At 71.1% G+C, this 92,203-nt stretch carries 81 protein-coding genes and 1 tRNA gene (1 of these 82 running past the window's edge); 59 read left to right on the top strand and 23 right to left on the bottom strand.

Translation table 11 applies throughout. The annotated features are described in order from the left end of the window. The 3 genes from VFZ70_05640 to VFZ70_05630 form a co-directional block, all read left to right on the top strand. Window positions 1–564 (top strand): ATP-binding cassette domain-containing protein (locus VFZ70_05640; GenBank protein HEX6255276.1); only part of this gene is annotated, 564 nt, incomplete at its 5' end. Continuing rightward, the gene (locus VFZ70_05635) at window positions 561–752 is read left to right on the top strand and encodes a hypothetical protein (protein HEX6255275.1); all 192 of its coding nucleotides are present in this window, start codon (window positions 561–563) and stop codon (window positions 750–752) included. The genes VFZ70_05640 and VFZ70_05635, both read left to right, overlap by 4 nt. Window positions 753–944: 192 nt before the next feature. Continuing rightward, window positions 945–1,697: a GAF and ANTAR domain-containing protein gene (locus VFZ70_05630; GenBank protein HEX6255274.1), complete on the top strand. Its 753-nt coding sequence runs from the start codon at window positions 945–947 to the stop codon at window positions 1,695–1,697. Here the strand turns inward: VFZ70_05630 and VFZ70_05625 are convergent. The 6 genes from VFZ70_05625 to VFZ70_05600 form a co-directional block, all read right to left on the bottom strand. Beyond that, entirely contained in the window at window positions 1,672–3,138 is a 1,467-nt protein-coding gene (locus VFZ70_05625) for an aldehyde dehydrogenase family protein (protein HEX6255273.1), read from the bottom strand. The two genes, VFZ70_05630 and VFZ70_05625, sit on opposite strands and share 26 nt — an antisense overlap. Window positions 3,139–3,250: 112 nt before the next feature. Beyond that, window positions 3,251–4,267 (bottom strand): NAD-dependent epimerase/dehydratase family protein, encoded by a 1,017-nt coding sequence (locus tag VFZ70_05620; GenBank protein ID HEX6255272.1) that lies wholly within the window; start codon window positions 4,265–4,267, stop codon window positions 3,251–3,253. Window positions 4,268–4,313: 46 nt separating this feature from the next. Then, the gene (locus tag VFZ70_05615; GenBank protein ID HEX6255271.1) at window positions 4,314–6,050 is read right to left on the bottom strand and encodes a fatty acid CoA ligase family protein; all 1,737 of its coding nucleotides are present in this window, start codon (window positions 6,048–6,050) and stop codon (window positions 4,314–4,316) included. Next, complete coding sequence (locus VFZ70_05610; GenBank protein HEX6255270.1) at window positions 6,047–6,925, bottom strand: alpha/beta fold hydrolase; 879 nt, start codon at window positions 6,923–6,925, stop codon at window positions 6,047–6,049. Before VFZ70_05610 ends, VFZ70_05615 begins: the two co-directional genes overlap by 4 nt. Then, window positions 6,922–7,950, bottom strand: coding sequence for a 3-oxoacyl-ACP synthase III (locus VFZ70_05605; protein HEX6255269.1), 1,029 nt, complete (start codon window positions 7,948–7,950; stop codon window positions 6,922–6,924). Before VFZ70_05605 ends, VFZ70_05610 begins: the two co-directional genes overlap by 4 nt. A gap of 157 nt (window positions 7,951–8,107) precedes the next feature. Next, window positions 8,108–8,186 (bottom strand) — tRNA-Pro (locus VFZ70_05600). A gap of 261 nt (window positions 8,187–8,447) precedes the next feature. Between VFZ70_05600 and VFZ70_05595 the strand changes: the two genes are divergently transcribed. From VFZ70_05595 to gcvPB, 9 genes are all read left to right on the top strand, one after another. Beyond that, entirely contained in the window at window positions 8,448–9,053 is a 606-nt protein-coding gene (locus VFZ70_05595) for a CDP-alcohol phosphatidyltransferase family protein (GenBank protein ID HEX6255268.1), read from the top strand. 180 nt (window positions 9,054–9,233) lie between these two features. Beyond that, window positions 9,234–9,614: a glycine cleavage system protein GcvH gene (gene gcvH / locus VFZ70_05590; protein HEX6255267.1), complete on the top strand. Its 381-nt coding sequence runs from the start codon at window positions 9,234–9,236 to the stop codon at window positions 9,612–9,614. Continuing rightward, complete coding sequence (locus VFZ70_05585) at window positions 9,614–10,111, top strand: FHA domain-containing protein (GenBank protein ID HEX6255266.1); 498 nt, start codon at window positions 9,614–9,616, stop codon at window positions 10,109–10,111. Before gcvH ends, VFZ70_05585 begins: the two co-directional genes overlap by 1 nt. Window positions 10,112–10,132: 21 nt before the next feature. Further along, window positions 10,133–10,882, top strand: a complete 750-nt coding sequence (locus VFZ70_05580; GenBank protein ID HEX6255265.1) for a MerR family transcriptional regulator — start codon at window positions 10,133–10,135, stop codon at window positions 10,880–10,882. A gap of 5 nt (window positions 10,883–10,887) precedes the next feature. Continuing rightward, window positions 10,888–12,090 carry a hypothetical protein gene (locus VFZ70_05575; protein HEX6255264.1) on the top strand — a complete coding sequence of 401 codons (1,203 nt, stop codon included), beginning with the start codon at window positions 10,888–10,890 and terminating at the stop codon, window positions 12,088–12,090. 120 nt (window positions 12,091–12,210) lie between these two features. Further along, on the top strand, window positions 12,211–12,687 hold the full coding sequence (locus VFZ70_05570; GenBank protein HEX6255263.1) for a bifunctional nuclease family protein: 477 nt from the start codon (window positions 12,211–12,213) through the stop codon (window positions 12,685–12,687). Window positions 12,688–12,922: 235 nt separating this feature from the next. Then, window positions 12,923–13,450 carry a MerR family transcriptional regulator gene (locus tag VFZ70_05565; GenBank protein HEX6255262.1) on the top strand — a complete coding sequence of 176 codons (528 nt, stop codon included), beginning with the start codon at window positions 12,923–12,925 and terminating at the stop codon, window positions 13,448–13,450. A gap of 116 nt (window positions 13,451–13,566) precedes the next feature. After that, a complete protein-coding gene (gcvPA, locus tag VFZ70_05560; GenBank protein HEX6255261.1) occupies window positions 13,567–14,979 on the top strand; it encodes an aminomethyl-transferring glycine dehydrogenase subunit GcvPA in 1,413 nt (470 codons plus the stop codon). A 10-nt stretch (window positions 14,980–14,989) separates the two neighbouring features. Beyond that, window positions 14,990–16,483: an aminomethyl-transferring glycine dehydrogenase subunit GcvPB gene (gcvPB, locus tag VFZ70_05555; GenBank protein ID HEX6255260.1), complete on the top strand. Its 1,494-nt coding sequence runs from the start codon at window positions 14,990–14,992 to the stop codon at window positions 16,481–16,483. Window positions 16,484–16,512: 29 nt separating this feature from the next. Here gcvPB and VFZ70_05550 read toward each other — a convergent pair whose 3' ends face one another. Continuing rightward, window positions 16,513–18,015, bottom strand: coding sequence for a M17 family peptidase N-terminal domain-containing protein (locus tag VFZ70_05550; GenBank protein ID HEX6255259.1), 1,503 nt, complete (start codon window positions 18,013–18,015; stop codon window positions 16,513–16,515). Between the two features lie 92 nt (window positions 18,016–18,107). Between VFZ70_05550 and VFZ70_05545 the strand changes: the two genes are divergently transcribed. Both VFZ70_05545 and VFZ70_05540 read left to right on the top strand, forming a co-directional pair. Continuing rightward, window positions 18,108–18,359: a hypothetical protein gene (locus VFZ70_05545; protein HEX6255258.1), complete on the top strand. Its 252-nt coding sequence runs from the start codon at window positions 18,108–18,110 to the stop codon at window positions 18,357–18,359. A gap of 181 nt (window positions 18,360–18,540) precedes the next feature. Continuing rightward, complete coding sequence (locus VFZ70_05540; GenBank protein HEX6255257.1) at window positions 18,541–19,500, top strand: acyl-ACP desaturase; 960 nt, start codon at window positions 18,541–18,543, stop codon at window positions 19,498–19,500. Window positions 19,501–19,596: 96 nt separating this feature from the next. Here VFZ70_05540 and VFZ70_05535 read toward each other — a convergent pair whose 3' ends face one another. From VFZ70_05535 to VFZ70_05525, 3 genes are all read right to left on the bottom strand, one after another. Beyond that, a complete protein-coding gene (locus tag VFZ70_05535) occupies window positions 19,597–20,229 on the bottom strand; it encodes a TetR/AcrR family transcriptional regulator (protein HEX6255256.1) in 633 nt (210 codons plus the stop codon). A gap of 78 nt (window positions 20,230–20,307) precedes the next feature. Beyond that, window positions 20,308–21,108 carry a thioesterase family protein gene (locus tag VFZ70_05530; protein HEX6255255.1) on the bottom strand — a complete coding sequence of 267 codons (801 nt, stop codon included), beginning with the start codon at window positions 21,106–21,108 and terminating at the stop codon, window positions 20,308–20,310. Between the two features lie 64 nt (window positions 21,109–21,172). Next, window positions 21,173–21,904 carry an SDR family NAD(P)-dependent oxidoreductase gene (locus VFZ70_05525; protein ID HEX6255254.1) on the bottom strand — a complete coding sequence of 244 codons (732 nt, stop codon included), beginning with the start codon at window positions 21,902–21,904 and terminating at the stop codon, window positions 21,173–21,175. 76 nt (window positions 21,905–21,980) lie between these two features. On the opposite strand from VFZ70_05525, the gene VFZ70_05520 reads away from it, so the two are divergent. Both VFZ70_05520 and VFZ70_05515 read left to right on the top strand, forming a co-directional pair. Beyond that, window positions 21,981–22,850 carry a 5'-3' exonuclease gene (locus VFZ70_05520; protein ID HEX6255253.1) on the top strand — a complete coding sequence of 290 codons (870 nt, stop codon included), beginning with the start codon at window positions 21,981–21,983 and terminating at the stop codon, window positions 22,848–22,850. Next, on the top strand, window positions 22,847–23,311 hold the full coding sequence (locus tag VFZ70_05515; protein ID HEX6255252.1) for a hypothetical protein: 465 nt from the start codon (window positions 22,847–22,849) through the stop codon (window positions 23,309–23,311). Before VFZ70_05520 ends, VFZ70_05515 begins: the two co-directional genes overlap by 4 nt. A 191-nt stretch (window positions 23,312–23,502) precedes the next feature. Here VFZ70_05515 and VFZ70_05510 read toward each other — a convergent pair whose 3' ends face one another. Continuing rightward, window positions 23,503–23,862 (bottom strand): J domain-containing protein, encoded by a 360-nt coding sequence (locus tag VFZ70_05510; protein HEX6255251.1) that lies wholly within the window; start codon window positions 23,860–23,862, stop codon window positions 23,503–23,505. 69 nt (window positions 23,863–23,931) lie between these two features. On the opposite strand from VFZ70_05510, the gene VFZ70_05505 reads away from it, so the two are divergent. Then, window positions 23,932–25,509, top strand: a complete 1,578-nt coding sequence (locus VFZ70_05505) for an SDR family oxidoreductase (protein ID HEX6255250.1) — start codon at window positions 23,932–23,934, stop codon at window positions 25,507–25,509. On the opposite strand, the gene VFZ70_05500 is transcribed toward VFZ70_05505, so the two are convergent. Both VFZ70_05500 and VFZ70_05495 read right to left on the bottom strand, forming a co-directional pair. Next, window positions 25,412–26,383, bottom strand: a complete 972-nt coding sequence (locus tag VFZ70_05500; protein HEX6255249.1) for a hypothetical protein — start codon at window positions 26,381–26,383, stop codon at window positions 25,412–25,414. The genes VFZ70_05505 and VFZ70_05500 overlap by 98 nt on opposite strands. Window positions 26,384–26,470: 87 nt before the next feature. Further along, window positions 26,471–27,379 (bottom strand): sigma-70 family RNA polymerase sigma factor, encoded by a 909-nt coding sequence (locus VFZ70_05495; GenBank protein ID HEX6255248.1) that lies wholly within the window; start codon window positions 27,377–27,379, stop codon window positions 26,471–26,473. A 239-nt stretch (window positions 27,380–27,618) separates the two neighbouring features. Between VFZ70_05495 and VFZ70_05490 the strand changes: the two genes are divergently transcribed. From VFZ70_05490 to proX, 7 genes are all read left to right on the top strand, one after another. After that, a complete protein-coding gene (locus tag VFZ70_05490; protein HEX6255247.1) occupies window positions 27,619–28,797 on the top strand; it encodes an aminotransferase class I/II-fold pyridoxal phosphate-dependent enzyme in 1,179 nt (392 codons plus the stop codon). Between the two features lie 54 nt (window positions 28,798–28,851). Further along, window positions 28,852–29,691 carry a 2,3,4,5-tetrahydropyridine-2,6-dicarboxylate N-succinyltransferase gene (locus VFZ70_05485; protein ID HEX6255246.1) on the top strand — a complete coding sequence of 280 codons (840 nt, stop codon included), beginning with the start codon at window positions 28,852–28,854 and terminating at the stop codon, window positions 29,689–29,691. A 5-nt stretch (window positions 29,692–29,696) separates the two neighbouring features. Continuing rightward, window positions 29,697–30,788, top strand: coding sequence for a succinyl-diaminopimelate desuccinylase (gene dapE, locus VFZ70_05480; GenBank protein ID HEX6255245.1), 1,092 nt, complete (start codon window positions 29,697–29,699; stop codon window positions 30,786–30,788). A 3-nt stretch (window positions 30,789–30,791) separates the two neighbouring features. Then, window positions 30,792–30,977 (top strand): hypothetical protein, encoded by a 186-nt coding sequence (locus tag VFZ70_05475; GenBank protein ID HEX6255244.1) that lies wholly within the window; start codon window positions 30,792–30,794, stop codon window positions 30,975–30,977. 359 nt (window positions 30,978–31,336) lie between these two features. Further along, on the top strand, window positions 31,337–33,268 hold the full coding sequence (locus VFZ70_05470) for a DNA gyrase subunit B (GenBank protein ID HEX6255243.1): 1,932 nt from the start codon (window positions 31,337–31,339) through the stop codon (window positions 33,266–33,268). Between the two features lie 259 nt (window positions 33,269–33,527). After that, window positions 33,528–35,345: a BCCT family transporter gene (locus VFZ70_05465; protein HEX6255242.1), complete on the top strand. Its 1,818-nt coding sequence runs from the start codon at window positions 33,528–33,530 to the stop codon at window positions 35,343–35,345. Between the two features lie 21 nt (window positions 35,346–35,366). After that, entirely contained in the window at window positions 35,367–36,482 is a 1,116-nt protein-coding gene (gene proX, locus VFZ70_05460; GenBank protein ID HEX6255241.1) for a glycine betaine/L-proline ABC transporter substrate-binding protein ProX, read from the top strand. Window positions 36,483–36,599: 117 nt separating this feature from the next. On the opposite strand, the gene VFZ70_05455 is transcribed toward proX, so the two are convergent. Beyond that, a complete protein-coding gene (locus VFZ70_05455) occupies window positions 36,600–37,850 on the bottom strand; it encodes a hypothetical protein (protein HEX6255240.1) in 1,251 nt (416 codons plus the stop codon). A gap of 170 nt (window positions 37,851–38,020) precedes the next feature. On the opposite strand from VFZ70_05455, the gene VFZ70_05450 reads away from it, so the two are divergent. From VFZ70_05450 to VFZ70_05435, 4 genes are all read left to right on the top strand, one after another. After that, entirely contained in the window at window positions 38,021–40,441 is a 2,421-nt protein-coding gene (locus tag VFZ70_05450) for a DNA topoisomerase (ATP-hydrolyzing) (protein HEX6255239.1), read from the top strand. Further along, window positions 40,428–41,024 (top strand): nitroreductase family protein, encoded by a 597-nt coding sequence (locus VFZ70_05445; GenBank protein HEX6255238.1) that lies wholly within the window; start codon window positions 40,428–40,430, stop codon window positions 41,022–41,024. Before VFZ70_05450 ends, VFZ70_05445 begins: the two co-directional genes overlap by 14 nt. A gap of 199 nt (window positions 41,025–41,223) precedes the next feature. Then, window positions 41,224–42,987 carry a proline--tRNA ligase gene (locus VFZ70_05440; GenBank protein HEX6255237.1) on the top strand — a complete coding sequence of 588 codons (1,764 nt, stop codon included), beginning with the start codon at window positions 41,224–41,226 and terminating at the stop codon, window positions 42,985–42,987. Between the two features lie 21 nt (window positions 42,988–43,008). Continuing rightward, entirely contained in the window at window positions 43,009–44,607 is a 1,599-nt protein-coding gene (locus VFZ70_05435) for an ATP-binding cassette domain-containing protein (GenBank protein ID HEX6255236.1), read from the top strand. 108 nt (window positions 44,608–44,715) lie between these two features. Here the strand turns inward: VFZ70_05435 and tal are convergent, their stop codons facing one another. Both tal and VFZ70_05425 read right to left on the bottom strand, forming a co-directional pair. Further along, entirely contained in the window at window positions 44,716–45,795 is a 1,080-nt protein-coding gene (gene tal, locus VFZ70_05430; protein HEX6255235.1) for a transaldolase, read from the bottom strand. A 4-nt stretch (window positions 45,796–45,799) separates the two neighbouring features. Then, entirely contained in the window at window positions 45,800–47,638 is a 1,839-nt protein-coding gene (locus VFZ70_05425; protein ID HEX6255234.1) for a transketolase, read from the bottom strand. Between the two features lie 194 nt (window positions 47,639–47,832). On the opposite strand from VFZ70_05425, the gene VFZ70_05420 reads away from it, so the two are divergent. The 20 genes from VFZ70_05420 to paaK all read left to right on the top strand — a co-directional run bounded on the left by VFZ70_05420 (window position 47,833) and on the right by paaK (window position 70,612). Further along, a complete protein-coding gene (locus VFZ70_05420) occupies window positions 47,833–48,810 on the top strand; it encodes a heme o synthase (protein ID HEX6255233.1) in 978 nt (325 codons plus the stop codon). A 390-nt stretch (window positions 48,811–49,200) separates the two neighbouring features. Then, on the top strand, window positions 49,201–50,121 hold the full coding sequence (locus VFZ70_05415) for an ACP S-malonyltransferase (protein ID HEX6255232.1): 921 nt from the start codon (window positions 49,201–49,203) through the stop codon (window positions 50,119–50,121). After that, complete coding sequence (fabG, locus tag VFZ70_05410; GenBank protein ID HEX6255231.1) at window positions 50,118–50,834, top strand: 3-oxoacyl-ACP reductase FabG; 717 nt, start codon at window positions 50,118–50,120, stop codon at window positions 50,832–50,834. The genes VFZ70_05415 and fabG overlap by 4 nt, the downstream gene beginning before the upstream one ends. A 14-nt stretch (window positions 50,835–50,848) precedes the next feature. Further along, window positions 50,849–51,508, top strand: a complete 660-nt coding sequence (locus tag VFZ70_05405) for a lysophospholipid acyltransferase family protein (GenBank protein ID HEX6255230.1) — start codon at window positions 50,849–50,851, stop codon at window positions 51,506–51,508. 146 nt (window positions 51,509–51,654) lie between these two features. Next, entirely contained in the window at window positions 51,655–53,364 is a 1,710-nt protein-coding gene (locus VFZ70_05400) for a glycerol-3-phosphate dehydrogenase/oxidase (protein HEX6255229.1), read from the top strand. A 34-nt stretch (window positions 53,365–53,398) separates the two neighbouring features. Beyond that, a complete protein-coding gene (locus VFZ70_05395; GenBank protein ID HEX6255228.1) occupies window positions 53,399–54,004 on the top strand; it encodes an HAD family phosphatase in 606 nt (201 codons plus the stop codon). Window positions 54,005–54,082: 78 nt separating this feature from the next. Then, window positions 54,083–55,216, top strand: a complete 1,134-nt coding sequence (locus VFZ70_05390) for a hypothetical protein (protein HEX6255227.1) — start codon at window positions 54,083–54,085, stop codon at window positions 55,214–55,216. Beyond that, window positions 55,213–56,739, top strand: coding sequence for an NAD(P)/FAD-dependent oxidoreductase (locus tag VFZ70_05385; protein ID HEX6255226.1), 1,527 nt, complete (start codon window positions 55,213–55,215; stop codon window positions 56,737–56,739). Before VFZ70_05390 ends, VFZ70_05385 begins: the two co-directional genes overlap by 4 nt. 82 nt (window positions 56,740–56,821) lie before the next feature. Beyond that, window positions 56,822–57,322, top strand: coding sequence for a hydroxyphenylacetyl-CoA thioesterase PaaI (paaI, locus tag VFZ70_05380; GenBank protein HEX6255225.1), 501 nt, complete (start codon window positions 56,822–56,824; stop codon window positions 57,320–57,322). Continuing rightward, entirely contained in the window at window positions 57,319–57,984 is a 666-nt protein-coding gene (locus VFZ70_05375; protein ID HEX6255224.1) for a TetR/AcrR family transcriptional regulator, read from the top strand. The genes paaI and VFZ70_05375 overlap by 4 nt, the downstream gene beginning before the upstream one ends. Before the next feature lie 23 nt (window positions 57,985–58,007). Continuing rightward, entirely contained in the window at window positions 58,008–58,793 is a 786-nt protein-coding gene (locus tag VFZ70_05370; GenBank protein HEX6255223.1) for an enoyl-CoA hydratase-related protein, read from the top strand. Between the two features lie 121 nt (window positions 58,794–58,914). Continuing rightward, entirely contained in the window at window positions 58,915–59,883 is a 969-nt protein-coding gene (gene paaA / locus VFZ70_05365) for a 1,2-phenylacetyl-CoA epoxidase subunit PaaA (GenBank protein HEX6255222.1), read from the top strand. 122 nt (window positions 59,884–60,005) lie between these two features. Next, window positions 60,006–60,272: a 1,2-phenylacetyl-CoA epoxidase subunit PaaB gene (gene paaB / locus VFZ70_05360; protein ID HEX6255221.1), complete on the top strand. Its 267-nt coding sequence runs from the start codon at window positions 60,006–60,008 to the stop codon at window positions 60,270–60,272. A gap of 105 nt (window positions 60,273–60,377) precedes the next feature. Next, window positions 60,378–61,268, top strand: a complete 891-nt coding sequence (gene paaC, locus VFZ70_05355; GenBank protein ID HEX6255220.1) for a 1,2-phenylacetyl-CoA epoxidase subunit PaaC — start codon at window positions 60,378–60,380, stop codon at window positions 61,266–61,268. Then, complete coding sequence (gene paaD, locus VFZ70_05350) at window positions 61,268–61,855, top strand: 1,2-phenylacetyl-CoA epoxidase subunit PaaD (GenBank protein ID HEX6255219.1); 588 nt, start codon at window positions 61,268–61,270, stop codon at window positions 61,853–61,855. Before paaC ends, paaD begins: the two co-directional genes overlap by 1 nt. Further along, window positions 61,856–62,944: a 1,2-phenylacetyl-CoA epoxidase subunit PaaE gene (paaE, locus tag VFZ70_05345; GenBank protein ID HEX6255218.1), complete on the top strand. Its 1,089-nt coding sequence runs from the start codon at window positions 61,856–61,858 to the stop codon at window positions 62,942–62,944. It abuts the gene before it with no gap. A 52-nt stretch (window positions 62,945–62,996) separates the two neighbouring features. Continuing rightward, on the top strand, window positions 62,997–65,171 hold the full coding sequence (paaZ, locus tag VFZ70_05340) for a phenylacetic acid degradation bifunctional protein PaaZ (GenBank protein HEX6255217.1): 2,175 nt from the start codon (window positions 62,997–62,999) through the stop codon (window positions 65,169–65,171). Continuing rightward, window positions 65,168–68,674 (top strand): indolepyruvate ferredoxin oxidoreductase family protein, encoded by a 3,507-nt coding sequence (locus VFZ70_05335; GenBank protein ID HEX6255216.1) that lies wholly within the window; start codon window positions 65,168–65,170, stop codon window positions 68,672–68,674. Before paaZ ends, VFZ70_05335 begins: the two co-directional genes overlap by 4 nt. Before the next feature lie 280 nt (window positions 68,675–68,954). After that, window positions 68,955–69,110: a hypothetical protein gene (locus VFZ70_05330; GenBank protein HEX6255215.1), complete on the top strand. Its 156-nt coding sequence runs from the start codon at window positions 68,955–68,957 to the stop codon at window positions 69,108–69,110. Between the two features lie 194 nt (window positions 69,111–69,304). Beyond that, window positions 69,305–70,612 (top strand): phenylacetate--CoA ligase PaaK, encoded by a 1,308-nt coding sequence (paaK, locus tag VFZ70_05325; protein HEX6255214.1) that lies wholly within the window; start codon window positions 69,305–69,307, stop codon window positions 70,610–70,612. Window positions 70,613–70,685: 73 nt separating this feature from the next. Here paaK and VFZ70_05320 read toward each other — a convergent pair whose 3' ends face one another. The 7 genes from VFZ70_05320 to VFZ70_05290 all read right to left on the bottom strand — a co-directional run bounded on the left by VFZ70_05320 (window position 70,686) and on the right by VFZ70_05290 (window position 78,442). After that, window positions 70,686–72,050: an ABC transporter substrate-binding protein gene (locus VFZ70_05320; GenBank protein ID HEX6255213.1), complete on the bottom strand. Its 1,365-nt coding sequence runs from the start codon at window positions 72,048–72,050 to the stop codon at window positions 70,686–70,688. 58 nt (window positions 72,051–72,108) lie between these two features. Beyond that, window positions 72,109–73,227, bottom strand: a complete 1,119-nt coding sequence (locus VFZ70_05315; protein ID HEX6255212.1) for a branched-chain amino acid ABC transporter permease — start codon at window positions 73,225–73,227, stop codon at window positions 72,109–72,111. Between the two features lies 1 nt (window position 73,228). Further along, the gene (locus VFZ70_05310) at window positions 73,229–74,122 is read right to left on the bottom strand and encodes a branched-chain amino acid ABC transporter permease (protein HEX6255211.1); all 894 of its coding nucleotides are present in this window, start codon (window positions 74,120–74,122) and stop codon (window positions 73,229–73,231) included. Further along, entirely contained in the window at window positions 74,119–76,083 is a 1,965-nt protein-coding gene (locus VFZ70_05305; protein HEX6255210.1) for an AMP-binding protein, read from the bottom strand. The genes VFZ70_05310 and VFZ70_05305 overlap by 4 nt, the downstream gene beginning before the upstream one ends. Further along, window positions 76,080–76,988 carry an ABC transporter ATP-binding protein gene (locus VFZ70_05300; GenBank protein HEX6255209.1) on the bottom strand — a complete coding sequence of 303 codons (909 nt, stop codon included), beginning with the start codon at window positions 76,986–76,988 and terminating at the stop codon, window positions 76,080–76,082. The genes VFZ70_05305 and VFZ70_05300 overlap by 4 nt, the downstream gene beginning before the upstream one ends. A gap of 64 nt (window positions 76,989–77,052) precedes the next feature. Then, the gene (locus VFZ70_05295) at window positions 77,053–77,832 is read right to left on the bottom strand and encodes an ABC transporter ATP-binding protein (protein ID HEX6255208.1); all 780 of its coding nucleotides are present in this window, start codon (window positions 77,830–77,832) and stop codon (window positions 77,053–77,055) included. 223 nt (window positions 77,833–78,055) lie between these two features. Next, window positions 78,056–78,442: a LysR family transcriptional regulator gene (locus VFZ70_05290; GenBank protein HEX6255207.1), complete on the bottom strand. Its 387-nt coding sequence runs from the start codon at window positions 78,440–78,442 to the stop codon at window positions 78,056–78,058. 428 nt (window positions 78,443–78,870) lie between these two features. Between VFZ70_05290 and VFZ70_05285 the strand changes: the two genes are divergently transcribed. From VFZ70_05285 to cutA, 11 genes are all read left to right on the top strand, one after another. Beyond that, the gene (locus tag VFZ70_05285) at window positions 78,871–80,169 is read left to right on the top strand and encodes a Xaa-Pro peptidase family protein (GenBank protein ID HEX6255206.1); all 1,299 of its coding nucleotides are present in this window, start codon (window positions 78,871–78,873) and stop codon (window positions 80,167–80,169) included. A gap of 305 nt (window positions 80,170–80,474) precedes the next feature. Beyond that, window positions 80,475–81,569 (top strand): ring-opening amidohydrolase, encoded by a 1,095-nt coding sequence (locus VFZ70_05280; GenBank protein ID HEX6255205.1) that lies wholly within the window; start codon window positions 80,475–80,477, stop codon window positions 81,567–81,569. A 97-nt stretch (window positions 81,570–81,666) separates the two neighbouring features. Continuing rightward, entirely contained in the window at window positions 81,667–82,977 is a 1,311-nt protein-coding gene (locus tag VFZ70_05275; protein HEX6255204.1) for an amidohydrolase family protein, read from the top strand. A 23-nt stretch (window positions 82,978–83,000) separates the two neighbouring features. After that, a complete protein-coding gene (locus tag VFZ70_05270) occupies window positions 83,001–84,479 on the top strand; it encodes a solute carrier family 23 protein (protein HEX6255203.1) in 1,479 nt (492 codons plus the stop codon). Next, window positions 84,476–85,462, top strand: a complete 987-nt coding sequence (locus VFZ70_05265) for a carbamate kinase (GenBank protein HEX6255202.1) — start codon at window positions 84,476–84,478, stop codon at window positions 85,460–85,462. The genes VFZ70_05270 and VFZ70_05265 overlap by 4 nt, the downstream gene beginning before the upstream one ends. Further along, on the top strand, window positions 85,459–86,319 hold the full coding sequence (locus VFZ70_05260) for a DUF2877 domain-containing protein (protein HEX6255201.1): 861 nt from the start codon (window positions 85,459–85,461) through the stop codon (window positions 86,317–86,319). Before VFZ70_05265 ends, VFZ70_05260 begins: the two co-directional genes overlap by 4 nt. After that, window positions 86,316–87,827 carry a hypothetical protein gene (locus tag VFZ70_05255; GenBank protein ID HEX6255200.1) on the top strand — a complete coding sequence of 504 codons (1,512 nt, stop codon included), beginning with the start codon at window positions 86,316–86,318 and terminating at the stop codon, window positions 87,825–87,827. Before VFZ70_05260 ends, VFZ70_05255 begins: the two co-directional genes overlap by 4 nt. Then, window positions 87,824–89,272 carry a DUF1116 domain-containing protein gene (locus VFZ70_05250; GenBank protein HEX6255199.1) on the top strand — a complete coding sequence of 483 codons (1,449 nt, stop codon included), beginning with the start codon at window positions 87,824–87,826 and terminating at the stop codon, window positions 89,270–89,272. Before VFZ70_05255 ends, VFZ70_05250 begins: the two co-directional genes overlap by 4 nt. A 1-nt stretch (window position 89,273) precedes the next feature. Then, complete coding sequence (locus VFZ70_05245) at window positions 89,274–90,182, top strand: xanthine dehydrogenase family protein subunit M (protein HEX6255198.1); 909 nt, start codon at window positions 89,274–89,276, stop codon at window positions 90,180–90,182. Beyond that, a complete protein-coding gene (locus VFZ70_05240) occupies window positions 90,175–90,912 on the top strand; it encodes a (2Fe-2S)-binding protein (GenBank protein HEX6255197.1) in 738 nt (245 codons plus the stop codon). The genes VFZ70_05245 and VFZ70_05240 overlap by 8 nt, the downstream gene beginning before the upstream one ends. After that, a protein-coding gene (gene cutA, locus VFZ70_05235) for an aerobic carbon-monoxide dehydrogenase large subunit (protein ID HEX6255196.1) crosses the window boundary here: on the top strand, window positions 90,909–92,203 show its 5' portion. The gene runs 1,147 nt beyond the window's last position; the window shows 1,295 of its 2,442 coding nt (coding positions 1–1,295); the start codon lies at window positions 90,909–90,911; its stop codon lies beyond the right edge, outside the window. Before VFZ70_05240 ends, cutA begins: the two co-directional genes overlap by 4 nt.

Genomic DNA, 92,203 nt, shown 5'->3' with positions numbered 1-92,203 from the left:
GACACGCCGGTGCTGCGCGGCCTCGACCTCCACGTGCCGGCCGGGCAGACCCACGCGATCGTGGGAGCAACCGGCGCCGGCAAGTCCACCATCGTCAAGCTGCTGCTGCGCCTGTACGACCCCGACGCCGGCCATGTCCTGCTCGACGGGGTCGACGTCGCCACGCTCACGTTCGCGGGACTGCGCGGCGTCATGGGTGTCGTCAGCCAGGACGTCTTCCTGTTCCACGGCACGGTCGCCGAGAACGTGCTGCTGGGGCTGCGGCCCGGACTGCACGAGGACCTCACGTCCGACGAGATCGCAGAGCGGCTGCACCGCGCCACCGCACTCGCCGAGGCGGACGCGTTCGTCACCGCGCTGCCCGACGGGTACCACACCGTCGTCGGTGAGCGCGGCCAGAAGCTGTCGGGCGGGCAGCGCCAGCGCCTGTCGATCGCGCGCGCGATCCTGGCCGACCCGGCGGTCTTCGTCCTGGATGAGGCGACCACGCGGTCGACAACGAGACCGAAGCCGCGATCCAGCGATCGCTCGCGCAGATCGCGCGCGATCGCACCACGATCGTGATCGCGCACCGGCTGTCGACGATCCGCGGCGCGGACCGCATCCACGTGCTCGACGCCGGTCGCATCGCCGAGGCCGGAACGCACGATGAGCTGCTGGCCCGGGACGGGCGGTACGCCGCGCTGTGGCGGGTGCAGACCGGCGCCGCGGCGCGCGACGCCGGACGCGCCGACGCCGTGCTGCGCTTCTGACCCGCGCAGCGTCGGTCACATCCGCCGACGTGCCGCCCGACGGGGCAGATGTGACCGGCCGGATGCCGGATCCGTGGCCGAGCGGCCAACGCACCGGTGCCTGTCGACGCGTCGCCCAGTTGTGTGACGGACAGTACCGGTGGGGATGTGAGGTAGTGCGTGACACGATCGCAGACGACCGGGAGGTGACGAGTGGTCGACGACGCAGGAGCCTTCACATTGCTGCAGCGCTTCGCCCGGACGCTCGTGCGTCAGTACGATCTCGACGATGTGCTCTCCGACCTCGCCGGCGAGCTCAGGGACGTGCTCGAAGTCGCCGGTGCCGGCGTGATGCTGGTCGACGACAACGACGACCTGCGGTTCGTGTCGTCGTCGGACGAAGTGCTCAAGCACCTCGAGGATCTCCAGATCGAACTCGACGAGGGCCCGTGCCTGCGGGCGTACAAGACCGCCGAGCAGGTGTTCGCGCCCGATCTGCGCGACGACAGCCGGTTCCCGAAGTTCGGACCGCGCGCCGTCGACGCGGGCATGCTCGCCGTGTTCAGCTACCCGCTGCACTACGAGGAGCAGGTGTTCGGCGCACTCAACCTCTACCGCACCGAGCCCGGGAAGCTCGATGAGAACCAGCGCAAGCTCGGTGCCGCGTTCGCGGACATCTCGACGCTGTACCTGATGCACGGCTCCGACGACGAGCGCCGCGAGCAGGTCACCCGGCAACTGCAGGGAGCACTGGACTCGCGGGTGCTCATCGAGCAGGCCAAGGGCTTCGTCGCTGCCACCTGCGGCGTGACGGTGTCCGAGGCGTTCGAGATGCTGCGCGATCACGCCCGCGCGAACGGTCAGCGGCTGCGGACCGTCGCGACCGACGTGGTGGAGCACCGGTTGTCGACCGACGACCTGCACCGCACGCGACGGGTCGTCAGTACGGGTACCAGTAGTCTTTGACCTCGGCACTCATGTCCCAGTGGACGTGCTTGGTCTGCTGGAACGACGCCAGTCCCTCCTCACCCAGTTCGCGACCGCCGCCCGTGAGCTTCATGCCGCCGAAGGGGCCGGCGTAGTTGTCGGTCAACGGGTCGTTGATCCACACGGTCCCGACTTCGACCTCCTCGAAGAACCGCTTGACGAGCACGGGATCGCTGGACCGCAGCGTCGCGCCGAGACCCATCGGGCTGTCGTTGACGTAGGCGATCGCCTCGTCGATCGAGTCGTAGCGCATGATCGGCAGCACCGGCCCGAAGGTCTCGTCGCGCATGATGGTCATGCCGTGGTCCACATCGGCGACGACGGTGGGGGAGTAGAACCAGCCCCGGTCGAGGCCGTCCGGCACCGCGCCGCCGGTGATCACCCGCGCGCCGCGGTCCACGGCCTCGCGGATGTGACCGTCGACCGCGTCGCGGAAGCGCTGGGCCGCCATCGGCCCCATGTCGATGCCGTCGCCGGTCGGATCTCCGACGCGGATGGTCACGGCCCGTGCCGCGGCGGCCTCGACGAACTCGTCGTGCATGCCCGAGGGCACGTAGATGCGCTCGGCCGACGTGCACACCTGCCCGGCGTTGAACAACGCCGCGTACGTCAGCGCCTCGACCGATTCGGCGATCGTCGCGTCGGGCGCGACGACGAACGCATCCTTGCCTCCCAGCTCGAGATGGGTGTGTTTCATCATCGGTGCGGCCACCGTCGCGATGCGCTGTCCCGTGGCGACCGACCCGGTCATCGCCACGACGCGCACGTCCGGGTGGGCGACGAGTGCCTCACCGGCGACAGGTCCCGTGCCCGCGACCACGTTCACAACCCCGGGCGGCAGGTGGTCGAAGCACGCCGCGATCCATTCCAGCGTGACCAGCGGTGTCAGCTCACTCGGCTTGACCACGACGGTGTTTCCCGCCGCCAGCGCCGGCGCCAGCTTCCACGCGAGCAGCAGCAGCGGGAAGTTCCACGGGACGATCGCGCCGACCACGCCGTACGGCTCGTTGATCACCAGGTTCAGCTGGGTCCTTGGCTCGCCACTGGGCACCACGCGCCCGCGGCTGTTGCGCGCGAGCTCGGCGTAGTACCGCAGCGTCGTGGCGGACCATTCGACCTCCTCCTCCTGCTCGGGACGCGCCTTGCCCTGTTCGGTCAGCAGCGCGTCGACGAGCTGATCGGCCATCGCCGTGGTGCGTGCGGCGGCCTCGTGGAGCAACTCGGCCCGCTCGTTGGCGGACATCCAGCGCCACCGTCGGTACGCCGCACGCGACGAGGCGACCGCGCGGTCCACGTCGCCGGCGTCGGCGGCGGACACGTGCGCGATCGCCTCGCCCGACGAAGGGTTCTCGACGACGATGGCATCGGCGGCACCCGCCGCACTTCCGCCATCGATCCACAGACCCGGACGCGCATCCACCACCGCTGACCTCCTTCGTCGTGCAGCGAAGTGTCGCACGCGTGGGACTGCAACGACCGGTGTCCAGGGCGGCTTCAGCCGGACGCGGTCAGCGTCAGGTGGCGCAGGCCGTTCATCCAGCGTTCATCTGCAGCGCCGCCGCCAGCCGTCGGAAGCCGTCGTCGGGCGTCACGTGTGGGACGTACCCCAGGTCACGGCGCGCCGCGGTGAGATCGAACCAGTGGTCGGTCGCCTGCTGCCGCGCGAGGAACCTGGTGATCGGCGGCTCGGAGGTCCGGCGCGTCGCGCGCCACAGGGCCTCGCATGCCGCGCCGGCGGCGAACGCGACGGGGAACGGCACGCTGCGCCGCTCGGGTGGCAGACCAGCGGCGTCGAGCAGTCCGTTGATCATCGTGGCGATCGGCAGCGGATGGCCCGACCCGACGAAGAAGGCGCGCCCGGCAACCGGGCAACGACCGGGCGCCGCCGTCACGTCCAGCGCGTCGAGCGCGCACACATGCGCGGCGGCGGCGTCGTCGATGTAGGTCGCGTCGACGACCGCGGTGCCGTGGTCGATCAGGCGCAGCCGGCCGGCGCGGGCTCTGGACAGGACCCGTGCTGTCAGTTGCGTGTCGCCGGGACCCCACACCAGGTGCGGACGCAGCGCGACGGTCGCCAGCCCATCGCCGTCGGCAGCCAGCACCAGACGCTCGGCACGCGCCTTGGTCTGCGGGTACGGGGCGTCGTGGTGATCCTGGTACGGCAGCGACTCGTCGCCGCCGGCGATCGACGCACCGGCGTCGACGACGCTCGGCGTCGACGTGTGGACCAGCCGCGGCACGCCGCGCCGACGGCAGGCCGCGACCACGTTGGCGGTGCCGACGATGTTGGTGGTGACGAACGGGCGCGGATCGAGCGTCATGTCGGCCTTGGCGGCCGTGTGGATGACGGCGTCGCACCCCGCGACGGCCCGTTCCACGGTGGCGAGGTCCGCGACGTCGCCGCGCACCGTCTCGACGCCCAGCGCGCGCAGCGCCGGGTAGTCGCCACGCGCCAGCGACCGGACCCGGACGCCTCGCGCCAGCAGCGCCCTGACGACCGCGCCGCCCACGACACCACCGCCGCCGGTCACGAGAACGTGCCGGGTCACGGCTCCAGGACCCCACGGGCACGCCGGGTCACGGCCGTGGTGGCGGTCATGTCGCACCCCCGCCGAACGCCCGCCGTCCGACCCACGCCGGACGCCGGCGCTCACGTGCCACGACCCATCGCGCGAGCTGCTCGTAGCCGATCTTGGCGTTGTGGCGCGCGTCGACCGGCATCCGCGACCGCAGGAGCACGTCGCTCACCGCGGCACCGTGCGGATGCGCATCCAGTCGTGCGCGCAGATCGGCGACCAGGGCGCGGCGTCGCGCGCGACCCTCGGGCGACCACCTACGCAGCAGCGACGTCGCGTCGGCGGTGTGCTGGACCACCAGCACGGGACGCTGCACCGCACCGTCGGGCACGCCGACCAGTGCGGCGCGCCACACGTGCGGATGGTCGAGCACGAGCTGCTCGACCGGCAGCGGATCGAGCGGCCCGCGGTCGGTGCGCACACGGTGGACCGTCCGGCCGCAGAACCACAGCCGACCCTGGGCGTCGCGCCACGCCAGGTCGCCCGTGCGGTGGGCGGTGCGGCCGTCCCACGTCGTCTTCGCCCGAGCGGTGGCGTCGGGCCGGTCGACATAGGACTCCGTCACCTGCGGACCCGCCACGACGAGCTCGCCCACCTGGCCGTCCGGCAGCGCGGCCGCGTCGTCGATCGTCGCGAGCGGCGCGTCATCGACGCCGACCACCGTGACGGCGGTGCCGGGCACGGGGCGGCCGACGCACACACCGCGTGGCGGGTCGTGCAGTCCGGCGGCGGCACGCAGCTCGTCGCCGGCGATCGCGCTGACAGGCAGCGCCTCGGTCATGCCGTACGGCGTCGACACCGCCGCGCCGTCCGGCAGCAGGGCATCGATGGCGGCCACGACGTGGGTCGGCACCGGTGCGCCGGCCGACAGCACCAGGCGCAGCGACGGCAACGGGCGCCCGTGATGCGCCAGGGACGCCAGCAGCGCCGGCGACGCGAACAGCAGGTCCGCACGGTGGTCTGCAACGACGGCGCGCAGATGGGTGGGGTCCGCCGACGCCGGCCGCGTGAAGTCCATCGTGGGCAGCACGGTGGTCTGGCCGAGCGCGGGCCCGAACAGGGCGAACGGCGGGAACGTCGCGACCGTGACCTCGCCGGGGCGCAGGTCGTAGGTGGTGCGCAACGCCGCGAGTTGCGCCGCGAAGTGGGGATGACGGTACACGGCGGCCTTCGGGGCGCCCGTCGAGCCCGAGGTGAACAGCAACGCGGCGTCGTACGCATCGGCCTGCGGACGCCAGCCGGTGCCCGTGTTCCGGCCCGCGCGCTCGACGTCGTCCAACGACACGACCCCTGACCCGGTCACCGACCGCGACGGCCGGTCCCCTTCGGTCAGCACGAGGTGCCGAGCGGTCGGCGCGAGCCCCAGCAGCCGACGCGCCACATGCGCCCGCCGCGAGCCGACGAAGGCGACCGGTGCGACCGCCGGCAGTGCCGCACGCACGCGCCGGGGTCCGATGCCCGGGTCGATCAGCACCGGCACCGCGCCGCAGGCCAGCAGCGCGAACATGACCACCATGAAGTCGGGGGCCGGCGGCGTCAGCACGACGGTGCGGGCACCGCGTCCGATGCCGAGCGCGGAGAACCCGGCGGCCGCGTGCTGCACGCGCTCGAGCAGGGCGGCGTTCGTCAGTCGCCGGCCGTCGGCCATCACGAGCGCCGCGCGGTCGGCGGTCTCGTGGGCGCTGGTGACCAGGCCGGCGAGCACGGCGGGCAGGTCGGCGGTCCCCGTCAATGCGCGGGCGCCGGTGGTCGTCATGGGTGGGTCACCGCCGACGCCGTGCGTGCGAGGAACGCGGCGATCAACGGCACCGCCTCGGCGGCGTCCTCGAGCACGAGGTGGCCTGCGTCGTCGAGCGCGTGGACCTCCGCGTCCGGCAACGTCCGTCGCCATGCGTCCAGGTAGGGCGCGGTCAGCACCGGGTCGCGCAGTCCCCACACGATCTGTGCCGGCCGGTCAGCGAGCCGGTGGAGGTTCGCCGCGGTCTCGACCAGCAGCGGGTGGGTCCGCCCACCCGGTCCTTCGGGAACGTCACGGACGAACCGCAGGATCCCGATGCGGTCGTGCCACGTGCCGTAGGGCTCGCGGTAGGCGCGTCGTACCGCCGGGGGCAGGTGTCGTCGCCGCACGCCGAGGCGCAGGGTGCCGCGCACGAAGGCGTTCGCGCCGCACACGAGCGCCTCACCGAGCACGGGTACGCGGGACGGCCACAGCAGCCACGGTACCCGGTGGCCGGGCAGGAGCGGGAAGGCGGCGGTGTTGGTCACAACCAACCGACCGACCCTGTCCGGGTGGCGGGTCGCCCAGGTCAGCGCGATGGCACCGCCCCAGTCGTGGACGACCAGGGTGGCCGGTGCGTCCGTCCCGACCCGCAGGTGGTCCATCAGGGCGCCGAAGTCGTCGACCCGCGCGGCGAGATCGTAGGCGTAGTGCCGCGGTGACGGGACGTCGGAGCGTCCCATGCCCAGGTGGTCCGGCACGATGACGCGGTGGTCGTCGGCGAGCACCTGCGCGAGGTTCCGGTAGTAGTACGACCACGTCGGGTTGCCGTGGACGCAGACGACGGCCGGACCGGTGCCGCGGTCGACGTAGCGCAGCACACCTGCGGGGCGGGCGAACTCGCCCACGCTCACCACCGCACGTCGGCCATGGCGCAGTTCAGCCCGCTGCCGATGCCCAGTAGTGCCAGCCGGTCGCCGGGCGTGAGCCGGCCCGCGTCGACCTCCTTGGACCACGTGATCACCAGGCCCGCCGGTCCGATGTTGCCGTGTTCGGGGTACAGCAGTGGGATGCGGTCCTCGCGCAACCCCAGCGCGCCGATGACCGAGCGTGTGTGCGCGCGGCTGACCTGGTGGATGAAGGCGGCGTCGATGGCGTCCGCGGACCAGTCGAAGACGTCGACCGCGTCACGCCACGTCTCCCTGGCCAGCGCGAGCCCCGCAGTCAGCAGCCCGGCCGCATCGGTGCGCATGTCGTCGGGCTGACCCTGGCACAGCTCGTTGTGCTCGGTCGCCGCCCGTGAGACGACGCCGTGGAACGGATGGCCGTCGTCGGCCATCTCACGTCGCGACAGCAACATGGCGGCGGCACCCGAGCCCAGCGTCAAGGTCGCGAACGAGGAACGGAACAGGTCGCGGTCACACGCGGGGTCGGCGAGCCGCGCGATCGTGGACTCCACCACGACCCGCGCGCTCTCGCCGTCGACGACGATGCCGTGGTCGATGTCGCCACGCTCGATCATCGCGGCGGTGAGCGCCATGCCGTTGATGAAGCCCAGGCAGGCGTTGCCCACGTCGAAGTTGAGTGCGTCCGGCGCGAGGCCGAGCTTGTGGTGGACGATGCACGCCGTCGACGGCTCGAGCCAGTCACGGTCGACGCTGGTGTTGATCAGCGCGCCGACGTCACGGCGGTCCACACCGACGTCGGCCAGCAGCTTGGCGCCTGCCATCGCCGCCGCATCGCTGGGTCGCGTGCCCTCGTCCCAGAACCGTCGTTCCGTGATGCCGGCCAGGCCTCCCAGCGTTCCGGCCGGCATCCCGAGGCGCTGGAGGGTGTCGGCCAGCTGCGCTTCGATCTCACTGCTGCTGACGACGTGCGGCGCATCCACGTGCGCGAGACCCGAGACGACGACGTTGGAGAACTGCTGGGATCGAGCCACGCATCATCCTTTGAACCCGCGGACATGGCGTCCACCAGCCTCCGATGGTATGTGTCGCGTGGTATGTGTCGCGTGAACGCCGGGCGCGGGCCGGTCGATCCGCCCGGCCGCCCACCTCCCGCCGCACCGACGGGCCGAACCGTTGGACGCAGATGCGTGGTCGGGATGCCCGGATTTGAACCGGGGATCTCCGGTCCCCCAGACCGGCGCCCTAGACCAAACTGGGCCACATCCCGTCAGACCGCGCGGCGGCGGTCTGCGCTGGCAGCGTAGCGCGGCCACACGCGCCCCGCCAGCGGGCCGGGATGGGCGACCGCCGGGTTCGAGGTCGGCGGCGATGAGGGCGTGCCGGGCGCCGGCGACTGCTGTCGGCGTACCGCGGTGGTGCCGGGTCGAGCGCGGAAGAGGCCGGTCGCCCGAGCGGCCCGGCGAACGCACCGTGACAGCGGTCGAGGCAGTAGCGTTGTGGCACACGCGACGACCGAAGGATGTCGTAGGTGCCGCTGTTCGACGCGGGACGGCGATCAGACGCCGCTGAGCAGGTGCACGACCGCCTGCTCACCCTGCCGAACGCCATCACCGCCGTGCGCCTGGCCGGACTGCCCCTGTTCGCGTGGGTGGTGCTCGGTCCCCAGCGCTACCTGGCGGCGTTCTGGCTGCTCGTGGCGATCGCGGCGACCGACTGGATCGACGGGTACGTCGCGCGGCGCTTCGATCAGGTGTCACGCATCGGCAAGATGGTCGACCCGCTGGTCGACCGCCTGCTGCTGGCGACCGCGACGATCACCTTGTTGATCGCGGGCCTACTGCCCTGGCCACTGCTCGTGCTCATCCTGCTGCGCGACGTGGTCGTGCTGGCGGTGAGCCTGGTGTGGTTCGGCGGCGTCCCACCGATCCCGGTCAGCCGGGTGGGCAAGTTGGCCACGGCGCTGCTGATGATCGGCGTGCCGGCGTTCCTGTTGGCCGGCGTCGACTGGAGCGGCGCGCCGGTGATCGAGGTCGTCGCCTGGACGGCGACGCTCGCCGGCATCGTGGTCTACTACGTCGCGGCCGTCCGCTACGGACGTGTCGCGCTGGCGATCCGCCGGGCACGGGCCGACTGAACGCCGACCTGGCTGCGGCGGAGGCGTCGCACGCCGCGCCAGGCACCCCTGGCGGATCGGAGGGGAGGCTGGCGGTTGACAGCACCGGTCGCGCTGGTCGTAGGCTGCAGGTCAACCTCTACCACACCGTCATCGAACGGGTAGCATCATCGCTCTCACAGGCACACGCAGGGAGGCGGAGTGAACCCCGAGGAACTCAGGTACACCCAGGAGCACGAGTGGGCACGGGTCGACGGCCCGCGGTTCACCGTCGGCATCACCGATTACGCTCAGGACGCACTCGGGGACGTCGTCTACATCGACCTGCCGGCCAACGGCACGCGGGTCGAACAGGGCCAGCCCTTCGGCGAGGTCGAGTCGACCAAGAGCGTGTCCGATCTGTACGCCCCGGTCAGCGGCACCATCGTCGAGCGCAACGAGTCGCTGGAGTCACAGCCCGAGCTCGTCAACTCGGATCCGTATGGAGACGGGTGGATGGTCGTGATCGAGGCCGACGACGACGCGCCGACCGACGCGCTGATGTCGGCCGCCGCGTACGACAAGTTGATCGAAACGTCGTGATGGAACGGATGTACTGCACGCACTGCGGCCACCAGAACCCCGAGGGTGCCAACTACTGCGCCAACTGCGGGCGCCCACTGGCCGACGTCGGTGACCACACGACGGGCATGATGCGGCCGGAGGACCTGCCCGAGCGGGTCGATCCCGGCGACGTCGGTGAGGACGCGCAGGCACTGCTGAGCGAACTGGATCCGTCGACCGCGCTGCTGGTCGTCGTGCGCGGTCCCAACCAGGGCGCGCGTTTCCTGCTCGACCGCGAAACGGTGACGGTCGGTCGGCACCCCGAGAGCAACATCTTCCTCGACGACATCACGGTCTCGCGCCGTCACGCCGAGTTCCGGCGCGAGGAGGGGCGGTTCTGGATCCACGACGTCGGGAGCCTCAACGGGACGTACGTCGGTGGCCGACGGGCGGATGACCAGCTGATCGCGACCGGTGACGAGATCCAGATCGGGAAGTTCAAGTTGCTCGCGTTCGTCGCTGAGCGGTCTGCGTAGCTCCCGGCTGCGGAGGTGACCGTGGCGGGCGGATTCACGATCGGCGAGGTCCTCAACCAGCTGAAGGGTGACTTCGAGGACATCACCATCAGCAAGATCAGGTTCCTCGAGGGCGAGGGGCTGGTCTTCCCCGACCGTACGGACTCCGGGTACCGCAAGTTCTCCGACGACGACGTCAACCGTCTGCGGTTCATCCTGACGGCGCAGCGCGACCACTACCTGCCACTGAAGGTCATCCGTGAGCAGCTGGAGCGCCTCGACGCAGGTGAGGTGCCCACCACGCCGGTGCCCGACGCCGAGATCATGTCCCGTCCCAGCATGTCCGAGGTCGCCGAGGCGCTCGACGCCGCGATGGCGACCGGCGCCGAGCACCTGCTGGAGGCCGATGCCGGCAGCATCGCGCTGTCGGTCGACGAGCTGTCGGACGCGACCGGGTTGACGGCAGCCGAGGTCCGCAGCCTGCGCGAGTACGGGTTGATCGGGGAGGGCTCGGGGTCGACGTCCTTCGGGGCAGCCGACCTGCTGGTGTCCCGCGCGGCGCGGGAGCTGCTGCGGATGGGGCTCGAGCCGCGCCACCTGCGCATGTACCTGCAGTTCGTCGACCGCGAGGTGTCGCTGTTCGAGCAGGTCGTGACGCCGCTGCTGCGGCAGCGCAACCCGGAGGCACGGGCGCGCGCCACCGAGCAGCTCGAGCAGCTGACCGTGCTGACCGGGCGGCTCAAGCAGGCACTTCTGGCGTCCGCGCTCCGCCAGACGGTGCGCGGCTCCTAGGCGCGGTGGCGGGACGCGAACGGACCGACCTGTGGCGCCGGGCGACGGCGCTGCTCGTCGCCTGCGCGCTGGTCGTGGCGTCGGCGCCGGTCGCCGCCGCACAGACGCAGGACGCCGATGCCGTGGCCGACCGTGTGACGGCCGAGGGCGCCGTCCTGTGGGATCCGCTCGACGGCCGCGTGCTGTGGGGCCGCGCGCCCGACGCGTCGCGACGGATGGCGTCGACGACCAAGATCATGACCGCGCTGCTGGCGGTCGAGGCGGGCACCATCGGTGACACCGTCAGGGTCTCGGCGACGGCCGCCGCCGCGGACACCGAACCGGGTGCGGCGACGTTGAACCTGCGCGTCGGGCAGCGTGTCGGCATGCGCGGCCTCCTGCAGGCGCTGATGATGCGCAGCGGCAACGATGCGGCGGCGGCGGTGGCGGAACACGTCGCGGGCAGCCGGCAGGCCTTCGTGGCTGCCATGAACAGGCGCGCGCGGCGCCTCGGGCTCGACGACACCCACTTCCTCGACGCCACCGGGCTCAGCGACGATCCCCGTCACCACGCCAGCCCCTCCGACCTCGCACGGCTCGCGGAGATCGCGATGGCGCGCCCGGCGTTCGCCGACCTCGTCGGCACCTTCCGGGACGACGTGCCGGGGTTCGGGGCGTTGACCAGCCGCAACCTGCTGCTGGACACCTACGACGGTGCCACCGGCGTCAAGACCGGTTACACGGCACTGGCCGGCCTGTGCCTGGTCGCCAGCGCGACCCGGGACGGCCGCACGCTGTACACCGCCGTGCTCGACAGCGACGACAGCTTCGCCGACACGACCGTGCTGCTCGACCACGGCTTCGACGCCTACGATGTCGCGGCCGCCGACGCCGTCGACGCCGGGGTCTACCGCACGTCGCAGGGGTCCGTGGACCTGCGCGTCAGCGACAGCGCGCCGCGCACCGTGCCGGCCGACGCGACGGTGCGGGTGCGGTCGTGGCTCGACCCGCAGCCACCAGCCCGCGTCGCCGCGGGCACGCGGCTCGGCCGGGCCGAGCTGGTGGTCGATGGTCGGATCGTCGACACGGCAGGGCTCGAGGCGACATCGGATCTGGACGGTCCCCGGCGGATCCCGCCGGCCGCGGTCGTCGGCGACGCCGTGGAGGACGCGGTACGTGCGTACGTCCGCTCGACACCGCGGCGCGTGCGGGTCACCACGTCCGGCTGACGCATTGTCGGCCGCGACCGGCGCCAATACACTTCGCCTGGCCTGTCCCACGTACGATGTGCTGGGCCGGCTGCGCCGGACCAGTCCAGGCCATCACTGCCGGGGTCACCGAGGACGCACATGTTGATCGAGCTGGAGCTGGTCGGTGTACGAGTCGAGCTGCCGCACAACCAGCCGATCGTCCTGCTGAAGGAGAAGCCCGGCTACCGCTTCCTGCCGATCTGGATCGGCGCGCCCGAGGCGACGTCCATCGCGTTCGCGCTGCAGGGCGTGGCGATGCCCCGCCCGCTGACCCATGACCTGCTGCGCAACGTCCTGGCGGACCTTTCGATCGACGTCGAACGGATCGTCGTCACCGACCTGCGTGACGGCACCTTCTACGCCGAGATCGAGCTCGTGCAGGGCGGCCGCACCGTGAAGGTGTCATCGCGTCCGTCCGACGCGATCGCGCTCGCCGTCCGTGCGACGGTACCGATCTTCGCCGAGGAGGCCGTGCTGGCCGAGGCCGGCATCGAGATCGAGGATGAGGACGAGCAGGAGGTTGAGCGCTTCAAGCAGTTCATCGACTCGGTCAGCCCGGAGGACTTCCGGACCTGACGTCGTTGCCGCGAGGACGGCCCCGAGACCGGTGTGGTGCAGATCGGCCGTTGACGAACTGTCCGATCGTCCGGTACCGTGCTCTCGTTTTCGGTAACTACGTCGATGTGTTCTGTGCCGCACAGCGTCGCGGGGCGTTCGGACGGTCATCGCCGGAGCATCCCGGCGTATCGTCCGCCGATGAGGATGATTGCATGGACCACGTGCGCGCAACCGGCGCAACCGGACTGAGGACATGAGCTCGTCGCGTGCGCGAACGCCTCGTGACATCCCACTGCCGGGCTTCGACGAGGGTCGACGCGGGTACCGCGGGCCTGCGGTGTGCCGCGTCGTGGGCATCACCTACCGGCAGCTCGACTACTGGGCGACGACCGAACTGGTCGAGCCGAGCGTCCGTGACGCGGACGGATCCGGATCGCAGCGCCTGTACTCCTTCGAGGACATCGTCACGCTGAAGGTGATCAAGCGGCTGCTCGATGCCGGCGTCAGCCTCCAGCGGATCCGACGGGCCATCGAGTACGTCGCCGATCGCGGCCTGTCGCTGCGCAACCTGACGCTCGCCAGCGACGGCGAGACCGTCTACGCGGTCACCGACACGGCCGACGTCGTCGACCTGCTCGCCAGCGGTCAGGGCGTCTTCGCGATCGCGGTCGACCCCCTCTACGCCGAGATGGAGTCCGAGGTGACCAGCCTGCCGGCCGAGCCTGCCGTGCCCGCGACCGATGAGGCCGGCCGACGTCGTGTCGGGGGCGACACCGTCTGATCCGTTTGTCCTAGACTGCGGAACACCCCGAGCCCAGCCGCGCGCGGCACGCCCCGCGGGCTGCGGGGTGGTTGGTCGTGGGCCGGCAGGCCCGGCGAGCAAGGATCGGGACGAGGGTGGCCGACTACGCACCGCACACCGCTGCCGACATCACGCGCATGCTCGACGAGGTCGGCCACACGCACCTCGACGACCTGTTCGCGCACATCCCGGAACAGGTGCGCGTCGCGTCCACGCTGGATCTCCCGCCGGGTCGCAGCGAGGACGAGGTGCTCGGCACGCTGGCGAGGCTGGCGGCGCACAACCGCACGGATCTGGTCTGCTTCGCCGGCGGTGGGGCGTACGACCACTACGTGCCGGCCGTCGTCGACGCGGTGCTCCAACGGGGCGAGCTGCTGACGTCGTACACGCCGTACCAGCCCGAGGTCAGTCAGGGCATCCTGCAGATCCTGTTCGAGTTCCAGACGATGATCTGTGAGCTCACCGGGCTGCCGATCGCGAACGCCAGCCTGTACGACGGCGCGAGCGCCGTCGCGGAAGCCGCCGCCATGGCGTGCAGCGCGACCCGGCGGTCCCGGCTCGCGGTGTCGGCCGGCGTCGACGCACCAACCCGCTCGGTGGTCGGCACCTACGCGCACCCGCTGCGACGCGCGGTCGACAAGCTGGCGGTCGACGAGGTGACGGGACGGACGGCCGTCGTGGACGTCGGCGATGACGTCGCCGCGGTCATCGTGTCCCAGCCCAACAGCCTGGGCGTCGTCGAGGACCTCCGAGCCCACGCCGACGCCGCCCACGCCGCGGGCGCGCTGCTCGTCGTCAAGCTCGAACCGACGGCTGTCGGGCTGGTGGCGACGCCGGGCGCGCAGGGCGCCGACATCGTCGTCGGTGACGGCCAGCCGCTCGGTCAGGGGCTCCAGTTCGGCGGCCCGACGGTCGGCTTCCTGGCGTGCACCCGTCCGCACGTACGGCGGCTGCCGGGCCGTGTGGTCGGCCAGACCGTCGACGCGGAGGGTCGGCGCGGCTACGTGATGACCCTGCGGACGCGCGAGCAGGACATCCGACGCGAGCGCGCCACCAGCAACATCTGCACGAACCAGACCCTGAGCGCGGTGGCGGCGACCGTGTACCTGTCGTGGCTCGGACCGCAGGGGCTGGTCGAGCTCGCACGCGGGTGCCTGCGCCGCGCCCGCGTGACCGCCGACCACCTCACCGCGCTCGACGGCGTCTCGGTGGCGTTCAGCGGCCCCTACCTCAAGGAGTTCGCGCTGCGGGTTGACGGCGCCGACCTGGAGATGCTGGTCGGCGGCCTGTGCGACGACGGCTACCTGGTGGGACCGATCATCGACGACCCGACACAGCAGGGCGCGCAGCTGCTGATGATCGCCGCGACGGAACGGCGTACGACCGCCGACATCGCCGGCCTGACCGCGGCGTTCGCCAGACAGCTCGACGCGCAGCGGCCCGGTGGCGGAGGACCCACGGGTCCACGCAGCGGGGCGCAGCCGATGACGTCCGTCGCGGAACGGTGAGGGCGCACACATGACCGTCATGGGACCCCACACGGCGACCGAGCCGACGCTGTTCGAGCGCTCCCGTCCAGGCCGGCGTGCCAGCGAGCTGGCCTCGGTCGACGTCGACGACGTGGACCTCGCCGCCGCGCTCGACGGTGTCGAGCTGGCCGAGCAGCCACCGGCCCTGCCCGAGATCGCCGAACTCGACCTGCTGCGCCACTTCACCCGCATGTCGCAGCGCAACCATGGGATCGACGCCGGCTTCTACCCCCTCGGCTCGTGCTCGATGAAGTACAACCCGCGGATCGCCGAACGGGTCGCCGCGCTGCGGGGCTTCGCGGCCGCGCACCCGTGGGCGCCGGCGTCGGCAGTCCAGGGCACGCTCGGCGCGCTGTGGGAGCTCGAGCGGTGGCTCACCGAGCTGACCGGCCTGCATGCGGCGACGCTCCAGCCGGCCGCCGGCGCGCAGGGTGAGCTGGTCGGGCTCCTGCTGATCCGCGCCTACCACGAGCACCGGGACGAGGACCGGGACACCATCATCATCCCCGACTCCGCGCACGGGACCAACCCCGCCAGCGCGACGATCGCGGGGTTCGAGACCGTGACGGTGCCGTCGGGCGACGACGGGCTGGTCGACGTCGACGCGCTCGAGAAGCTCGTCGACGACCGCACCGCGGGGCTGATGCTGACGAACCCGAACACCCTCGGGCTGTTCGAGATGGAGATCGAGCGCATCGCGGCCGCGGTCCACGACGCGGGCGGGCTGCTGTACTACGACGGCGCCAACTTCAACGCCATCGCCGGTCGCGTGCGCCCCGGTGACATGGGTTTTGACGTGGTGCACCTCAACGTGCACAAGACGTTCGCCACGCCGCACGGTGGCGGCGGTCCCGGCGCCGGACCGGTCGTGGTGTCCGAGGTGCTGGCGCCGTACCTGCCGACACCCGTCGTCATCGCCGATGACGGTCCGCAGCCCGCGTACCACCTCGAGTGGGACCGGCCGCGTTCGATCGGTCGCGTCCACGGCTTCCACGGCAACACCGGTGTGCTGCTGCGCGCGCTGTCGTACCTGCAGCGTCACGGTGGCGACGGGCTGGCGTCGATGAGCGCCAAGGCGGTGCTCAACGCCAACTACCTCGCGCACCGCACCAGTGGGACGCTGCCGCTGGCCTACCCGCAGCACCCGCCGATGCACGAGTTCGTGCTGCGGGGGACCGCGGTGCGCGAGCACGGTGTGCGCGTCCTCGACGTCTGCAAGCGCCTGATCGATCTCGGGTACCACCCACCGACCAACTACTTTCCGCTGATCGTCGACGAGGCGCTCATGATCGAGCCGACCGAGACCGAGACGCCGGAGACGCTCGACGGCTTCGCAGCGGCACTCGACCGGGCGGTCTCCGACGCGGCGGATGACGCCGACCTGTTGCACGACGCACCGGTGACGACGCCTGTGCGGCGGCTGGACGAGGCGAAGGCAGCACGCGAGCTGGTGCTGCGCTGGGTTGCGGACGACGACGCGTGACGGCGCCGCCTCTTCGCCTGCCTGGTGCGTCAGCCGGCCTGAACGGTGCCGTGCTCGAGCCACTCGAGCAGCGTCCGCGTGCCGTACCCGGTCGCGCCGACGCGGCGTCCACCCGTGGCCGCGGTCGGCGTGACGAAGGCGGCGCTGCCGCAGTCGATGTGGGCCCACGGCGTGTCGCGCACGACGCGACGCAGCGCCAGGCCCGCCAGGACCGCTTCGCCGCCCACAGCGGTCGTGCGGTTGACGATGTCGGCGACGGGGGAGTGCAGCCGGGGCTCCAGGTGATCCCACAGCGGCAGCTGCCACAGCGGTTCGCCGGCGTCGCGTGCCGCGGCGAGCACGTCCTCGACCAGCCGCGCGTCGCTGCCCATGACGGCGCCGGCGTCGTCGCCCAACGCCGCGGCGGTGGCCGGTCCGACCGTCGTCACGTCGACGATCGCGTCCGGATCGTACGCCCGGGCGAGATCGAGCAGGTCGGCGAGGATCAGCACCGCGTCGGCGTCGGTGTCCGTGATCTCGACCGTCAGCCCGCCCCGCGTCGTCACCACGTCGCCGGGTCGCTGCGCGTCACCGCCCGGCATGCTCTCGACCAGCCCCAGCAGCGCCGTGACCCGCACGCGGACGTCCAGGTCGGCGAGCACCGAGCATGCCCCGGCGATGGCGGCCGCGCCGGCCATGTCCGCCTTGCCGCCATCCATCGCCGTGCCACGGCGCAGCGACAGCCCGCCCGATCCGAAGGTCGTGCCGCGGCCACACAGCACGACGTGTCCGAGCGGTTCGCTCGGCTCGTACCGCAGTTCGAGCAGGCACGGTGGGTCGGGAGCACCACGACCGGCGCTCAACGTGCCCTGGAACCCGGCCGTGCGCAGGGCCTCGTGATCGTGGAGGTCGGCGCCGCACGACGCGCTGGTCAGCTCGATCATCTGGCGTGCGAGCACCGTCGGGGACTGCCGGTTGGGCGGGGTGTCGACGAGGTCGCGCGCGGCGATCGTGGCGTGCGCCACTGTGGTGGCGCGGTGGACGGCGCGTTCGGCGTCCGAGGACACCGCCGTCGGCGCCAGGATCGTGATGTGCGCGGGAGCCGTGCCGCCGTCAGGTGACGCCCGCCGAGGCCTGCCGAGGTGGAAGCCCTCGGCGAGCGCACCGATCGCGGCGGTCGTAGGGTGCACGAGCGCGAGGGTCGTGACCACACGTCCACGCAGGTGGCCGGACGCGGCAGCGACCGCCGCCGCATCGCGCAGGCGCCGCGCGTCGGTCGCGACCATGCGTCCGAGGCCCACGAACAGCACGGTGGCCCACGGAAGTCCGGAGCCCGCCACGAGCAGGTGCTGGCCGATGTCGCCACGGAACTCCGGCGTGACCGGCAGCGAGGCGAGTCCGAGTCCGTCCAGGACCGCGGCGACCCCGGGTCCTTCGATGCCGCCGGTGAACGCGCCGACCACCAGGACGTCCCCACGGACATCGTGTGGATCGCCGCTGGCGACCTCCACCACGGGTGGCGCTGTGGCGGTCGTGCGCACAGGGTTCATCATGGGCTGATCCTAGTGTCCGCCGATCCCCTCCCGGCACGCCTGCGGCTGCCGGGATCCGGTGAGGCGCGCGGGCCGAGACGGTAGGGATGGGGATGCTGCTCGCTGGCGTCGTGGCGGCGCTGCTGATCGGCGCATGGCTGCGCGCCCTGCGCGCGGAACTGCGCCGGCGGCGCGCACGAGCGTCGGAGTGGGACGAGGGCGGCGACCGCCCGGATCTGTGGACGTCGGCGGCCCGCTGCCCATCCTGCGGTGGCCGCGGGGGTGTGATGGAGACCGAGGGCGACGCGCAGTGGTTCGTGTGCCTGCGGTGCGGTGAGCGGACGCAGCGCCGCTCGCGGGGCTAGCCGTCGAGGGACGCGCGCGGCCCACCGACCGCTGACCGATCGGTGGGTTGAACCGCTGCCACGAGCGACCTACGGTAGCGTAGGTTACGCAACCGTAGGTTTCCGACCACCGTCACGGACCTCGAACCACGACCGCACGCGGTCGACCGCCTGCACGCCAACACGATCAGGGAGGCCCACCGTGAGCAGCACCTCCACCCCCCGCTACGACCAGACGCAGATGCTCGCCGAACTCGAGCCAGAGGCCGAGCGGCTGCTCAACCGCCACCTGACGATGGCGCAGGAGTGGTTCCCGCACGACTACGTCCCCTACAGCGAGGGACGCGATTTCGACAAGGATCCGTGGACGCCCGATCAGCCCCGGCTCGACGGCGTCGCGCGGACCGCGTTCTTCGTCAACCTGTTGACCGAGGACAACCTGCCGAGCTACCACCGCGAGATCTACCGGATGTTCGGTGCCACCGACAGCGCGTGGCGCAACTGGGTGCACCGGTGGACCGCGGAGGAGGGGCGTCATTCGATCGTGCTGCGCGACTACCTGGTCGTCACGCGCAACGTCGACCCCGTCGCGTTGGAGCGGGGCCGCATGCAGGTGATGGAGGACGGCTACGAGACCGACGGCAAGGACGCACTGCGCGGCATGGCGTACGTCGCCTTTCAGGAGCTCGCGACCCGGATCTCCCACCGCAACACCGGCCGGTACTCCGGCGATCCGGTGGCCGACCGGATCATGGCCCGCATCTCGGCCGACGAGAACCTGCACATGGTCTTCTACCGGGACGTGCTGACGGCGGCCATGCAGGTCAATCCGTCGGCCGTCGTCGAGGCGGTGACCGCCGAGGTCGTCCACTTCGAGATGCCCGGTGCCGTGATGGACGACTTCCGGCGCATGTCGGTGCAGATCGCCGAGGCCGGCATCTACGACCTCCGGGTGCACCACGACGACATCGTGTGGCCGCTGCTGCGTCACCTGAAGCTGTTCGACGCCACGGGTCTGGATGCCGAGGCCGAGCAGAAGCGCGACGAGCTGGCGACGTTCCTCGCCGGACTCGACCGGATGGCCAGTCGCTTCGAGGACAAGCGCGCGGCCCGCCGGGCGCGCAGGGGCGGCGCCGACCGCGCGTCGGTGACGAGCAGCTGAGTCGTGCGGGTCCGCGCGTCCGTGCAGGGACCGCCGATGTCGGCGGGTGGCTGCCCGGCGTGGCCGACGTGGTGCGCCCGGCCGGGGCACACGTCGTCAGGATGCGTCGACAGGTGACCGCAGCGGACGGCTGGTGGGGTCGCAGGGCAGGCGGTGGAGGCCGTGGTACAGCAGCGCGGTCAGATACGTGGCCACCAGTTCCTTGGACGGCGTGCGCACCTCGGCCCACCAGCCACCGACGTGGACCACCATGCCGACCAGCGCGTGCGCGTACAGCGGTGCCGCCTCCAGGTCCGTGCCCGAGCGGCTGAAGAACCCCCGCAGCACCTCCTCTGCCTTGTCGGCAACGTCGCCGAGCAGGCCCGACATGCCCCCGCCGCCGATCCGGGCCGGCGAGTCGCGGGTCAGCACGCGGAACCCCGCCGGGTCGTCCTCGATGTAGTCGAGGAACGCCAGGGCGCTGGCGTGGATCTGCTCGCGGGCGCCGATGTCGGGACCGAGACGTGAGGTGATCATCTCGAGCAGGCGGGCGCTCTCGCGGTCGACGATGACCGCGTAGATGCCCTCCTTGCCGCCGAAGTGCTCGTACACCACCGGCTTGGACACCGAGGCGCGAGCGGCGATCTCTTCGACGCTGGTGCGGTCGTACCCGAGCTCGGCGAACGCCGTCTTGGCCACCTCGACCAGCTGGCTGCGCCGTTGGCTGGCCGTCATCCGCCGCTCACCCATGGGCCGACCCTAGCAGCGTCGGGACACGTCCCCGGCCGCGGTTGCGCGGGCGCGGCCGTCGTGACGCGCGTGTGGCCGTCAGCGTGCAGGCGCAACGAACAGCGACTGCAGTGCCGTCCCGATGTCACCCCGTTCGTCGGACACGCGAGTGGTCGCGAGACCGGATCCGCCGCCGTCGAGCGTCGTGGCGGCCCGCAGCAGGATCCACTCGCCGACGGGATGACGGTGCAGGTGGACGGTCAGGTCGGTGTTGACGAACAGCAGGTCGCGCGGATCGGCGACGGCCGACACGCCGTTGCCCGAGTCGGCGGCGACCAGCACCCGGCTCAGCGGCGATGTCTCCTCGCCGGCGATCAACGGGACGCGAGCGCGCATCCACACATCGGCGGGACCGGGGTCGAGGAAGGCGCCGGTCAGGAACCGGACCTCCATCGCGGCGCCGTAGTGCACGTCGGCCTCGACCGCGAAGAACGGGCGGACCTGCCCGACCTCGGGGCCGGGTGGTGGCGCGGAGATCGTCCGTGGCACGTCGACGTCGGCCTCACGGATGCGCCAGGCGCGACACAGCGCCAACTCCACGCCGGCGTCATCGGTCAGCACGGCGCTCACGAGATCGATGCGTCGACCCGGGCGATCGACGGCGGCACGCACGCGGACGCGCCCGATCGGCACCGGACGCAGGATCTCGAAGGTCGTGCGCACGACTCGCCGTGGTGTGTCGGCGGGCAGCGCCGCCGCGGCACGCCCCAGCAGTGCGGCCGGAGGGCCGAAGTGCATGCTGCGCTGTGGGTCCCAGGGACCCGCCGTGGCTTCCGTGCCGACGAACGCGTCGCCGTCCGGGACGAAGAACGCGTGGGGCAGCGCCGGCGTCGCGCTCACAGCCCAACCTCCTCGCTGGCGCGAGCAGGTTGCCCCCCGGCCTGTCCAGTGACCGCTGACGCGCTCACAGGTCGCGCACGTCGAGCACCGATCCGGACGCGGCATCGCCGGTGACAAGCGCCCACACCCGACGGGCGCTGTCGGCCGGGTCGAGCAGCGCGCCGTCGGCGTGCAGCTCGCGGAAGCGGTCGACATCGGGGAAGTCGTGGGCGTCCGTCGCGCGGATCCGCTCCTGCATCTGCGTCGCGACGACGCCCGGGGCGATCGCCAGCACGCGGCGTCGGGTGCCCCGCCGCTGCTGCTCGGCGCCGACCGTGCGCACCCACATGTCCTGGCCCGCCTTGCCCGCGCAGTAGACAGACCAGCCCTCGATGGGCCGCTTGGCAGCTCCTGACGAGATGAAGACGAGGTCGGCCGTGCCGTCGAAGGGCGACACCTCCAAGGCGTGCAGCAGTGCGTCGCCCAGCACCTGCGGCGCGGCCGCGTTCAGCAGTGCCGTGCGCTGATAGGTCGCGTGATCGACCTCGCCGGCGAACCCGATCGGCGACAGTGACGCTGCGGCATGGACGAAGCAGACGTGGTCACCGTCGAACTGCGCCACGCGCGCCTGGAAGTGCGCGGCGATCGCGCTCCAGGCATTCGGGTCGGCGAGGTCCGCCGGCACGTGCTCGGTGCCGGGCGTGCCACCGGATCGCGAGATGTCGACGATGTGCACGTCGTCGTAGGGCACCGCATCGACCATCGCCCCGCCGATGCCCGACGACGCTCCGGTGATCCACAGCAGCACGGCACTCACGATCGCTGGCCTCCTCCGTCCTCGCCGGCGCGTGTGCAGCCGGTCCCCATCGCGCGGACGCCCTAGGCTACGCGTGATGACGCGGATGCTGCTGCTCGACACCTCGAGCCTGATGTACCGGGCGTTCTTCGCCCTGCCCGACTCGATCACCGACGGCCGTGGGCGGCCGGTCAACGCTGTGCGTGGGTACCTGGACATGACGGCACGGCTGATCGGCGATCACGGTCCCGACCGGGTCGTGCACACGTTCGACGCGGACTGGCGCCCCGCGGGACGGGTGGCGGCCTATCACGGCTACAAGGGCGACCGCGCCGAGGATCCCGAGGGCCTGCCCGAGCAGTTCCCGCTGCTGCGGCGCGTGCTGGCCGTGCTGGGACAGGAGTGCGTCGAGGCCCCGGGCTGGGAGGCCGACGACGCGCTCGCCGTGCTGTGTGCGCCGGTCAGCGATCCGGACCGTGTCGACATCGTCACCGGCGACCGCGATCTGATCCAGCTCGTCCGCGATCCGGTCGTGCGCGTGCTCTACACGCTGCGCGGCGTCTCGGAGCTGCGGATCTTCGACGCCGACACCGTCCGTGAGCACTACGCCGTCCCGCCCGAGCGTTACGTCGACTTCGCCATCCTGCGGGGCGATCCGTCCGACGGGCTGCCCGGTGTGCCGGGCGTGGGGGAGAAGACCGCACAGCGGCTGGTGTCGGCATACCCGACGCTCGAGGCGCTGCTCGACGACGCCGACGCGCAGACACCCAAGCTGGGTGAGCGCCTGCGCGAGGCCGCACCGTACATCGCCGCGATGCGTGAGGTCGTGCCACTGCGCACCGATGTCGAGCTGAAGCGGACCTCCGGGGCGCGTGATGACACCGCCGCCGAGCGGCTGGCGGCCGAGCACAACCTGGACGGACCGGTCGGTCGGCTGCGCGCTGCTCTCGACGAGGTGACGGCGTGACGCTCGACGAACTGCGGCAGCTGTGCCAGGAGGCGGCGCGCGACCTGGTCGCCCGCCACGATGCGCCCGTCCCCGCCGCGGTCGTGCTGCCGCGGCCCTCCCAGACGCAGGTGACCACGCTCGACGGCTTCCCCGACGATGACGAGCAGCGGTTCACCGCGCTGTCGCACTTCGCCGCCGACCGCATGGTGCCGGCGTCCGCGCCGTGCTTCGGGTTCGTCGCCGAGGCGGAGATGGACGCCGACGGGGGGCCTGTCGACGTCGTGGTCGTCGCCTATGGCGCCCGCCAGCGCGGCACATGGGTCACAGCCGCGCCGTTGGAGGACGGCGAGGTGGGCGCGTTCAGTGCGGCCGAGCAGCTTGACCCGGCAGCGCTGCCGTTCCTGCGTCCCCTGCAGCACGCCGCGGACCTGGCCACCGCGCCGGGCGAGGGCGGCGAGGACGTGCTGGGCATCGGCTGACGTGCTGACGTGCTGACGTGCGGACGTTCGTGGCGGGGGGTGCGGGGGCGTGCTCGGGCGCGCGCGCCGACGCCGGCAGGCCCGAACGATCTGTTCCGGACACGAGGGACACCGCCGTCCGTGTCACCGGTGTCCGATCGATAGCGTTGGACCCGGCAGGGCATCGGCTGACGTGCGGGGTGCGCCCCGGCTCAGCGGGTCAGCACGATCAGCAGCAGCAGGCCGAACGCCAGCATCAGCAGCGCCACCCGTAGCGTCGCCGTCGTGAACGCCGAGCGGAAGTCGCGCCGCGCGCGCGAGTAGGCGGCGGTCGACGGGCGCCCACGCGTCGGCGGCGTGCCGGCAGTCCCGTAGCCCGAGGCGCCGTTGCGCCGACGCCTGCGCACCTGCTCCCACGCGTGGTTGAGCTCGCGGGTCCGCTGCTCGGCGTCGGCGTCGCCGGGGCGCACGTCGGGATGGTTGACCCGCAGGTGGGCCAGGTAGGCGCGGCGGATCTGTGCGAGGTCGGCGTCGGGAGCGACCCCCAACACCTGGTACGGGTCATCGGCCATCGCCGTCCAAGCCTACGGTCGCGAGCGGGGTCGCGCCCCGCCCCGTGGGGCGAGCGGTAGCGTTGCCTCGTGCAGCAATCCCGTCGCGTGCTCGTTCTCGGTGCCTCCGGCTACGTCGGTGGCCGGTTGGTCCCTCGCCTGCTGGACGCCGGCTATGCGATTCGTTGCCTCGCCCGCGACCCGGCCAAGCTGCGTGGCACCGTTTGGGCCGACCGGGCCGAGATCGTGCCGGGCGACCTGCTGCGACCCGACGACGTCGCAAGGGCCTTCGCGGACGTCGACGTCGTCTACCACCTGGTCCACTCGATGTCCGCGGGCGAGGACTTCGCCGACCGCGACAGGCGGATCGCGGCGACGGTCGCCCGCATGGCCGCCTCGGCCGGTGTCGGGCGCATCGTCTACCTGGGCGGCCTGACGACGGCCGATGCGCCCGGCAGCGAGCACATGCGCAGCCGCGCCGAGGTCGCCGAGGTGCTGCGCGAGGGCACCGTACCCGTGACGGAACTGCGGGCCGCCGTGATCATCGGGTCGGGGAGCGCGTCGTTCGAGATGCTGCGCAACCTCGTCGAGGTGCTGCCGGTCATGGTGACGCCACGATGGGTGGAGTCGCGTGTCCAGCCGATCGCCATCCGCGACGTGCTGCGGTACCTGATCGGTGTGCTGACCCTCGACGACGCCGACGACCACACCTACGACATCGGCGGTCCCGACGTCCTCACCTACCGCCAGATGATGCGCACGTACGCGGAGGTCGCCGGACTGCCACGAAGAGTCATCATCGGCGTGCCGCTGCTCACGCCGCGGCTGTCCAGCCTCTGGGTCGGCCTGGTGACGTCCGTCCCAGCCTCGATCGCCAAGCCGCTGGTGGACAGCCTCATCGTCGACGCGTTCGCCGAGCACGGGACCGCGGCGATCGAGCGGCTCGTCCCAGGGGAGCGCCTCGGCTACCGCCGCGCGCTGCAGCTCGCGCTCGCGCGGATCCGCGACCACGATGTCGAGACCTCGTGGCGTGAGGCCGACCTCGCGGAACGCGCGCCCGCCGAACCCGATCCGGGGGATCCCGAGTGGAGCGGCGGCACGATGTACGCCGACATCCGCCGGGCGCGGTCGGCCGCGCCGGCGGACGTGCTCTTCGATGCTGTCAGCGGCGTCGGCGGTGACCGCGGATGGCCGAGCCACGGGTGGGCCTGGCGGGTGCGCGGCCTGCTGGACCGTGCGGTCGGCGGCATCGGACTGCGCCGGGGGCGGCGGGATCCCGACACGCTGCGCGTGGGCGACGCCCTGGACTTCTGGCGTGTCATCGACGTTCGCCGGCCGACCGCGCGCCGACCGGGTCTGCTGCGCCTGCTCGCGGAGATGCGGCTGCCGGGCCGCGCGTGGCTCGAGTTCCGCGTCGTCGCGGTCGAGGGCGGGAGCGAGCTCCACCAACGTGCACTGTTCGCGCCCAAGGGCCTGCTCGGCCGCCTCTACTGGTGGGTGCTCGTGCCGTTCCACGGCATGATCTTCCCCACGATGGCGACGACGCTGGCGCGACGTGCCGAGCAGCTGGCTACCAGTAGCGGTGCGCCGACAGCGCCGCCCGCGGCGCCCGGCGACGACCCCGCGGCAGCAGACCCTGACCAGCGGCGCGCACGACGAGCTGGATGACCCGGCCACGCTGCCCGCGGTAGGGCTCCAGCAGCTCGAGCATCAGCTCGTCGGTGCACTCGTCGCCGGTCGCGTCGGCCAGCGCATGGCAGACGGTGGCGGGCAGGTTGTAGTCGCCGACGCTGACGGCGTCGGGGTCGCCGAGTGCCAGGCGGACCTCTGCGCTGGTCCACGGGCCTATGCCCGGCAGCGCACGCAGGCGACGGTCGAGGGCGACGAGGTCGCCGCGTACCCGTTCGAGCTGGGGGTCGTCCAGCGCGCTGCGGTGCAGCGCGACGGCGCCCTTGAGGCTGATTCCGCACCGTCGCATCGCGTGGGCGGGCGTGCGCCCCAGCATCTCGGCGGTCGGCCACGCCCACAGGCCCCCCGGTGCCGGCGTCCCGATCTGCGCCGCCAGCTGGGCGGTCGAGCGGCGGGCCTCCATGCCCTGCACGAGCTGGCCGAGGACGGCGCGCCCGACGGCCTCGCCAACGCGCGGCAGCCGGGACAGCCGGATCGATCCGACGTGGCGGGCGGCGCGGCGCAGCCGCGCGTGTCCGGCGGTCAGCTCCTCCAGGTCCGGTGGGCGGTCATGGAAGCCGATCCATCCGCGGGCCGCGTCGAGCGCGCGCTCGCGCGTGTGGTCGGGTGTGTCGGGCGATCCCCAGATCTGGATGTCGACACGGCCGCCGATCTGCGTCGCCTCGTAGATCAGCGCGCCGTCGCGTGCGGGCTCTGCGCGTCGCACCACGCCACGCCGCAGCCGGGCCGCGACCGATCCGCGGCGCGCCCGATCGGTGATCGGCACGGTGTCGACGGATTCGTCGATGTGGAGCCGGTCCCGTGCCAGCAGCGTGGTGCGCTGGGCGGTCGCGACGGCGGGGGCGGAGGGCATCGCAGCAGGATGCCACGGATGGGGCATCGAATGCGACGACCCGCGGTCCCATCGGGCCCGCGGGTCGTCGCGTGTCTGTCCGGAGGCTCAGGCGGCGATGCTGACGCCCAGCTCCTCCTGCAGGCGGGACAGCGCCTGGTTCTCGATCTTGCGGACGGACTCGCGCGACAGGCTCAGCTCGCGACCCAGGGCGTCCAGGGTCAGCGTCTGGCGGCCGTCGAGGCCGTACCGGCGCTGCAGCACGTACCAGCTGCGGTCGTCGAGCCGGTCGCGTGCCATGTCGAACAGGTCCTGCATGAAGGTCTTCTCGACCACCTCGTCCGCCGGCGAGTCGTCAGACACCGCCACGAACTCACCGAGGTCGCTGGCGTCGCTGTCGAACCCGACCGGGCGGTCCAGCGAGGTCATCGAGTGGTCACCCTCGAGCGCGCGCTGCACCTTGTCGGTGGTCAGACGCGTCGCCTGCGCAAGTTCGTCGACGGTCGGCTCGCGACCCGTCTCGGCCTCGAGCCGGGCGCTGGCCGCGCGCACCTTCACGAGCGCGTCGTGCAGGGCGACGGGCAGGCGGATGGTCCGCTCGGACCCGGCGACGCCCCGCTGGATGGCCTGACGGATCCACCAGGTCGCGTACGTCGAGAACTTGTAGCCCCGGCGCCAGTCGAACTTCTCGACCGCGCGGAGCAGGCCGAGGTTGCCCTCCTGGATCAACTCACCCAGGTCGAGCGTCGACCGCTTGGAGAACTGGGCGGCCACGCTGACGACCAGCCGCAGGTTCGCCGCGACGAAGTGGTCGAACGCACCCTGACCTTCGCGCACCTTCCGCTCGAGTGCGCGCCGTTCGCTGGTCTCGGTGATCTCTCCGCTGTCGAGGCGCTCCTGCGCCTCGCGTCCCGCCTCGATGGTCTTGGCCAGCCTGACCTCGTCCTCCGCGGTCAGGAGGCGGACCTTACCGAGCTCGGAGAAGTAGAGGTCGAGGAGGTCCTCGGGGACGTCCATCGGGCGGTCCTCTCTACGCCTTGTGCTCGTCTTCACAATCTGTCCAACACTCGTCTCTGCTACGTTGTTCCCATTGGCGGGCACTTTCGCCCAAGGAAGTCGGGAGGCCGACCCATCAAGCCTACCCGAACCGCGTAGTATTTCATGTTCTCCGCGAGAAGGCAAGCGCAAACCTCGCGTCGGGTTCCAAACACCCTACGGAGCCGTCCTTCAGTACGGGATCCTCATCAAGGACCGCCATGAACCCTGTGCTCACTGAGCTCGGCGGCTACCCGCTGGCCGCCTACCAGGAGCTCAAGCGTCAGCTCGCGGCTGACGGTCGCCCGCTGCACGACTTCTCGATCGGCGACCCCACCGAGCCCACCCCGGCCTTCATCCGGCAGGCCCTCGTCGACGGCATACCCGAGACCAGTCAGTATCCGACCGCCGCCGGGCTCGACGAGCTGCGCGAGGCGATTGCGGCGTGGGTCGAGCGGCGGTTCAAGGTCCACGTCGATCCGGACCGCGAGGTGCTGCCGACCGCGGGCAGCAAGGAGGCCATCTTCCACCTTCCCCTCGGCGTGCTCGACGCCAGGAGCCAGCGCACGAGCGTCCTGTGGGGCACGCCGGGCTACCCGGTGTACGAACGCGGTTTCCTCTTCGCCGGAGGCTCCAGCGACCCGGTGACCCTCCGCCACGGCGACGGTTGGCGGCTGCGGCTGGCCGACGTCGAGCAGGAACGGCGCGACCGTGCATGCCTCGCATGGGTGAACTACCCCCACAACCCGACCGGCGCGACGGCTGACGTGGCCTTCCACCGCGCGAACCTGAACGTCGCTCGCGCCAACGACATCGTGCTGGCCAGCGACGAGTGCTACGTCGACATCCATCCGCCGGGCGGCGATCCGCCCGGTTCGCTGCTCCAGGCCGCCGGCGACGACCGCTCCGGTGTGATCGTGGCGTTCAGCCTGTCCAAGCGCTCGGGCATGACCGGCTACCGCAGCGGCGCGCTCGTCGGAGACGCCGACCTGATCGCCGCGCAGCGCGTGCTGCGGCCCAACATCGGCACCGCCAGCCCGGAGTTCGTCCAGCGGGCCGCCGTGGCCGCGTGGTCCGAGGACGTCCACGTGGAGCAGCGTCGGGAGATCTTCGAGGCCAAGCGCGCCATCATCACCGCGTTTGCCGAGCGGGCGGGGCTGCGCGTGAGCGGCAGCGAGGCGACCTTCTACGTGTGGCTGGCCGCGCCGGGAGGTGACGACTTCGCCTACGCGAAGGCCCTGCTCTCGGAGCGTGTCGTCGTCTCGCCGGGCCGGGCCTTCGGCCGGGGCGGAAAGGGATGGCTGCGACTGGCGCTGGTCCCGTCGACGGACGGCTGCGAGGCCGCCGTCGCCGCATGGGACGATGCGATCAACGCCGGACGTCTGCCCGGTCACGACTAGCATCCGGTGCGATCAACCGGACCCGCGGTACCGAGAAAGGCACGGACACATCGCATGAGCGACCTCGATGCCCTGCGCAAGATGATCGACGACGCGTACGACCACGGCGGGCACGACACTGCCGAGGCGGTCGAAGCCGTCGCCGCCGCGGTCGACCTGCTCGACAGGGGTGAGGTGCGCATCGCCGAGCCCGACGGCACCGACGACGCCGGTGCGTCGCGGTGGCGCGTCAACGAGTGGCTCAAGCGGGCGGTGCTGCTGTCGTTCCGCCAGCGCTCGATGGAGACCATCGAGGTCGGGCCGTTCGAGTACCGCGACAAGGTGCCGCTGAAGACGGGCTACGAGCAGGCGAACGTCCGGGTGGTGCCACCGGCGGTCGTGCGCCACGGCGCATACGTCGAGGCCGGGGCGGTGCTGATGCCGTCGTACGTCAACATCGGCGCCCGCGTCGGTAGCGGCACCATGGTCGACACCTGGGCGACCGTCGGGTCGTGCGCGCAGGTCGGCCGCAACGTGCACCTCGCGGGCGGCGTGGGCATCGGTGGCGTCCTCGAGCCCCCCGGCGCGCGTCCCGTGATCATCGAGGACGACGCCTTCCTCGGCTCGCGCTGTGCGGTGACCGAGGGCGTGATCGTCGAGCGCGGCGCAGTGATCGGGCCCGGCGTCCACCTGACCGCGTCGGTGCCGATCATCGATGTCACCGGTGACGAGCCGGTGACCTACAAGGGCCGTGTGCCGGCCAACGCGATCGTGCTGCCCGGCACGCGGCCCAAGCAGTTCCCGGCCGGTGAGTTCCACCTGAGCTGCGCGCTGATCGTCGGGCAGCGCTCGGCGTCGACTGACACCAAGACGTCGCTCAACGAGGCGCTGCGCGAGCACGGCGTCGGCGGATGAGCCCCGTGACCGCTCGGCTGGTCGACCTGCTGATCGAACTGGTTGACCAGCCGTGCGTGACCCGCCACGAGAAGCCGATCGCCGACTGGCTGGTCGACCGCTACGCGGCGCGCGGCGAGCACATCGAGCGCGTCGCCGACTCGCTGGTCGTGGGCGAGGTCACCGACCACCGCCCCGTCGTGCTGCTGGTCGGCCACACCGACGTCGTGCCACCGACGGACGGCGACCTGCCGGGGCGCGTCGAGGGTGATTACGTCGTCGGGCGCGGCACCAGTGACATGAAGGCCGGACTGGCCATCGCGATGGATCTGTTCGAGGATCCCGTGCTGCGCGACGGTCCGTACCAGCTGCTGCTGGTGGCCTATGCAGGGGAGGAGGGCCCGGCTGATGGCAACGAGTTGGCGCCGCTGCTGGACGCCCTGCCGCATCTGGCGCAAGCCGAGCTCGGCATCGTGCTCGAGCCGACCGATCTCCAGGTCCAGCTGGGCTGCATGGGTGGGCTGCACGCGCACGTGACCGTGTGCGGTCGCGCGGCGCACTCCGCGCGGCCGTGGCTGGGCGTGAACGCGCTCACCGCCGCCGCCCCGTTGCTCGCCGCGCTGGGGGAGCAGGCACCGGTCGATCACCCCGTCGACGGGCTGGCGTTCCGCGACGTGCTGACTGCGACTGGCGCGTGGACCGACAACGCGCGCAATGTTGTCCCCGACCGCTTCACCGTCAACGTCAACTTCCGGTTCGCGCCCGACCGCACGCTCGACGAGGCCGAGGCGGAGCTGCGCGGGCGGATCGCAGCGCTGGCCACCGACGACGTGCACGTCACCATCGTCGACCGTGCACTGCCGGCGCCGCCCCATCGCGACCACCCGTTGGTGCAGCGCGTGATCGAGGCGGCGGGAGGACGCGTGTCGGGCAAGCAGGCCTGGACCGATGTCGCCCGGTTGGCCGAGGTCGGCGTGCCCGCATTCAACTACGGTCCTGGTCTGACCGCACAGGCACACCAGGCCGGCGAGCACGTCCCGGTCGCCAACCTCGAGCGTGCCCGCACCGTGCTCGCGACGTTCCTGTCCACCGCCCCCGAGCTCCACGAGGAGCGCTGAATCATGTCGACGCCCGACCCCCGCTCGAACGAGCCGAGCCACGACGAGGCCGACACCGCCAACTTCCAGCAGTTCATGGACGCCAGCGAGCCCCAGAAATCCGACGACGGCCGCACCTTCCGGCTGATCTCGCTCCTGGTCGGCGTCGCAGCACTCGCCGGTGTCATGTACCTGCTGCTGTTCACCTGATCCGCATCCCCGCCCGGCCGTAGCTGCATCCGACTGGTCTCCGCCCGCCGGCTCGCTGGCGCTCGCCCTCACCCTGCTGCGGATGCGGCCGGATGCGGCCGGAGCGGTTGTCCCGCACGATCGCGTCCGCGACCGCATCTCCGCCCTGTCGATCGGCGTCGGCGTCATCACGGTCCCCCTTCCGGTGACGTGGCCCGACCTTGACAGATCGGACGGGGCACGCGGGCTGCCGGCGGCGTCCCGCGCCGCAACCGCAGGCCCGCAACCCCGTTGCACGGTCGCACCTGCCAGCCGATCGGCCTGCGGCAGGGCAGACTGCGAGGGGAAGAGGCACCTGTTGACAGGAGGCACTGCCAGCCGTGAGCGCCGCGAGGTACGACGCGACGTCAATCACCGTCCTCGAAGGGCTCGAGGCGGTGCGCAAGCGACCTGGCATGTACGTCGGCTCGACCGATGCCCGCGGTCTGCACCACCTGGTGTGGGAGGTCGTGGACAACGCGGTCGACGAGCACCTCGCGGGCCACGCGCAGAAGGTCAGCGTGACCATCCTCGGCGACGGCGGCGTCGAGGTCACCGACGATGGCCGCGGCATCCCGATCGGTCTGCACGCCAAGGAGCGCAAGCCCGCGCTCGAGGTCGTCATGACCACGCTGCACGCCGGCGGCAAGTTCGACACGCAGTCCTATGCGGTGTCCGGCGGCCTGCACGGCGTCGGCGTGTCCGTGGTCAATGCGCTGTCGTCACGCGCCGAGGTGGAGGTCAGCCGCGACGGCGGCCGCCACCAGATCGCGTTCGCCCGCGGCGCTCGCACCGCGCCTCTCAAGCGCGTCGGCAAGACGCGGAGGACCGGGACGACGCTGCGCTTCTGGCCCGACCCCGACGTGTTCGACGACACGACCTTCGATGCCGACCGCATCGCGACCCGCCTGCGCGAGACGTGCCTGCTCAACCCCGGCCTGCGCGTAGACTTCGCCGACGTGCGCGACGGTCGGCGCGAGACGTTCGCGTTCAAGCGAGGTCTCGCCGATTTCGTCGACCAACTGGTCGGCGACGACGACACGATCGTCTCCAAGCCGATCATGATCAGCGAGGCCGACGAAGTCGACGGCCAGGCGCTCGCCGTCGACCTGGCACTCACCTGGGTCGCCGGCGGCGTCGATGAGCGACTGCGCAGCTACGTCAACGTCATCCGCACGCCCGACGGCGGGACGCACGAGGAGGGCATGCGCAAGGCCCTGACCGGCACGCTCAACCGCTGGGGGCAGGCCAACCGGGCGTTCCGCAAGAAGGACCCGGGCCTGACGGGGGACGACCTTCGCGACGGACTGGTCGCGGTGCTCAGCGTCAAGCTGCCCGACGCGCAGTTCGAGGGTCAGACCAAGGCGAAGCTGGGCAGCGCGGTGATGCGCGGGTTCGTCGAGCGGACGGTCAATGACGGGCTGACGGCGTGGCTCGACGCCAACGCGACGGCCGGCCGGCGGATCTGCAAGCAGGCGCAGTTGGCGGCCCGTGCCCGCGAGGCGGCCCGCCACGCACGTGAGCTGACCCGCCGCAAGGGGCTGCTCGACACCTCCTCGGCGGGGCTGCCGGGCAAGCTCAGCGACTGCTCCTCGCGCCAGCCCGTGGAGTGCGAGCTGTATGTCGTCGAGGGTGACTCGGCGGGTGGCAGCTCCAAGCTGGCGCGCGACCGTCACACCCAGGCGATCCTGCCGCTGCGCGGCAAGGTGCTCAACGTCGAGAAGGCGCAGTTGCGGCGCATCCTGGCCAACGCCGAGATCCAGCACCTGATCCGCGCGATCGGCACCGGCATCGGCGACGACTTCGACTACAGCCGCCTGCGCTACCACAAGATCGTCGCGATGGCCGACGCCGACGTCGACGGCGGTCACATCACGACGCTGCTGCTGACGTTCTTCTACCGGATGATGCCGAAGCTGGTCGACGGCGGGCACGTGTACCTCGCACAGCCGCCCTTGTACCAGCTGCGCAAGGGCACGAAGATGGCCTACGCGTTGGACGAGGACGAGCGGGCCCGCCTGCTGCGCACCACGTTCGCCAGCCGCAACGGAAGTGACGTCAAGGTCATGCGCTTCAAGGGCCTCGGTGAGATGGACGCCGAGCAGTTGTGGGCCACGACGATGGATCCGGCCCGGCGCACGCTGCTGCGGGTCACCGTCGCGGACGCCGCGGAGGCCGACCGGATGTTCAGCCTGCTCATGGGGGAGAGCGCGTCGGACCGCCGGGACTGGATCGAAGCGAACGCGCGCTACGCCGACAACATCGACGCCTGAGTCAGTCAGCGAGGTCCGTTTAGCGCTGATCAGTGCGCCATGCGCAACACGCGCGTGCGCGCTGGGCGGAGATGTCAGCAGATGTAGTGAGGTATCCCTTGCCGTATCGAGGCGCGGCGGTGTTACGATCCGGATGCGGATGACTGGGAGCGCTTGCACCCGGCCCTGCATCGGCGTTGGGGAACGGCGCCGACGGTGACGGTCGCGTTGGCGCAATCGGCGTCGCTGGGTGGCTGGCACGTACCGGGGAGTGGCGCCGATGAGCGGTGAAGAGCGGAACCTGACGAAGGCCGAGGAGGAGCACCGCCGAGAGGAGGCCGCCGAGCGCGAGGCACGGCGCCAGGCCATCATCGAACGTCCGCGCTTCGAGGGCCTGCAGGTTGCGCCCGAGATCGACTTCTACCCGGAGGTCGCCGACCGGGAGCCCGGCGACAGCAACATCGTCCGCTGGGGCTTCGACCTGCATCCTCAGGTCACCTTCTGGTCGGCCGGGCTGGTCGTCACGTTGCTCGTCGTCACCCTGGTGTTCCGCGAGCCGATGGAGGCGTTCTTCGTCGGACTGCGCGATGGCATCAACGCGTTCTTCGGCTGGTTCTACATCCTGGCGGCCAATCTCTACGTGCTGGCCGGGCTGTTCTTCGCCTTCAGCCGGTTCGGCAAGATCCGCCTCGGAGGGCCGCAGGCGCGCCCCGAGTTCTCGACCGGTGCGTGGTACGCGATGCTGCTGTCGGCCGGCATGGGCATCGGGCTGATGTTCTGGAGCGTCGCCGAGCCGATCTTCCACCTGACGTCGCCCGCGCCGCTGTTCGGTGTCGAGGCGGGAACCGACGCCGCCGCGCAGGCCGCCCTGGCAACGACCTACTACCACTGGGGAATCCACCCGTGGGGGATCTACGCGCTGGTCAGCCTGGCGCTGGCGTTCTTCGCGTTCAACCGCGGTCTGCCACTGACGTTCCGGTCGGTGTTCTATCCGCTGCTCGGCAAGCGGATCTACGGCACCTGGGGCAACGTCATCGACGTGCTGACCGTGCTGGCGACGCTCTTCGGGCTGGCGACCTCACTCGGGTTCGGTGTGCAGCAGGCGTCGGCCGGACTGACCTTCTTGTTCGGGTGGCCGGCCAACACCGGCTTCCAGGTGCTGCTCATCGCGGCGATCACCGCAATGGCCACGCTCTCGGTCGTCGCGGGTCTCGACGCGGGCGTCAAGCGGCTCAGCCAGCTCAACATCTACCTCGCGGCGGCGTTCCTCGTGTTCATCGTCGCGGTCGGTCCCACGCTGTTCCTCCTGTCGGTGTTCATCCAGAGCACCGGTTTCTACGTCCAGGTCCTCCCCGAGCTGGCGTTCTGGACCGAGGCCTTTGGTGAGGGCGGCGGCTGGCAGGGCAGCTGGACGGTGTTCTACTGGGGCTGGTGGATCTCCTGGTCGCCGTTCGTGGGCATGTTCATCGCCCGGATCTCGAAAGGCCGCACTGTCCGCGAGCTGATCCTCGGGGTCATGGTCGCGCCGTCGCTGCTGTCGTTCGTCTGGATGGCCGTGTTCGGTGGGGCCGCGATCAACCTGCAGCTCAACGGCGTCGTCGACCTCGCGACCGCGGTCAACGAGAACGTCGCGACCGCGATGTTCGTCATGCTCGAGGCCTTTCCGCTGACCGAGTTCACGTCGATCGTCGCCGTGCTGCTGGTCGTGTCGTTCTTCGTGACCTCGTCGGACTCGGGATCGCTGGTCGTCGACCATCTGACGTCGGGCGGCAAGCTCGACTCGCCCAAGCCGCAACGGGTCTTCTGGGCTGTGATGGAGGGCGCCATTGCGGCCGTCCTGCTGCTCGGCGGCGGCCTGAACGCGTTGCAGGCCATGGCGATCGCCAGCGGCCTGCCCTTCGCGGTGATCCTCATCATCATGATGTGGAGCATGTACACGGCGTTCGACGAGGAACTCGACCTGCTCGAGGAGTACTACGACGCGGCGCTGTTCAGGGTGCGCCACCCGTCCCTCATCAGCGACGAGGACGTCTTCGGTGAGAAGTCCGACGACTCCGACACCTCCGAGACCGCCGACACTGCATCCAGCGAGAGCTGAGCCGGGGGAGGAACACCCGCAATGGCAACTGTACCCCCCATGCTACGACAGCGATCATTGGCCTGGCGATCCGTGACGCTCGCCGTGGTTCTCGGACTGCTGACGGCGGCCTGCGGCCCGGCAGCGGACGTCGCCGGTGATGGTGGTCCGGCGGCCGGCGACGACGGCGGCGGTGGCGACGGGCAGATCACGATGGCCCGCGCCACCTGGGACACCGGCTTCATGCAGGCCTACATCTACCGTGACCTGCTGACCGAACTGGGCTACGACGTGTCGGACCCATCCGAGGCCACGCTGGACCCCAACGTGTTCTACCCGGCGCTCGCCGAGGGTGACTTCGACCTGTGGGCCAACGGCTGGTTCCCGCTGCACGACATCTACCTGGAGCGGGAGCTGTTCTCCGGCGAACAGAACGAGGAGCCGATCACGCCCGTCGGGACTCAGGTCGACGGCGGCGCGCTGCAGGGGTACCTGGTCGACAAGAAGACTGCCGACGAGATGGGCCTGACCAGCATGTCGGACCTGACCGACGCCGATACGGCCGCCGCGTTCGATGGCGACGGCAACGGCCAGGCCGACCTGATCGGCTGCAACGACGGCTGGGGCTGCAACGCCGCGATCACCGAGCAGATCAACACCCTGGACTGGGGTGCGAACGTCGAGCAGATCGTCGGCGACTACTCCGTGCAGATCGACGAGGTCGCACAGAAGGTCGACGCCGGCGAGCCGGTCCTGTTCTACACCTGGACGCCCAACTGGACGATCGACGTGCTGGTTCCGGGAGAGGACGTGGTGTGGCTGGAGTCGCCGCCGCTGCCAGGTGACGACGAATCGACGACCGCGGACGGGTTGGCGGGCTGCGCCACCGGCGGCGAGTCCTGCGAGCTCGGGTGGGTCGTCAACGACATCCGCGCTGTCGTCAACAACGACTTCCTCGAGAACAACCCCGACGCGGCGGCGCTGCTCGAGGCCGTGCAGATCCCGCTGAGCGACATCAGCGCGCAGAACGCCGAGATGAACGAGGCGGGCGACAGCTACACCGAGGACGACATCGCGGCGGATGCCGCTGAGTGGATCGAGCAGAACCGCGACGCCGTCGACGGCTGGCTCGAGCAGGCCCGGTCGGCCGGCAGCTGACGCGCCACGGGGCGGCCGCGGCGACTCTACCTGCCGGCCTCCTCGCCCGCCCACGGCCGCCCTCTCCCTGAGCCGATCCGGGCGGGGATGGGTGTGCGCGCTGGACGGTCCGAGTGCTCAGGTCTGGTCGGCGGTGAGCTCGGCGAGCCAGCTGCGCAGCTCGGCCGGAGACATCACGGTCGGATCGCCCAGAGCCTCCGGCGCAACGCCGGTGAGCTGGTCGGGCACGTGCTGCACGACGCGCTCGAGGATGGCGGCGGATCCGTAGTCATCGACGATCGCGGCCATCTGCTCGTCGTGATCGGCACCGCGGGCCCGCGCCGACGCGGTCAGTCCGACGAGCAGGGACTCCCAGGTCGTCATCGGGCCCTGCGCGATCGACGCGGACTCCTCGAAGGAGTCCACGAACGCGAACGGCGTGGTCATGATCCGGTGCCCACCGCCCAGCGCGCCGTAGAGCCAGTCGGAGTCGAACGCGAAGCCGTACGTCGACGGCGCCGCCAGGATGTCGGCCAGCGCGTTGCGGCCGTAGAGCTTGAACGCCGCCTGCGTGTCGCGCAGGCCCTTCGAGAACAACGCCCGGCCCACCATGCGCTGCATGTGCCGCAACACCACGATCCCGGGGCCCCACCGCGCCTCGGCCTTGCGCAGCACCGCGTCGGGATGCTTGCGGTCGCCGATCACGACCTCCGCCCGACCCGGGTACGGCGCCAGCAGCAGACCAAGCTGACCCAGATCGACCGAGCAGTCGGCGTCCGTGTAGACGACCGCGTCCGCGCCCTCGTCGAGCGCATGCTGGGCGCCGTAGACCTGGGCGCCGCCCTTGCGCGACGCGGACGTGTCCCGCAGTTCCGCCAACGGGCCCTCGCTGGCCGGCAGTGCCTCGGCCAGCCGCAGCACGCGAACGTGATCGCCCAGCCGGTGAGCGTCCGCCATCTGCTCGGCGACGCCCGCGCTGTCGTCCGGGCAGCCGTCGTCGATGGCGACCAGGGTCCAGGTCACCGACGTGCCGTTCAGCAGCCAGTCGAGCTGGTCGAGCTTGACCGCCAGCGCATCCTCGCCGAGCGGGTTCGCGTCGTCGCGCGGCCGCAGCCGTCGTGCCTCGCCCCACATGGCGAACTGGACGACGACGTCGAGGGCGGTGCGCAACGCGATCTCGTCGAGCAGCGTCTTCGATTCGGCGAGCTTGGTGGCCACGCGCACGTCGATGCCAGCCGACGTGTCGCGGCCCAGGGCCCGCAACGCCTCGACATCGGCCCCGGTGGCGAGCATCTCGTCGGCCAGGTCGCGGACGTGCGGTTGGTTGGCCGGATCGGTCAGATCGATGTGGTCGGTGCCGCCGCTGGCGAGGTCTTCGAGCGTCGTCATGATCACGGCAGCCTACGCGACCGCTGGGCCCGGGTCACGTGCTGCCGGTGCACTGCCTGGCCGGGATCGGTTACGGAGCGCGGCACAATCGGTCTGCGACGGGTCAGCGCATCCGTCGGGCGCGTCCGTGCGGCGCGGCCGTGCAGTCGATCGACGTGGGGACATCCTTCATGAGCCGCCAGCCAAGCCTGCTGGACACCTCGGACGGCGACACCGGCCGCGGAGTGCGTCCGGTGAACATCGTCGACCGCATGCAGCAGGCCTTCCTCGACTACTCGATGAGCGTCATCGTCGGCCGCGCGCTACCTGACGTGCGCGACGGGCTCAAGCCGGTCCAGCGGCGCATCCTGTACGCGATGTGGGAGGCGGGGCTGCGCCCCGACCGTCCGTTGCGCAAGTGCGCGCGCGCCGTCGGTGAGGTCATGCAGAAGTACCACCCGCACGGTGACACCTCGATCTACGACGCCCTGGTGCGCATGGCGCAGGACTTCACGATGCGGGCGCCGCTGATCGACGGACACGGCAACTTCGGGTCGATCGACGGCGACAACGCCGCCGCGATGCGCTATACCGAGGCGCGCCTGTCCGAGGTCGCGATGGCGCTGCTCGACGGCATCGACGAGCAGACCGTCGACTTCGTGGCCAACTACGACGGCGATGACGAGGAGCCGGTCGTCCTGACGGCGCGGCTGCCGAACCTGCTGCTCAACGGGTCGACCGGCATCGCCGTCGGCATGGCCACCAACATCCCGCCCCACAACCTCGGCGAGCTGGTCGACGCATGCCTGCTGCTGGTCGAGCGGCCCGACGCCTCGCTCGACCAGCTGATGGCCAAGGTCCCAGCGCCCGACTTCCCCACGGGCGGGCGGATCGTCGAGACGGACGGCATCCGTCAGGCCTACACGACGGGGCGTGGCGCCGTGACGGTCGAGGCCGTCGCGACCACCGAGACGCGCTCCGGGGGGATGCCGCGCATCATCGTCACCGAGATCCCGTACCAGGTGAACAAGGCGACGATGCTGGAGCGCATCGCCGACCTCGTCAAGAACCGCAAGATCGACGAGATCCGCGACCTCCGGGACGAGTCGTCCCGTGACGGCATGCGGATCGTCATCGAGCTCAAGCGGGGCGAGGATCCTGCACGCGTGCTCGCCAAGCTCTACAAGCACAGCGATCTGCGCGCCAACTTCAACGTCAACATCGTCGCGCTGAACCGCGGCCAGCCCGCGACGTTGGGGCTACGTGACTGCCTGACGGCCTACGTCGACCACCAGCGCGAGGTCCTGACGCGCCGGACGACGTACCGTCGTGACCGCGCAGCCGCCCGGGCGCACGTGCTCGAGGGCCTGATGGTCGCACTGGACCACCTCGACGAGGTCATCGCACTGATCCGGGCCGCCGAGAGCGCCGACGTCGCCCGGACCCAGCTGATGGAGCGCTTCGGCCTGACCGAGATCCAGGCGACGGCCATCCTCGACATGCAGTTGCGCCGCCTCGCACAGCTCGAGCGCCGCAAGATCGTCGCTGAGCTCGCCGACCTGCGCGCGCTGATCGCCGAGCTCGAGGCGATCCTCGCCGACCCGGCCGAACTCGACAAGCTGCTCGTGAGCGAGCTGCGGGCACTGCGTCGCGCACACGCCGACCCACGCCGCAGCCGGCTCGACGGTCGTGGTCCCGCCGACGATGATCCCGACGAGGACGCCGAGGCACTGCCCACGTTCGAGGCGCAGCCGGTGACGGTGTATGTGACCGGTGGCGGGGTGATCAAGGCCGTCACCCGGCGGCGGACGAGCTCGCCGTACCGCGACGCGCGCGACCCGTTGGTGGCCGTGGTGCGGGCCACGACGGCCGATGATCTGCTCCTCGTCGACGCCGAGGGCAGTGGCTACCGGGTGGCACTCGCCGACGTGCCGGTGGTACCCGCCCGTCAGCGGGGCGTCCCGATCGTCCAGCTCTACGGCTCGCCGCCGGACGCGCCGATCGTCGGCGCCGTCCGCCTGGTCGACGGCACCGACGTGGTGACGCTGTCGGCGCGCGGGCTGGTCAAGCGCACCGGCGTCGACGAGTACCGGGGACGTACCCAGCAGATGATCGCCGCCGGTGTGCGGGACGACGACGAGCTCGTCGACGTCACGTCGTGCGCCGACGGCGACGAGCTCGTCGTCGCGCACAGCGGCGGACTGGTCATCCGGTTCGCCGCCGACGACGTCCGGTCGATGGGACGGCCCTCGTACGGCGTGGCCGCCCAGCAGGTGCGCGACGACCAGCGCTGCGTGGCGCTGTCGGTGCTGCACGCTGCTGATCCGCCGGCCGAGATCATCACGCTGGACGCCGACGGGACCGCCAAGCGCAGCCCGCTCGACGACTACCCGGCGCAGAAGCGCGGCGGCAAGGGCGTGCTGACCGGTACCGACCGTCCCGCGTGGGTCGGTGCGGCCCGCGACGTGCACGTCGTCACCATCGACGGACCCCAGGTGGTGCGACCGGCGCAGCTGACACAGGCCGGCCGCAGCGGCCGGCTCACGTCCGCGGTGGCCCCCATCACCGGTCGTGTGGTGCCCGAGCGGCGTGGCGACGATGGAGCTGGCTGACATCGTCGCCCACCGCCGGATGATCCGGCGGTACCGGCCCGACCCCGTCGATCCGGCGGCTGTCGACCGCATCGTCGACACCGCGCGCCGCGGCCCCAGCGCGGGCTTCACACAGGGCGTCGACTTCGTCGTGGTCACCGCTGATCCGACGCGCGTGCGCCTTGCTGCGCTCTGCGGCGAACCCGAGCACGTCGCCCGGGGTCGCGAACCCTGGCTGTCGGTCGCACCGGTCCACGTCGTGCCGTGCGTGCGGCCCGACAGCTACCGGGAACGCTACGCCGAGCCGGACAAGGCGGGCAGCCGCGGTCCCGCCGGATGGCACGTGCCGTTCTGGTGGGTCGACGCTGGCGCCGCCGTGATGCTGCTGCTGCTGGCGGCCGTCGACGAAGGCTTCGGTGCAGGGATGCTCGACGTCGCAGATCCTGACGGCCTGCGCGACCTGCTGGACATCCCCGGCGACGTCGCGCCCGTCGCGCTGATCACGATCGGCCATCCCGCCGACGGGCGACCGCCGTCCTCGGCCAGCCGCCGTGCGCGCCGCCCGCTGTCCGACCAGTTGCACCGGGACCGCTGGCGGGGCTGACGGGCGGGGCGCCGGCCGGGCGACGGGCGCCGGGCGCCGAGCGCCGAGCGACGCGAATCGGACACGGCGGACACCGTCGACCGTGTCGCCGGTGTCCGAAACGGATCGCTCGGGGCGCCGATGCGCTCCGGCGGCAGTTCACAGTCGATGACGGCCGCTAGGCTCGGGTCTCCACCACACGAACCGAGGAGAACCAGCCGTGGCACTGCGCATGTCGACGTTGTTCCTGCGAACCCTCCGCGAGGACCCGTCGGACGCCGAGGTGCCGAGCCACCGCCTGCTCGTGCGCGCCGGCTACGTCCGGCGCGCGGCGCCGGGGATCTTCACGTGGCTGCCGCTGGGCTGGAAGGTGTTCCGCAACGTCGAGCGCATCATCCGCGAGGAGATGGATGCCGCCGGCTTCCAGGAGGTGCACTTCCCTGCGCTGCTGCCCCGGGAGCCCTACGACGCGACGGGGCGCTGGACCGAGTACGGCGACAACATCTTCCGCCTGCGTGACCGCCGCGAGGCCGACTACCTGCTGGGACCCACGCACGAGGAACTGTTCACGCTGCTGGTCAAGGACCTGTACAGCTCGTATCGCGACCTGCCGCTGTGGATCTACCAGATCCAGACCAAGTACCGCGATGAGCCGCGGCCGCGCGGAGGGCTGCTGCGCGGTCGCGAGTTCGCCATGAAGGACAGCTACTCGTTCGACGTCGACGACGGCGGTCTCGACGACTCTTACGACCGGCACCGGGCGGCGTACCTACGGACGTTCGACCGGCTGGGTCTGCGCTACGAGATCGTGTCAGCGATGTCGGGCGCGATGGGCGGGTCGGCGTCCGAGGAGTTCCTCGCGCCCACGCCGACGGGCGAGGACACCTTCGTCAGGTGCTCGTCGTGCGACTATGCGGCCAACGCCGAGGCCGTCCGCCTCACGCCAGCCAAGCCCGTCCCCGCCGACGACGTCCCGGCCGCGCACGTCGAGGACACGCCGGACACGCCGACGATCGCGACGCTGGTCGACCTGCTCAACAGCCGCGACGACCTGCGGCGTGACGAACGTCCCTGGACCGCCGGCGACATGCTCAAGCACGTGCTGGTCCGGCTGCGGCATCCGGACGGACGCGTCGAGCCGCTGGCCATCGGTGTGCCCGGCGACCGCGACATCGACGACAAGCGGCTGGAGGCCGCCGTGACCCCGGCAGCCGTCGAGCCGTTCGACGACCCGGACTTCGCGGCGCATCCCAACCTGGTCAAAGGCTACATCGGACCGACGGCGCTGGGCGAGTCGATGGGCGTGCGATACCTGCTCGATCCCCGCATCGCCGACGGCACGCGCTGGGTCACCGGCGCCAACGAGCCGGGTCGCCACGTCGTCGACCTGGTGGCCGGCAGGGACTTCACGGCCGACGGGCTGATCGACGTCGCCGAGATCCGCGACGGCGATCCCTGTCCGCGCTGCGACGGCGAGGTCACCATCGCCCGCGGCATCGAGATCGGTCACATCTTCAAGCTCGGTCGCCGCTACGCCGAGGCGCTCGACCTGACCGTGCAGGACGAGGCCGGCAGGCAGGTCACGGTGACCATGGGGTCATACGGTATCGGCGTGTCGCGCGCCGTCCCGGCGATCGTGGAGCAGACCTACGACGACGACGGTCTGTGCTGGCCGCGGTCCGTGTCTCCGGCGGACGTCCACATCGTGGCGACCGGCAAGGACGACGTGCCCTTCGAGGCCGCTGAGGCGTTGATCGCCGAGCTCCAGGACGCCGGCGTGTCGGTGCTGTATGACGACCGCCGGGTGAGCGCCGGCGTGAAGTTCAACGATGCGGATCTGATCGGCGTGCCGACGATCGTCGTGCTCGGCCGCGGTCTCAAGCGCGGTGTCGCGGAGGTCAAGGATCGCGCGACCGGCGAACGGGTCGACGTCGAGCTGTCCGACGTCGCCGCGCACCTGACCGACCTGGTCCGTGGCAGCTGACACCATCGGACCAGCAGCCGCATGGCGCACGTCGATGTCTCCCACCTGCGGTACACCCTGCCGAACGGCAGGGTGCTGCTCGACGATGTGTCCTTCCGTGTCGGAGAGGGCGCGAAGGCGGCGCTCGTCGGCGCCAACGGGACCGGCAAGACGACGCTGCTGCGCATCCTGGCCGGCGAGCTGACGCCTGACTCCGGCACCGCCGTCACCAGCGGTGGGCTCGGCGTCATGCCACAGTTCATCGGCTCGATCGACGACGGCACCGACGTCCGCGGGTTGCTGCTGTCCGTTGCCCCCCCGGCGGTCCACGACGCGGCGGTCAGACTGGACCGTGCCGAGCTCGCGATGATGGAGTCCGACGACGAGGCGATCCAGCTCGCCTACGCCGACGCGCTCGCCGGGTGGACCGATGCGGGCGGCTACGACGCCGAGCACGTCTGGGACGCGTGCTGCACGGCGGCGGTCGGGCGGCACTACGAACAGGTGCGTCACCGCGACGTCGCGACCCTGTCAGGCGGCGAGCAGAAGCGACTCGTGCTCGAGGCCCTGCTGCGGGGACCCGACCAGATGCTGCTGCTCGACGAGCCCGACAACTTCCTCGACGTCCCCGGCAAGCTGTGGCTCGAACAGGCACTGCGAGACACGAAGAAGACGGTGCTCTACATCAGCCACGACCGCGAGCTGCTGGCGCAGACCGCCACGCGGATCGTCACGCTCGAGGGCGGCGGCGCGTGGACCCACGGGGGCGGGTTCGCCGCCTACGACGAGGCGCGGCGCGCCCGGCACGAACGGCTCGACGCGGTGCTGCGGCAGTGGGAGCGCGAGCACGAGCGCCTCAAGGCGCTGGTCCGCACGCTGCAGCAGCAGGCGGCGCGCTCACCGGACATGGCGTCGCGCTACCGGGCCATGCAGACACGGTTGCGCAAGTTCGAGGAGGCCGGCCCACCCGAGGCGCCGCCACCCGACCAGCAGGTCACCGTCCGCCTGGGCGGAGGGCGCACGGGGGACAAGGTCGTGGTCTGCGAGGGCCTCGCGCTGACGGGGCTCACAGAGCCGTTCGACCTCGGCATCTACTTCGGCGAGCGGGTGGCTGTCCTCGGGCGCAACGGCACCGGCAAGTCGCATCTGCTGCGGCTGCTCGCCGGGGACACCGTCCGCGCCGCGGTTGAGCACACCGGCCGGTGGCGCCTGGGGGCACGGGTCGTGCCCGGGCACTTCTCGCAGACCCACGATCATCCCGAGCTGGTGGGCCGGACGCTGCTCGAAATCCTGTGGGAGGACGCGGCACTGCAGCGTGGGCAGGCGATGGGAGCGCTGCGCCGCTACGAGCTGGACGACGCAGCCGCCGCGCCGTTCGAGCTGCTCTCGGGCGGCCAGCAGGCGCGGTTCCAGATCCTGTTGCTCGAACTCTCGGGAACCACGCTGCTGCTGCTCGACGAGCCCACCGACAACCTCGACGTCGTCAGCGCCGAGGCGCTCGAACGCGGACTGGGACAGTTCGAGGGCACCGTGATCGCGGTCACCCACGACCGCTGGTTCGTCCGCGGCTTCGACCGCTTCGTCGTCCTGGACGGCGACGGTCAGGTGCGCGAGGTCGACCAACCGATTTGGCAGAGCTGAGCCGGCGGCGTCGCGTCACTCGGGTGGCAGCGGGCGCCGGGTGGCCGGACCGTGCTGCCAGGGCGGGGCGTGCGTCGCGCGCCGCGCCCGGCCACCCGCCCCGCGAGATCAGCGTACGTGCGCGGCCACCGTGGCGACCGCCGACTGGAACGCGTCAGCGAACTTGTCGACGCCCTCGGCCTCGAGCTCCTTGGTGACCTGGACCAGATCCATGCCCTGCTCGCGCAGCCCGTCGAGGTGCGCGCGGGCCTCGGCGGCCGTGCCTGTCACCCGGTCATCGACGTCGGCATGGTCGCGGACGGCGCCGATCGTCTCCTCCGGCATGGTGTTGACCGTGTCGGGCGCGGCGAGCTGCTCGACGTAGACGACGTCGCTGTACGCCTCGTTCTTCGTCGACGTCGACGCCCACAGCGGTCGCTGCGGACGCGCGCCCTCTGCGGCGAGGTCGGCGAACCCCCCGTCCGCGAACCGCTGACGGAACAGGTCGTAGGCCAGACGCGCGTTGGCCACGCCCGCGGTCAACGGGGCCCGCGGTTGCACCCCGTCGTCGAACAGATCGTCGACCTTGCCGTCCACGCGGCTGACGAAGAACGACGCGACGCTGCACAGCCGCGACACGTCGCCTCCGTTGTCGAGCCGCTGGCGCACGCCGTCCATGAACGCCGTGATCACCGCGTCGTAGCGCGCCACGCTGAACAGCAGCGTCACGTTGACGTTGACGCCCTCGGCCAGCAGGCGCGTGATGGCCGGCAGCCCCGGTTCGGTGCCGGGCACCTTGATCATCAGGTTCGGCCGGTCGATCTCCGCGAACAGCGCGAGGCCCTCGGACACCGACTTCTCGGTGTCGTAGGCGCTGTTGGGATCCAATTCGATCGACACCTGCCCGTGAAGGCCGTCGGTCTCGTTCCACAGGTCGAGGAACTCGTCGCAGGCGCCGGTGACGTCGCGCTTCATAATCGTCCACAGCGCGTCGCGCGGATCCTCGCCCCGAAGCTCGGCGAGTTGCTCGTCGTAGCTGTCGTCGCTCCCGAGCGCGCTGTCGAAGATCGACGGGTTCGACGTGAGCCCCCGCAGTTCGCCCGTGGAGATCATCCTGGCGATGTATCCGCCATCGCCGAGGTACGAGCGCTTGATGCTGTCGAGCCAGACGGCCTGACCCAGGTCATTGAGCTGCTGCAACGGGTTCATCGTGTCACTCCTGTCCGACGAGGTCGCGGACGGCCGTGGCGATCGCGGCGGCGTCGATGCCGGCGTCGGCGAGTTGCTCGTCCGACGTCGCCGAGCCCGGCATCGTGCGTACCGCCAGCTTGCGCAGCTGCAGTGGCAGCCCCGACGCTGCGAGCGCCTCGAGCACCGCGTCGCCCAGGCCGCCCTCCGCGCGGTGGTCCTCGACGGTCACCACGCGCCCCGCGGTCGCCGTCGCGGCGTCCCGCACGGTCGCCGCGTCCAGCGGCTTGACGGAGTAGCAGTCGATCACACGCACGGCGAGGCCGTCCCCGGCGAGCGCGTCGGCGGCCTCGAGCGCCTCGTGCAGGGTTATGCCTGCGGCACAAATGGTGACCAGGTCGTCGCTGGACGACCGCAACGTCGCGCTGCCGCCGATGGCGATGTCCGCGCCGGGTCCGTGGATGACGGGGGTGCCGCCGCGCGTCGTGCGCAGGTAGCTGACACCCTCGCGGTCCGCGAGCGCGGCCACCAGCTTGGCGGTGCTGTTGGCGTCGGCCGGGTAGAGCACCGTCGATCCATGGATCACGCGGAAGGAGGCGATGTCCTCCAGGCCCATCTGGGATGGTCCGTCCTGGCCGATCTCGACGCCGGCGTGCGAGCCGGACACGCGGATGCTGGCCCGGCTGACGGCGGCCATCCGAACGAAGTCGTACGCGCGGCTCGTGAAGGCCGAGAACGTCGACGCGAAGGGGACCCACCCGCGGACGTCCATGCCGACGGCCGCGGCGATCATCTGCTGCTCGGCGATGTACATCTCGAAGAAACGCTCGGGGTGCGCCTCCTTGAAGTCCTCGGCGCGGGTGGAGTTGCTCACCTCACCGTCGAGCGCGACGACGTCACCGCGGATGTTGCCCAGCGCCGCGAGCGCGGCACCGTACGCGTCGCGGGTGGCGACGCTCTCCCCGAGATCCCACGTCGGCAGCTCCCCCCCGCCGGTGTCGAAGACGTGGGGCTTGGCGTCACCCGACGGCGTCCGTACCGCTACGCGCATGCCGGGGTCTCCGCCGAGCTCGGCGATGGCGGCCTCGACGTCGTCGATGGCCTTGCCATGCATGCCGTCGACGTTCTCGACCGCCTCGACGCCCTTGCCCTTCACCGTGCGGGCGATGATCACCGTGGGGCGACCGGTCGTGTCGATGGCCTCGGCGTACGCGCGATCGACCGCCTCGACGTCGTGTCCGTCGACCTCGATCGCGTTCCACCCGAACGCCTCGGCCCGGCGGCGGTACACGTCGGTGTCCCACCCGTACTGCGTCGGGCCTCGCTGACCCAACCGGTTCACATCGATGATGGCCGTCAGGTTGTCCAACTGCTCGAATGCCGCGCGTTCGAACGCCTCCCACATCGACCCCTCGGTCATCTCGCTGTCGCCGCACAGCACCCATACGCGGTAGGGCAGGCGGTCGAGCTTGGTGCCCGCCAGTGCGATGCCGACGCCGAAGGGCAGGCCCTGACCGAGGGAACCGGTGCCCACGTCGACCCATGGCAGCACCGGCGTAGGGTGTCCCTCCAGGCGGCTGCCGCGCAGTCGGTAGGTCATCAGCTCGTCGTCGTCGATGGCACCGGCCGCCTTGTACAGCGCGTAGAGCAGCGGCGTGGCGTGACCCTTCGAGAAGATGAGGTGATCGTTGCCGGGATTGTCCGCGTCGTCGAAGTCGTAGGTCAGGTAGCCGTCGAACAGGACGGCCATCAGCTCGGCGGCCGACATGCCTGACGTCGGATGCCCCGAGCCGGTGACGGAGGGGGCGCGGACCGTGTCGACGCGCAACTGCTGCGCGAGCTCGCGGCGGTCGTCGTGCTGCATGGCGGTGCTCCTGTCGAAGGTTCGTGGGGTGGCTGGGGGCGCGTGGCGGGGCCGAACGCGCCGATGGGATCACGTGTACCCGCCGCCACCGCCGACCGAACCGCGACCGGTTGGTGATCCAGGCCGCTCTCGGGTCCGAAAGTGGTCGCGGAGTGGTCGGCTGTGCTGAGGCGGACGACTAGACTGGCGCCGCCGTGATCGAACATACCGACGCCCCGTTGTGGGCCGCTCCTGACGACCGCGGGTCGACCGACACGCCTTCGGCCGGCCCGCCGGCCGGTCGTGCCATCCGCCGGAACACGATCGCGGCCTACGTCGCGCTGACCAAGCCGCGCATCATCGAACTGCTGCTCGTGACGACCGTCCCCGCCATGTTCGTCGCGCAGCGCGGCATCCCCCCGCTGTGGCTGATGATCGCGACGACGCTCGGCGGTGCGGCAGCGGCGGGCAGCGCGAACGCGATCAACTGCTGGGTCGATCGCGACATCGACGCGCTGATGGCGCGGACCGCGCATCGGCCGCTGGTGCGGTCGGAGGTGCCGCCTCGCAACGCCCTGGTGTTCGGAGTGGCACTCGGCGTCGTCGCGTTCGTGTGGCTCGCAATGACGGTGAACCTCATGGCCGCCTCGCTGGCGATCGCGGCCAACCTGTTCTACGTCCTCGTGTACACCATGGGCCTCAAGCGGCGGACGGCGCAGAACATCGTGATCGGTGGCGCCGCGGGCTGCGTTCCCGTGCTGGTCGGCTGGTCGGCGGTGACTGGCACGATCGAGCTTCCCGCCCTGCTGCTGTTCGCAATCGTGTTCGCATGGACGCCTCCGCACTTCTGGGCCCTGGCGGTTCGCTACCGCCGCGACTACGCGCGTGCCGGCGTGCCGATGATGCCGGTGGTCATGGGCGTGACCGAGACCACGCGGCACATATTGCTGTACACGATCCTGCTGGTCACGCTCACGCTGATGTTCGGCGCCGTCGCCGACCTCGGTCTGCTGTACCTCATCAGTGCCATCGTGCTCGGCGGCGTCTACGTCCTGTCGTCGGTGCGGCTGTGGCGGACGCCCGACGCGGTCACCGCGCACGCGTCGTTCCGCTGGTCGATCACGTACATCACGCTGCTGTTCGCTGCGATGGCGGTCGATGTGACGCTGGCGGGCGGTACGCCGACGTTGTGACCGCCCGTGCGGACGCCGTCGCCGTGCGTCGGCGTCCAGCGCTGGGCGCCGACGCGCGGTCACGCTCCGCACGGCAACGGTGACGTGTCTGCGAATTTCGCAGCGCACGTTTGACAAGGCCATGTGACGACGTCTACAACCGGGCCACGGGGATTCGGTGGACGACGGATGAGGGGGGTCCACCGGCTCCTCCTGCCCGCACGCCCCGTCCGGGCGCTGCCGGGTGGCTCGACGACCCGGTGTGCGTCGGCACTGCGGCCCGCGTCGACAACGTGACCGCCCTGTCATGCCTCCGGCTTGCGAATCGCGTGGGTTGCGTCTGGACCATGCCGCGTGCGAGGTCGCGCCGACGTACTACGCTCCCGGCGGTCCCGGACGAAAGGTGAGCACGTGCCCCCTGCTGAGGAACGCGTCGCGGTCGTCTTCCCCGGACAGGGTAGTCAGCGCGCCGGCATGGCCGGGCCATGGCGTGATCAGCCGGCGTTCGCCCGCTGGGCCGAGGCCGACGACCTGCTCCGCAGGGACGTGTCCCGTCTCGGCCTCGACGCCGACGACGACGAGCTGCGCATCCCTGTCAACTGCCAGGTGGCGCTGTTCGTGCACTTCGTCGTGGAGCTCGAGAGCTGGCGTGCGGCCGGGGCAGAGGCGGACGTGACCGCCGGCCACTCGCTGGGGGAGTACGCTGCACTCGTCGCCGCCGGCGTCCTCGACTTCGCGGACGGGCTCCGACTGGTCGACGCCCGCGCACGTGCCACGCAGGATGCCGCCGACGAACGGCCGGGAACGATGGTCGCGTGCCTGGGTTACCCGGTCGACGCCGTGACGGAGGCGTGCGCACAGGTCGGCGCCCACGTCGCGAACGACAACGCGCCGGGCCAGCTGGTCGCTGCCGGAACCGCCGAGGACCTGGACCGGTTGCGTGACGTGCTGGCTGCATCCGGTGCGCGGGGCAAGGTCGTCGCGCTGCAGGTGGGCGCCGCCTACCACAGCCCGCACATGGCCCCGGCGGTCGAAGCGTTCGGCCCGGCACTCGACGCGGTCGAGTTCGCGGCCGCGAAGCTGCCGGTGGTCGCCAACGTCGACGCGACGGCGCACGCCGACGCCGACGACTGGCCGTCGCTGCTGCGCACGCAGCTGACGTCACCAGTCCGCTGGCGCGAGACGGTCGCCGCGTTCGCCGAGCTCGGCGTGGGTGAGGTGGTCGAGCTGGGCCCGTCCGCCGTGTTGACGGGCCTGGTCAAGCGCACCGACCGTTCGCTGGGGCGCCGCACCGTCATCACGCCGGACGACCTGACGGGAGGTGGACGGTGAGCGGATGGGCGCTGGTCACCGGCTCGTCGAAGGGCATCGGCGCAGCGGTCGCGACGGGACTGGCCGCTGACGGCTTCGACGTCGTCGTGCACTACGGCGGTGACCGCGCCGGTGCCGAGCACGTCGCCGAGCGGTGCGCCGGCCATGGCGTCCAGACCCGTGTGGTCGGGGCGGACCTGCGCTGGGATCCCGCTCCGCTGGTCGAGGCTGCCGAGGACGTGGGCGGGCTTGCAGCCCTCGTCAACAACGCCGGTGTCACCGCGGACGGCCTCGCGATGACGATGTCCGACGAGGACTTCGCGCTCACCTGGCAGGTCAACGTCGCCGCCGCGTTCGCCCTGACCCGGGCCGTGCTGCGGCGCATGCTGCGGGCGCGCGCGGGGCGCATCGTCACGATGTCGAGCGTGGTCGGGCTGCACGGCAACGCCGGCCAGGCGAACTACGCGGCCAGCAAGGCGGCGCTCGTCGGATTGACGAAGACACTGGCGCGTGAGGTCGGCAGGCGTGGGATCACCGCGAACGTCGTGGCACCCGGATTCATCGAGACCGGCATGACCGCGGCGGTCGACACGACCGGGTACGTCGACCGCGTGCCCGCCGGTCGCCTCGGCACCCCCGACGAGGTCGCGGCCGCGGTCCGCTTCCTGTGCTCGCCGGCTGCGTCGTACGTCAATGGCGCGGTGCTCCAGGTCGACGGCGGCCTGTTCGCCTAGCGCATCGCCGACGGATGCCGACCACCGCTCTGCACCTCGTCCACCGCGTCGCGGCGCCCCCCGTCGCCTGGCTGCTGCGACCGACCGTCACGGGCACCGTGAACGTGCCGGCACACGGCGGCGTGCTGCTCGCTGTCAACCACGTTTCCAACCTGGACAACTACCTCGTGTCCGCGGTGTGCCCCCGGCCCGTCGCCTACGTGGGCAAGCAGGAGCTCGCCCGAGGGCTGTTCGGGGCGTTCAACGTCGCGATGGGCATGGTGCCCATCGAGCGCGGACGCGCGGACGCCTCGGTGATCGAGCAGGTCGCCGATGTCGTCAGGCGGGGTGAGGTGGTGGCGCTGTTCCCGGAGGGAAGCCGTAGCCCGACCGGGCAGCTGTTCCGGTTCCGCAGCGGTCTGGCACGCATCGCACATGCGGCCCGCGCCGACGTCGTCCCCGTCGGCATCCGTGGTGCCGCCGACGTGTGGCCCCGCGGTCGATGGCCGAAGCCGCGGCGCCCCGCGCCCGGCCTGCTTGAGGTTCACTTCGGCGCACCGGTCGCGCCGCCGGAGGTGCCGCAGGGCAGGGCCCGCCGTGTCTGGACCGAGCAGATCCGTGCGCAGGTCGCCCGCCTGAGCGGCCAGACGATGGCCGACAGCTTCGCCCCGGTCGCCGACGACGGCGAGCGCTGACCCGATCTCGGTGCGACCGCTCCGCGCGCGGAGCGGGCGGCTCGCTGACCGCGTCGCGCTCGTCGGATCGTGTCGCGGCGCGAATGGATGATTGGCGGCCTGCCGGGTATCAACAGCGTGACGCGTTGCGATCGAAGGAGCCTGCGATGCCATTGTCGTCCGTGCCGCTGTCAGCCGAGCACCGTCAGCAGAGCGTGGACCGGATGCGCGACGAGGTCTTCGACGTCATGGTGATCGGCGGTGGTGTCGTCGGGGCGGGGGTGGCGTTGGACGCGGCGACACGTGGGCTGACCGTCGCGCTCGTCGAGCAGCGTGACTTCGCATCCGGAACGTCGAGCAAGTCGAGCAAGCTCATCCACGGCGGCCTGCGCTACCTCGAGCAGTTCAACTTCGGGCTGGTGCGCGAGGCACTGCGTGAGCGGTCGCTGCTGCTCAACACGCTGTGCCCCCACCTCGTCCACCCCGTGCAGTTCCTGTTCCCGCTGCGCAACCGCATCTGGGAGCGCGGGTACGTCGGCTCCGGCGTGATGCTGTACGACCTGCTGGGCGGCGCGCGGGCCGTGCCGGCGCACCGGCACCTGTCCAAGCGCCGGGCGCTGCAGATCGCGCCGGCGCTGAAGGAGGACTCGCTCGTCGGCGCCATCCAGTACTACGACGCGCAGGTCGACGACGCGCGCCACACGATGATGATCGCGCGCACGGCCGCGACGTACGGGGCGGCGGTCGCGACGAGTGTGCGGGTGAGCGACCTGATCCGTGACGGTCAGCGCGTGACGGGCGCCAACGCCCGCGACCTCGAGGCCGGTGAGGACCTCGCGGTACGGGCGACGCACGTCATCAACGCGACCGGCGTGTGGACCGACGACATCAACGACATGCTCGGCGGCAGCACCAAGTTCGAGGTCCGGCCATCCAAGGGCATCCACATCGTGGTCCCGCGCGAGCGCATCCGGATGGACACCGGACTGATCACGAAGACCGAGAAGAGCGTGCTGTTCGTCATCCCGTGGGGTGCCCACTGGGTGATCGGCACCACCGACACCGACTGGCAGCTCGACGTGGCGCATCCCACGGCCACGCGCAGCGACATCGAGTACGTCCTCGACCACGTCAACGAGTGGGTCGACGACGCGATCACCGTCGACGACATCGTCGGCGTCTTCGCGGGGCTGCGTCCGCTGCTGGCCGAGGATCCGTCGATGGGCACCGCCGAGCTCAGTCGTGAGCACTCCGTGCTCCAACCGACCGACGGCCTCACGATCGTCGCGGGCGGCAAGTACACGACGTACCGTGTGATGGCCGAGGACGCCGTCGACGCCGCCGCGAAGAAGATGCCGAAGGCCGTCCCGGACTCCGTGACGAATCAGGTGCGCATCGTGGGCGCCGAGGGGTACCACGCGCTCCGGAACGGGCGCCAGCAGCTTGCGTCGCGGAGTGGCCTGCACGTCGCGGTGATCGACCACCTGCTGGGCCGCTACGGCTCGCTGGTGGCCGACATCCTCGCGTTGGTCGATGAGCGCCCGGAGCTCGGCGAGTCGCTCCCGGGTGCGGAGGGCTACCTGGCCGCCGAGGTCGTCTACGCGGCGCGCGCCGAGGCCGCGCTGCACGTGGACGACGTACTCGAGCGGCGCACGCGCATCTCGTTCGAGGTCGCAGACAGCGGTCTGGAGGCTGCCGAAACCGTCGCCCACCTGATGGGTGACGAGCTCGGCTGGGACGACGAGACCCGTCGCCGCGAGCTCGAGCTGTACCGCACCCGCGTCGAGGCCGAGCACGCCGCGCACCGGGAGATGACCGACCAGGCGGCCGAGGCGATCACCAGCGAGGCACCCGAGGCACGTGTCGGTGCAAGCTGATCGGCGGACGCCGCCTCCCGCACGCACGACCTCCGTGAAGACGACGGCGAACGTCGCCGTCGTCTTCGACCTCGGCGGGGTGCTGCTCGACTGGGACCCGACCTACGTGCTCGAACGGTCGCAGATCGAGGCGCTGGACATCGCGGGCGTGCAGCGGGAGCTCGATCTCGGCATTCCGCTCGAACAGGTGCGCACACAGTGGCACGCGACGTTCCCCGGCGATGTGGCGACCATCGACCACTACCTCGACAACTGGCATCACACCCTGCCCGGAGCGTTGGATGCGACGGTGGCCGTCCTGGACGAGCTGCACCGGTTGGACGTTCGGCTGTACGCGCTGTCGAACTTCTCCGGCGACCTGTTCCGTCAGCAACGGTCGAGGTTCGACTTCCTCGACAGGTTCGACGGCCTGCTCATCTCCGGCGACGAGGGGCTGGTGAAACCGGACCCCGCCATCTTCGGCCTGCTGATCGAGCGCTTCGACCTGGATCCCCTGGCCACCGTCTTCGTCGACGATCGCGACGACAACGTCGCCGGCGCGCGAGACGCCGGACTCCACGCGATCCGGTTCGAGTCCGCGGCGCAGCTGCGACGCGATCTGGCGCACCTGGGCGTGCTGCCCGGTCACGGCCGCAGCTGACGCCTTCGGCGACCGTGACGTGTGGCGGGGTGGTCGTCGGGGACGATGGCAGACGTCGAAGCTCGAAGGGTTGACACCATGCGCTTGAGTCATCTCGCGTCGGCCGCGGCCGGCGCTGCCATCGCCCTGGGTGGACAGCGTGCGCTGCGTTCCGCACCGGGCCGCTTCGCCCGGATGGGGGGATCGACCCTGGCATCGGTGGGCGCGGCCGCATGGATCACCGACTTCCTCAACGCCGCGTACTACGCCAAGCCACGAGACCGCCGCGACCTGGATGACCTGCGCATGGCGTTCCTGGTGCTGACGACCTACTGGCACCAGGCCGGGGCCAGGCAGCTCGGCGCCGCCGATGTGGTGCGGTTCCACCGTGCGCTGGGCACGTCACGGTTCCGCGGCACCGGAGGCCGGACGGGCACGCTCGACACCGCGTCGCTGCTCGAGGGCGGGGCGCGGCTGCTCGGCGACTGGTTCCCCGACGCCGCCGGCGACGACGACCGGCGGGGCTGGGGCATCGCGTTCCCGACGCGCGCCGATAAGGACACCCACGATCCCGAGGTCCGTCTCGGGCAGGCACGGGTGGGTGCGCTCACCCCGCCCCAGGCGCCCGAGGACCAGCAGATCTGGCACACGTACCCGCCGGTCGAGGTTCCGGACGCCGGTGCGACGGCCGCCGCCGTGCTCGCCGTCGAGCACTGGCCCGACTATGCCAGCGAGCTCGGGCGCTTCACGCCGCTGCGCCGCCGCGGGCTCGCCGGTCAGACGTTCGAGATCGAGGTCGTCGCCTTCCCCAGCCCTCGCACACCGGTGTTCACCCGTGGCTACGTCACCATCACCGCCCTGGTGACGGCCGACGACCCGGCGGCACTGGACGCATGGGTCGACGACGTCCGCCACGGGTTCGTCGCGCGCCCCGACGAGCAGGCGCCGATCCCCGACGGCGCGGACGTCCACGCCGGGTTCGACCTGACGTGCCACGAGCACCACTTCATGGGCAACGCCAAGAACCGCCTGGTGCTGTACTCGTTCGACGGGCGCAGCTACCTGCGGGCCGCGGGCACGTGGGATCCGATGCAGCCACACCTCGCGCAACTGTACGACCGCGTCGGTCGCTACTCGCAGCACGCGTTCTGGGGCATGGAGAGCCCGCGCGAATCGATGTTGCACCAGATCGCCGCCTACGTCGCGGCGCGACATGATCGGGTGGCGCCATGACCGATCACGCCGACGCCGTCGTGATCGGGTCGGGGCCCAACGGCCTGGCCGCCGCCATCCGCCTCGCGCGTGCCGGTCGTGCAGTGGCGGTGTGCGAGGCGGCGGCGATGCCCGGCGGCGCGGTCAAGAGCGAACCGCTGACCCTGGACGGCTTCGTACACGACACCTACAGCGCCGTGCACCCGGCCGGTGCCGCCTCGCCGGTGTTCAACCGTCTGCCGCTGGAGGTGCACGGGCTGCGATGGATCAACCCCCCCGTCGCGATGGCCCATCCCATGCCGGACGGCCGCGCGGGCGCGCTGTACCGGAAGCTGGAGCGCACGGTCGACAGCCTGAACGACCTGCACCCTGGTGACGGTGACGCATGGCGCCGGTTCGCGACGCCGTACCTCGACAACCTGCCATCACTCAAGCGGACGTTGCTCGGCGGGTTCCCTCCGCTGCGGGGTGCCGTGCCGCTGGCGTTCGGGCTTGGCCTGACCGGCGTGCTGGAGTTCGCCCGGCTGCTGCTGATGCCCGCTGCGCGCCTGGCCGCGGAGCTGTTCGAGGGGCCACACGCCCGCGCCTGGCTGTACGGGTCGGTGCTCCACGGCGACGTGCCCGCCGAGGAGGCCGGCTCGGCGATCGCGGGCGGATATCTGCAACTGCTCGGCCATGCGGTCGGTTGGCCCAGTCCGCACGGCGGTGCCGGCCGGCTGACGGACGCTCTGGTGTCGTATCTCGAGTCGCTGGGCGGTGAGGTGCGGTTGTCGACACCGGTGGAGCGGATCGTCGCCGACGACCGCCGCGTTGCAGGTGTCATCACCGGCGGCGGTGATCGCCTGCGCGCCCCGATCGTCATCGCGTCCACCACGCCGCACGCATTGCTGCGGCTCACGGGCAGGGCGATGCCGGACCGCTACGCGGCGCGCCTGGCGCGGTACCGCTATGGCCCCCGGACGGTGAAGATCGACTGGGCGTTGTCCGAGCCGGTGCCGTGGACCGCGCCCGAGGCACGGGTGGCCGGCACCGTGCACGTCGGGGGACCCGCCGAGGCGGTGACCAGACAGACGACGGACGTCCGCGCCGGGCGGATCCCCGAGCGTCCCTTCATGCTGTTCGGGCAGCAGAGCCTGGCCGACCCGACGCGCGCACCAGCCGGGCATCACACCGCCTGGGCCTACACGAGGGTGCCAGCGCAGGTCGTCGGAGCCGAGGCGGTCACGGCCCACGCCGAGCGCATGACCGACCAGATGGAACGGTTCGCTCCCGGGTTCCGCGACACCGTGCTGGCACGCCACGTCCAGGGGCCCGCCGATCTCGAGGACGGTGATCCCAACCTGGTCGGGGGTGACGTCGGCGGCGGCACCTACACGCTCGATCAGACGATCTTCCGGCCGCTGCCCGCGCTGGTGCCCTACGCAACTCCGATCCGGGGCCTCTGGCTGGGCAGCGCCTCGGCGTTTCCCGGGGGTGCCGTCCACGGCGTGCCCGGCTGGGCCGCCGCGAGCTACGCCCTGGCCGCCGACCGCCTCGGGCGCTGAGATCCGTGGACGACGTCCGTTAGGATTGACCGAACGGTCGGTAGAGGATGGCGGTGCCGTCCCGGGAGGAGACGACGTTCCATTGGATGCCGCGGCACCCCGCGCCGCCCCCACGGTCGGGGACGACGCTCCCGCCGAGCAGGATGTCGCCGAACGCTGCGCGCAACGGATGTACGCGGCGGACCGGGCGTCCCAGCACCTGGGCATCGACATCACCGACGTCGCCCCGGGGCGGGCGCAGGCCGCGATGGCGGTCACCGACACCATGGTCAACGGTCACGACATCTGCCACGGGGGGTACGTGTTCCTGCTGGCCGACACCGCCTTCGCGTTCGCGTGCAACACCTACGACGACGTGACCGTCGCGGCCTCGTGCGACGTGGTGTTCGTCCGGCCGGCGCGCGCCGGACAGCGGCTGGTGGCCGACGCCGTCGAACGGATCCGTCACGGGCGGTCGGGCATCTACGACGTCACCGTCACCGCCGGCGGCGGCGAGGTCGTCGCCGAGTTCCGCGGACGCAGCCGCACCCTGGGCCGCACGATCCTCGACGACAACGACCACCCGGGCATGCCGGGCGCCTGACCCTGCCGACCAAGGAGACCGCCACGGCCCGCGAACGCTCGACGGACTACGACGACAAGCGTCGTCGCATTCTCGAGGCTGCGGCCGATCTGTTCGCCGCGCACGGCTTCGGCAGCACGTCGGTGGCGATGCTCGCCGAGGCATCCGGTGGGTCCAAGGCGTGGATCTACCACTACTACCCGTCGAAGGAAGCGGTGCTCTACGACCTGTTGCGCAGCTACACCGACGACCTGCTGGCTGTCGTCACGGCCGCCGACGACGACGCACTCGCGCCCCGCGACCGGTTGCGCGCACTGATCGCGGCGATCCTGCATTCCTACGACCACGCGCAGAGCCGCCACGCGGCGATCCTCAACGACCTCGCGCGGCTGTCCGCCGAACAGCAGCACGAGATCCGGGCCGCGCAGCGGCAGGTGGTCGACGTCGTCGCCCGCGTGCTGGCGCTGGTCGATCCGCGGCTCGCCGATCGACCGGAGGTGCTCACACCGCTGACCATGTCGCTGTTCGGCATGCTCAACTGGCACTACCGGTGGTTCCGGTCCGACGGGCCGCTGTCGCGTGACGACTACGTCGACATGGTCACGGGGCTGATGCTGGATGGGCTCGACGGGGTGCCGGGGCTCGACGGCTGGATCCGCGAACGCGCCACGACCTCCAACTGAGCCGATCCACGACAGGAGCAGAGGTGTCACTGGTCACGTTGGAACACGCTGACGGCCTGGCGACGGTGACCCTGCGCCGCCCGGAGGCGCGCAACGCGGTGAACCTGGAGATGAAGATCGCCTTCATCGACGCCCTTCACCGTGCCGCGCACGACGACGACGTCCGCGCGCTCCTGCTGCGCGCCGAAGGCCCGGCGTTCTGCGTCGGCCAGGATCTGCGGGAGCACGCCGACGCACTCGAGCGCGGGCCGCAGACGGCGCTGACGACGGTGCGCGCGCACTACAACCGCATCGTGACCGGCATCGACGCGCTCGACGTTCCCGTCGTCGTGGCGATCTCGGGCGCATGCGTCGGTGCCGGTCTCGGATTCGCCCTGGCCGGCGACATCCGGGTCGCGGCTGACGACGCCCGGTTCGCGACCGCGTTCACAGGCATCGGCCTGGCCAGCGACTCGGGGCTCGCACGGGCACTCGTTCGCACCGCCGGTGCCGGCGTGGCTGCCGAGTTGCTGCTGTTGGGCGAGCCGTTCAGTGCCGAGCAGGCGAGGGCGTGGGGCCTGGTGACCCGCGTCGTGGCCGCGGACGACGTGGACGAGACCGCCGCCACCCTGGCGCGCCGTCTGGCCGAGGGGCCGACGCGGGCGTTCGCGCGGGTCAAGGCGCTGCTGCGCCGCGCCGACACGACCGAACTGGCGACGATGCTCTCGTGGGAGGCCGACGCGCAGGAGGCGCTGGCGCTCACGGCCGACCACCGCACCGCGGTCTCGGCCTTCCTCGACAAGCAGCGGCCGCAGTTCACGGGGCGGTGAGCGTTGTCGATCAAGGGTCGCGCATAGTACATTGACCGAACGGTCGGTCGAACATTTGAGAGGGCTGTCCACGAGCTGCATGGTGGGCCCGCGGCCGCCGGGAAGACGCGAGGGGAGCGAGATGACGACTGTCGACCCGCACACCGAGGACAGTGCGCTCGAGGCGGTCTTCGAGGACCACATCGCCCACGAGCGGCGCATCGAGCCGCGCGACTGGATGCCCGAGGGGTACCGTCGGACGCTGATCCGTCAGATCGCGCAGCACGCCCACTCCGAGATCATCGGCATGCAGCCGGAGGGCAACTGGCTGACCCGCGCGCCCAGCCTGCGACGCAAGGCCATCCTGCTCGCCAAGGTCCAGGACGAGGCGGGTCACGGGATGTACCTCTACTCGGCGGCCGAGACCCTCGGCGTCGACCGGGGCACTTTGACGCAACGGCTGATCGACGCCCAGCAGAAGTACTCGTCGATCTTCAACTACCCGACGCTGACCTTCGCCGACGTCGGAACGATCGGCTGGCTGGTCGACGGTGCGGCGATCTGCAACCAGGTGCCGCTGTGTCGCAGTTCGTACGGCCCGTACGGGCGCGGCATGGTCCGCATCTGCAAGGAGGAGTCGTTCCACCAGCGGCAGGGCTACGAACTGCTGCTCGCGATGATGTCCGGCACCGACGAGCAGCGCGCGATGGTGCGGGAGTCGGTCGACCGCTTCTGGTGGCCCTCGCTCATGATGTTCGGCCCACCCGACGACAAGTCGCCGAACACGGCGCAGTCGCTGGCGTGGGGGATCAAGCGCGACACCAACGACGAGGTGCGCCAGCGGTTCATCGACATGACGGTGCCCCAGGCGGAGATCCTGGGCGTCACGCTTCCCGACCCGGAGCTGCGCTGGAACGCTGACCGCGGGCACTACGACTTCGGTGAGATCGACTGGGACGAGTTCAAGCGCGTGGTCAGCGGAAACGGCCCGTGCAACGCGGAGCGCCTGGGCACCCGCCGGCGGGCGCACGAGGACGGCCGGTGGGTGCGTGAGGCGGCGATTGCGTGGGCCGCCAAGCACGCCGAGCGGACCGCGGAGGCGCCGGCATGACCGATGGCGAGCGCGACGCGTCCGAGCCGGGCGGCTTCATCGCCGAGGGCGGGCACGGCGCCGTCCCGACGACCGGCGTTCCCACCGGCGACCTCGACCACGCGCCCGACTCGTCGTGGCCGTTGTACGAGGTGTTCGTGCGCGGCAAGCGGGGCCTGAACCACGTGCACGTCGGTTCGCTGCACGCGGCCGACGCGCAGATGGCGATCCTCAACGCGCGTGACGTGTACACCCGGCGCAACGAGGGCGTGAGCATCTGGGTCGTGCGGGCCGCCGACATCACGGCGTCCGATCCGGACCGCAAGGGGCCGCTGTTCGACCCGGCCGGGGACAAGGTCTATCGCCACCCGACGTTCTACGAGCTGCCCGACGACGTCCCGCACATGTGATGCGTGCCTCATGGAGCGGAGCGGTGGGCACACGTGCTCGTGCCTCAAGGAGCGGAGCGGTAGGCACACATGCTCGTGCCTCAAGGAGCGGAGCGGTAGGCACACATGCCTGACGAGAGCGCCTACCAGGCACTGATCTCGACCGACAGCGACGGAGACGCGCGCTGGGCGTTCGGGACCGGCTTCCACGACCCGCTCGCGGGGATCGACACGTCCGTCCCGGATGGCGTCGACGGCGACGATCTCGCCGCCTATTGCCTCATGCTCGGTGACGACGCGCTGATCATGTCCCACCGGTTGACGCAGTGGGTCACGCACGCGCCGGAGCTCGAGGCGGAGCTGGCGCTAGCCAACATCGCGCTCGATCTGCTCGGCCAGGCGCGGATGCTGCTGGCCCGCGCCGGCCACGCGGACGGCAGCGGGCGCGACGAGGACGCGCTCGCGTTCTTCCGCGCCGAGCACGAGTTCCGAAACGTGCAGCTGACCGAGGTCGTCAACGGCGACTTCGCCCACACGATGGCGCGGCTGCTGATCTTCTCGACGTGGCGGCTCTCGCAGTGCCAGCGCCTCACCGACTCCGCAGACCACGTGCTCGCCGCCATCGCCGCCAAGGCCGTCAACGAGCTCCGCTACCACCGCGACTACGCGGCCGGATGGGTCGTGCGACTCGGGGACGGCACCGGCCTGTCGCACGACCGTGCCCGCGACGGGCTCGAGGCGGTGTGGCCGCTGGTCGCTGAGCTGTTCGAGACCCACGACGTGGAGCGCCGGCTCGCCGACTCGGGAGTGGCAGTCGATCCCGCCGAGCTCCGCGACGCCTTCGACGGCGTGATCGCCACCGTCCTGGACGCGGCGCGCCTGGAGGTTCCCGATGTCGCGCCGCTGGCACGGGTGTCCGGACGGGCCGGCCGCGACGGCACGCACACCGAGGCCATGGGCTACCTGCTCGCCGAACTGCAGAGCGTCGCCCGCCAGCACCCGGACGCCACCTGGTGATGGCTGCGGACCCGGGCGAGGGCGAGCGTCAGCGAGCGGTGGGTGGGGATCTGCCGGGCGAGGGCGAGCGTCAGCGAGCGGTGGGTGGGGATGTGCGCCCCACCCCGCGGGCGGTGGCCAAGACCGTCACCGACCCCGAGCTGCCGATGCTCACGCTCGCCGACCTCGGGGTGCTGCGCGACGTGGACACCGCAGCCGACGGCACGGTGATCGTGTCGATCACACCGACCTACTCGGGCTGCCCGGCGATGGATGCGATGAAGGCCGACCTGACCCGCCGCCTGCATGCCGCTGGCTACCCGGACGTCGAGGTGCGGACCGTGCTGTCGCCGCCATGGTCGACCGATGACATCACGCCGGCGGGCCGGCGCGCGCTCGCGGAGCACGGCATCGCTCCGCCGGGGCCGGCGCCGCGTGCCGCGGGCCCGGTGCTGGTCGCGCTGACCTCCCGACCCAGGACCGTCGCCTGCCCGCAGTGCGGATCGCCTGACACCGTGCTGGTGTCCCAGTTCAGCTCGACGGCGTGCAAGGCCCTGCGGCGTTGCACCGCATGCGCCGAGCCCTTCGAGCACATCAAGGAGATCTAGATGTCGGTGACGGCGCAGACCGATAGCCGTCCGCGGTTCCATCCGCTGCGCGTGGCGAAGGTCGAGCCTCTCTGCGATGACGCGGTGGCGGTCACGTTCGACGTGCCGGACGATCTGGCGGCGACGTTTGCGTTCAGGCCGGGGCAGTCGCTGACCGTGCGTCGGGAGGTTGACGGCGCCGATGAGCGTCGGTCGTACTCGATCTGTGCGCCGGCCGGCGCCGCGCCGCGCATCGGTGTCCGCGAGGTGCCCGACGGTGCGGTGTCTCCGTGGCTGGTCCACGAGGTGCGGGCGGGCGACGAGGTCGACGTGCTGCCACCGCAGGGCCGGTTCGTGCCGGACCTCGACGGGCCCGCCGGTCGCCACGTGCTCATCGCCGCCGGGTCGGGCATCACGCCGATCCTGTCGATCGCCGCTTCGCTGCTCGACGCTGGTCCCAGCAACCACGTGACGGTGCTGTACGGCAACCGACGGACCGACACGGTGATGTTCATCGACGAGCTGTCGGACCTGAAGGACCGGCACCCGGCGCGGTTCCAGCTGATCCACGTGCTATCACGCGAACCGCGGGACGCGGAGCTGTTCAGTGGCCGCATGGACGCCGATCGGCTGGCGGAGCTGCTCGGCACGTTCGTCCCTGTCGGGGATGTCGACCACTGGTGGCTGTGCGGCCCCCACGGCATGGTCGACGACGCCCGCGCCCTGCTGAAGGCGCACGGGATCCCGATCGAGCGGATCCACCGTGAGCTGTTCTACGTCGAGGACGAGCCGCCCCCCGAGGTCGAGCACGTCGAGGCGGAGATCACCGGCGATGTCGCGGAGGCCACGGTCATCCTGGACGGCCGAGCAACCACGGTGCCGCTTCCGGTCGATCAGCCGATCCTGGACGCGGCCCAGCGGGTGCGTTCCGATCTGCCGTTCGCGTGCAAGGGGGGCGTTTGCGGCACGTGCCGGGCGATGCTGCGGGACGGCGTGGTGCGCATGCGGCGCAACTTCGCGTTGGACGAGGACGAGCTGGCGCAGGGGTTCGTGCTCACGTGTCAGTCGCTCCCCGTTTCCGAGCACCTGACGGTCGACTACGACGCATGAGCGCCTCGAGTCGCGGCAGCGGTAGGCACACGTCATGAGGCAGGAGGGGCACATGTTGCTCGGCAGCTACGCACAGGGGCGGTGGCACACGGCGCCCGACGACGGCAAGGAGCTGCGCAACGCCGTCACCGGGGAACCGGTCGCGCGCATCTCGAGCACCGGCCTGGACTTCGCGGGGATGCTCGACCACGGCCGCCAGGTCGGCGGGCCGGCGCTGCGGGCCATGAGGTTCCACCAGCGGGCGATGCTGGTCAAGCAGCTGGCCGCGCACCTGAACGACCACCGCGAGGAGTTCCACGCCCTGTCGCTGGCGACCGGCGCGACACGTCGCGACGCTGGCTTCGACGTCGACGGCGGCATCATCACGATGCGCGTGATCTCCAGCAAGGCGCGTCAGGAGCTGCCGAACGCGCACGTCCACCTCGACGGTCCGCCGGAACGGCTGTCGCGACACGGCACGTTCGTCGGGCAGCACGTCTACACCCCGTTGCATGGCGTCGCTGTGCAGATCAACGCCTTCAACTTCCCGGTGTGGGGGATGCTCGAGAAGCTCGCCCCGGCCCTGGTCGCCGGCGTTCCGACGATCGTCAAGCCCGCCAGCCAGACCGCGTACCTGACCGAGCTCGTCGTCCGCCGGATCATCGAGTCGCAGATCCTGCCCGAGGGCGCGCTGCAGTTGATCTGCGGATCGACCGGCGACCTGTTCGCTCACCTCACCGGCCGCGACATGGTCGCGTTCACGGGGTCGGCGGCGACCGCGACGAAGCTCGCGGCCCATCCGACGGTGCTCGCCAAGGCGGTGCGCTTCAACGCCGAGCGCGACTCATTGAACTGTGCGGTCCTCGGCGCCGACGCCAAGCCGGGCACACCCGAGTTCGACCTGTACATCGACGAGGTGGTCAGCGAGATCACCGCGAAGGCGGGTCAGCGCTGCACGGCCATCCGCCGGGTCATCGTCCCGCGGGAGCACGCCGACGCCGTCGCCGAGGCGCTGCGCGATCGCCTGGGCGCCGTGCGGATCGGTGATCCGGCCGACCGCGCGACCGAGATGGGTGCGCTGGCGAGCCAGGCACAACGTGACGAGGTCCGCGGCGCGGTCGGCAGGCTGCGCGAGGTCGGCGACCTCGTTGTCGGGGACGGCGAGCTGACCGTCCACGGCGTCGACGCCGAGGTCGGCGCGTTCCTGGCACCGCAGGTGCTGTACGCGGACGACCCGACCGCTGCCCCGTTGCACACCATCGAGGCGTTCGGTCCGGTGTGTGCCGTGCTGCCCTATGACGGCACCGACGAGGCCATCGAACTGGCGCGCATGGGCGACGGCAGCCTGGTCGGGTCGCTGTTCACGCATGACCCGGCCATCGCGCGGGACATCGTGATCGGCGTGGCCGCCGATCACGGACGGCTGCACCTGGTCGACCGTGACTGTGCCGCCGAGCAGACGGGCCACGGGTCGCCGTTACCGCACATGGTGCACGGTGGTCCCGGACGCGCCGGCGGGGGAGAGGAGCTCGGCGGCGTCCGCAGCGTGCTGCACTTCATGCAGCGCACGGCGGTGCAGGGTTCACCGGATCTGGTGACCGCAGCCACCGGCACGTGGATGCCGGGCGCGTCCCGCAACGTGACGGACGACCATCCGATGAGCCGGTGTCTGGAGGACCTGCGCGTCGGCGACACCTTCGTCAGCGATCCGCGTGTGATCACCACCGAGGACGTGGAGCACTTCGCCGAGTTCACTGGCGACGAGTTCTACGCGCATCTCGACGACAAGGCGTTGGCCGACCATCCGTTCTTCGAACGCCGTGTGGCGCACGGATACCTGGTGCTGTCGTTCGCGGCCGGGCTGTTCGTCCACACCGACCCGGGACCGCTGCTGGCCAACCAGGGCCTGACCCTGCTGCGCTTCGGGGCGCCCGTGTATCTGGACGACGAGATCGCGGTGGCGCTGACGTGCAAACGCATCAGTCCACGTGAGGACCAGCCGTACGGCGAGGTCCGCTGGGACGCGCAGGTCACGAACGGCGACGGCGTCGAGGTCGCCGCGTATGAGCTGATCACCGCGGTCGCGACCCGTGCGGGCGTCGCCACCGATCTGGGGAGTTCGTCGGGCGCATCTGTTGACAGGTCTCCCCGCAGTGGCGGGGCTGTGGGGAAGGGCGCCGATCTGGGGAGTTCGTCGGGCGCATCTATTGACAGGTCTCCCCGCAGTGGCGGGGGTGCTGCGCGATGACCGATCTGTCGGACTACCGGCTCGAGGATCGTTATGTTCGCGCCGAGGGGCGCGTGTTCCTGACGGGCATCCAGGCGCTCGCACGGATCCCGTTCGAACAGCTGCGCCGCGACCGTGCCGTCGGGCGCAACACCGCGGCACTGGCGTCGGGGTACCCGGGCTCGCCGCTGGGTGGGTTCGACCAGGAGCTCGCGCGGGCCATCCGTCAGGTGCCCGACCTACCTGTCGTGCACCGGCCCGCGGTCAACGAGGAGCTGGGCGCCACGGCGGTCATGGGTTCCCAGCTGGTCGCCACACGACCCGACGCCACCTACGACGGCGTGGTCGGCATCTGGTACGGCAAGGCGCCGGGACTGGACCGGGCGACCGATGCGTTGCGCCACGGCGGGTTCGCCGGCTCGAGCGCCGGTGGTGGGGCCCTCGCGCTGGTCGGCGACGATCCGTCGGCAAAGTCGTCGACCATGCCGTCATCGTCGGATGCCGCGCTGATCGACCTGCACATGCCGATCCTCTATCCCGGCACGATCGCTGAATGCCTCGAGCTCGGCCTGCACGGCATCGCGATGTCGCGGGCGACGGGGCTGTGGTCGGCGCTGAAGATCGTCACGCCCATCGCTGACGGCACCGGCAGCGTGGACCTGCCCGTGCTCGACCAGGAGCTGTCGATCCCCACGACCGAGATCGACGGCGAGCGATGGTCGCCGATGCCGTCCGCGCAGTTCCTCGGGCCCCGCATGGTCGCCGTCGAGCAGGAGTTCCACGAGGTGCGCTGGCCGCTCGCGTACCGCTACGGCGTCGACAACGGCCTGAACCGCGTCACAGCCGACCCGACCGACGCATGGATCGGCCTGGTCGCCACCGGCTACACCTATTATCAGGTGCTCGACGCGCTGCGGCGACTCGGCTTCGACAACCTCGACGCGATCGCCGACGCCGGCATCCGCCTGCTGCACCTGCGTCTGCCGGTCCCGTTCGACACCGCCCTGATCGCCGACTTCGCCCGCGACGTCGACGAGATCGTCGTCGTGGAGGAGAAGAACCCGACGCTCGAACGGCTGATCCGCGACGCGCTGTACGACACGACCGTTCGCCCGCGGGTGCTCGGCAAGCACGACACCGACGGCGCGCGGCTGCTACCCACGTACGGGCACCTCAACGCCGACGTCATCGCCCCGGCGTTGCGCCGACGGCTCGCGCCCAGGCTGGCCGACCGGCTGCCCCCCCCGCCTCCGCCACCGCGCGAACTGCTGCCGCTCGCGACCGGGCGGACCCCGTTCTTCTGCTCGGGCTGCCCGCACAACTGGGGCGTCAAGGTCCCCGACGGCGCGGTGGTCGGCGCCGGGACCGGCTGCCACGGCATGACGTTGCTGATGGACGAGGATCGCGTCGGCGAGTCGATCGGCATCACCGCGATGGGCAACGAGGGTGCCCAGTGGATCGGCATGGAGCCGTTCGTCAACACCGGCCACATCTTTCAGAACGTCGGCGACGGCACCTTCTTCCACTCGGGACAGCTGGCCATCCAGGCCGCGGTCGGTGCCGGCGTCCACATGACCTTCAAGATCCTCTACAACGACACGGTCGCGATGACCGGCGGTCAGGACGCGACCCACAGCATCGGCGTGCCGGACCTGGCGCGGGTGCTGTTGGGTCACGGCGTCACCGAAGTCCTGATCACGACCGACGATGCCGACCGCTACGACCGCAGCGGGCTGCCGGACGGCGTCCAGGTGTGGGACCGCACGCGCATCGTCGAGGCGCAGCAGCACCTGGCGGCGCGGCCGGGTGTGACGGTGCTCATCCACGACCAGGAGTGCGCGGCCGAGTTGCGACGCGCGCGGCGACGGGGACGGGTCGAGACGCCCGACACGCGCGTTGTCATCAACCATCGGATCTGCGAGGGCTGCGGCGATTGCGGCGACGTCAGCAACTGCCTGTCGGTGCAGCCACTGGACACCCCCCTCGGTCGCAAGACACGCATCGATCAATTGAGCTGCAACTTCGACTGGTCGTGCCTGAAGGGCGACTGCCCGGCGTTCATGACCGTCGCGGTCGATCCCGCCGCAGAACCGCGCGACCGGCATCCCGATCCCACGCAGGTGCCGGTCGACGATCCGGCGTCGTCCGATGCCGACAGCGTCGCCGTCCGCCTGGCGGGCATCGGTGGCACCGGTGTGGTCACGGCCGCCCAGGTGCTCGGCACCGCCGCCATGCTGGCCGGTTGGTCGGTCGACGGTGTCGACCAGACCGGCCTGTCGCAGAAGGCGGGCCCCGTGATCAGCGACCTGACGTTCTCGCGCGGCACGTCCCGGAGGTCCAACGCCATCGGCACAGGCCAGGCCGATGTGATCATCGCGTTCGACCAGTTGGTCGCCGCCGCCGACGGCGTGGTTGCGGCCGGCGCGTCCGGTCGCACCGTCGTGGTGGCCGCCACGCGCGAGACGCCGACGGGTGCGATGATCGGCAAACCCGAGACGCCCTATCCGACGCCGGAGCGGCTCGCCGCGCGGCTCACGGGCCGGGGCGATGACGACCGCTACACGGCGCTCGACGCGGCCACGCTCGCCGACAGCCTGACCGGTGCCGCGGCCGCGGCGAACATCCTGCTGCTCGGTGTCGCGGTGCAGCAGGGCGTGGTGCCGGTGCCGCCCGCAGCCGTCGAGCGGGCGATCGAGCTCAACGGGGTTGCGGTCGAGGCGAACAAGGCGGCGTTCGAGTGGGGTCGGCGTTGGGTCGCCGATCCGCGCGCGGTGGAGCGCATCGCGGGATCCCGCGCGGACGGCGCGCCGCAGGTGCGCACCGTGGCGCTGCCCCGCCGGCTACGGGCCCGGGTGATCGGGCTCGGCCTCGACGACGCGGCCACCGAGGCCGTGTCCATGCTCGCCGCCGACCTGGTCGGGTACCAGAACGCGGTCTACGCCGCGCGGTTCCTCGATCTCGTGGAGGTCGCGCGCAACTCGGAGCGACGTGTGGGCCTGGACGACCAGCGGTTCTCGGTCGCCGTGGCACGCGGCCATCACAAGCTGCTGGCGTACAAGGACGAGTACGAGGTGGCCAGGCTCATGCTGTCGGACGACGGGCTCGCCGAGGCGCAGCGCGTCGCCGGACGCCCGGACGCCGCGATCAGCTGGCACCTGCACCCGCCGATGCTCAAGGCGCTCGGCGTGGACCGCAAGTTGCGGTTCGATGGCCGTACCGCACCGCTGTTCGCGGCGCTCGGGGCCGGCAAGCGGCTTCGTGGCACCCGCTTCGACCCGTTCGGACGTACCCGCATGCGTCGGCTCGAGCGCGCCCTGCCGGTCGAGTATGCCGACGCGATCATGCGCGTCGCCCGCGTGCTGACCACTGGCAACGTCGAGTCCGCGATCGCCATCGCCGAACTGCCCGACATGGTCCGCGGCTTCGAGGAGCTCAAGCTGCGCCGCGCTGCGGCGTACCGCCAGCAGTTGGCGGCTGCGGTGGACGACCTCGAGCGCGACCTCGGCGCGCCGGACCACACCTGAGATCTGCGGCGAAGCCTTCACCTCCGTGCGAGATCCGTCGCGTTCGGCGGTGCGTCGCTCGCGCAGGGGTGGGCCACGCACCGGCTTAGGACAACTGGACGACGTTGCCCGACGTGGCGGGCAACTCGACGTCGGCTGTCCCGGCCCAGTGCGAGGCGGGCTTCTACCTTGGTCTGCAGCCGGCACTGGAGCGGCTTCGGCGCCTTCGTCGACGACACCCGTCGATGGCAACATCGTCGACGAGAATGGGTTCGAGTCCGGCGCCGGCGCCTGGACCATCGTGGGGTCGCCCGCCGGCAGTCCGGAGAACGCCGGCAACTGGCAGATCGCAGCGGCACTGCTCGACCCGCAGGCGGCCTCGGTCATCACCGAGGACACAGTGACCTTCGGGTTCGGGCTCGAGGCGATCACGAGCCCGAGGAGCGGGCGACGGTGATGGGTAGGGTCATGGGACTACCTGCTCGGCACGCCATAGCCGAACGACGCGCGCGAGAGGCGGCTCGGAGACCCGGGCCGCCCCTCGTGACGTGCGCGTGGTGGTGGCGAGGTAGAACGTCGCGGAGCCTGCTTCCACGAACACGCGACCGACTCCGCCGGACGAGAAGCAATGCTGCGAGACGAGGAGCCGCCGTGCGTGACCTGACCCCAGACCCCGCGTCGCTGGAGCCGATCGAGACCGCGTCGGTCGACGAACTGCGCAGCCTGCAGCTCGACCGGTTGCGGTGGAGCCTGCGCCACGCGTACGACAACGTCGGCCACTACCGCCACGCGTTCGACGCCGCGGGCGTCGCCCCGGACGACCTGACGGACCTGTCGGATCTCGCAGGCTTCCCGTTCACGACCAAGGACGACCTGCGTGACGCGTACCCGTACGGCATGTTCGCCGTGCCGCGCGAGCAGGTCGTGCGCATCCACGCGTCGTCCGGCACGACCGGTCGTCCCACGGTCGTCGGCTACACACGCGACGACGTCGACATGTGGGCGGACGTGATGGCCCGCAGCATCCGGGCCGCAGGCGGCCGTCCCGGCATGATCGCCCACGTGGCGTACGGCTACGGCCTGTTCACCGGTGGCCTCGGGGCGCACTACGGTGCGGAGCGCCTCGGCTGCACGGTCGTGCCTGTGTCCGGCGGCCAGACCGAGCGTCAGGTGCAGCTGATCGCCGACTTCGGACCCGACATCATCCTCGTCACGCCCTCGTACATGCTCTCGCTGATCGACGAGATGCGGCGCCAGGGCGTCGACCCCGCGTCGACGTCGCTGCAGGTGGGCATCCTCGGTGCCGAGCCGTGGACCGACGCGATGCGGGCGGAGGTCGAAGCCGCCACCAACATGCACGCCGTCGACATCTACGGGCTGTCGGAGGTCGTCGGCCCAGGCGTCTCACAGGAGTGCGTGGAGACCAAGGACGGCCTGCACGTGTGGGAGGACCACTTCTATCCGGAGATCATCGATCCCGAGAGCGGCGAGGTGCTGCCCGACGGGCACGAGGGCGAACTGGTCTTCACGTCGCTGACCAAGCAGGCGATGCCGGTGATCCGCTACCGCACCCGCGACCTGACGCGACTGCTGCCGGGCACCGCGCGCACGATGCGGCGCATGGAGAAGGTCACGGGCCGCAGTGACGACATGATGATCGTCCGTGGCGTCAACGTGTTCCCCACCCAGATCGAGGAGCTACTGCTCGACGTTCGCGGGTTCGCCCCGCACTTCGAGTGCGTGCTGAGCCGCCCCGAGCGGCTCGACGAGCTGACCGTCCGCATCGAGCGCCGCGAGGGACACCTCGGCGGAGACGCCGGAACGCACGCCGCCACCCGCCTGCGTGACCGCATCCGGGACCGCGTCGGCGTGACCGTCACCATCGAGGTCGTCGACCCCGGCGGGATAGACCGGTCGGTCGGCAAGGCCAGGCGCATCATCGACACGCGCACCTCCTGAGGCGGCGCGTCGATGTCCACCGACGGCCGGGCGGGCCACACGGCACCGCCCAACCGTCTCGGGACCGTGCGAGCTACAGCTGCTGCCAGCAGGGCTGGTCGCCGAACTCGAACCCCTCGGCGACGTCGCTGCTGATGTAGTCGGTGACCGCGGTGACGCCCGACGAGGCCTCGGCGTCTGGCTGGGCCATGATGATCTCGCGCGGGAAGGCCTCGCCGGCGGCGAAGTTGCCCGACCCCTCCGGCTGCATGCCCTCGTAGTCCACGGCCTCCAGGCTGGTGGCGGCCTCGAGCAGACCCTCCCGGGTCAGGTCGCCGTTGTCGATGGCAGCTTCGATCGCGGCCTTGACCGCGTACTGCGGTGTCCAACCGGTCAGTATGCCGTCGTCACCGTCGTCGCCGAACACCTCGCGGACGGCGTCGAACCCGGGGCCCTCACCCTCCTCGTAGGTCTCGGCCGGACGCGACTGGTGGTACTGCTGCGTCATCGCCTCGAACGCGGGCGTGTCCTTGAGGCCCGGGTTCCACGTCGGGCTGGTGCCCACGTACTGGCCCTGGTAGCCCTGTGCCGCGGCCTGGCCGATGATCGTTGCGACGTCGGTCGGGCCGGTCGTGACGACGACCAGGTCCGGGTTCTGCGACACGATCGCGTCGATGGCGCCCGCCTGGTTGTCCTGCCCGGGCTCGGTCTCGACGGCGACGAACTCGGCGCCCAGGTCGTCGGCGGCGACCTGTGCCCCGTACGCGGCGTCAGCCCCGTAGTCACCGGGGTAGTGGACCGCCATGATCGTCTGCGGATCGTCGACGACGTTCTCGGTCGCCCACGACACGGCGTTCATCGACTCGACGCAGTAGCTCGTGCCGTACTCGAGCACGAGGTCCTGGAACACGTAGTTCGACGTCCAGCCCGCCGGCACCGTCACGATGCTGCTGGCCTCGAGGTCGTCGTAGATCGCCGCGGTCGTCGGCGATCCCAGTGACATCGCGAGCGCCAGGATCTCGGGTTTGATCTCCTGGTAGACCTCGTTGTGGGTCTCCGGGTTGTAGTTGTTGTCGCGGACGTAGGTCACGGCGTCGACGTCGAACCCGCCAATGCCGCCCTGCTCGTTCACGCGGTTCCAGAACGCCCCGACCGCCTCGGCGATCGGCGCACCGAGGCCGGCGAACGTGCCGGTGAAGTCACTGATGACGCCCAGGTAGATGCAGCCGTTGTCCGGGTTGACCGCGACCTCGTCGGGACAGGGCTCCTCGGTCACGCCCTCGGCGAACGTCAGCTCGCCGGTCGCTGCCTCCTCGCTGCCGCCGGCCTCGGGGCTGGCCGCGGCATCGCCACCCGCCGCGTCGTCGGAGTCGGCGGTGTCGGCAGCGCCCCGACAACCCGTCGCGATCAGCACACACATGACCAGTACCGCCAACACCCGCAGGCTGCGCCGCCTCACGTCAGATCCTTTCCTTGGCTCCCGACGAACCGACGTGCGCCGGACCGTCACGACAGTTCTAGTAGGAGAAGGGCCACTGCTTCCAGTAATTCCTGATGCGCACCCAGATCCCGAACAGGCCTCGGGGCTCGAAGATGAGGAACCCGATGACGAGCAGGCCGTACAGGATCGCCTCGATGTCGAAGACCGTGAGCAGTCCGCCGCCGGTCGCGCGTGCCGAGATGAAGTCGAAGTAGCGGGGCAGTTCCTGCGTGAACCGGGGCAGCAGTGCGATGAAGAGCGCCCCGGCGATCGAGCCGGAGATCGTCGCGACGCCACCGATCAGGATCATCGCGACGAACTGCACCGACAGCAGCAGGTTGAACGACCCGGGTTCGATGAACCCGATCAGGCCGTAGTACAACGCGCCGCAGACCCCGGCGTAGAACGACGAGATGACGAACGCCAGCACCTTCTGACGAGTCAGCGAGACGCCGATCACGGCGGCGGCGACGTCACGGTCGCGCACGGCCGCGAACGCGCGGCCCACGGCGGAACGCGCCAGGTTGCGGGCGCACACGCCGAACACGATGAGCATCACCAGCATGAACCAGTACGCCTTCTGGTCGCCGGTGAACACCTCGCCGGTGCGCGTGAACGACACGCCGAACAGCTCGATCGGCGCGGCCGCGCGTCCGACGCCGACGCCGCCGGTCACGTTGCGCATCTCCTTGAACAGGTGCTCGCCGAGGAACACCAGCCCGAGTGTCATGATCGCCAGGTACAGGCCGCGCAGGCGCAGCGCGAGCGGCGCCACGAGCGCCCCCGCGAACGCCGTGACCAGCCCGGCCGCCGGCAGCCACACCACCATCGGCAGCCCCAGGCCGATCGTGCGTCCCGCCTCGCCGCCGATCACCGCGGCGGTATAGGCCCCGAGCCCCAGGAAGAACGCGTGGCCCAGCGAGACCTGTCCGGCGTATCCGGTCACCAGGTTCAGGCCGATGGCGCCGACGGCCAGCGCGAAGCCCGACGCGAACAACAGCAGCACGTCATCGGCGAGCAGCATCGGCAGCACGACCGCCACCGCCAGCAGTGCGACGGTGCCCCGGCGCTTGGCCGGCGTGTTGAGCAGCGCCATGTCGCGCTCGTAGCTGATGAACAGCTCCGGCCGGCCACGGAGGGCGGGTGCGACCGACATGTCAGACCCGCTCGATCTCGGGCGTGCCGAACAGCCCGTAGGGTCGGACCAGCAGGACGAGCAGCAGCACGAGGTAGGGCGAGACGACCGAGAAGTTCTGGCCCAGCCACGGCGCGTAGGTGCCCTGGTAGGTGGCGAACAGCTGCTCGACGACGCCGATCACCAGCCCGCCGATGATCGCGCCACCGATCGAGTCGAGCCCGCCGAGGATGATCGCGGGCAGCGCCTTCAACGCGATCACCCAGGTTCCCTGGTCGATTCCGGCGCCGGTGCCGACGAACGTGCCCGCCAGCGCGGCGAGTCCACCGGCGATCATCCACGACAGTGCGAACACCTGCCCGACCGAGACACCCATCGCCAGCGCCGTCTCCTGGTCGAAGGCCGTCGCGCGCATCGCCAGCCCGATGCGGCTGTACTTGAAGAACGCGAACAGGGCGATGACCACGACGGCGGTGGTGACGATCATGACGACGTGGCGCTGCTGGATGAAGATCCCGCCGATGTCGAAGGTCTGCAGGCCCCAGGGATCACCGATCGGGCGGACGTTGCGGCCGAGGAAGCGGTTGACCCCGATGCGCAGGATGATGTCGACGCCGATGGTGATGATCGCGACGACGAACGGGGGCTCACCGATCATGGGTCGCAGTGCGGTCCGCTCGACGATCAGCGCGACCAGCGCGGTCAGGATGATGGCCAGACCGACCGCGAGGTAGAAGTTGAGCCCGCTGCTGACGGCGAGGAAGACGACGAGGCTCGCGCCGACCATCATCATCGCGGGCTGCGCGAAGCTGATGACCAGCGTCGACTTGTAGATGATCACGAACCCAACGGCGATCAGCGCGTAGATCGAACCCTGCCCCAGCCCGGCGATCAGTGTCTGGATGAGCCGCGTCACGCCGACGACCTGCCCGACCCGGCGTACATCGGCTCGACCAGGTCGGCGAACGTGTCGGTGATGGCCGACCGCTTGACCTTCTGCGTCGCGGTCAGCTCACCGTCCTCGTGGTCGAGTTCCTTGGGCAGCATCGCGAAGCGCTTGATCTGTTCGACGCGCGCGAACCGCTCGTTGACGCGGTCGACGACCTGCTGCACCAGCGCGATGGTCTCCTGCTTCTCCGACAGGTCGCGGTAGGTGGTGAACGGCATGCCGCGCCGCTGTGCCCAGTCGGCGACCGTGTCGAGCTCGATGCCGATCAGGGCGGTCAGGTACCTGCGGCCATCCCCGATGACCACGGCCTCCTTGATGTAGGGCGAGGCCTTGAGCGCGTTCTCGATCTCGCTCGGGGCGATGTTCTTGCCGCCCGAGGTGATGATGATGTCCTTCATGCGGTCGGTGATCCGCACGTGGGTGCCGTCGACCCACTCGCCGACGTCGCCGGTGTGCAGCCAGCCGTCGGGCTCGAGCGTCGCCGAGGTGGCGTCGGGATTGCGCCAGTAACCGACGAACACGCCGGGATGCCGCGTGAGGATCTCCCCGGTCCCGTCGTCGATGCGCAGTTCGATGCCGTCGTGCGGCTCGCCGACGCAGCCGAGCTTGACACGGCCGGGCCGCGTGGCCGTCGCGACGGCCGAGTTCTCCGTCATCCCGTACAGCTCGAGGATCGGCACACCGATCCCGAAGAACCACTGGAGGATCTCGGGCGCGATCGGTGCCGCACCCGAGCCGGCGGAGATGACCTTGCGCATCCCGATGCGGTCGCGCAGCGCGCGGAACAGGAACGGGTGACCCAGCGCGTACAGCAGGCGCGTCGTCGCGGTGTGGCTCCCGTCGTTGGCCGCGCGCTGCTCGCCGATGTGCGCGGCCACCCGGCTCCACAGGCGGTAGTTGGCGCGCTTGAGCCGGCTGGCCGACGCCATCCGGATCTCGACACCGGCGTGGATCTTCTCCCAGATGCGTGGTACCGCGAAGAAGCGGGTCGGTTGGACCTCGTGCAGGTTCTGCTGGACGGTCTCGATCGACTCGGCGAAGTGCACGAGCGTGCCGGCCTGCGCGTTGATCCACACCGTGGCGATCCGCTCGGCGATGTGGCACAGCGGCAGGTACGACAGCGTTACGTCGTCGGGCTGCGGAGGCGGGTTGTAGAAGCCGCCCCCGTCGACCAGTGTCGCGATGGCGAACTCGACGTTGGCGACCGACAGCATCGCGCCCTTCGGCGGCCCCGTCGTGCCCGACGTGTAGATCAGGGTGGCGATGTCGTCGGGGTCGGCCTCGGCCATCCGCAGATCGACGGCGTCCGGATGCTCGGCGCGGTGCTCGCGGCCCAGCGCGAGGAAGTCACTCCACGACAGCAGGCGGGGATCGGCGTACAGGTCCCCGCCCGCCGGCTCGCTGACGCTCGCCCGCACCCCTCGATCCCCGCCCGCCGGCTCGCTGACGCTCGCCCGCACCCCGCGGCGGATTCCTCGGGGTTCGATGTAGACGATCCGTTCGAGCGCCGGCAGCTCGTCGGCGACCGCGAGCGCCTTGTCGAGCTGCTCCTGGTCCTCGGCGACCAGCACCTTCGATCCCGAGTTCTCCAGCAGGTACTGCACCTCCGGCGCGGGGTTGGTGGGGTACATGCCCATCGTCATCGCCCGCACCGCGACCGTCGCCGCGTCGACGTACAGCCACTCCGGCCGGTTCTCCGAGTGGATCGCCACGCGGTCGCCGACGTCGACGCCGAGCGCCAGCAGGCCGTGCGCCACGTCGAGCACGTGCTGCCAGTACTGACCCCAGGTGATCTGCTGCCAGATGCCGAACTCCTTCTCGCGCAGCGCCACCCGGTCGGGTTCGGCGCGTGCGCGGTCCCGCACGCGGCTCGCGATCGTGGCGGTCGTCCGCGTCGGGGCGGCAGTCTCGGTGGTGGCGGAGGTCATGGTGCGCTCCCCGTCATCGGCTCGTGCGCGGCCGCCGTGGTGTCGGCGACGGCGTGGTCCTCGCCGAGGTACGCCCGGATGACCTCCGGGTTGCGCTGGATCTCGACGGGACGGTCGATCGCGATGGGTTGTCCGAAGTCGACCACCAGCACGCGGTCGGCCAGGTCCATCACGACACCCATGTCGTGCTCGACGAGGATCATCGGGATCGCGAGCTCGTCGCGGATGTCGAGGATGAACCGGGCCATGTCCTCGGTCTCCTCGTTGTTCATGCCCGCCACCGGCTCGTCGAGCAGTAGCAGGCGCGGTTCCATCGCCAGGGCACGACCCAGCTCGACGCGCTTCTGGATGCCGTACGGCAGCAGGCCCACGGGCAGCTTGCGGTACTGGGGGATCTCGAGGAAGTCGATGATGTCCTCGATGACGCGACGATGGACCATCTCCTCGCGCCGGGCCGCGCCCACCCAGCCGATCGCCTGCCACCAGCGGTACCGGACGTGGTGGTGACGCCCCAGCATCAGGTTGTCGATGACCGTCAGGTTCTCGAACAGCTCGATGTTCTGGAACGTGCGTGCCAGTCCGCGCGCGGCGACCACGTGAGGTGAGGTGCCGAGCAGGTCGTCGCCGAGAAACACGACGCGACCCCGTTGCGGTCGGTACACGCCGCTGAGCACGTTGAAGATCGACGTCTTGCCCGCACCGTTGGGTCCGATGATCGCGAGCAGCTCACGGGGATGCACGTCGAAGCTGACGCCGTCGATGGCCGTGACCCCGGCGAACGACAGGTGCACGTCGTCGAAGACGAGGACCGGTTCATCGGCGCCCGTCTCGCCCAGATCGCTGCCGAGGGAGGCCGCGAGCGTGCGGCGCTGGGTGACGTCGAGACGGTCGCTGCCCGAGGTCATGATGTGTGCCTACCGCGGTCGCTGCTTGAGGCACGGGACGTGTGCCTACCGCCACTTGAGGCACTCACGACAACCACCGCTTGCGGCGCTTGTAGTGCTTGACGTCACGGAACGACCGGTGGCCCTCCTCGCCGAGGCCGAGGTAGAACTCGCGGACGTCGTCGTCCTCGCGGAGGTCGGTCGCCGGCCTGTCCATGACGATCTTGCCGTTCTCCATCACGTAGCCATGGTGGGCGATCCTCAGCGCCATGTTCGCGTTCTGCTCGACCAGCAGGACCGTGGTGCCCGCCGCGTTGATCTCGCTGATCAGATCGCGGATCTGCCGCACGAGCAGCGGGGCGAGCCCCAGGCTCGGCTCGTCGAGCAACAGGTAGCGCGGCGCCGACATCATGGCGCGGCCCATGGCGAGCATCTGCTGCTCGCCGCCGGACAGATAGCCGGCCGTCGCACGGCGGCGCTGCTTGAGCACCTCGAACAGGTCGTACACGCGGGCGAGGTTGTCGGCCAGGTCGCCGGGTTGGGTGTGGGCGCCGACGCGCAGGTTCTCCTCGACCGTGAACTCGGCGAAGATCCGCCGCCCCTCCAGCACCTGTGTCACCCCGGCGCGGACGACCTCTGCGGGCCGCCGGTCTAGTGGCTCGCCGTCGAGGGTGATCGTCCCCTTGGTGACCTCGCCCTCGTGGATGTCGAGCAGTCCGCTGATGGCGCGCAGGAGGGTCGTCTTGCCGGCGCCGTTGGATCCCAGCAGCGCGACGATGCTTCCCTCGGGCACTTCGATGCTGACGCCGCGGAGGACGAGGATGACATCGTCGTAGACGACCTCCACGTTCTCGACGGCCAACATCCTCGCATCGTAAACAGCGGTAAGCGCTTGCGGTAGGGGTCCGGCGGATGCAGCCGATCGGTGGCCGGCGTGCGGTACCACCGGTGTCACGCTCAGCCGATCACGGGCTCGTCGTCCGCGCGAGCAGCCAGTCGCGTAGGGCGGTCGTCGACGACGAGACGGGTCCCCGGCGGTGCAGCAGGACGAACGGCCGTTGTGTGTGGATCGCCAGACCCCCCGACGGTCACGAGCCGACCGACATCGACGAGCGACGAGGTACTGCCAGCCGGGCGCCACGCCCGGGCCGTCGAGCGCCGCCCGCACCACCACGGCGTGGTCGTTCGACCGGCGTCGTGCAGGGGCGGTCGAGTCCGTGGTGAACCACGCCTGCTCCGCGGGCGGTGCGACGGACCGCGTGGACGCCAGCATCCAGCGCGGCCAGCGTGGGGCGCACGTGATCGCGCAGTTCGATGCCGGCGGCCGTCAGGTGCGTGCCCGGCGTGCGGTCGAACAGCGCGGTTCCCAGCACGCGTTCCAGCTGGGCGGTCGTGTGGCTGACCGCCGGCTGGCCGAGGTGCAGCCTCCGCGCGGCCGCGTGCAACGATCCGGACGACACGACGACGTCGAACACCCGGCCACCGCGTCGTCGCCTACGACGTGGCGTGGGACCGTCAGGCCGATGCCCAGCCGTTCCGGACGCCGGAGCACGAGCCGTTCGACGAGGTCGCCGACGTGCTGCGGGGACGGTCGGCCCGGTGGTCACGCTCGACCCGCGTCCCGGTGATCTGCAGATCTTCCGCGGCCGCTACTCCGCGCACACGTGTGGCGCATCGGTGCCGGATCGTGACCACGGCACGCCGCGCTTCGCCCACACCGAGGACGACGGAGTGATCGGTCGCAGGAGCGCACGCGGCAGCCGTCCGGTCGGACGCTGGAGTGCACGACGCAGCCGAGGTGTCACGGGTCCGCCACGACGAGCTCATGGACTGACCCTCGCGAGGCGGTCGCGCACGGTCCACAATGCCTGCGGCATCCCGGCGGCGGACGAAGGACCACGGGGTGGGTGACAGGATCCGCGCCAGCGTGCAGCGTGCGGCCGACGCCTTCGAGGCGGCTGGCGGCCCGCTGCACCACCTCACGCTGGGTCCCGGACCGGCTCTCACCGCGGAGTGGGTCGCGGCGGGGCTCGATCTGCCTGACCTTCCCCGGATGCGCCGGTACCGGTTCGAACGGATACGCGAGCAGCTCCACCTGTCGGATCTCGTCGGGATCCTGGTCATGGACCCGATGAACATCCGCTACGCGACCGACACCACCAACATGCAGGTGTGGGTGATGCACAACGGCGCGCGCTACGCGTGGATCGGTGCCGACGGCCGCACGATCCTGTGGGAGTTCGCGAACTGCGAGTTCTTCGCGGGCCACAACCCGTTGATCGACGAGGTCCGGCCCGCCATCTCGTCGACGTACTTCCAGGCCGGCTCCCGCTACGCCGAGCAGGCCCGTCGCTGGGTCGACGAGCTCCTCGACGTGGCGGGGCATCGACCGGGGGCGCGAACGCGGATCGCCATCGACCAGTGCCACCTCACCGCCCATCGGATGCTGCTCGACGCCGGTGTCGTCATCGCCAACGGCCAGGAGGTGATGGAACGCGCACGGAGGATCAAGAGCGGCGACGAGATCCGGGCCATGCGCTGTGCCGTCCACGCCTGCGAGTCGGTCATGGCCGACATGCGCGCCGCGCTGCGTCCGGGCATGACCGAGCGCGAGGTCTGGTCGCTGCTGCACGCCGGCAACATCGCGCGAGCGGGAGAGTGGATCGAGACGCAAATCCTGTCGTCGGGTCCGCGCACGAACCCGTGGATGCAGGAGGCCAGCAGCCGGATCATCCAGGACGGCGATCTCGTCGCCTACGACACGGACCTGGTCGGGGCCTACGGAATGATGGTCGACATCTCGCGCACCCTGCGCTGCGGTGACGGCCCACCTTCCGGCGCGCAGCGCGACGTCCACGCGCTGGCACTCGAACAGGTCCACCGCAACATCGAGCTGCTCACGCCGGGGCGGTCGTTCCGCGAGCTGACCCACGGGGCGTGGAGCCCTCCCGCCGAGGACTACCGGCACTACAGCGTGCTGTTCCACGGCGTCGGGCAATGCGACGAGCATCCCGAGATCTACTTCCCCAGCGATTGGGACGCATGGGGCTACGACGGCGTGGTCGAACCCGGCATGGTGTTCACCGTCGAGGCCTACGTCGGTCCCCGATCGGGCGGCGAGGGCGTGAAGCTCGAGAACCAGGTGCTCGTGACCGAGGGCGGGCCGGAGTTGCTCACGCACTTCCCGCTCGACCTGTGGTGACCGCGCCTGAACGTTGACGGCCTCGGCCGTCACGATTGGCCTCCGCGACGATCGGTGCCCTCGACCGCGCGGCGCCCTTGGACGGCGAGCCGTCTTCCGGCGAACGCACGGCGCTCGCGTGCCTCGTGCAGATCGCGGCGGGCCCGACAGCCAGTCGCTCGGCTGTGGCGGCGCCGAGCGATGAGCGCCGACTCCCGCCCGGCCGGCGGTGTGGCGCACATCCGTGCGACGACGCCTGTCGGAGCCGCCCGCGATCGGTTACCTTCCGCCGTGTCATCCGTCTCGCACAGGAGGGCTGTTCGCCGATGGCAGTGATCGCGCGCAAGGTCGTGCTCAACAACGTCCAAGACGCCTCCGGGATGGCGCAGCTGATCGCGGACGAGGTCTTCGCCGCCGACGAGGTGATCGCGGTCATCGGCAAGACCGAGGGCAACGGCGGTGTCAACGACTTCACCAGGATCCTGGCGGACCGGTCGTTCCGGAGCGTCCTGTCCGAGCACGGAACCCGCTCGACGGAGGAGATCGAGCAGATCCCGATGGTCTGGTCGGGCGGCTGTGACGGTGTGATCACGCCGCACGCGACGGTGTTCGCGCGCAACGACCAGACGGGGCCCTCCGACCAGGAGCGGCTCGCCGTCGGCATCGCGATGAGCGACGTCATCCTGCCCGAGGACATCGGGCGGCCGGCGATGGTCTCCAAGGTCGCCGACGGCGTGCGCAAGGCGATGGAGATCGCCGGCATCAGCGATCCGGCCGAGGTGCACTACGTCCAGACGAAGACGCCGCTGCTGACGATGGAGACCATCAACGAGGCCAAGTCGCGCGGCGAGACGGTGTTCAGCGAGGACATCCACCAGTCGATGGACATGTCCAACGGCACGACAGGGCTGGGCATCGCGGTCGGCCTCGGTGAGATCGAGATGCCCGGGGCGGACGCCATCGGCCATGACCTGGACCTGTACTCGTCGGTCGCGTCGTGCTCGTCCGGCGTCGAGCTGGATCGCGCCCAGATCGTGCTGGTCGGCAATGCCCCGGGTGCCGGCGGCGATCTGCGCATCGGCCACGGCGTGATGGACGACGCGCTGGACTTCGACGGCATCTACGACGCGATCCGCTCCGCCGGGATGGACCTTCCGGAGCGTCCCCACCCATCGGATCTCGGCGACCGTCTGATCAATGTCTTCCTCAAGTGCGAGGCCGACCCCGACGCACAGCTGCGCGGTCGGCGCCAGATCATGCTCGACGACTCGGACGTGCACTGGCACCGACACGCCAAGGGCGCCGTCGGTGGCGTGACCGCGGCCGCGGTCGGCGATCCCGCCGTATTCGTCTCTGTCGGCGCCCAGCACCAAGGCCCACCCGGCGGCGGACCGGTGGCGGCGATCGTGCGCGTCGACTGACCGCTCGCATGGGATGGCGACAGGCGACCGGATCACCGTCGCTGCTGCCTGCGAACGGGGCGAGTGTCACGTCGCCCCGGCAGGTTGGGGCGTCGCCGTGACCGGCCACGACCTGGTCATCCGCGACGCCCGGCTGCGCCGCGGCGCCGGCGAGCCGCTGCGGTGCGACGTGCGCGACATCGGGATCACTGACGGGCGCATCACCGCGATCAGCGCCTCGGAGACGCTTGACGGTCGGGACGTGATCGACGCCGCCGGTGACCTGGTCGTGCCGTCGTTCGTCGACGCCCACCTGCACCTGGACAAGGTGCACACCTGGCGCCTCGCGCCGGCGGCGCGCGCGGCCTACGCGGGCGGTGGCATGGGCGCCGCGGGCAGTGCCATCGAGCTCGCGTCGGCGGTCAAGGACCACTACGACGAGTCCACGATCGCGGCGTGCGCGCGCGGCGTGCTGCACGAGGGCCTGCGGTGCGGCGTCACCCACGTCCGCGCCTTCGCTGACACCGACACCAGGGCAGGGCTGCGTGGCATCCGTCCACTGCTCGCGCTGCGCGACGAGCTGCACGGGGTGATCGACATCCAGGTCGTGGCCTTCCCGCAGGACGGTGTCGTACGTGACGACGGCGCGGCCGAGGTGGTCGAGGAGGCCGTCCGGCTCGGCGCCGATCTGGTCGGCGGCATCCCGTGGATCGAGGACACCGACGCCGAGGCCCGCGCACACATCGACGCGATGCTCGACATCGCCGTCCGCCATGACCGGGACGTCGCGATGCTGACGGACGATGCCGGCGATCCGGGGCTGCGAACGACTGCGATGCTGGCCGAGGCGGCGCTCGACCGGGGTCTGGTCGGCCGCGTCACGGCATGCCACGCGCGGGCCCTGGGCATCTGGCCTCGGCCGCGCCTCGAGCGCATGCTGCGCCTCGCCGTGCGCGCGGGCATGGGCTTCGTGACCAACCCGCACACTGCCCCGCTCGCGCTGCCCGTCACGTCAATGCTCGACGCGGGCCTGCCGGTCGCGCTCGGACAGGACGACGTCGCCGACGCCTACTACCCGTTCGGCCGGCACGACCTGCTCGAGGTCGCGCTGCTCGCCGCCCACGCGCTGGACATGACCGCCCCGCGCGACATGGAGCGCCTGCTCGACATGATCACGTCGCATCCGGCCCGCGTCCTGCGTCTGGACGGCCACGTCCCGGAGGTCGGCGGGTCCGCCGACCTCGTGGTGCTCGACGGCAACGACGCCCACGAGGTGCTCCGCCGACACGAGCGGCCGCGCCACGTGCTGCGCGCCGGACACGTCGTCGCCGCGTCCCGGCGGGTCACGACGTCGATCCCCGCCGCTGGGGAGACGAGCCCGGTGGGAGACCCGAACCCCACGACGGCCCAAGACCCTCACGCACACTGAACGCCTCGAGGAGGAGGAAAGCCATGGCAACGACGCCAGCCGGACAGCTGGATCTGAACTACGGGGTCGACGACGTCCCGACGCCGTTTCCCAAGGCGCTCGGGCTCGGTCTGCAGCACGTGCTGACCATGTTCGGTGCCACGATCGCCGTGCCGCTGCTGCTGGGGCCCGCGATGGGCATGGACACCACCCAGATCGCCATCCTCATCAGCTCGGTGTTCATCGCGTCGGGCATCGCAACGATCCTGCAGGTGACGATCGGCTCACGGCTGCCGATCGTGCAGGGCGTGTCGTTCGCGTTCCTCGGGCCCTTCTTCGCGATCATCGGCGCCCGCGAGGGCGTCGACGCGATGGCGTTCATCGGCGGCGCGATCCTGATCGGCGCGGTCGTCGAGACCGTCATCGGGTTCAGCGGGGTGTTCGGGCTGATCCGCCGCTACATCACACCGATCGTGATCGGCCCCGTGATCGCGCTGATCGGGCTGTCGCTGTTCAACGCCGCGACGCTGCAGATCAACACGATCACCGGTGATGACGGGGAGGTCGTGCTCGCCGGCAACTGGTGGATCGCGCTGCTCACCGTCAGCTTCATCTTCGTGTTCGCCCTCGTCGTGTCACGGCGGTCGCAGTTGGTGTCGGTGTTCTCGATACTGCTCGCGGTGTTGTGCACGTACATCGTGGCGTTGATCCTGTCGGAGGCCGGCCTGATCACCGAGGGCAACCGGGCGTTCGTGAGCTTCAACCGCATCGGACAGGCCTTCTCGGACGCACCTTGGGTGCGCAACGTCGTCGGTGCGCAGAGTCTGCTGTTCCCGTGGGGTGCGCCGTCGTTCGATCTGGGCTTCGCCATCGCCGTCCTCGCGGCCTACCTGGCGTCGATGATCGAGTCGTTCGGCGACTACCACGCGGTGGCGCGTGTCTCCGGGCTGGGTGAGCCGACCCGTGGCCAGATCAACCGCGGCATCGGCAGCGAGGGGCTGGGTTGCTTCGTCACGGGTCTGCTCGGCGGGTTCGCGTCCACGTCGTACACGGAGAACATCGGCCTGATCGGGTTGACCCGCGTCGCCAGCCGCTACGTGGTGCTGCTGGGTGCCGGGGCGCTGATCCTCCTCGGGTTCGTCACGAAGTTCGGCGCGATCATCGCGACCATCCCGACACCGGTGGTCGGCGGCGTCTACCTCGCGCTGTTCGGGCTGATCGCCGCGGTCGGACTGACGAACCTGATGCGTGCCGACATGACGTCACAGCGCAACCTGCTGATCGCCGGGTTCATCCTGTTCATGGGGCTCGTCGTACCGGACTTCATGAACCAGCTGCCCGATGACTGGACGTTCCTCGGGGCCGAGTGGACGACGAACCTCGCGCGCAGCATCTTCGGCAGTGGGATCGCGGTCGGCGCGATCCTCGGGCTGTTGCTCGACAACCTGATCCCGGGGACCGACGCGGAGCGCGGCGTCGTGGCCGACCGTGATCCGATGACGGACGACGGGACGCCCGCGTGACCCACAGCCGGTCCGCCGCATCGTCGGACCGCAGGCGCACCGTGGTCGCGCTGGGCGGGAACGCGATCGCGCCCGCCGGCACGGGCGGGACGGCCGAGGAGCAGACCCGCAACATCCGCAGAGCGATGACGCTGCTGGCTGAACTGATCGTCGATGGCCGCGAGATCGTGATCACGCACGGCAACGGCCCTCAGGTCGGCAACCTGCTGCGCAAGAACGAGATCGCCAAGGACGTGGTGCCGCCGATGCCTTTGGACTGGTGCGTCGCGCAGACCCAGGCCACGATCGGCTATCAGATGATCACCGCGCTCGAGCATGCACTGGAGGCGCACGGGGACCTGTCGACCGTCGTCCCGGTGATCTCGAGGATCGAGGTGTCCGCCGACGATCCGGCATGGTCGGATCCGACCAAGCCGATCGGCCCGCACATCACCGATCGGGCCGAGGTCGAGCGCCGCCAACGTGAGGAAGGGCAGCACTTCATCGATCTCGGTGCCCGGGGCTGGCGGCGGGTCGTACCGTCGCCCCGACCGGTGCGCCTACTGGAGTCGGTGACGATCAACCTCCTCCTGGACGCGGGCGCCGTCGTCGTGGCCAACGGCGGTGGCGGCATCCCGATGGTGCGGACCGACGACGGCCTGCTCGTCGGGGTGGAGGCCGTGGTCGACAAGGACCTCGCGGGCGCGCTGCTCGCACGACAGCTGCACGCGACCGGCTTCGTCATCCTCACCGACGTGGACGGCGTCGCGATCGACTTCGGCACGCCGGGGGAGCGGTGGCTGGCGAAGGTGACCGCCGGCGAGCTGCGAGCGTACGCCGAGGACGGACAGTTCGCGCCCGGCTCGATGGGTCCCAAGGTCGCTGCCGTGCTGTCCTTCGTGGAGCGCGCGCACATGCCCGCCGCCATCGGACCGCTCGACGATGTCGGCGGTGTCGTCCGCGGTGATGCGGGCACGCTGATCGTGCCCGACGGTGGGTCATGACCGAGGTGACCACCCTCGGCCGACCACCCGACCCGACGGCCGGGGCGGACGCTGCGGCTGCCAGCCGCTGGCTGCGACCGCTTCTCGTCGGTCCCGCCAGGAACGTGCAGCTCGTCGGCACCAGCGGGCCGGCCTGGTACGTGCGGTGCGACGACGGCACGGTCATCGCCGTCGAGGCCCATGGCGGTGTCCGGTTGCCGAATTCGTTGACCGTCGGCGCCGGCGCCGGTGGGTTGGCAGACGTGCCCATCGGCCGGCGCGGCGACGTCGGCAACAGTGGGCTGCGCGTCGGCGGCCGAACGCTGGTCGTCCGCCGGTGGTGGGATCCGACGCCCCGCGTGGGGCCGGTCGGTCGTGACCAGTTGCGCCGCCGCCGTGCGTCGCTCCCCTCAACTGGCGTCCCAGGCGACGACGCGTTCGGGGTGCGCGCCGGCGTGCGGCGGTTGGCGGCCGCCGCGATGCGCCACGATCTGTCGGCGCTCGGACCGGCCGTCGCCGAGCTGATCGGCCGCGGCGCTGGATCCACGCCCGCCGGCGACGACGTGGTGGCCGGGGCACTGGCGGCGTTGCGCGTGCTCGGCACCGGCGCGACGGCACCTGTGGCCGATGCGCTCGCACGGCACAGCCGCCGTCACGCGCACCACACCACCGCGCTGTCATCGACGCTGCTGCGGTGCGCCGACGACGCCGCGGTGGTCGGCGCGGCCGGACGGGTGCTCCGGGCCCTGGCCGGGCAGGGTCGGCTCGACGGCGCCGTGACAGCGCTGACGAGGATCGGTCACACATCCGGGCAGGATCTGCTGGCAGGCATCACCATCGCCGTCGACGTGCTCACATCGGAGAGGATCGAAGGATGAGCGCCGCGAGCACGACCCACCTCGAGCTCCGGCACGGCGTCTACCACGACTCGGTGACGCTGCTGCAGGTCTCGCGGGACATCACCGCGATCGATGGCGTCGACGAGGCGGTCGTCGCGATGGCAACCGAGCTGAACCTCGGGATCCTGGCCGATCTCGGGTTCGGCCAGCACATCGACGACGCGACGCCCAACGATCTCGTCGTCGCGGTGCGCGCCGCCGACGACGCGACGGTAGCCGCGGCGCGCGCGCAGATCGATGCCGCGCTCGCGGCTACATCGACGTCCAGCGTGGGCGGTGACTTCAGCGCGCCGCCCCCGCGCACCGTCGGTGGAGCCGCGCGGTCCACCGATCTGGACCTCGCGCTGATCTCCGTGCCGGGGGAGCACGCGTACGTCGAGGCGATGGATGCGCTGCGCGCCGGGCTGCACGTCATGCTGTTCAGCGACAACGTGCCCGTCGCGCAGGAGATCGCCCTCAAGGCCGAAGGCGATCGACGCGGTCTGCTGGTGATGGGACCCGACTGCGGCACCGCGATCGTCGGTGGCGTCGGTCTCGGGTTCGCCAACGTCGTCCGTCCGGGGCCGGTCGGCATGGTCGCCGCGTCGGGCACCGGCGCCCAACAGGTGTGCTGCCTGCTCGACGCGGCGGGCGTCGGCCTCCGCCACGTGCTGGGTGTCGGTGGACGCGACCTGTCGGCGCAGATCGGCGGTGCCTCCACGCTCACGGCGCTCAGGGCGCTGGACGCCGACCCCCGTACCGAGCTCATCGTCATCGTGTCCAAACCGCCGGACCCACAGGTGGCCGCCAGGGTGCGCGAGGCGGCCGCGGCCTGCGCCACGCATGTCGTGCTCGGCTTCGTCGGGCGGGGCGAGCGGGACCTGACCGCGGTCGCCGACGAGGTCGCAGCGTACGCCGGCCACGCGGTCGACGCGCACCTGCGCTGGGATCCGGCGGACCCGCCCGCACCCGCGCACGGTGATGTGCGCGGCCTGTTCAGTGGCGGCACGCTGTGCGACGAGGCCATGGTGATCGCCGCCGAGGCGCTCGGACCGGTCCGGTCGAACATCCCGCTGGAGCCCGACTGGGCGCTGCCCGACGGCGACGACGCGGACGGCCACGTGATGATCGACCTCGGCGAGGACGACATGACACGGGGCCGTCCGCATCCCATGATCGACCACGGTCTGCGCATCGCCCGGATGGAACGCACGGCGCAACGCCCCGGCAGCCACACACTGCTGCTCGATGTCGTGCTCGGGCACGGCGCCGACGCCGACCCGGCCGGCGCGCTCGCGCCGGCCCTCGCCGCCGCACGGCGGACGGCCGACGACCGCGGCGACCGCCTGGCCGTCGTCGTGTCGCTCTGTGGGACCGGTGACGACCCGCAGGGGCTGGACCGCCAGGCCAAGGCGTTGACGGACGCCGGAGCGATCGTGTGCCTGTCGAACGCCGAGGCCGCCCGCGAAGCCGTGCGGCTCGTCTCCGCTGTGGAGGGCTCCGCATGAACGGCGCGTCGGACACGCCGCTGGCCGCGTTGCTGGCGGACGAACCCAGGGTCGTGACCGCCGGTGTCGGGATGTTCGCCGACGCGCTCGACGCGCAGGGCGCCACTGCCGTGCGCACCGAATGGCGCCCGCCGGCCGGGGCGGGCGACGCGTTGGCACGCGTGGCCGGCGACCCCCGGCTCGACGACGCCAACGCACGGGGCGTGGCGCGCCTGCAGGCCGCGCGGCCACACCTGGTCGACGTCGTGACCGCGCGCGACGCCATCGACGGCCTCGGCGACCGCACGCTGCTGCACGCCGGGCCGCCCATCGCGTGGGCGGACGCGTCGGGACCCCTGCGGGGCGCGATCATCGGCGCGCTGCTGTACGAGGGATGGGCCGACGATCCCGGCGCCGCGATCGCCATGGCCGAGCGGGGCGAGGTCAACCTGGCGCCGTGCCACGAGCACGGCGCGGTCGGACCGATGGCCGGCGTCGTAAGCCCGTCGATGCCGATGTACGTGCTCCACGATGACGAGCACGGCGTGACTGCGCACTGCACGCAGAACGAGGGGCTCGGCAAGGTGCTGCGCTACGGCGCGTTCGGCCAGGAGGTCATCGAGCGGCTCCGGTGGATGGAGCACACGTTGGCGCCGCTGACCCGCGCGGCGCTGCGGGCGCACGGACCGATCGACATCCGGGCGCTGATCGTGCAGGCGCTGCAGATGGGTGACGAGGGGCACAACCGCAACCGCGCCGGCTCGTCGTTGTTCCTCCGCGAGATCGCGGGCGACCTGGTCGAGGTCGATGCCCCGGCCGTCGACATCGCGCAGGTCCTGCGGTTCATCAACGGCAACGACCACTTCTTCCTCAACCTGGTCATGCCCGCCGCCAAGTGCGCCGCCGACGCGGCACGCGACATCGCGGGCTCGAGCATGGTCGTGGCCATGGCTCGCAACGGGACGGAGTTCGGGGTGCAGTGCTCGGGCACGGGAGACGCGTGGTTCACAGGCCCCGCCGGTGTGCCCGACGGGCTGTTCCTCTCGGGCTACGGCCCACAGGACGCCAACCCGGACATCGGCGACTCGACCATCACCGAGACCGCCGGCATCGGCGGGTTCGCGATGGCCGCGGCACCGGCCATCGTGCGGTTCGTCGGTGGCGACGTCACCGACGCCCTGGCGTTCACACTGGCGATGTATGAGATCGCGCTGGCCGAGCACACGGCGTACCAGATCCCGATCCTCGGGTTCCGCGGTACCCCGGTGGGCATCGATGCCACGCGGGTCGTCCGCACCGGCGTCGTGCCCGCGGTCAACACCGGCATGGCGGGTCGCGAGGCCGGTACCGGTCAGGTCGGTGCCGGGTTGGTCGAGCCACCGATGGCGTGCTTCGTGGCCGCCGTCGAGGCGCTCGCCGAGCGGGCCGAGGAGCCGCCGCCAGCAGCGGAGCGAGAGGTCGCATGACGTGAAGCCCCCACCGTTCGCCTACCACGCGCCGACGACCGTAGACGAAGCGCTGGCGACCCTGCACGACCTCGGTGACGAGGCCAAGGTCCTCGCCGGCGGACAGAGCCTGATCCCGCTCCTGAACATGCGCCTGGCCGCGCCGGCCAACCTGGTCGACATCAACCGCATTGCCGCGCTGGACCACATCGACGTCGACGAAGACGCCGTCACGGTGGGCGCTGCCGTACGGCACGCGGCGCTCGAACGCCACGAGGCCGCCGACCGCGCCGCCCCGTTGCTGCGTCAGGCGCTCCGGCTCGTCGCCCACCCGGTCATCCGCAACCGCGGCACGACCTGCGGCAGCATCGCGCACGCCGATCCCGCGGGCGAGATGACGGCCGTGCTCGCAGTGCTCGGCGGCACGGTGCGGATCGTCCGGCACGGCAGTGAACCGCGCGACGTCTCGCCCGCGGACTTCTTCGTGGCCCCGCTCGAGAGCAGTCTGGAGCCGGGCGACATGGTCGAGTCCGTCCGATTCCCGCGTCAGCCCGACGCCGGCGGGAGCGCGTTCGTGGAGATCGCACGCCGTCACGGCGACTATGCGCTGTGCGGCGTCGGGGCGACCGTCACGCTCGATCGTGACGGTGCCGTGTCGACCGCACGGGTCGGGGCCATCAGCGTGCATCCCACGCCGCTGGTCGTCGACTGCACCGATGCCGTCGTTGGCTCCGCTCCCGACGACACCGCGTTCGCCGCGGCCGCGGAGCTCGTCGACGACGCGAGCCGGCCGGAGGCGGATCTGCACGCCACGGTGGCCTACCGTCGGCATCTGACGCGGGTCCTGACCCAACGCGCGCTGCGGCGGGCGACGGCGCACGCCAGAGCACGGACAGCGTTGTCATCGGATGCGGAGGTCACCGATGTCTGACCAGACGTCAGCACGCCACGGCGGCGCGTACCGCGGTCAGACCATCCAGGTCACCCTGCGCGTCAACGGCACGACCCACACGGTGGACGTTCCGGCGCGGCGGCTGCTGAGCGACGCGCTGCGCCACGACCTGCGGCTGACCGGCACCCACGTCGGATGCGAGCACGGCGTCTGCGGCTGCTGCACCGTGCTCCTCGACGGTGCGCCGGTGCGCAGCTGTCTGATGTTCACGGTCAGTGCGGAGGGCCACGAGATCACGACCGTCGAGGGGCTCTCGCCCGGGCGCCGGCATGCCGGCGCCGGGGCGGATGACGACCGTGACGATCAGCTCCATCCGATCCAGCGGGCGTTCCAGGAGTGTCACGGGCTGCAGTGCGGGTTCTGCACGCCCGGCTTCCTCATGTCGGTCGCCGGGTTGCTGGCCGGCAACCCGGATCCCGACCGCGACGAGATCGTCGAAGGCATCTCCGGAAACCTGTGCCGCTGCACCGGCTACGCCAACATCGTCGCCGCGGTCGAGCGTGCCGCCGAGCTCCTGCGCGCGGACGAGCCGGTCGGCGCGGACGCCGACGCCGTTCCTCGCGCCGACGCCGGCGAGGTGGCCTCGCACCATCCGCCGCCGGAGGCGGTCGCGACGGCACCGTACGCACCGGCCGGCGATGCCGTCCCCGGCGACCATGACGACGCCGGCGACACGAACCGCGACGAGGACGAGGGGGACGGGTCGTGACGACGCAGCAGTTCGGCGAGGCGATCGCCCGTCGCGAGGATCCGCGCCTGCTCCGGGGCGACGGTCGGTACCTCGACGACCTCGGTCACGACGCGTACGCCGCCGCGTTCGTGCGCAGCCCCCATGCGCACGCGCGGATCACCGACATCGACGTGACCGATGCCCTGGACCTCGACGGCCTGATCGCGATCTACACGCACGAGGACCTACCGGGCCGGCTGGCGGACCCGCTACCGCTGCTGATCCCGCACCCCTGCCTCACCGCGCCGCGGACCGGGTACGCCCTGGCGCCGGAGGTGGTCCGCCACGTCGGCGAGCCCGTGGCGATGGTGGTCGCCACCGACCGCTACGTCGCGGAGGACATCGCCGAGCGGGTGGTCGTGACCTACGAGCCCCTCCCGGCCGTCGTGGGCGTCGAAGCCGCCGCCGCGGCCGACGAGGTGGTGCACGACGGCGTTGACGACAACGTCGCGGCCCACCTCGTGCAGGAGGTCGGCGACGTCGACGCGGCGCTCGCGGAAGCCCCGCACCGCCTGGAGCTGCGTTGGGAGATCGAGCGCAGCGCCAGCACGCCGCTGGAGGGCCGCGGCGTGTATGCCCGGTGGGACCCCGACGACGGCCGCCTGCGCGTCTACTCGTCGACCCAGACGTCGACCAGCGTACGAGCCGTGATCGCGGCGGTGTTCGATCTGGCCGATGTCCACGTCGAGGTCATCGCGCCCGACGTGGGCGGTGGGTTCGGCGTCAAGATCATGCACCCGTGGCCCGAGGAACTGCTGGTCCCATGGGCGGCGATGACGCTCGGCCACGAGGTGAAGTGGACCGAGGACCGCCGCGAGCACTTCGTCTCGAGCGCGCACGAGCGCGGCCAGGTCCACGAGGTCACCGTCGGCTACGACGACGGTGGCCGGGTGCTCGCGCTCGACGTGCGGTTCCTCCACGACAACGGCGCGTACACGCCGTACGGCGTGATCGTCCCGATCATCACGTCGACGCAGCTGCCCGGGCCGTACCGGTTGCCCAACTACCGGGTCGAGTTCTCGAGCCTGTACACCAACACGGTGATCGTCACGCCGTACCGTGGCGCCGGCAGGCCGCAGGCCGTCTACTCGATGGAACGCACCATCGACGCGATCGCGAGGGAGCTGGGGTTGGACCGGACCGCGGTGCGTGCCGTCAACCTCATCCAGCCCGACGAGTTCCCCTACGACCTCGGGCTCATCTTCCAGGACGGGCGGCCGGCGATCTACGACTCCGGTGACTACCCCGCTGTGCTGCGCAGGCTGAAGGA

The sequence above is a fragment of the Euzebyales bacterium genome, assembly GCA_036374135.1.
Classification (GTDB): domain Bacteria; phylum Actinomycetota; class Nitriliruptoria; order Euzebyales; family JAHELV01; genus JAHELV01.
Note: the sequence above shows the minus strand (reverse complement) of the source record. Positions and strands in the feature narration are given on the sequence as shown.

Coding starts and splice junctions, on each gene's coding strand:
- VFZ70_05615 (HEX6255271.1), bottom strand. CDS start 6,050: ATGACGACCACCGGCGCCCGCGCATTGACGGGGACCGCCGACCTGCCC.
- VFZ70_05585 (HEX6255266.1), top strand. CDS start 9,614: ATGGAACGGATGTACTGCACGCACTGCGGCCACCAGAACCCCGAGGGT.
- VFZ70_05570 (HEX6255263.1), top strand. CDS start 12,211: ATGTTGATCGAGCTGGAGCTGGTCGGTGTACGAGTCGAGCTGCCGCAC.
- VFZ70_05565 (HEX6255262.1), top strand. CDS start 12,923: ATGAGCTCGTCGCGTGCGCGAACGCCTCGTGACATCCCACTGCCGGGC.
- gcvPB (HEX6255260.1), top strand. CDS start 14,990: ATGACCGTCATGGGACCCCACACGGCGACCGAGCCGACGCTGTTCGAG.
- VFZ70_05550 (HEX6255259.1), bottom strand. CDS start 18,015: ATGATGAACCCTGTGCGCACGACCGCCACAGCGCCACCCGTGGTGGAG.
- VFZ70_05545 (HEX6255258.1), top strand. CDS start 18,108: ATGCTGCTCGCTGGCGTCGTGGCGGCGCTGCTGATCGGCGCATGGCTG.
- VFZ70_05535 (HEX6255256.1), bottom strand. CDS start 20,229: ATGGGTGAGCGGCGGATGACGGCCAGCCAACGGCGCAGCCAGCTGGTC.
- VFZ70_05520 (HEX6255253.1), top strand. CDS start 21,981: ATGACGCGGATGCTGCTGCTCGACACCTCGAGCCTGATGTACCGGGCG.
- VFZ70_05510 (HEX6255251.1), bottom strand. CDS start 23,862: ATGGCCGATGACCCGTACCAGGTGTTGGGGGTCGCTCCCGACGCCGAC.
- VFZ70_05500 (HEX6255249.1), bottom strand. CDS start 26,383: ATGCCCTCCGCCCCCGCCGTCGCGACCGCCCAGCGCACCACGCTGCTG.
- VFZ70_05495 (HEX6255248.1), bottom strand. CDS start 27,379: ATGGACGTCCCCGAGGACCTCCTCGACCTCTACTTCTCCGAGCTCGGT.
- VFZ70_05490 (HEX6255247.1), top strand. CDS start 27,619: ATGAACCCTGTGCTCACTGAGCTCGGCGGCTACCCGCTGGCCGCCTAC.
- VFZ70_05485 (HEX6255246.1), top strand. CDS start 28,852: ATGAGCGACCTCGATGCCCTGCGCAAGATGATCGACGACGCGTACGAC.
- VFZ70_05475 (HEX6255244.1), top strand. CDS start 30,792: ATGTCGACGCCCGACCCCCGCTCGAACGAGCCGAGCCACGACGAGGCC.
- VFZ70_05465 (HEX6255242.1), top strand. CDS start 33,528: ATGAGCGGTGAAGAGCGGAACCTGACGAAGGCCGAGGAGGAGCACCGC.
- proX (HEX6255241.1), top strand. CDS start 35,367: ATGGCAACTGTACCCCCCATGCTACGACAGCGATCATTGGCCTGGCGA.
- VFZ70_05455 (HEX6255240.1), bottom strand. CDS start 37,850: ATGACGACGCTCGAAGACCTCGCCAGCGGCGGCACCGACCACATCGAT.
- VFZ70_05450 (HEX6255239.1), top strand. CDS start 38,021: ATGAGCCGCCAGCCAAGCCTGCTGGACACCTCGGACGGCGACACCGGC.
- VFZ70_05445 (HEX6255238.1), top strand. CDS start 40,428: ATGGAGCTGGCTGACATCGTCGCCCACCGCCGGATGATCCGGCGGTAC.
- VFZ70_05435 (HEX6255236.1), top strand. CDS start 43,009: ATGGCGCACGTCGATGTCTCCCACCTGCGGTACACCCTGCCGAACGGC.
- tal (HEX6255235.1), bottom strand. CDS start 45,795: ATGAACCCGTTGCAGCAGCTCAATGACCTGGGTCAGGCCGTCTGGCTC.
- VFZ70_05425 (HEX6255234.1), bottom strand. CDS start 47,638: ATGCAGCACGACGACCGCCGCGAGCTCGCGCAGCAGTTGCGCGTCGAC.
- VFZ70_05405 (HEX6255230.1), top strand. CDS start 50,849: ATGCCGACCACCGCTCTGCACCTCGTCCACCGCGTCGCGGCGCCCCCC.
- VFZ70_05400 (HEX6255229.1), top strand. CDS start 51,655: ATGCCATTGTCGTCCGTGCCGCTGTCAGCCGAGCACCGTCAGCAGAGC.
- VFZ70_05390 (HEX6255227.1), top strand. CDS start 54,083: ATGCGCTTGAGTCATCTCGCGTCGGCCGCGGCCGGCGCTGCCATCGCC.
- VFZ70_05385 (HEX6255226.1), top strand. CDS start 55,213: ATGACCGATCACGCCGACGCCGTCGTGATCGGGTCGGGGCCCAACGGC.
- paaA (HEX6255222.1), top strand. CDS start 58,915: ATGACGACTGTCGACCCGCACACCGAGGACAGTGCGCTCGAGGCGGTC.
- paaC (HEX6255220.1), top strand. CDS start 60,378: ATGCCTGACGAGAGCGCCTACCAGGCACTGATCTCGACCGACAGCGAC.
- paaD (HEX6255219.1), top strand. CDS start 61,268: ATGGCTGCGGACCCGGGCGAGGGCGAGCGTCAGCGAGCGGTGGGTGGG.
- paaE (HEX6255218.1), top strand. CDS start 61,856: ATGTCGGTGACGGCGCAGACCGATAGCCGTCCGCGGTTCCATCCGCTG.
- paaZ (HEX6255217.1), top strand. CDS start 62,997: ATGTTGCTCGGCAGCTACGCACAGGGGCGGTGGCACACGGCGCCCGAC.
- VFZ70_05335 (HEX6255216.1), top strand. CDS start 65,168: ATGACCGATCTGTCGGACTACCGGCTCGAGGATCGTTATGTTCGCGCC.
- VFZ70_05315 (HEX6255212.1), bottom strand. CDS start 73,227: ATGTCGGTCGCACCCGCCCTCCGTGGCCGGCCGGAGCTGTTCATCAGC.
- VFZ70_05305 (HEX6255210.1), bottom strand. CDS start 76,083: ATGACCTCCGCCACCACCGAGACTGCCGCCCCGACGCGGACGACCGCC.
- VFZ70_05300 (HEX6255209.1), bottom strand. CDS start 76,988: ATGACCTCGGGCAGCGACCGTCTCGACGTCACCCAGCGCCGCACGCTC.
- VFZ70_05295 (HEX6255208.1), bottom strand. CDS start 77,832: ATGTTGGCCGTCGAGAACGTGGAGGTCGTCTACGACGATGTCATCCTC.
- VFZ70_05280 (HEX6255205.1), top strand. CDS start 80,475: ATGGCAGTGATCGCGCGCAAGGTCGTGCTCAACAACGTCCAAGACGCC.
- VFZ70_05270 (HEX6255203.1), top strand. CDS start 83,001: ATGGCAACGACGCCAGCCGGACAGCTGGATCTGAACTACGGGGTCGAC.
- VFZ70_05260 (HEX6255201.1), top strand. CDS start 85,459: ATGACCGAGGTGACCACCCTCGGCCGACCACCCGACCCGACGGCCGGG.
- VFZ70_05255 (HEX6255200.1), top strand. CDS start 86,316: ATGAGCGCCGCGAGCACGACCCACCTCGAGCTCCGGCACGGCGTCTAC.
- VFZ70_05250 (HEX6255199.1), top strand. CDS start 87,824: ATGAACGGCGCGTCGGACACGCCGCTGGCCGCGTTGCTGGCGGACGAA.
- VFZ70_05240 (HEX6255197.1), top strand. CDS start 90,175: ATGTCTGACCAGACGTCAGCACGCCACGGCGGCGCGTACCGCGGTCAG.